General features: G+C 68.2%; 104 protein-coding genes and 1 pseudogene (1 of these 105 cut by a window edge). 55 read left to right on the forward strand and 50 right to left on the reverse strand.

Features of this window, described 5'->3' with window-relative positions:
* Positions 1-90: 90 nt before the first annotated feature.
* From ACEVQ6_RS18235 to ACEVQ6_RS18255, 5 genes and pseudogenes are all read right to left on the reverse strand, one after another.
* Positions 91-471 carry a hypothetical protein gene (locus tag ACEVQ6_RS18235; protein WP_374890473.1) on the reverse strand — a complete coding sequence of 127 codons (381 nt, stop codon included), beginning with the start codon at positions 469-471 and terminating at the stop codon, positions 91-93.
* Entirely contained in the window at positions 377-640 is a 264-nt protein-coding gene (locus ACEVQ6_RS18240) for a recombinase family protein (protein ID WP_374890474.1), read from the reverse strand. The genes ACEVQ6_RS18235 and ACEVQ6_RS18240 overlap by 95 nt, the downstream gene beginning before the upstream one ends.
* 155 nt (positions 641-795) lie before the next feature.
* Positions 796-1,496 (reverse strand): annotated as a pseudogene (locus ACEVQ6_RS18245) (IS5 family transposase); the annotation flags it as partial.
* The gene (locus ACEVQ6_RS18250; RefSeq protein ID WP_374890475.1) at positions 1,493-2,494 is read right to left on the reverse strand and encodes an IS481 family transposase; all 1,002 of its coding nucleotides are present in this window, start codon (positions 2,492-2,494) and stop codon (positions 1,493-1,495) included. The pseudogene ACEVQ6_RS18245 and the gene ACEVQ6_RS18250, both read right to left, overlap by 4 nt.
* Before the next feature lie 149 nt (positions 2,495-2,643).
* Positions 2,644-3,348 carry a GntR family transcriptional regulator gene (locus ACEVQ6_RS18255; RefSeq protein WP_374890476.1) on the reverse strand — a complete coding sequence of 235 codons (705 nt, stop codon included), beginning with the start codon at positions 3,346-3,348 and terminating at the stop codon, positions 2,644-2,646.
* Between the two features lie 159 nt (positions 3,349-3,507).
* Between ACEVQ6_RS18255 and ACEVQ6_RS18260 the strand changes: the two genes are divergently transcribed.
* The 18 genes from ACEVQ6_RS18260 (at position 3,508) to ACEVQ6_RS18345 (ending at position 19,998) form a co-directional block, all read left to right on the forward strand.
* Entirely contained in the window at positions 3,508-5,019 is a 1,512-nt protein-coding gene (locus tag ACEVQ6_RS18260) for an aldehyde dehydrogenase family protein (protein ID WP_374890477.1), read from the forward strand.
* The gene (locus tag ACEVQ6_RS18265) at positions 5,012-5,824 is read left to right on the forward strand and encodes an ABC transporter ATP-binding protein (RefSeq protein WP_374890478.1); all 813 of its coding nucleotides are present in this window, start codon (positions 5,012-5,014) and stop codon (positions 5,822-5,824) included. The genes ACEVQ6_RS18260 and ACEVQ6_RS18265 overlap by 8 nt, the downstream gene beginning before the upstream one ends.
* Positions 5,814-6,614, forward strand: a complete 801-nt coding sequence (locus ACEVQ6_RS18270; protein WP_374890479.1) for an ABC transporter permease — start codon at positions 5,814-5,816, stop codon at positions 6,612-6,614. Before ACEVQ6_RS18265 ends, ACEVQ6_RS18270 begins: the two co-directional genes overlap by 11 nt.
* Positions 6,615-6,636: 22 nt before the next feature.
* The gene (locus tag ACEVQ6_RS18275) at positions 6,637-7,635 is read left to right on the forward strand and encodes an ABC transporter substrate-binding protein (protein WP_374890480.1); all 999 of its coding nucleotides are present in this window, start codon (positions 6,637-6,639) and stop codon (positions 7,633-7,635) included.
* 80 nt (positions 7,636-7,715) lie between these two features.
* Positions 7,716-8,645, forward strand: coding sequence for an ABC transporter substrate-binding protein (locus ACEVQ6_RS18280; protein ID WP_374890481.1), 930 nt, complete (start codon positions 7,716-7,718; stop codon positions 8,643-8,645).
* Complete coding sequence (locus ACEVQ6_RS18285; protein ID WP_374890482.1) at positions 8,642-9,805, forward strand: NAD(P)/FAD-dependent oxidoreductase; 1,164 nt, start codon at positions 8,642-8,644, stop codon at positions 9,803-9,805. The genes ACEVQ6_RS18280 and ACEVQ6_RS18285 overlap by 4 nt, the downstream gene beginning before the upstream one ends.
* A complete protein-coding gene (locus ACEVQ6_RS18290; RefSeq protein WP_374890483.1) occupies positions 9,802-10,047 on the forward strand; it encodes a (2Fe-2S)-binding protein in 246 nt (81 codons plus the stop codon). The genes ACEVQ6_RS18285 and ACEVQ6_RS18290 overlap by 4 nt, the downstream gene beginning before the upstream one ends.
* Positions 10,044-11,483: an FAD-dependent oxidoreductase gene (locus ACEVQ6_RS18295; RefSeq protein ID WP_374890484.1), complete on the forward strand. Its 1,440-nt coding sequence runs from the start codon at positions 10,044-10,046 to the stop codon at positions 11,481-11,483. The genes ACEVQ6_RS18290 and ACEVQ6_RS18295 overlap by 4 nt, the downstream gene beginning before the upstream one ends.
* Entirely contained in the window at positions 11,480-11,902 is a 423-nt protein-coding gene (locus ACEVQ6_RS18300; RefSeq protein WP_374890485.1) for a PPC domain-containing DNA-binding protein, read from the forward strand. Before ACEVQ6_RS18295 ends, ACEVQ6_RS18300 begins: the two co-directional genes overlap by 4 nt.
* Before the next feature lie 22 nt (positions 11,903-11,924).
* Positions 11,925-12,494: an ECF transporter S component gene (locus ACEVQ6_RS18305; protein WP_374890486.1), complete on the forward strand. Its 570-nt coding sequence runs from the start codon at positions 11,925-11,927 to the stop codon at positions 12,492-12,494.
* A 2-nt stretch (positions 12,495-12,496) separates the two neighbouring features.
* On the forward strand, positions 12,497-13,282 hold the full coding sequence (locus ACEVQ6_RS18310) for an energy-coupling factor transporter transmembrane component T family protein (RefSeq protein WP_374890487.1): 786 nt from the start codon (positions 12,497-12,499) through the stop codon (positions 13,280-13,282).
* Positions 13,273-14,124 (forward strand): energy-coupling factor ABC transporter ATP-binding protein, encoded by an 852-nt coding sequence (locus tag ACEVQ6_RS18315; protein WP_374890488.1) that lies wholly within the window; start codon positions 13,273-13,275, stop codon positions 14,122-14,124. The genes ACEVQ6_RS18310 and ACEVQ6_RS18315 overlap by 10 nt, the downstream gene beginning before the upstream one ends.
* On the forward strand, positions 14,111-14,920 hold the full coding sequence (locus ACEVQ6_RS18320) for an energy-coupling factor ABC transporter ATP-binding protein (RefSeq protein WP_374890489.1): 810 nt from the start codon (positions 14,111-14,113) through the stop codon (positions 14,918-14,920). The genes ACEVQ6_RS18315 and ACEVQ6_RS18320 overlap by 14 nt, the downstream gene beginning before the upstream one ends.
* Before the next feature lie 3 nt (positions 14,921-14,923).
* Positions 14,924-15,886 (forward strand): nucleoside hydrolase, encoded by a 963-nt coding sequence (locus tag ACEVQ6_RS18325; RefSeq protein ID WP_374890490.1) that lies wholly within the window; start codon positions 14,924-14,926, stop codon positions 15,884-15,886.
* Between the two features lie 44 nt (positions 15,887-15,930).
* Positions 15,931-16,710: an SDR family oxidoreductase gene (locus ACEVQ6_RS18330; protein WP_374890491.1), complete on the forward strand. Its 780-nt coding sequence runs from the start codon at positions 15,931-15,933 to the stop codon at positions 16,708-16,710.
* 13 nt (positions 16,711-16,723) lie between these two features.
* Positions 16,724-17,854 carry a pyridoxal phosphate-dependent aminotransferase gene (locus ACEVQ6_RS18335; RefSeq protein ID WP_374890492.1) on the forward strand — a complete coding sequence of 377 codons (1,131 nt, stop codon included), beginning with the start codon at positions 16,724-16,726 and terminating at the stop codon, positions 17,852-17,854.
* 10 nt (positions 17,855-17,864) lie between these two features.
* Positions 17,865-18,743, forward strand: coding sequence for an alpha/beta fold hydrolase (locus tag ACEVQ6_RS18340; RefSeq protein WP_374890493.1), 879 nt, complete (start codon positions 17,865-17,867; stop codon positions 18,741-18,743).
* Position 18,744: 1 nt separating this feature from the next.
* Positions 18,745-19,998 carry a Zn-dependent hydrolase gene (locus tag ACEVQ6_RS18345; RefSeq protein ID WP_374890494.1) on the forward strand — a complete coding sequence of 418 codons (1,254 nt, stop codon included), beginning with the start codon at positions 18,745-18,747 and terminating at the stop codon, positions 19,996-19,998.
* A gap of 179 nt (positions 19,999-20,177) precedes the next feature.
* Here the strand turns inward: ACEVQ6_RS18345 and ACEVQ6_RS18350 are convergent, their stop codons facing one another.
* The gene (locus ACEVQ6_RS18350; protein ID WP_374890495.1) at positions 20,178-21,035 is read right to left on the reverse strand and encodes a calcium-binding protein; all 858 of its coding nucleotides are present in this window, start codon (positions 21,033-21,035) and stop codon (positions 20,178-20,180) included.
* A 282-nt stretch (positions 21,036-21,317) separates the two neighbouring features.
* Between ACEVQ6_RS18350 and ACEVQ6_RS18355 the strand changes: the two genes are divergently transcribed.
* Entirely contained in the window at positions 21,318-22,001 is a 684-nt protein-coding gene (locus ACEVQ6_RS18355; protein WP_374890496.1) for a L,D-transpeptidase, read from the forward strand.
* Positions 22,002-22,191: 190 nt separating this feature from the next.
* Here ACEVQ6_RS18355 and ACEVQ6_RS18360 read toward each other — a convergent pair whose 3' ends face one another.
* Complete coding sequence (locus ACEVQ6_RS18360; RefSeq protein ID WP_374890497.1) at positions 22,192-23,580, reverse strand: DUF4360 domain-containing protein; 1,389 nt, start codon at positions 23,578-23,580, stop codon at positions 22,192-22,194.
* Between the two features lie 87 nt (positions 23,581-23,667).
* Positions 23,668-24,258, reverse strand: a complete 591-nt coding sequence (locus tag ACEVQ6_RS18365; protein WP_374890498.1) for a DUF4360 domain-containing protein — start codon at positions 24,256-24,258, stop codon at positions 23,668-23,670.
* 279 nt (positions 24,259-24,537) lie between these two features.
* On the opposite strand from ACEVQ6_RS18365, the gene ACEVQ6_RS18370 reads away from it, so the two are divergent.
* The gene (locus ACEVQ6_RS18370) at positions 24,538-24,792 is read left to right on the forward strand and encodes a hypothetical protein (protein WP_374890499.1); all 255 of its coding nucleotides are present in this window, start codon (positions 24,538-24,540) and stop codon (positions 24,790-24,792) included.
* 577 nt (positions 24,793-25,369) lie between these two features.
* Entirely contained in the window at positions 25,370-25,774 is a 405-nt protein-coding gene (locus ACEVQ6_RS18375) for a response regulator (protein WP_374890500.1), read from the forward strand.
* A gap of 435 nt (positions 25,775-26,209) precedes the next feature.
* Here the strand turns inward: ACEVQ6_RS18375 and ACEVQ6_RS18380 are convergent, their stop codons facing one another.
* The 4 genes from ACEVQ6_RS18380 to ACEVQ6_RS18395 all read right to left on the reverse strand — a co-directional run bounded on the left by ACEVQ6_RS18380 (position 26,210) and on the right by ACEVQ6_RS18395 (position 30,926).
* Positions 26,210-27,052, reverse strand: coding sequence for an alpha/beta hydrolase (locus ACEVQ6_RS18380; RefSeq protein WP_374890501.1), 843 nt, complete (start codon positions 27,050-27,052; stop codon positions 26,210-26,212).
* Between the two features lie 164 nt (positions 27,053-27,216).
* On the reverse strand, positions 27,217-28,680 hold the full coding sequence (locus ACEVQ6_RS18385; RefSeq protein WP_374890502.1) for an NAD-dependent succinate-semialdehyde dehydrogenase: 1,464 nt from the start codon (positions 28,678-28,680) through the stop codon (positions 27,217-27,219).
* A 19-nt stretch (positions 28,681-28,699) separates the two neighbouring features.
* A complete protein-coding gene (locus ACEVQ6_RS18390; protein ID WP_374890503.1) occupies positions 28,700-29,899 on the reverse strand; it encodes an iron-containing alcohol dehydrogenase in 1,200 nt (399 codons plus the stop codon).
* Positions 29,900-29,921: 22 nt separating this feature from the next.
* Positions 29,922-30,926, reverse strand: a complete 1,005-nt coding sequence (locus ACEVQ6_RS18395) for an Ldh family oxidoreductase (RefSeq protein ID WP_374890504.1) — start codon at positions 30,924-30,926, stop codon at positions 29,922-29,924.
* A gap of 73 nt (positions 30,927-30,999) precedes the next feature.
* On the opposite strand from ACEVQ6_RS18395, the gene ACEVQ6_RS18400 reads away from it, so the two are divergent.
* From ACEVQ6_RS18400 to ACEVQ6_RS18420, 5 genes are all read left to right on the forward strand, one after another.
* Positions 31,000-31,713, forward strand: a complete 714-nt coding sequence (locus tag ACEVQ6_RS18400; protein WP_374890505.1) for a GntR family transcriptional regulator — start codon at positions 31,000-31,002, stop codon at positions 31,711-31,713.
* The gene (locus ACEVQ6_RS18405; protein WP_374890506.1) at positions 31,710-33,302 is read left to right on the forward strand and encodes a sugar ABC transporter ATP-binding protein; all 1,593 of its coding nucleotides are present in this window, start codon (positions 31,710-31,712) and stop codon (positions 33,300-33,302) included. The genes ACEVQ6_RS18400 and ACEVQ6_RS18405 overlap by 4 nt, the downstream gene beginning before the upstream one ends.
* A complete protein-coding gene (locus ACEVQ6_RS18410) occupies positions 33,268-34,263 on the forward strand; it encodes an ABC transporter permease (RefSeq protein ID WP_374890507.1) in 996 nt (331 codons plus the stop codon). Before ACEVQ6_RS18405 ends, ACEVQ6_RS18410 begins: the two co-directional genes overlap by 35 nt.
* Before the next feature lie 28 nt (positions 34,264-34,291).
* Positions 34,292-35,260, forward strand: coding sequence for a substrate-binding domain-containing protein (locus ACEVQ6_RS18415; RefSeq protein WP_374890508.1), 969 nt, complete (start codon positions 34,292-34,294; stop codon positions 35,258-35,260).
* A 110-nt stretch (positions 35,261-35,370) separates the two neighbouring features.
* Positions 35,371-35,958 carry a DJ-1/PfpI family protein gene (locus ACEVQ6_RS18420; RefSeq protein ID WP_374890509.1) on the forward strand — a complete coding sequence of 196 codons (588 nt, stop codon included), beginning with the start codon at positions 35,371-35,373 and terminating at the stop codon, positions 35,956-35,958.
* Between the two features lie 124 nt (positions 35,959-36,082).
* Here ACEVQ6_RS18420 and ACEVQ6_RS18425 read toward each other — a convergent pair whose 3' ends face one another.
* Positions 36,083-36,580: a DUF2244 domain-containing protein gene (locus ACEVQ6_RS18425; protein WP_374890510.1), complete on the reverse strand. Its 498-nt coding sequence runs from the start codon at positions 36,578-36,580 to the stop codon at positions 36,083-36,085.
* A 22-nt stretch (positions 36,581-36,602) separates the two neighbouring features.
* On the opposite strand from ACEVQ6_RS18425, the gene nth reads away from it, so the two are divergent.
* The gene (gene nth / locus ACEVQ6_RS18430) at positions 36,603-37,367 is read left to right on the forward strand and encodes an endonuclease III (RefSeq protein ID WP_374890511.1); all 765 of its coding nucleotides are present in this window, start codon (positions 36,603-36,605) and stop codon (positions 37,365-37,367) included.
* Here the strand turns inward: nth and ACEVQ6_RS18435 are convergent.
* Complete coding sequence (locus tag ACEVQ6_RS18435; RefSeq protein ID WP_374890512.1) at positions 37,357-37,929, reverse strand: TetR/AcrR family transcriptional regulator; 573 nt, start codon at positions 37,927-37,929, stop codon at positions 37,357-37,359. The genes nth and ACEVQ6_RS18435 overlap by 11 nt on opposite strands.
* A gap of 97 nt (positions 37,930-38,026) precedes the next feature.
* Between ACEVQ6_RS18435 and ACEVQ6_RS18440 the strand changes: the two genes are divergently transcribed.
* Entirely contained in the window at positions 38,027-38,455 is a 429-nt protein-coding gene (locus ACEVQ6_RS18440; protein ID WP_374890513.1) for a VOC family protein, read from the forward strand.
* A gap of 105 nt (positions 38,456-38,560) precedes the next feature.
* On the forward strand, positions 38,561-39,553 hold the full coding sequence (locus ACEVQ6_RS18445) for an adenosine kinase (protein WP_374890514.1): 993 nt from the start codon (positions 38,561-38,563) through the stop codon (positions 39,551-39,553).
* A 216-nt stretch (positions 39,554-39,769) separates the two neighbouring features.
* Here the strand turns inward: ACEVQ6_RS18445 and ACEVQ6_RS18450 are convergent, their stop codons facing one another.
* Positions 39,770-40,306 (reverse strand): SH3 domain-containing protein, encoded by a 537-nt coding sequence (locus ACEVQ6_RS18450; RefSeq protein WP_374890515.1) that lies wholly within the window; start codon positions 40,304-40,306, stop codon positions 39,770-39,772.
* Positions 40,307-40,575: 269 nt separating this feature from the next.
* On the opposite strand from ACEVQ6_RS18450, the gene ACEVQ6_RS18455 reads away from it, so the two are divergent.
* Entirely contained in the window at positions 40,576-41,580 is a 1,005-nt protein-coding gene (locus ACEVQ6_RS18455; RefSeq protein ID WP_374890516.1) for a 2-hydroxyacid dehydrogenase, read from the forward strand.
* On the opposite strand, the gene ACEVQ6_RS18460 is transcribed toward ACEVQ6_RS18455, so the two are convergent.
* From ACEVQ6_RS18460 to ACEVQ6_RS18500, 9 genes are all read right to left on the reverse strand, one after another.
* Positions 41,541-42,317, reverse strand: coding sequence for a molybdopterin-synthase adenylyltransferase MoeB (locus ACEVQ6_RS18460; RefSeq protein WP_374890517.1), 777 nt, complete (start codon positions 42,315-42,317; stop codon positions 41,541-41,543). The genes ACEVQ6_RS18455 and ACEVQ6_RS18460 overlap by 40 nt on opposite strands.
* The gene (gene recF, locus ACEVQ6_RS18465) at positions 42,317-43,462 is read right to left on the reverse strand and encodes a DNA replication/repair protein RecF (protein ID WP_374890518.1); all 1,146 of its coding nucleotides are present in this window, start codon (positions 43,460-43,462) and stop codon (positions 42,317-42,319) included. Before recF ends, ACEVQ6_RS18460 begins: the two co-directional genes overlap by 1 nt.
* Positions 43,463-43,469: 7 nt before the next feature.
* Positions 43,470-44,600, reverse strand: a complete 1,131-nt coding sequence (gene dnaJ / locus ACEVQ6_RS18470) for a molecular chaperone DnaJ (protein ID WP_374890519.1) — start codon at positions 44,598-44,600, stop codon at positions 43,470-43,472.
* 141 nt (positions 44,601-44,741) lie between these two features.
* On the reverse strand, positions 44,742-45,836 hold the full coding sequence (locus ACEVQ6_RS18475) for an acyltransferase family protein (RefSeq protein ID WP_374890520.1): 1,095 nt from the start codon (positions 45,834-45,836) through the stop codon (positions 44,742-44,744).
* 157 nt (positions 45,837-45,993) lie between these two features.
* Positions 45,994-47,910 carry a molecular chaperone DnaK gene (dnaK, locus tag ACEVQ6_RS18480; RefSeq protein WP_374890521.1) on the reverse strand — a complete coding sequence of 639 codons (1,917 nt, stop codon included), beginning with the start codon at positions 47,908-47,910 and terminating at the stop codon, positions 45,994-45,996.
* A 190-nt stretch (positions 47,911-48,100) separates the two neighbouring features.
* The gene (locus ACEVQ6_RS18485; protein WP_374890522.1) at positions 48,101-50,305 is read right to left on the reverse strand and encodes a transglycosylase domain-containing protein; all 2,205 of its coding nucleotides are present in this window, start codon (positions 50,303-50,305) and stop codon (positions 48,101-48,103) included.
* A gap of 132 nt (positions 50,306-50,437) precedes the next feature.
* Positions 50,438-51,385, reverse strand: a complete 948-nt coding sequence (locus ACEVQ6_RS18490) for a lysylphosphatidylglycerol synthase transmembrane domain-containing protein (RefSeq protein WP_374890587.1) — start codon at positions 51,383-51,385, stop codon at positions 50,438-50,440.
* Positions 51,386-51,536: 151 nt separating this feature from the next.
* Positions 51,537-52,922 carry a M20/M25/M40 family metallo-hydrolase gene (locus ACEVQ6_RS18495; protein WP_374890523.1) on the reverse strand — a complete coding sequence of 462 codons (1,386 nt, stop codon included), beginning with the start codon at positions 52,920-52,922 and terminating at the stop codon, positions 51,537-51,539.
* Positions 52,923-53,000: 78 nt separating this feature from the next.
* Entirely contained in the window at positions 53,001-53,447 is a 447-nt protein-coding gene (locus tag ACEVQ6_RS18500) for a MarR family winged helix-turn-helix transcriptional regulator (protein ID WP_374890524.1), read from the reverse strand.
* 393 nt (positions 53,448-53,840) lie between these two features.
* Here ACEVQ6_RS18500 and polA point away from each other — a divergent pair, with 393 nt between their 5' ends.
* Entirely contained in the window at positions 53,841-56,792 is a 2,952-nt protein-coding gene (gene polA, locus ACEVQ6_RS18505; RefSeq protein ID WP_374890525.1) for a DNA polymerase I, read from the forward strand.
* 113 nt (positions 56,793-56,905) lie between these two features.
* Here polA and ACEVQ6_RS18510 read toward each other — a convergent pair whose 3' ends face one another.
* The 4 genes from ACEVQ6_RS18510 to ACEVQ6_RS18525 all read right to left on the reverse strand — a co-directional run bounded on the left by ACEVQ6_RS18510 (position 56,906) and on the right by ACEVQ6_RS18525 (position 63,302).
* On the reverse strand, positions 56,906-57,520 hold the full coding sequence (locus ACEVQ6_RS18510) for a TetR family transcriptional regulator (protein WP_374890526.1): 615 nt from the start codon (positions 57,518-57,520) through the stop codon (positions 56,906-56,908).
* 56 nt (positions 57,521-57,576) lie between these two features.
* Positions 57,577-60,720, reverse strand: coding sequence for an efflux RND transporter permease subunit (locus ACEVQ6_RS18515; protein WP_374890527.1), 3,144 nt, complete (start codon positions 60,718-60,720; stop codon positions 57,577-57,579).
* Positions 60,721-60,730: 10 nt separating this feature from the next.
* Positions 60,731-61,927: an efflux RND transporter periplasmic adaptor subunit gene (locus tag ACEVQ6_RS18520; protein WP_374890528.1), complete on the reverse strand. Its 1,197-nt coding sequence runs from the start codon at positions 61,925-61,927 to the stop codon at positions 60,731-60,733.
* A 193-nt stretch (positions 61,928-62,120) separates the two neighbouring features.
* Complete coding sequence (locus ACEVQ6_RS18525; protein ID WP_374890529.1) at positions 62,121-63,302, reverse strand: hypothetical protein; 1,182 nt, start codon at positions 63,300-63,302, stop codon at positions 62,121-62,123.
* A gap of 304 nt (positions 63,303-63,606) precedes the next feature.
* Here ACEVQ6_RS18525 and ACEVQ6_RS18530 point away from each other — a divergent pair, with 304 nt between their 5' ends.
* Complete coding sequence (locus tag ACEVQ6_RS18530) at positions 63,607-64,986, forward strand: nicotinate phosphoribosyltransferase (protein ID WP_374890530.1); 1,380 nt, start codon at positions 63,607-63,609, stop codon at positions 64,984-64,986.
* A gap of 105 nt (positions 64,987-65,091) precedes the next feature.
* Positions 65,092-65,427: a DUF6665 family protein gene (locus ACEVQ6_RS18535; protein ID WP_374890531.1), complete on the forward strand. Its 336-nt coding sequence runs from the start codon at positions 65,092-65,094 to the stop codon at positions 65,425-65,427.
* 13 nt (positions 65,428-65,440) lie between these two features.
* Here the strand turns inward: ACEVQ6_RS18535 and ACEVQ6_RS18540 are convergent, their stop codons facing one another.
* A complete protein-coding gene (locus tag ACEVQ6_RS18540) occupies positions 65,441-66,124 on the reverse strand; it encodes a response regulator transcription factor (protein ID WP_374890532.1) in 684 nt (227 codons plus the stop codon).
* A gap of 199 nt (positions 66,125-66,323) precedes the next feature.
* Here ACEVQ6_RS18540 and ACEVQ6_RS18545 point away from each other — a divergent pair, with 199 nt between their 5' ends.
* Complete coding sequence (locus tag ACEVQ6_RS18545; RefSeq protein WP_374890533.1) at positions 66,324-69,797, forward strand: PAS domain S-box protein; 3,474 nt, start codon at positions 66,324-66,326, stop codon at positions 69,795-69,797.
* Positions 69,794-70,492: a response regulator gene (locus ACEVQ6_RS18550; RefSeq protein ID WP_374890534.1), complete on the forward strand. Its 699-nt coding sequence runs from the start codon at positions 69,794-69,796 to the stop codon at positions 70,490-70,492. Before ACEVQ6_RS18545 ends, ACEVQ6_RS18550 begins: the two co-directional genes overlap by 4 nt.
* 40 nt (positions 70,493-70,532) lie before the next feature.
* Here ACEVQ6_RS18550 and ACEVQ6_RS18555 read toward each other — a convergent pair whose 3' ends face one another.
* The 5 genes from ACEVQ6_RS18555 to ACEVQ6_RS18575 all read right to left on the reverse strand — a co-directional run bounded on the left by ACEVQ6_RS18555 (position 70,533) and on the right by ACEVQ6_RS18575 (position 76,094).
* Positions 70,533-71,192, reverse strand: a complete 660-nt coding sequence (locus ACEVQ6_RS18555) for a peroxiredoxin (RefSeq protein WP_374890535.1) — start codon at positions 71,190-71,192, stop codon at positions 70,533-70,535.
* A gap of 211 nt (positions 71,193-71,403) precedes the next feature.
* Positions 71,404-72,816, reverse strand: a complete 1,413-nt coding sequence (locus ACEVQ6_RS18560; protein WP_374890536.1) for a PepSY-associated TM helix domain-containing protein — start codon at positions 72,814-72,816, stop codon at positions 71,404-71,406.
* Positions 72,813-73,523, reverse strand: a complete 711-nt coding sequence (locus ACEVQ6_RS18565; RefSeq protein ID WP_374890537.1) for a Crp/Fnr family transcriptional regulator — start codon at positions 73,521-73,523, stop codon at positions 72,813-72,815. The genes ACEVQ6_RS18560 and ACEVQ6_RS18565 overlap by 4 nt, the downstream gene beginning before the upstream one ends.
* Before the next feature lie 185 nt (positions 73,524-73,708).
* Positions 73,709-74,086 (reverse strand): hypothetical protein, encoded by a 378-nt coding sequence (locus ACEVQ6_RS18570; protein ID WP_374890538.1) that lies wholly within the window; start codon positions 74,084-74,086, stop codon positions 73,709-73,711.
* 106 nt (positions 74,087-74,192) lie between these two features.
* The gene (locus ACEVQ6_RS18575; protein WP_374890539.1) at positions 74,193-76,094 is read right to left on the reverse strand and encodes a potassium transporter Kup; all 1,902 of its coding nucleotides are present in this window, start codon (positions 76,092-76,094) and stop codon (positions 74,193-74,195) included.
* 197 nt (positions 76,095-76,291) lie between these two features.
* Here ACEVQ6_RS18575 and ACEVQ6_RS18580 point away from each other — a divergent pair, with 197 nt between their 5' ends.
* Together ACEVQ6_RS18580 and ACEVQ6_RS18585 are read left to right on the forward strand one after the other, a co-directional pair.
* Positions 76,292-76,876 (forward strand): threonine transporter, encoded by a 585-nt coding sequence (locus ACEVQ6_RS18580; protein WP_374890540.1) that lies wholly within the window; start codon positions 76,292-76,294, stop codon positions 76,874-76,876.
* Between the two features lie 185 nt (positions 76,877-77,061).
* A complete protein-coding gene (locus tag ACEVQ6_RS18585) occupies positions 77,062-77,673 on the forward strand; it encodes an HAD-IA family hydrolase (protein ID WP_374890588.1) in 612 nt (203 codons plus the stop codon).
* Here ACEVQ6_RS18585 and ACEVQ6_RS18590 read toward each other — a convergent pair whose 3' ends face one another.
* The gene (locus ACEVQ6_RS18590; RefSeq protein WP_374890541.1) at positions 77,674-79,257 is read right to left on the reverse strand and encodes a peptide chain release factor 3; all 1,584 of its coding nucleotides are present in this window, start codon (positions 79,255-79,257) and stop codon (positions 77,674-77,676) included. It abuts the gene before it with no gap.
* Between the two features lie 84 nt (positions 79,258-79,341).
* On the opposite strand from ACEVQ6_RS18590, the gene dut reads away from it, so the two are divergent.
* Positions 79,342-79,815, forward strand: a complete 474-nt coding sequence (gene dut / locus ACEVQ6_RS18595; RefSeq protein ID WP_374890542.1) for a dUTP diphosphatase — start codon at positions 79,342-79,344, stop codon at positions 79,813-79,815.
* 100 nt (positions 79,816-79,915) lie between these two features.
* Here dut and gshB read toward each other — a convergent pair whose 3' ends face one another.
* The 3 genes from gshB to rsmI form a co-directional block, all read right to left on the reverse strand.
* Positions 79,916-80,866, reverse strand: coding sequence for a glutathione synthase (gshB, locus tag ACEVQ6_RS18600; protein ID WP_374890543.1), 951 nt, complete (start codon positions 80,864-80,866; stop codon positions 79,916-79,918).
* Between the two features lie 69 nt (positions 80,867-80,935).
* The gene (locus tag ACEVQ6_RS18605) at positions 80,936-81,313 is read right to left on the reverse strand and encodes a YraN family protein (RefSeq protein ID WP_374890544.1); all 378 of its coding nucleotides are present in this window, start codon (positions 81,311-81,313) and stop codon (positions 80,936-80,938) included.
* Complete coding sequence (gene rsmI, locus ACEVQ6_RS18610; protein ID WP_374890589.1) at positions 81,300-82,178, reverse strand: 16S rRNA (cytidine(1402)-2'-O)-methyltransferase; 879 nt, start codon at positions 82,176-82,178, stop codon at positions 81,300-81,302. The genes ACEVQ6_RS18605 and rsmI overlap by 14 nt, the downstream gene beginning before the upstream one ends.
* Positions 82,179-82,437: 259 nt before the next feature.
* On the opposite strand from rsmI, the gene dnaN reads away from it, so the two are divergent.
* The 5 genes from dnaN to ACEVQ6_RS18635 all read left to right on the forward strand — a co-directional run bounded on the left by dnaN (position 82,438) and on the right by ACEVQ6_RS18635 (position 86,573).
* Positions 82,438-83,556 (forward strand): DNA polymerase III subunit beta, encoded by a 1,119-nt coding sequence (gene dnaN / locus ACEVQ6_RS18615; protein WP_374890545.1) that lies wholly within the window; start codon positions 82,438-82,440, stop codon positions 83,554-83,556.
* Positions 83,557-83,790: 234 nt separating this feature from the next.
* A complete protein-coding gene (gene pmtA, locus ACEVQ6_RS18620; RefSeq protein ID WP_374890546.1) occupies positions 83,791-84,387 on the forward strand; it encodes a phospholipid N-methyltransferase PmtA in 597 nt (198 codons plus the stop codon).
* Positions 84,388-84,467: 80 nt separating this feature from the next.
* A complete protein-coding gene (pyrF, locus tag ACEVQ6_RS18625; RefSeq protein WP_374890547.1) occupies positions 84,468-85,166 on the forward strand; it encodes an orotidine-5'-phosphate decarboxylase in 699 nt (232 codons plus the stop codon).
* 24 nt (positions 85,167-85,190) lie between these two features.
* Positions 85,191-85,478: a DUF1330 domain-containing protein gene (locus tag ACEVQ6_RS18630; RefSeq protein ID WP_374890548.1), complete on the forward strand. Its 288-nt coding sequence runs from the start codon at positions 85,191-85,193 to the stop codon at positions 85,476-85,478.
* Between the two features lie 114 nt (positions 85,479-85,592).
* A complete protein-coding gene (locus ACEVQ6_RS18635; protein ID WP_374890549.1) occupies positions 85,593-86,573 on the forward strand; it encodes a complex I NDUFA9 subunit family protein in 981 nt (326 codons plus the stop codon).
* Between the two features lie 624 nt (positions 86,574-87,197).
* On the opposite strand, the gene ACEVQ6_RS18640 is transcribed toward ACEVQ6_RS18635, so the two are convergent.
* Complete coding sequence (locus tag ACEVQ6_RS18640) at positions 87,198-88,004, reverse strand: undecaprenyl-diphosphate phosphatase (protein WP_374890550.1); 807 nt, start codon at positions 88,002-88,004, stop codon at positions 87,198-87,200.
* A 161-nt stretch (positions 88,005-88,165) separates the two neighbouring features.
* On the opposite strand from ACEVQ6_RS18640, the gene ACEVQ6_RS18645 reads away from it, so the two are divergent.
* The 5 genes from ACEVQ6_RS18645 to ACEVQ6_RS18665 all read left to right on the forward strand — a co-directional run bounded on the left by ACEVQ6_RS18645 (position 88,166) and on the right by ACEVQ6_RS18665 (position 93,122).
* Positions 88,166-88,858, forward strand: a complete 693-nt coding sequence (locus ACEVQ6_RS18645; RefSeq protein ID WP_374890551.1) for a glutathione S-transferase family protein — start codon at positions 88,166-88,168, stop codon at positions 88,856-88,858.
* Positions 88,839-89,996 (forward strand): tRNA epoxyqueuosine(34) reductase QueG, encoded by a 1,158-nt coding sequence (gene queG / locus ACEVQ6_RS18650; protein WP_374890552.1) that lies wholly within the window; start codon positions 88,839-88,841, stop codon positions 89,994-89,996. Before ACEVQ6_RS18645 ends, queG begins: the two co-directional genes overlap by 20 nt.
* Positions 89,996-90,868 (forward strand): SDR family oxidoreductase, encoded by an 873-nt coding sequence (locus ACEVQ6_RS18655; RefSeq protein WP_374890553.1) that lies wholly within the window; start codon positions 89,996-89,998, stop codon positions 90,866-90,868. The genes queG and ACEVQ6_RS18655 overlap by 1 nt, the downstream gene beginning before the upstream one ends.
* Before the next feature lie 566 nt (positions 90,869-91,434).
* Entirely contained in the window at positions 91,435-91,746 is a 312-nt protein-coding gene (locus tag ACEVQ6_RS18660; RefSeq protein WP_374890590.1) for a septal ring lytic transglycosylase RlpA family protein, read from the forward strand.
* A gap of 86 nt (positions 91,747-91,832) precedes the next feature.
* Positions 91,833-93,122, forward strand: coding sequence for an RsmB/NOP family class I SAM-dependent RNA methyltransferase (locus ACEVQ6_RS18665; protein WP_374890554.1), 1,290 nt, complete (start codon positions 91,833-91,835; stop codon positions 93,120-93,122).
* An 11-nt stretch (positions 93,123-93,133) separates the two neighbouring features.
* Here ACEVQ6_RS18665 and ACEVQ6_RS18670 read toward each other — a convergent pair whose 3' ends face one another.
* Positions 93,134-93,637: an HPP family protein gene (locus ACEVQ6_RS18670; RefSeq protein WP_374890555.1), complete on the reverse strand. Its 504-nt coding sequence runs from the start codon at positions 93,635-93,637 to the stop codon at positions 93,134-93,136.
* 250 nt (positions 93,638-93,887) lie between these two features.
* Between ACEVQ6_RS18670 and ACEVQ6_RS18675 the strand changes: the two genes are divergently transcribed.
* The 7 genes from ACEVQ6_RS18675 (at position 93,888) to ACEVQ6_RS18705 (ending at position 100,646) form a co-directional block, all read left to right on the forward strand.
* The gene (locus tag ACEVQ6_RS18675) at positions 93,888-95,159 is read left to right on the forward strand and encodes an imelysin family protein (RefSeq protein WP_374890556.1); all 1,272 of its coding nucleotides are present in this window, start codon (positions 93,888-93,890) and stop codon (positions 95,157-95,159) included.
* Positions 95,160-95,224: 65 nt separating this feature from the next.
* Positions 95,225-96,772 carry a di-heme oxidoreductase family protein gene (locus tag ACEVQ6_RS18680; RefSeq protein ID WP_374890557.1) on the forward strand — a complete coding sequence of 516 codons (1,548 nt, stop codon included), beginning with the start codon at positions 95,225-95,227 and terminating at the stop codon, positions 96,770-96,772.
* On the forward strand, positions 96,772-97,887 hold the full coding sequence (locus ACEVQ6_RS18685) for an imelysin family protein (protein ID WP_374890558.1): 1,116 nt from the start codon (positions 96,772-96,774) through the stop codon (positions 97,885-97,887). The genes ACEVQ6_RS18680 and ACEVQ6_RS18685 overlap by 1 nt, the downstream gene beginning before the upstream one ends.
* Position 97,888: 1 nt before the next feature.
* Positions 97,889-98,980, forward strand: coding sequence for a DUF1513 domain-containing protein (locus ACEVQ6_RS18690; RefSeq protein WP_374890559.1), 1,092 nt, complete (start codon positions 97,889-97,891; stop codon positions 98,978-98,980).
* Positions 98,981-99,021: 41 nt separating this feature from the next.
* Complete coding sequence (locus ACEVQ6_RS18695) at positions 99,022-99,477, forward strand: TspO/MBR family protein (RefSeq protein WP_374890560.1); 456 nt, start codon at positions 99,022-99,024, stop codon at positions 99,475-99,477.
* Between the two features lie 78 nt (positions 99,478-99,555).
* The gene (locus ACEVQ6_RS18700; protein WP_374890561.1) at positions 99,556-100,008 is read left to right on the forward strand and encodes a PaaI family thioesterase; all 453 of its coding nucleotides are present in this window, start codon (positions 99,556-99,558) and stop codon (positions 100,006-100,008) included.
* Positions 100,005-100,646: a 5'-methylthioadenosine/S-adenosylhomocysteine nucleosidase gene (locus ACEVQ6_RS18705; RefSeq protein ID WP_374890562.1), complete on the forward strand. Its 642-nt coding sequence runs from the start codon at positions 100,005-100,007 to the stop codon at positions 100,644-100,646. The genes ACEVQ6_RS18700 and ACEVQ6_RS18705 overlap by 4 nt, the downstream gene beginning before the upstream one ends.
* Positions 100,647-100,711: 65 nt before the next feature.
* Here ACEVQ6_RS18705 and ACEVQ6_RS18710 read toward each other — a convergent pair whose 3' ends face one another.
* The 10 genes from ACEVQ6_RS18710 to ACEVQ6_RS18755 all read right to left on the reverse strand — a co-directional run.
* Complete coding sequence (locus ACEVQ6_RS18710; protein ID WP_374890563.1) at positions 100,712-101,467, reverse strand: SDR family NAD(P)-dependent oxidoreductase; 756 nt, start codon at positions 101,465-101,467, stop codon at positions 100,712-100,714.
* Between the two features lie 123 nt (positions 101,468-101,590).
* Complete coding sequence (locus tag ACEVQ6_RS18715; RefSeq protein WP_374890564.1) at positions 101,591-102,358, reverse strand: SDR family NAD(P)-dependent oxidoreductase; 768 nt, start codon at positions 102,356-102,358, stop codon at positions 101,591-101,593.
* A 4-nt stretch (positions 102,359-102,362) separates the two neighbouring features.
* On the reverse strand, positions 102,363-103,868 hold the full coding sequence (locus ACEVQ6_RS18720) for an FGGY-family carbohydrate kinase (RefSeq protein WP_374890565.1): 1,506 nt from the start codon (positions 103,866-103,868) through the stop codon (positions 102,363-102,365).
* A 159-nt stretch (positions 103,869-104,027) separates the two neighbouring features.
* On the reverse strand, positions 104,028-104,366 hold the full coding sequence (locus tag ACEVQ6_RS18725; RefSeq protein ID WP_374890566.1) for a carboxymuconolactone decarboxylase family protein: 339 nt from the start codon (positions 104,364-104,366) through the stop codon (positions 104,028-104,030).
* Between the two features lie 18 nt (positions 104,367-104,384).
* Positions 104,385-105,974 carry an acetoin dehydrogenase dihydrolipoyllysine-residue acetyltransferase subunit gene (locus ACEVQ6_RS18730; RefSeq protein ID WP_374890567.1) on the reverse strand — a complete coding sequence of 530 codons (1,590 nt, stop codon included), beginning with the start codon at positions 105,972-105,974 and terminating at the stop codon, positions 104,385-104,387.
* Entirely contained in the window at positions 105,971-106,945 is a 975-nt protein-coding gene (locus ACEVQ6_RS18735; RefSeq protein WP_374890568.1) for an alpha-ketoacid dehydrogenase subunit beta, read from the reverse strand. Before ACEVQ6_RS18735 ends, ACEVQ6_RS18730 begins: the two co-directional genes overlap by 4 nt.
* On the reverse strand, positions 106,945-107,973 hold the full coding sequence (locus ACEVQ6_RS18740) for a thiamine pyrophosphate-dependent dehydrogenase E1 component subunit alpha (RefSeq protein WP_374890569.1): 1,029 nt from the start codon (positions 107,971-107,973) through the stop codon (positions 106,945-106,947). Before ACEVQ6_RS18740 ends, ACEVQ6_RS18735 begins: the two co-directional genes overlap by 1 nt.
* Before the next feature lie 52 nt (positions 107,974-108,025).
* Positions 108,026-109,018: an ABC transporter permease gene (locus tag ACEVQ6_RS18745; RefSeq protein ID WP_374890570.1), complete on the reverse strand. Its 993-nt coding sequence runs from the start codon at positions 109,016-109,018 to the stop codon at positions 108,026-108,028.
* Positions 109,015-110,526 (reverse strand): sugar ABC transporter ATP-binding protein, encoded by a 1,512-nt coding sequence (locus ACEVQ6_RS18750; RefSeq protein ID WP_374890571.1) that lies wholly within the window; start codon positions 110,524-110,526, stop codon positions 109,015-109,017. Before ACEVQ6_RS18750 ends, ACEVQ6_RS18745 begins: the two co-directional genes overlap by 4 nt.
* 108 nt (positions 110,527-110,634) lie before the next feature.
* A protein-coding gene (locus tag ACEVQ6_RS18755; protein ID WP_374890572.1) for a sugar ABC transporter substrate-binding protein crosses the window boundary here: on the reverse strand, positions 110,635-111,172 show its 3' portion. 410 nt of this gene lie beyond the right edge of the window; only the last 538 of its 948 coding nucleotides appear in the window; its start codon lies off the right edge, out of view — the gene reads right to left on this strand; its stop codon occupies positions 110,635-110,637.

The raw sequence follows: 111,172 nt of genomic DNA on the forward strand, positions 1-111,172 counted from the left end.
CGCGTTGGGGGAAGGTTCACAGGGCTCAATTCTCAATGGAAATTATGCGCCTAACCGGCTCAGTTCCGCGTGCAAACCAACAGACGGCAGCTAAGATTGCTCAAGGTTACGCACCCTGAAGAGCTGTTGCCGAAACCCGGCACTGGATACAACCCATTCTGGACGGTCTTCACCACTTAGGAAAAGCCGCAAGGTATCTCGGTGTCGTGTTATGGCGACATAGGTGAGCGGCGCATCCATAGTACGTGAGAACAGCACATAGGCGCGGTCAATCGTGGCGCCCTGCGATTTGTGGATGGTCACCGCATAGCCGTGATCGAAGTTGCGATAGCGCTGCGGATCAAAAGTAACGCGACGCGGCGTGCCGTCATCGCTGTCAAGAAGAACGCTGACATGGTCCTGATCCACGGTATCGACGGTGCCGAGCATGCCATTCTTCACACCCATCTCTTTGTCGTTGCGGGTGGCCACCGCTCACATCGTCGCGAAACACCTCGACGACCTCATAGCCTTTCATCGCCGCGTAATCGCGGCAACGGCGTTCCTGACTGGCGAGACCGTGACCGTCTATCCTCTGCTTGGCCGAGCTAACCCTACAATATAAAACGGCTTTTTGTCTCTGAAATGGCGTCATTATCATCGCTTTCTTCGCCCACGCGTTTCCGCCATGCGGCGGAACGTGCGGGTGAGTTCATCTGGGTTGTCATCGGAAACGTCTTCTGGCGACGATGCTATCACGGATAAATCGCCCGTTTCATCTTTCGCGGAAGAGTCGCCCACAGCGCCGCGAACACACTGGAACTGGTTGAGCCACGCGAAGATACGCTCGACGACCCAGCGGTGACGACCGAGCGTCTGGCTCGTTTCGACGCCGCACCTCCCAATACGTGGGATCACGGACCTTGCGCGACATTCGGCACGGCAGCGGCGATGATCATAGGCCTTGTCAGCATGCAGATTGAGCGGGCGTCTGCAGGGTCGTCCGCGCCCATGCCTGACAGCGGGAATGGTGTCCAGTGTGTCGGCAAGCATCATGCTGTCGTGGCGGTTGGCCCCGCTGATGGTCAGGCCGAGGGTCGTGCCGTTGCGGCCGACGACGATGTGGCGTTTCGTGCCCGGCCTGCCGCGGTCCGTCGGGTTCGGGCCGGTGCGGCCCCCCTTTTTTTGGCCGCGACGCTGGCACTGTCAAGACAGGCGCGGCTCCAGTCGAGCCGATCGGCATCAGCCAGACGCTCCAAAAGCACAGGGTGCAGTTTCGCCCAGACGCCGGCGGCCTGCCAGTCGCACAGGCGTCGCCAGCAGGTCATGCCGCAACACCCGAATTCCCGGGGCAGCATTTCCCAAGGGATGCCGGAGCGCAGTACGAACACGATCCCGGCCAAGGCCTTGCGATCATCGCAGCGAGGGCGCCCCGCTTTCGACCGGTGCGGTGGCACGAGTAGCAGAAGGGGCGAAATCACGTCCCAGGGTTCGTTCGGTACAAGAGGTTTGCTCATGCAAACCTGAACGCACCAAACCCCATTTTGTTAGACGATCTTAGTCCCGGTATTTGATGGTGCGGATTGAGTTTAAACCGTTTTGGCTCTGTTGCCCAGATTTTGCAGATGTATTCGTAGGGCGTCAGGCCGCGCAGCGTCTTTAGCCGCCGGCCGTAATTGTAGGCGTCAACGAAGTCATGAAGGTGGGCGGTTAGCTGGGCATGGCTGTCGTAGCGGTAACGTTTGACAGTCGCTTCCTTGATCGTTCGGTTCATTCGCTCGACCTGGCCGTTGGTCCAGGGATGCTTGATTTTGGTGAGCCTGTGCTCGATCCCGTTTTCAAGGCAACGCATGTCGAACATGTGCATCATGTAAGTGGCAGTCGGCCCATCGGCGTAACGCGGCGGGAACGTGAACTGGATGCCACTGTCGGTCAGGACGGTGTGGATTTTGTAAGGCACCGCCGAAATCAGCGCGACCAGAAAGGCGGACGCCGATGTCCTGCCTGTTTTGGTGACCAACTGGACGAAGGCGAACTTGCTGGTCCGGTCTATCGCTAAGTAAAGATAGAGGTTGCCTTCGGCCGTGCGTACTTCGGCGATGTCGATGTGGAAGTACCCAATAGGGTATGTCTTGAACTTTTTCTTCGGTTCCTTGTCCCCTGTCACTTCTGGCAATCGGCTGATCTCATGCCGTTGTAAGCATCGATGTAGGGACGAGCGGGTCAAATGCCGGATCGTAGCCTGCAGGGCGTAGAGGCAGTCATCCAACGGCAGCAGCGTGTGTCGGCGGAAGGCAACGACGATCGCCTCTTCTTCAATTGAAAGTGTTGTCGAGTGCGCGTCTTTCGGACCGGTTGGCAGGTCCTTCACAGCTGTGCGCCGCTTCCACTTAGCTACGGTCTTCTGCTTGATCCCATAGCGTTTCGCCAGAACCCTCAGGCTCTCTTGACTATGTTGTATCGCTCGACAGACTGCTTCTGTCGTGCGGGCGCTCCCGTGTAGAATTTGACCCATAGCGCATCCCCCCATTCCTGGCTGAACAATGCACCATCAAATACCGGGACTAAACAACGAGGGTGCACCGCCGCTGACCTTGTTCAAGGCGACGTCGCTGTCGAGCGGGCCAGACTTTTCGGCCGGGATCACCCGTCCGACGTCGGGGGTCAGAATCTCAGGCTGCGGGACAGGGCGAGCGAGTCCTCCGCGAGGACACGGACATGGGTGCGCATCGCTTCCGAAGCGGAAGCGCCGTCCCGGTCGAGGATCGCTTCGTAGACGGCCTCGTGCTCCCGGATCGCCGTTTCCGTCCGGCCCGGGCGAAAGGTGATGAAACGGCGGTAGGGCGAGAGGCGCTTGTTCAGAAGCTCGATCTGGTCCCAGAGAACCTGATTGTGCGCCGCCCGCTTGATGGCGTCGTGGAAGTCGCCGTTGGTGCGATAGTATTTTTCCGGATCGAAGGCCGAGGCCGCCTCCAGGCAGGCGCGGTGGGCCTCGACGATCATGCGCTGGTCGAGCGCCTCCATGCGCTCGCAGGCAAGGCGCGCCGCGATGCCCTCCATTTCCGCGACCACCTCGAAGAGGTCCATCACCTCGCCCACGGTCGGCCGCGCCACGATGGCGCCGACACGCGGCTCGAACTGGACCAGCCCCTTGGCGGCAAGCACCCGCAGCGCCTCGCGCACCGGCGTGCGCGACACAGCATAACGGTTGCCGAGCGCGACCTCGTCGAGCTTCTCCCCCGGCGACAGGTGGCCCTCGACGATCTGCGTCTCGAGATCGGCGCTGATGTCCCGGCCGAGCGCTCCCGCCGTCTTCTTCATCGACCGTTCCGTCTCCGGCGATGGTCCGCGCAGGCTTGCGGGCTTCATGGGGCACTCCCGATTCTGATGTTTTTATGAGCTTGCATTCGACATGCAAAATAGTTAGGCTTTCATGTATACACGATGAATGCATTCAGTATGCCTGAATTTCCGATCGTTTCAATCGCCCTGACATCCGCCGGGGTGCCACCCAAAGAGAAAGTGACCATGCCGTTCAAGCCTTCGCTTTCCCTCAAGGACCCCCAGCATTTCCCGTTGCATGTGGGCGGCGAATGGCGTGACGGCGCGGGCGGACGGCGCGATGTGGCAAGTCCCGCGACCCGGGCTCCGCTCGGCACGGTCAGCGAGGCGACGGCGGCGGACGTTGCCTCCGCCTGCGCCCTTGCCGCGGAAAGCTTCCCCGCCTGGGCAGCGAGCGACAGCGGGGACCGGGCGCGTCTCCTGCGCCGCCTCGGCGAAATTATCGGAAACCGCATCGGCCCGCTTGCCGAGCTCGAATCGGCCGTCACCGGCCGCCCCATTCGCGAAATGAAGGCCCAGATGGGTCGCATCCCGGAATGGCTCGACTATTTCGCCGGCATCGCGCTCGGCCTCGAAGGCGAGTCGAACCGGGTCAAGGGCGGTTTCCTCACCTATACCCACTATCGCCCCTATGGCGTCTGCGCCCTGCTGACGCCGTGGAACCACCCGGTGCTGATCCTGGTGAAGAAGCTCGCGGCGGCACTCGCGGCGGGCAACACGCTGGTGATCAAGCCCTCGGAGCTCGCGCCGGTCTCGCCGCTGATCATCGCCGACTGGGCGACCGAGGCGGGTTTTCCGAAGGGGGTCGTCAATGTGGTCACCGGCGGTGCGGCAGCCGGCGCGGCGCTGGTCGCCGATCCGCATGTGGCGCGCATCGACCTGACCGGCGGTACGGCGACGGGCCGCCGCGTGGCGGCCGCCGCCGCCGAACGGCTCGTGCCCTGCACGCTGGAGCTCGGCGGCAAGACGCCGGTGGTGATCTTCGAGGATTCGGCCTGCGAGGAGGCGGTGGCCGGGGCGCTGTTTTCCGCCTTCGTCGCCTCCGGCCAGACCTGCGTCTCCGGCTCGCGCTTCCTCGTGCAGGAATCGATCTACGCGCCGTTCGTCGAGGCCCTGGCCGGCCGGGTGCGCCAGCTCGCCCTCGGCGATCCCGCCGTCATGGCGACGGATGTCGGGCCGGTCATTTCGGCGGCGTCCCGCGATCGCTGCATGGCCTTCATCGAGGAGGCGAAGGCCGAGGGCGCGCGCCTCGTCTGCGGCGGCGTTCCGCCGTCGCTGCCGGCCGGGCTCGCCGACGGCTTCTTCGTTCCCCCGACCGTCTTTGCCGACGTCACCCCGGCGATGCGGCTCTTCCGCGAGGAGGTCTTCGGGCCGGTCATCAGCGTCACGCCGTTCCGCGACGAGGCCCACGCCCTGGACCTCGCCAATGATTCCGAATTCGCGCTCGGCGCCTCGATCTGGAGCCGCGACGTGCTGCGCGCCCACCGCGTGGCCGCGAAGATCCGCGCCGGCGTCACCTGGATCAACGACCACCACAAGAACGATCCGCGCTCGATCTGGGGCGGGTTCGGCGCGAGCGGCTACGGCAAGGAGAACGGCTGGGACGCGCTGAAGAGCTATCTCGTCAAGAGCAGCGTCGTCGTGCGCACCGACGAGCAGTTCAGCGACTGGTTCGGGGGAGGCCATCGCTATGGCTGAGGTCTCGCCGCCCGGAGGTCCTGCGCGCGAGACGCTCGTGCGCGTCGAGGCGCTGGAGCTCGTCTATGCCGCGCGGGGCGCGACGCCGGTCCACGCGCTTTCGGATATCCATGTCACCGTCGGCAAGGGCGACTTCATCTCGCTGATCGGCCCGTCCGGCTGCGGCAAGAGCACCCTGCTGCGCATCATCGGCGACCTGCTGTCGCCGACGTCGGGTAAGGTGTCGATCGGCGCGCGGGCGCCGCGCGAGGCGCGGCTCAACCGCGATATCGGCTTCGTCTTCCAGGAGGCGGCCCTTCTGGAATGGCGCCGCATCCGCGACAACATCGCGCTGCCGCTCGAACTGAGGGGGGCGGGCAAGACGGAGCGGCTCGCCAAGGCGGACGCGCTGATGCAGCTCGTCGGCCTCGACGGCTTCCAGGATGCCTGGCCGCGACAGCTCTCGGGCGGCATGCGCCAGCGCGCCGCGATCGCGCGGGCGCTGTCGACCGACCCCAGCATCCTGCTGCTCGACGAGCCGTTCGGCGCGCTCGACCAGATCACCCGCGATCGTCTGAACATGGAGCTCGCGCGCATCCACGAGGTGACCGGCATCACCGTGGTGCTCGTCACCCATTCGATCCGCGAGGCCGTGCTGCTGTCGGACCGGATCGTGGTGATGACGCCGCGCCCCGGCCGCGTGTCGCGGCTGATCGACGTGACCCTGCCGCGCCCGCGCGGGCTGGACGTGCGCAACGATCCGCGGTTCGACGCGCTCGTGCGGCTCGGCAACGCCGAACTGGAGAAGGGGTATCATGACACCTAGGTTCCGGCAGCGCTTCTTCGTTCCCGACGGCGCCTTCGACCAGATCTGGCCGCCGGCGGTCACCTTCCTCGTGATGATCGCCGCATGGGAAGGGCTGACGCGCGGCTTCGACATTCCGGTCTACGTGCTGCCCTCGCCGGCAAGCATCTGGCTGGCGCTCGCCAACAATCCCTGGACGCTGTTCGGCCATGCCGGCATCACGCTCTACGAGGCGGTGGTCGGTTCGCTGATCGGATCGCTGATGGGCGCCCTGCTCGGCACGGTCTTCGCCTATTCGAAGATCGTCGCGCGCGGCATCCTGCCCTATGTGATCGCCGCCAACACCATTCCCGTCGTCGCCGTCGCGCCGATCATCATCATCTGGTTCGGCCACGGGCTGGGGGCGAAGATTGCGGTCACCGCCTTCCTCTCCTTCTTCCCGCTGGCGCTCAACATGATGAAGGGCCTGCAGTCCTACGACCGGACGGTGATGGACGTATTCCACATCGCCGCCGCGACCGGGCCGCAGCGCTTCTTCAAGATGCGCCTGCCGAGCGCGCTTCCCTACATCTTCGTCGGCCTGAAGCTCAACGTCACCTTTTCCGTGATCGGCGCGATCGTCGCGGAGTTCGTCCAGGCCGACAAGGGCCTCGGCTTCGTCATCATGACCTCCTACCGCACGCTCGCCATGCCGCGCCTGTGGGCGGCCATGCTGCTGTCGGCGCTGCTCGGCATCGTTTTCTTTGCATTGGTGGCGATCCTGGAGCGCCTCCTCGTGCCCTGGCACGCCTCCGTCCAGGACAGTCGGTGAAAACAACAATGGGGAACCGAAGATGAAAACGCTGATCCGGGCGCTGGTCGCCTCCGTGGCGCTGGCCGCCTCCGCCCTGCCGTCGCTGGCCGAAACCCTGCGCCTCGAATGGGTGATGCAGGGCCAGTTCGCCGGCCCGATCCTCGCCTTCGACAAGGGCTACTACAAGGAGGCCGGCGTCGATCTCGAACTGCTGCCGGCCGGCCCCGACATCAAGCCCTCGGTCACGGTCGCGACCGGCGCCGACACGTTCGGCATCGGCCATCCGAACCAGGTGATCTCCGCCCGCGCCAACGGCGCCAAGCTGGTGATGATCAGCCAGCACGGCCAGAAGAGCGCCACCACCTACATCGCCCGCAAGGACACCGGCATCACCTCGATCAAGGACATGCCGGGCCACAGCGTCGGCCTCTGGTTCGGCGGCGACGAGCAGGAATTCCTCGCCATGCTCGCCAATGCCGGCATCGATCCGTCACAGGTCAAGATCATCAGCCAGGGCTTCGACATCATCTCCTGGCTGAACAAGGACTACGAGGTGATGCAGGTCACCCTCTATAACGAGCTGCAGCAGGTCTATCGCAACGGCTACAAGAAGGACGACCTCGTCTTCCTCGATCCGCCGGAAGAGGCCTCGATCGTCAGCGGCGGCCTGTTCACCACGCAGGAGACGATCGACAGCAATCCGAAGGCGGTGCAGGCGGTCGTCGACGCGACGCTGCGCGGCTGGAAGGAGGCGCTCGCCGATCCGGAAGCGGCCGCGAAGATCGTGATGAAATACAACAGCGAGCTGAAGCTCGAGGAGCAGGTCGACCAGATCAAGGCGATGGGCGACCTGTTCTGCGCCGGTCCGACGCTGGAGAACGCCTTCGGCAAGTCCGAGCTGAAGAACTACGAGGTCGCGCAGAAGATCCTGATCGACGCGAAGCTGATCGACCAGACGATCGACCTCGCGCCCGCCTTCACCAACGCGTTCTGGGAGAAGGCGCCGGCCGAGTACAAGTCGATCGACTGCGCGCAGTGACCGCCCGGACGGCGGGGCGTTCGCGCCCCGCCGTCACCGTCCTTCATCCCGATCAGGCCATTCCCATCAGGCAGGCAGCCATGACGACCACCGTGCGAATCCGCCTTCTCTGGCACAAGCAGGCCCAGTTCGCGGGCTATCTCCTGGCGGAACGGCTGGGGCTCGCCCGCAGGCACGGCGTCGAGATCGTCTGCGAGGGCCTCGATTTCAGCCTGAAGCATGTCGCAGCCGTGCTGGCGGGCGCAACGCAGATGGCGGTGGCGAGCCCGTCGCACATCCTCGAAAGCGCCCGGCCGGACGACCTGCGCTTCGTGCTCGCCATCCAGCAGGAAAGCCCGCTCGTCTATCCCGCCCGCAAGGCCGACGGCATCCGGCAGCTCGCCGACCTTTCCGGGCGGAAGGTCGGCGTCTGGCCGGGCCACGAGGACCTCGAATTCCGCTGGATGCTCGCGCGTGCCGGCGTTTCGCCCGACGCGGTCACCCGCATCGAGATGCCCGACACGGTCGGCCCCTTCCTCGCCGGCGACACCGCCTCGGCGCAGATGACGAACTACCACGAACTCCACGTCGTCGAGGCGGCGCTCGGTCATGACGGGCTGACGCTCTTCTCCGCCGCCGATGTCGGCGCCTCGCTGCTGAAGGACGGGCTGGTCGTCGATCGTAGGCTGACCGAACGCGACCCCCAGGTCGTGCAGGCGGTCGTCGATGCGGTGCTGGAGGGATGGACGATCGCGTTTCGCGAACCGGAACGGGCGGTCGAGGCCTGCGTCGCCGCACGGCCCGACATGACCGCCGGCGACCAGCGCCGCCAGCTCGCCGACATCCGGGCACTCGCCTTGCGGGGGGCGACGCTGACGCACGGGCTCGGCTATCCGGATCCCGCCCATGTGACGCGGGCGGCCGAGGCGCTGCGCGCCGTCGAGGGCAAGGCCGTGGTCCATCACGCGACGGCGGACCCGCGCTTCTGGCAGGCCGCGCCCGAGGCATTCCGTCCCAGGAGCTTTTCGTGAGCGAGGCGCTTCCCGGCACGGCGGATGTGGTGGTGGTCGGCGGCGGCGTGGTCGGCGCCGCGGTCGCGCGGCAGCTCGCGAAGGACGGCCTCGACACGGTGCTGGTCGAGGCGCGCGCCTTCGGCGGCGCCGTCAGCGGCGCGAGCCTCGCCTGCCTCGGCACCCACATGCACAATCTCGAGGAACTGCCGGTCCTCGTCGAGGCCTGTGCCCTGTGGGCGGGGATCGCGGACGAGCTCGGCAATCCGTTCGAATACAGTCGCAGCGGCCAGCTGCGCTTCATCCTGCGCGAGGCGGACCTGGCCGTGGCCCGGCGCTGGATCGACGGCGAACGCGCCTTCGGCCTGCCGCCGCAACTGCTGACGCCGCGCGAGGTGCGCGAGATCGAGCCGCTGCTGACCGGGCCGATCCATGCCGCGAGCTGGTCGCCGGGCGACGCGACGGTCAATCCCTTCCTCGCCGTGCGCGCGCTGCTTTCCGACGGGCGCCGCGTCGGGCTGCGCGCATTTCCCGCCACCGAGGCGCTGGGCCTGCTCACGAGTGGCGATCGCGTCACCGGGATCCGGACCGGACGCGGAACGATCGCGGCCGGCCATGTCGTGCTCGCGGCCGGCCCCTGGGCCGCCAAGGCGGCGCAGACCGCCGGCATCAGCCTGCCGATCGTGCCGCGCCAGGCGCAATGCCTCGCCTCGGTCCGCCAGCCGCCGTCGACGATCCGCACGGTCGTCGGGGCCTGCGAGACGGCGGGCGGCGTCGAGAGCGGCTATACCCAGATCCAGCAGGCCGGAAGCGGCCAGATCCTCTTCAACACGGTGACGGCCGCGACCGAGACGCCGATCGAGGCGCGGGACCGGATCAACGAGGTGCCGCGCCGCTTCGTCCAGGATTCGATCCGCACGCTGAGCATGCTGTTTCCGAGCCTGGCCGGGATCCCGATGCTGCGCTCCTGGGTGCGCTTCGAGGCGGTGACGCCCGACGACCGTTTCCTCGCCGGCCGCCTGCCGCGCCACGGCCTCCTGATCGCCGCCGGCGACAACGGCACCGGCTTCTGCCGCGCCCCCTTTCTCGGCGGGCTGATCAGCCGGCTGGTCCGCGGCGCCGCGCCGGCGGAAGGCGACGCGCTCTACGATCCCGCGCGCTTTCCGGAGCTTGCGGCATGAGCGCGCCCGTGTCCTTTTCCATCAATGGCGCGCCGGCCTCGGCGCCGCCGGGGGTGACGCTCGGCAGCGTGCTGCATGCGCGCGGCGCGGTGCTGCGCTTGAGCCCGGCAAAGGCCGCCCCGCGCGGCCTCTATTGCGGCATGGGCGTCTGCTTCGAATGCGTCGTCACCGTGGACGGCCAGAGGGTGCGGGCCTGCGTGACGACGGTGCGCGACGGCATGGCGGTGGAGGTCGGCCGATGAGCGACGCGTTGCTCGCCTGCGACGTGCTCGTCGTCGGCATGGGTCCCGCGGGCCTTGCGGCCGCGATCGCCGCGCGCGAAAACGGCGCCGAGGTCGTCTGTCTCGACCTCCACCCGCGCGCCGGCGGGCAATATGCGATGCAGCCCGCCTCGGCGGAAAGCCCCTTCCAGGACGCGCCGCAGGTGGTCGCGGGCCGGGCGGCCGAAGCGCGGTGCCGGGCGCTCGGCGTCCGCCTCGTCAACGACGCGGAGGTCTTCTGGGCCGAGCCCGGCTATACGGTCTATGCCCGTCAGGGAGAGGGCGCCCTGACGATCCGCGCGACCGCCGTCGTCGCGGCGAGCGGCGCGATGGAGCGACCGATCCCGTTCAAGGGGTGGACGCTGCCGGGCGTCATGGCGGCCGGCGCGGCGCAGCGGCTGATCAAGGCGAACGGCACCCCTCCGGGCCGCAAGGTCGTGCTGGCCGGCTCCGGGCCCTTCCTCCTCGCCGTCGCCGACACTTTCGCCAAGGCGGGGCTCGGCCTTTCGGCCTATGTCGAGCGCCGCCGGCCCGATCCGGGCTTTCTCGGGCCCTTCCTCCACCATCCCGGCCGGATCGGCGAGGCGCTCGGCTTGCTGCGCGGACTGGGCCGCACGCGGGCCCGGCGGCATTTCGGCCATGTCGTCGTCGAGGCGATGGGAGAGAGCCGTGTCGAGGCGGTGCGGATCGCGCCGGTCGGCGCCGACGGCATGCCGGTTCTCGACCGGGCCTTCCGCCTCAACGACGTCGACACGCTCTGCATCGGCTACGGCTTCCAGCCGGTGATCGACCTGACGGCCCTGTTGAAGGCGCGTCACGATTTCGACGCCACGCTCGGCGGCTGGCACTGCGTGGTCGACCCGCAGACCCAGGCGACCGACATCCCCGGCCTCTTCGCCGCCGGCGAGACGACGGGGCTCGGCGGCGCGCTTCCGGCGCGGCTCAGCGGCCGGCTGGCCGGCCTCGCCGCGGCGGAAGCCGCCGGACGGCCCGTGCCCGCCGCGCAACGGATGGGCGAGGCGCGCGCGCTTACGAGGGCGCGCGCCTTCGCCGCCCGCCTCGCTGCCCTCTTTCCCTTCCCGGCGGACCTCGCCGACAGCCTGCCGCGCGACGAGGTGGTGTGCCGCTGCGAGGATGTCGCCCTGTCGTCGATCGACGCGGCGATCGACGACGGCGCCACCGACCTCTTCTCCGTGAAGATGTGGACGCGCGCCGGCATGGGCCCGTGCCAGGGCCGCATCTGCGGCTCGGCGCTGGCGCGGATCGTCACCTCGCGCTGCGGCGGCACGCCGGAAGCCGCCGGATACAACCGTCCGCACATGCCGCTGCGGCCCGTGCCCCTGTCGATCGTCGACAGGGCGCTCGACCTTGCCGCCGACGCGGACGAAAGCGCCGCGAAACCGGGAGAGACCGCGTGACCAGACCTATTCCAAGCACCGCCCGCCACTATGCGTTCCGCCTCGTTCCCGGCACCGACGTTCTCGATGCCCTGCAGGGCTTCGTGCGCGACAACGACCTCAGGGCGGTGGCGATCGTCACGGTCGTCGGCAGCCTGACGGACGCGGTGATCCGCTATGCCAACCAGCCGGACGGCACGCCGTCCAGGGGCCATTTCGAGATCGTGTCGATGGTCGGCACGGTCGAGCCCACCGGCGCCCATGTCCACCTGTCGCTGTCGGACGGGACAGGCCGCATGTTCGGCGGCCACATGCTTCCCGGCTGCCGCGTCTACACGACCGCCGAGATCGTCGTCGCGCATCTGGAGGACCTCGCCTTCACGCGGGTTGCCTGCGCGCTTTCCGGATATGACGAGCTTGCCGTCCAAGCCATCGAATAATCACGACAAAAGGGGAATGAACATGAGATTCGACACGCGTACCCTCGTCCTGATGGCCATCGCCATCGTCATCAACATCGTGGTCGGGCAGATCGCCGTCTGGGTGAAGCTGCCGCTTTACGTCGATGCCGTCGGCACCGTCCTCGTCGCCATCCTCGCCGGCCCGCTCGCCGGCGCCGTCACCGGCGTGCTCACCAACGTCATCTGGGGCCTCGTCTCCGATCCGACGGCCATGGCCTTCTTCCCGGTCTCGCTGGTCATCGGCCTCGTCGCCGGCTATCTCGCCAAGATCGGCTGGTTCCGCTCGATCGGCATGACGGTCGTCTCCGGCGTGGTGATCGCGGTCTTCTCCACCATCGTCGCCGTTCCGATCATCGTCTACATGTTCGGCGGCGTCACCGGCGCCGGCACCGATTTCGCCACCACCTTCCTGATCTCCGTCGGCCAGGAATTCCTGAACTCGGTCGCCGTCGCCAATCTGACGACGAACCTCGCCGACAAGATCCTCACCTGCGTCATCGCCTGGGTGATCGCGAGCCGCATGCCGAACCGCTTCACCGCGAGCTTCCCCTTCTACCAGAAGGCCGCCTGACCATGATCGGACAGACAGGCCCGGGCGCCGGACACGCCCTTCTCTACGTGCCCGGCGACAGCTTCATTCACCGGATCAATCCGTTGACCAAGCTGGTCGGGCTTGTCTGGCTGGCCGCGACGAGCTTCATGCTGCCGCCCTCCGGCACGGCCGCCATCTTCGTCGCGACCTTCTCCTTCGGCATCCTCGCCGGCGCCGGAAAGGCCTTCGTCAAGCGCCTCGCGCTGACCGTGCTGCCCTTCGCGGCCTTCCTCTTCATCATCCACGGCGTCCTGATCGAGCGCCATGACAGCATCGACCACGGCCTGGTCTCGGTGAGCCCGGAGGGGCTTGCCTACATGCTGCGCATCGTCGCCCGGGTGGCGGCGCTGCTCGCCGCGTCGATGCTGTTCGTCACCACCACCCATCCGGCGGTCCTGCTGAAATCGCTCGACAGCCACGGCGTGCCGCCGGGCATCGCCTATCTCATCGCCAGCCCGCTGCTGCTGCTCGAACCCTTCTCGGCGCGCGCCCGGGCGATCCGCGACGCGCAGCAGGCGCGCGGCCTCGACCTCGACGGCAGCTGGATGATGCGGGCAAAGGCGTTTCCGGCGCTGCTCATCCCGCTCGTCACGCTGGCCCTTGCCGATCTCGACCATCGCGCCTCCGTGCTCGACGGGCGCGCCTTCCGCGCCAGGCCCTTCCGGATCGTCCTCGACGCGCCGGCCGACAGGCCGGCGGAACCCTGGATCCGCCGGCTGCTGCTCGCCGCCATCCCCCTCCAGATCGGGATCGCGGCATGGCTCTGATCGAGATCGACGACCTCGTCTTCGCCTATGGCCGCGGCCCGGCCGTGCTCGCCGGCCTCTCCCTTTCGATCGCCGCCGGCGAGCGCATCGCCATCCTCGGCGGCAACGGCTCGGGAAAGACGACGCTCGCCCAGTGGATCGCCGGCTGGCTGCCGCGCCCCGGCATGGCGGCGACCGGCGGCCGGCTGACGGCGGAGGGCAGGCCCTGGGGCGAATGGAGCGCGCTGGAGCGCGCCGAGGCGGTCCAGTTCGTCGGCCAGATCCCCTCCCAGCAGCTGTCGGGCTTCGCCTTCACCGTCTATGACGAGCTCGTCTTCGGGCCGGGCAATCTGGGGCTTCAGCCCGACGAGATCCGCCGGCGCGCCGCCGACGCGATCGCCGTCTGCAATCTCGCCCACCTCGTCGACCGCGATCCCTTCACCCTCTCGGGCGGCGAGCAGCAGCGGCTGTCGATCGCCGCCGCGCTGGTGATGCATCCGCGCGTGCTCGTCCTCGACGAGCCGACCGGCAATTTCGATCCGGAAGCGCGCGACGCCCTTCTCGACCAGCTGAACAGGCTGCCGGCAGGGATGACCGTGGTGCTCTGCGACATCGCGCTGAAACCGGCGCTTGCGGTCGCCCGGCGCTTCGTCCTGCTCGACGGCGGCCGGATCCTTGTCGACGGCACGGCGCGGGACGTGCTCGCGCATCCGCGCACGGTTGAGATCTTCGGCGCGCCGGCGGTCACAGAGGCGGCGCTCGCGCTTCGGGCGGCGGGACGCTGGCCCGAGACCCACCCCTTGCCGCTGACGCTCGCCGAGGCCGAGGCCGCTTTCCGGAGGATCGCCCATGTTGACGGTTGACGGCGTCGCATTCCGCTACGGCGACGGCGCCGAGGTTCTGAGCGACGTCGGCTTTTCCGCGCAGGGCGGCGAGATCGTCGCCCTCGTCGGCCGCAACGGCGCCGGCAAGAGCACGCTGCTGCGCCTGCTCAACGGCCTACGCAAGCCGACGCGCGGCACGGTCATGGTCGACGGCAAGAACACGAAGGACACGCCGGTCCATCTCATCTCGCGCTCGATCGGCACGATCTTCCAGACGCCGGAACAGCAGATGTTCAACGCCACCGTGCGCGACGAGGTGATGTTCGGGCCGAAGACCCTGCCGATCTCGCCCGCGGAGCGCGATGCCCGCGTCGACCGCGCGCTCGAGCGGACAGGGCTCGTCGCCCATCAGGCGACCCATCCGCTCGATCTCGACCAGGCACGGCGCCGCTTCGTCGCGATCGCCTCGGTGCTGGCGAGCGAGACGCCCGTCCTGCTCTTCGACGAACCGCAGCGCGGGCTCGACGCGAGCGGCAAGCGGCTGCTCGAGACCATCCTGCGCGCGGAACAGAAGGCCGGCCGCTGCATCGTGCTCGTCTGCCACGAGATGGACTTCGTGGCGAAGCTCGCCACCCGCGTCATCGCGCTTTCCGGCGGACGGCTTTCCGCCGACACGACGCCCGTCGATTTCTTCACCGCGCCGGCGCGGGTCGAGGAGGCGAGCGTCGAGGTGCCGGACATCCTCGCCCTGTCGCTCTCGCTCGGCCTGCCGCCCAGCCTGACGCCCGCAGCCTTCGCCGACGCCTGGCTTGCCCGGCCCAGCCCCAGGACATGACCCATGAGACTGATCATCGATACCGACACCGCAGGCGACGACGCCTTTTCCATCCTTCTCGCGCTGAAGTCGCCGGGCGTGACGCTGGAGGCAATCACGATCTGCAACGGCAATGTCGCCTTCGACCAGCAGGTCGAGAACGCGCTCTACACGCTCGAGGTCGCCGGCTTTTCCGGCAAGGTGCCCGTCTATCCCGGCTGCCCGCTGCCGCTCCTGCGCAAGCAGGTCGACGCCACCGAATTCTTCGGCGTCGACGGCATGAGCGACGCGCGCTTCCCGAAGGCGGCGCAGCGGCCGGAGGCCAAGCACGCCGTCGACGCGATCATCGACCTCGTCATGTCGAACCCGGGCGAGATCGACATCGTCGCCCAGGCGCCGCTGACCAACATCGCCACCGCCTATGCCAAGGAACCGCGCATCGTGAAGGCGCTGCGCCATCTCTGGATCATGGGCGGCACCGACAATGCGCTGGGCAACACGACGCCGGCCTCCGAGTTCAATTTCTACGTCGATCCGGAAGCGGCGAAGATGGTCGTCAATGCCGGTTTCCGGCAGACGCTCTCGACCTGGACGCTGACGATGAATTCGGGAATCCTGCCGGGCGAGGCGCTCGACCGGATCGCGGCGATGGACACGCCGCTCTCCCGCTTCTTCATGACGGTGAGCCAGGCGCCGTTCGCCCGCACGAAGGTGCGCTACGGGTCGCCGCTCAGCACCCATCCGGATTCGCTCACCTGCGCCTGCGCCATCGACGAAAGCCTGATCCTCGAGGCGGCGGACTGCCTCGTCGACGTCGAGACCGGCAGCAGGCTCACCCGCGCCTATTCCAGCATCTGCGTTCCGCTCAGCGAGGACGAGGCGAAGATCGACAAGCTCTGGCCGGCCGGCGCGCCCAATTGCCGCGTGATCCGCAAGGCCGACACGGCCCGCTTCGCCGAACGGCTGATCGCCGCCCTCGGCGCCTGACATCCAGACATCATGCCGCAACCGACGGCCCACAGGAGACTGCAATGAATCTCGATCTCGACGGCAAGACAGCCCTGATCACCGGCGCCTCGAAGGGCATAGGCCTGGCGCTTGCCCATGTGATGGCGAAGGAAGGCTGCCACCTGCATCTCGCCGCCCGCAACGGCGAGGCGATGCTGGCGGCCAAGGCCGAGATCGAGGCCGCGCATGGCGTGTCGGTCACCGTCCATGCGCTCGATCTCTCCAGCACGGAGGCGATGGAGACGCTTGCCGCCGACACCGGCGAGATCGACATCCTGGTCAACAATGCCGGCGACATTCCCGCCGGCTCGCTGGAGATCGTCGACGACGCGGCCTGGCGCCGCGGTTTCGACCTGAAGGTCTTCGGCTACATCACCCTCGCCCGCGCCTTCTACCGGCGCATGAAGGGCAAGGACGGCGTCATCCTCAACGTCATCGGCAATTCGGGCGAGAACTGGGATGCGAGCTACATCGCCGGCTCGACCGGCAATGCGGCGCTGATGTCGTTCACCAAGGCGCTCGGCGGGGCGAGCCTCAACGACGGCATCCGCGTCGTCGGCGTCAATCCCGGGCCCGTCGCCACCGACCGGATGCTGAAGATCATGAAGCGCAAGGCGATCGACATGCTGGGCGACGAGGGCCGGTGGGAGGAACTCTTCGACAAGTATCCCGGCAAGCGGCCCGCCACCGCCGACGAAGTCGCCGATCTCTGCGCCTTCCTCGCCTCGCCGCGCGCCGGCTACATCACCGGCACGATCGTCACCATCGACGGCGGCATCGCGTCGCGCGGTTCGGTCATCTGAAGGAGCGGCGGCGATGAGCAGCGCGAACACCCGCAACGCCTATTTCGACGAGCTCTTTTCCACAGAGGGCCTGCTCTGGATGGGACAGAACACCAACCACATTCCGGCCCATCCCGCCGTCAAGGCCGCGATGATCGCCTCGATCGAGGCGTCGGAATTCAATGCCTACGCGCCGCCGCTCGGCTTCGAGGCGCTGCGCGCCGCGATCGTCGCCGATCTCGGCGTGACGGGCGTCGAGGCGGTGGTGACGGAAGGCGGCGTCAACGCGCTCGCCACGGTCTGCCGCGCCCGCTGCCGGCCCGGCACCACGCTGGTCACCACCGACCCGACCTGGAAATGGCCCGGCCTCTTCGCCCGCCAGCAGGGCGCCGAGGTGATCGAGCTGCCGATCTACGATGCCGCCGCCGGCTACAAGCTGACGCCCGAGGCGCTGGACCGGGCCGTCGACGGGCGCACGGCGATCATCTACATCGTCGATCCCAACAATCCGCTCGGCATCTGCTACACGAGGGCCGAGATCGAGGCCTTCTCGGCGATCGCCCGCAAGGCCGGCGCGCTCCTCGTCCATGACTGCACCTACCGCGATTTCGCCGACGGCCATTATCCGGCGCTAAAGGCCTCGACGGAGAACACCGTCGTCACCATGAGCTTCTCGAAATGGCTCGGCCTTGCCGGCCTGCGCATCGGCGCCTTCGTCGCCGCTCCCGCCCTCGCCGCCGAGATCGCCGGCTTCTCGATGGGCGTGCTTGGCGGCAGCGTCATCGCCCAGCGCGCCGCGCTTGCCGGGCTTTCCGTCAAGGCGGAGTGGATGCGCGAGGTGCGGCGCATCAACCGCGCCAACCAGGAGAAGATCAAGGCCGCCGTCGAGGCGCTCGGCTTCGCCGTCGCCGTCTATCCCTCGAACGGCAACTTCCTGGTCATCGAGACGCTCGACGCCGGCGTGCGGCCGGAAGCGCTGGTCGCGGCCTGCAAGGCCGAGGGCATCATGATCCGCCAGGGCACCTACCACACCGAACGTTTCGGCGACCGCTTCATCAAGGTCTCGACCACGGTGCCGGAAGCCTGGGCCGAGACCTTCTGCGCGAAGCTGCCGGCGCTGGTTTCGACCGCGCGCACGCTCAACCATGTCGACTCGCAATTCTGAGGAAGCGGCCATGCGGATCAAGACCAGCGACGGCCTCGGCCTCCATGTCGAGGAGGCCGGCAGCGGGCTGCCGATCCTCTTCATCCACGAGTTCGGCGGCAACCACGAAAGCTGGGAGCCGCAGATGCGGTTCTTCGCCCGCCGCTACCGCTGCATCAGCTATGCGGCGCGCGGCTATCCGCCCTCGGACGTCCCCGCCGGCATCGACGCCTATTCGCAGCGCATCGCCGTCGACGACGCGCTTTCCGTCCTCGACGCGCTCGGCATCGGCAAGGCCCATGTCGTCGGCCTGTCGATGGGCGGCTTCGCGACGGTGCATTTCGGCCTGGCCGCGCCGGAACGGGCGCTTTCGCTGACGGTCGCGGGGGCGGGCTACGGCTGTGAAAAGGAATTCGAGGATTACTTCCGCACCGTCTCGCTGGAAGTGGCCGACAATTTCGAGACGAAGGGCGCGCGGGAATTTTCGAAGATCTATGCGCTCGGCGCCAGCCGCGTGCAGTTCCAGAACAAGGATCCGCGCGGCTGGCGGGAATTCGCCGACCGCCTCGCCACCCATTCCGATCTTGGCGCCGCCATGACCATGCGCGGCGTGCAGGCCCGTCGCCCGTCCTTCTACGATCTGGAGGACGGCCTGAAAGCGATGGACGTGCCGACGCTGGTGATCGTCGGCGACGAGGACGACCATTGCCTGCAGCCGGGCATCTTCCTGAAAAAGACCATTCCGGCCTGCGGTCTCTCGGTGTTTCCGAAGACCGGCCACACGCTGAACCTGGAGGAGCCAGACCGCTTCAACGGGCTCCTGGCGGAATTCTTCGCGGAGGTCGAGGCTGGCAAGTGGCTGAAGCGTGATCCGCGCGCGCTGCCCGGCCAGATCATGCGAACGACGTAAGATGGCTTTGATCACACCGGACATCGACGGCGAGCGGCTCTGGCGCCGCCTGATGGAACTGGCGGGGATCGGCGCCACGCCGGGCGGCGGCGTCGACAGGCAGGCGCTGAGCGACGGGGAGGCCGAGGCCTGGCGGCTCGTGATCGGATGGGGCGAGGCGGCGGGCCTGGAGGCTTCGACCGATGCTGCGGCCAATCTCTTCCTGACGCTTCCGGGGCGTGACAGGGCGCTGCCCTGCCTGCTCGCCGGCAGCCATCTCGACAGCCAGCCGACGGGCGGCAGGTTCGACGGGGCGTTCGGCGTCATGGCGGCGCTGGAGGTGGTCACCGCGCTCGCCGGACGCTCCATCGTGCCGGAGCGCGATGTCACCGTCGTCGCCTGGATGAACGAGGAGGGATCGCGTTTCGCACCCGGCATGATGGGCTCGGAAGCCTTTGCGGGCCTGCGCCCGATCGAAGCGATCCGTGCCGTTCGCGATGCCGACGGCGAGACGGCCGGCGCGGCGATCGACCGGCTCCTGGCGCGGTTTCCCCGCCTCGCCCGGCGTCCGCTCGGCTTCCCGGTCCACGCCTATGTCGAGCCGCATATCGAGCAGCACACCCTTCTGGAGGCGTCCGGAGCGGTCATCGGCGCCGTCACCGGCATCCAGGGAAAGAAGACGTTCGACATCGACGTCCACGGCGCGAAGGGCCATGCCGGCACTAAGGACATGGCCCTTCGCCGGGATGCCGTCGTCGCCTTCGCGCGCATCATGACGGCGCTTCAGGAGCGGATCGGCCACCACGATCCGCTGGTGAAATTCACCGTCGGAAAGGTCGACGTCACGCCGAACGCGCCTTCGGTGATCGCCGAGCGGGTGCGGTTCAGGATCGATCTGCGCCATCCCGACAATGCCGTCCTCGAGGCATGCGGACACCTCGTCGCCGAAATCTGCGAGGCTAAAGCCCCGCCCTGTCGGGCCGAGGTCCGCACGCTCGTCGCCGCCCCTTCGAATGGCTTCGATCCCCATCTCCAACGTCTCGTTCTCGACCATGCGCGCGCGCGCGGTTACCCGGCCATGCCGCTTCTCTCCTATGCCGGCCACGATGCCCGGCACCTCGCCGCGATCGCCCCATCGGCGATGATCTTCATCCCCTGCCGCGACGGCATCAGCCACGACGAATCGGAATGGGCGGAACCCGAACACGTCGCCGCAGGCGCGCAGGTGCTCTTCGACGTGGTGCGGGACGTGGCGGCCGGATTTCGTCCCCGGTGATGACCCTTTGCGCCATTCGCGAGGATTTCCCGTCGAAGCGGGATCCCTTCGGTATCGACAAGGCCGAAAGACGGAAGCCGGAGCCTTGCCGGAGTGGCATGTGGGTCTTTCGGCCGCCCCGCCGACGGCCGGCAAGGTCGCGCGCCCCGCCCCTTTTCGAAGGGCGGGGCCTCCCATCCTCAGAAGAAGCCGTAGACGCTGTCGGTGATCATCGCCTGGGCGGCATAGATCGTGTCCGCCAGCGTGTTGCCTTCGTACACCTCCCAGACGCCGCTCACCGGCGCACCGCTGGCGTTGAGCTTCTGGGTGAACCAGGCATTGTCCGCATAGCCGTGGAACTCGATGACGTCGACGCTGGCGTCGAAATCGACGATCCGGTCGCCGTTCGCCTCGCCCTTGCGGAAGACGAAGACGTCCGCGCCCTCCCCGCCGGTCAGCGTGTCGGCGCCGGCGCCGCCGTCCAGGCGGTCGTTGCCCTTGCCGCCCTTCAGCGTGTCGCTGCCGCCGCCGCCGAAGATGACGTCGTTGCGGGCGGTGCCGGTGATGGTGTCGCCATGGGCGCCGCCGGTGAAGTCGATGCGCTCGATGCCGGTGATCGTCATCTTAAGGCCGGTGCCGCCGTCGACGACCGAGGTGGCCTTGCCGGCGTCATAGACGACGCCCTTCGTCGCGGCCGAGAAATCGAGCACGGCGGTGTCGACGTGCTGGACGTTGCTGAACAGGTCCGAACTGTCGCCGCCGTCGACCAGGACGGTGCCGAGGCCGGCATGCAGCTCGTCGGAGCCGAAACCGCCATAGAGCTTGTCGGCTTCGCCCGCCTTGCCGCGCGCAATGAGCTTGTCGTTGCCCATGCCGCCAAGGATGGTCTCGTTGACGCCAACGGCGCCGTAGAGCGTGTCGGCGCGGTTGGTGCCCTCGATGACGATGGAGGGAATGAGGGTTTCGAAGATGGTCTTCAGGCCGGGAAGCGTGTTGACCGGGATGGCCTCGAGGGTGTCGAAATTGCCGGCGTAAACGATCGGTCCGTTGTCGGGCATGATGGTCGCTCCTGTTGCGGGCGCCCCCTGCGGGCGCCCTTTTCACGGGGGTCCTTCTCCTCGCGCCGTGTATGTGCCGTTTGTCTCGCCCGGGCCCGATTGTTTCGCCGGCGCCACAGCGGGCGGAAATCGGCCGCCGGCGCGCTAACGATTTTTTGCGCGGCGCGTGTGGATGACGTGATCGATGGCCGCTCCATATCCCGCTAAAGACGTGCATTCGCGGCATGGGCCGGCGCGCTGCGCCCTCAGGCGGTCGGCGGCGGACAGGAAGGATGAGAGGCAATGGACGGAGCGATCACCCGGCGCGGGTTTCTTCTGGGAGGTGCGGGGATCGCGACGGCGACGCTCGCGAGCTGCGCGACGGTGCCGGTCCGGACCGTCGCCGTCGAACCCGTCGACACGTCCGGCTTCGCCACGATGTATGCCGCGATGCCGGAGGAGCAGTTCCCTCTTCCCGCCATCCCCTATCGCCGGATTCCGGCGCGCTTCCTGCGCCAGCAGGTCGACAACCCGACGGGCGAGCGGCCCGGCGTCATCGTCGTCGACACCGCGAACCATTTCCTCTACCTGACGCAGGAAGGCGGCAGGGCGATGCGCTACGGGGTCGGCCTCGGGCGCGCTGGCTTCGAATGGTCCGGCCGCGGCGTCATCCAGTACAAGCGCGCCTGGCCGCGCTGGACGCCCCCGGACGAGATGGTCGCGCGCCAGCCGGAACTTCAGCCCTACAGCATCGCCAATGGCGGCATGGATCCGGGCCTCAAGAATCCGCTCGGCGCCCGCGCGCTCTACATCTTCCAGAACGGCGAAGACACGATCTACCGCATCCACGGCTCGCCGGAATGGTGGACGATCGGCAAATCCGTCTCTTCCGGCTGCGTGCGCCTCGTCAACCAGGACGTGATCGACCTCTACAACCGCGTGCCGGCGAAGACGCCGATCGTGGTGCTGGGGGCGCCCTTCGCCTGAAAGCCGCTCCAGGAACCGGGGGGAGCGATCGGGCGTCGGAATGTCCGGTCGTGTCGAACCTGGCCAGCGGGCTCACCCCGAGCGGGCCGGAGCCCGCCTCGGGTCGACGGCATCCGTCCGCCTTCCGACCCGTTCATCTCCGCGGCCATCATGCCGGAGCCCGTCGCGATCTTTCAGCGTCGCCTTGACTTCAGAAGGACGCGCCGAGTTGTCCGCCGATGCTCCAGCGGGCCGCTTCGCCCTGGCGCGCGGTCACCGACAGCGTCGTGTCGAGCCGGAAGCGTTCGTCGAGCTTGATCCCGACGCGGCCGCCGAGCGTGCCGAAGGTCTGGTCGTCCGCCTTGCCGGCGACGTCGCCGACCCAGTCGACCGAGGCGCGCGCGCCCTTGCTCGCTGCGAAGGTGCGGCCGATGGCACCGGACAGCGTATAGTCCAGCCTGCCGCCGCCATCATGGCTCCACGCCACTTCCGCGGCGACCGTGTCGGCGGTTGAGGTGCCACCCCGGACGGTCGCGGCGAAGAGGTTCTTGTCCGCCGTCGTCTCGCGATAGCCGTCGAGATCGATGAAGGAGCGGGTCGCCCTCAGCGACAGGGCGATTTCGTTCGCGTCGTCCGGCGCATAGATCACGCCGGCCCGGGCATAGGCGTTGAACAGCGATCCGTTGGCGACGCCGCCGGCAAGAACGAGGTCGTCGATGTTGAGATAGCGGCGCGACAGGCGGGCGGAGACATCCGGCGAACCCCAGACGCCGGCCTCGCCGAAGGCGCGCCAGGTCGCCTCGGGCGTCGTGTAGCGCAGGGCCGCGGCGCCGAGGACGAGGGCATCGTCGAGCACGTCGCTGCGGCTGGTGTCGACATAGGCCGCGCCGCCATGCAGGCTGATGCCGTTGCCGGCCTCCCAGCGGCCGTTGAAGCCGATCGCCGCGTCGGAATTTCCAAGCAGGCTGAAGAAGCTCCCCTCGTCGAAGCGGCGCTGCTGGCCGAGGAGCCCGTGCGCCGTGTCCATCAGGTCGAGCATGAGGGTCTGCCGCTGGCCGGCGATCTCGTCGAGCGATGCGCGCACGGACGCCGTGGTGGTGAAGCCGAGGCGGGCAAAGTCGATCGTGTCCATGAAGATGCCGGCCTCGAAGGCATCCTCGTCGAGGGGACCCGCGGCGGTGGCGACCACCGTCAGGTCGAGGCTCCCGGCACCGGAGACGCCGACGATGCTGCGGGCTGTGGTATCGTCCTCCAGCGGCCCGGTGATCTGGTGATCGAGAACCGTCTTGCCGTCCTGCGTCGCCGTCAGCGACGCGACCTGCCCGTCGCCGGTGGCGACGAAGCCGCGATAATCGACCCCGTAGACCGTATGGCCGTCCGGCCGGGTGACATCGACACTGAGCCGGCAGGTGCTGGAGGCGCGGGTGACGCCGGAACCGCCGCCGGCGCTCGCGGAAAAATCATCGAAGAGGAAGCTCGTCGCATTGCCGTCCGGAGACGTGACTTTCGAGAAGCCGCCGCTCGGGCAGCCGTTCGCGGCAAGGGCCGGGGCGGCCCCGAAGGAAACGGCGATCGCCGCGAGGGAAAGAGGAAGACGCAACGATGACAACCCTTTCTGGCTTTAGGCTTCAACGGCGCGGACGTCGGGAGATGCGAGCTCTCGCATCTCCCGCGGCTGCGTGCAAGATCAGCGGCAGTCGCGCCACTGCAGCTGGTAGATGATGGCCGCCTTCACGTCCTGGGTATCGACCGTCGCCATCGCCTCCTGGCCGCGCGTGGTGTTGACGCGGATGCTGGAATTGGTGCGCAGGTTGACATCCTCGCCACAGGCCGACCAGATCAGCGACTCGGCGACGAGCTTGTTGGTGATGAGGTAATCCTCCTCCTTCGGACCGCTGAAGGTCTGGCGGAAGACCGGCCCCTTCGTGCCGGCGAAGAAATATTCAACGTTGAACTGCGAGCGGGCGCCGCGCGGCAGCTGGTTGAAGCCGCGATAGTCGATGGCGAGAACCGAGACGCTGCGCCCCTGCGGCACGTGCACCGGGATCGCGACGTTGCAGGTCTTGCGGTCGAAGGACTTGCCCGTGTCGCCGCCGGCCTGGACGATATAGTCGTCGAACAGCAGGCTGAGCGCCTTGCCATCCGGGCTGATCGTCGCCGAGACGCTGTCCGACGGGCATCCGCTTCCGCCGTAACCCGGCAGGCCGAGCGAGATGTCGTCCGCATGGGCGGCGGTGGCGATGAAGAGCGAGGTAAGCAGCACGCCAAGAGTTTTCATGGGACCTTCCCCTGTTGCCAAAATCTGCGCGGAAATGCGCGTTCCGCCGATCCATAATGCCGGCGATCTGAACCCGTCGTGAGCATCCCGTTCATCGCCGGGTCAGAGAGCAGCCATAGACTGTCTAGAGCCAGGATCGTTAACGCGTCATTATCCAAGCATGATCAGAAACGGGTCATTTCAAGGCATAAACGGGGCGGAGCGGGCATGAAGACCGCCGGCCGCAAGTGTGACAACAGGGGCGACCACAGGGTCGACAAGACAGGGAGGGCATCGAGCATGGGCACGGTCACCGGAGTTTCGCCGGCAGGGCTTCTCAAGGTTTTCACAGGTCTCGGCCTGGTCGCCCTTCTCGCGAGCGGCTGCACCACGCCGCGCGCGGCGGAACCGGGCGACCGGCCGGGGATCGGCTCGGCGGAGCAGTACCGGCAGCATCGCCTGCAGCAGCAGCGCCGCTTCGAGGAGGGCGGCTACACCCGCCTCTACCGCCCCCGCACCTGTCGGCCGCCTGGCTGTCCGACACCGCCGCGTTGAGCGTTTCCCGACATCGGCTTTCGGACGTTTGAGAAGATATGGCTCGGTTCGCCCCTCGCTTCCCGGCCGAGGAGGGCGTTTGCCCGTCCTCGCGTGCTTCCCTCCGCTGCCTGATCCGGCCGGCATCCGCGTCAAGCGGACGGGGTAATGCGGCAGAACTTCGCGCGCTCCCGCTCCGGTCGGGCGCAACCCTCGCCCTTGGACATCGGGCCGCGCAGGTCCTTCCGTCGTCCAGGGCAAGTCTTCCTTCGACGACAGGCGATGAGAAGAAGGCGCGGCCTATGTGTCACCGCTTGCGCCACCCGGAACGTCCCCGAGATGACGCAGCCTCCACGAACGCCGTCCGATCCCTTGGAGCGGACAGTCCGGGGCGTGCCGGATCGCGGCCGTGAGCTGGAACCCTTTTCCGCCGTCCCCGTTGGAAGAACGCGGAGGACGGAGGTGGCGAATTCCGGGACGGCGGAAGGTCAGCACAGGGTTACGGACCGTCGCCTCTCCGGAAAGGAGCGGATCTGGCACAGGCCTGTCTGGCAAGTGCTGCGCCCCTTCCTATGTCCGTCGATCCGGGGACCAAAGCATGGATGTTCAGACGATGGCGATCGAGAGTGTTCTAAGGGGAAAGAAGATCCTGCTGCTGGAAGACGACGTGCTGCAGGCCCAGTCGCTGGCTTTCGAACTGGAGGAGTACGGGGTCGAGGTGATCGGTCCGTTCCATGTGTCGGAAGATGGGCTTCGCTCCGCTGGACGCGACGCCGTCGACGCGGCGATCCTCGACGTCCATCTCTTCGACGGAAACTGTTTTTCGGTCGCCGATGCGCTGATGCGGCGCCGGATCCCCTTCATCTTCCTGAGCGGGCACGAGCGCAGGGCGATGCCCGACCGCTACCGCCATGTCCCGCATTACCTGAAGCCCTTTGCCGGGGACGATGTGACCGCCGCCCTGTCGCTGGCCGTCACCGATCGCTACCGGCACCGCCCGTAAAGATGGCCATGGATGGGCGCGCCGTCGCCGCGCCGGGTCGATCGGGAAACGGACGAGCGGTCGCCCGGCATGCGGCGGACGTTTGCGCGGCCGCGCCGGTTGCGGGAGGTCAAGGGGGATGACGGTATCCCGTCCGCCGTGGCGAAGCGGGGCGGCGTGACGGCCGGGAGGACGGCGGCAGCCGGCGGCACCGGCGATCGCGCCTTTAGCATCCGCCGCAACGTTTCGCGAAGCGCTCCACGGTCGCGCGCCCCGCGATTTTCAGGTCCTGTCGTCGCGGATCTCGTGGCGGGACGCGCCCGGCTCGATGCCTGACGCCGTCCCGTTCCACGCGTTCGGCGGGGGTGGCGCGGACACGATTGCCAGAACACTACAGTGATCCGCGCCGTGGCCGCCGGTGTCTCTGCGCCGGGACGGCGCGTCGGCAGGCTTTCCTCAACCCGACGAGGCGACCATGTCGGCGAGCCGCCGCCCCAGGCGCCCGGCGGGATCCGAAAGGTCGAGGACGACGTTCATATGGTTGAGGCCTGCGACCGGCAGAAGCTCGGCGGGCTGGCCTTGCGCGTCGAGCTTTCCGGCAAGGGCGGCGGCCTGTTCGTGGAACGGCGTTGTCTCCTCGGCCCCGAAGGCGACGATCCGGGCCGGGCCGGCGCGCTGATCGGCTGTCAGGGGCGACCAGGCGGCCGCCTCGGCCGGCGTCATCCCGGCCTCGTTCTTCAGGAAACTGTCCGGAATGCCGGAGAGATCGTAGATGCCGCTGACGAGCAGGAGGCTCCGCACGGCGGGCAGCGGCGGGGCCTCTTGCTCCAGCGGACCGGTCGCGGCGAGGAAGGAGGCGAGATGGGCGCCGGCCGAATGGCCGCTGACCGTCAACCGCGAGGGATCGGCGCCGAACTCGGCCGCCCGCGCCTGAAGCCAGAGGACGGCGCGCCGCACCTGGTCGACGAGCACGGAAAGCCGCGCCGCCGGCATCAGGTCGTATTCGACGATGGCGGCAATCCCCCCCGCTTCAAGCACCGGCGCTGCGACGAGGCGGTAGTTCTCCTTCTCGCCGGAGCGCCAGTAGCCGCCATGCACGAAGACATGCAGCGGCGCGCCGGTCCGCGGCTGCGGCGGAAGCAGAATGTCGACGCACTCCCGCAGACCGCTGCCATAGCGCCGGTCGGCGAGCAGCCGGGCCTTGTCCGACACCGCCCGGCTGCGCGCGGCGAACTCGGCGGCGACGGCATCGAAATCGGGCACGAAATCGCGGATGCGGTAAAGATCCGGGGGGGTCATCGTCTCTCTCCTTTAGGGCTGTCGGCGCCCGCGGTCCCGGCGCGGCCCTGAGGAAGGCCCGGCATCGGTTGCGTGGTCCCTGCGCCGCCGGGCGGTTGCGCCCCAGCCCTTTCCTTTCGATGTTTCGTCGAAAGGTCAAGCCGGCCACCGGGGCGGAATTCCGGTCAGTAATCGACGGCGTAGTATTTCGGCTCCATGAATTCGAGGATGCCGGTGACGCCGCCCTCGCGGCCGAGCCCGCTCTGCTTGACGCCGCCGAAGGGTGCCGCCGGATCCGACATCAGGCCGCGATTGATGCCGAGCATGCCCGCCTCCAGCCGCTTGCCCGCCTGCAGCGCCCGTTTCAGGTCGCGGCTGTAGACATAGGCGGCAAGGCCATATTCGGTGTCGTTCGCCAGCCGGATCGCCTCGTCGTCGGTGCGGAAGCGGTAGACCGGCGCGACCGGGCCGAAAATCTCCTCGCGCGCGATCGCGGCATCGACGGGCACGTCGACGAGCACGGTCGGCGGATAGAAGAAGCCGTCGCCTGAGAGCGGCTTGCCGCCGGTCGTCGCCCGCGCCCCGGCGGCGACGGCGTCGGAGACGAGCCGGTCGATCTTTTCGACCGCCTTGCGGGTGATCATCGGCCCGCATTGCGTCTGCGGCGCCGCGCCGGGGCCGATCCGGAGCGCCGCCATGCGCCCCGTCAGCCCGGCGACGAAGGCGTCGTGGATGCCCTCCTGGACGTAGAAGCGGTTGGCGGCGGTGCAGGCCTCGCCGGCATTGCGCATCTTGGCGATCATCGCGCCGTCCAGCGCCGCCTCGAGATCGGCATCGTCGAAGACGATGAAGGGCGCGTTGCCGCCGAGCTCCATCGAGCAGCTGACGACTGTCTTCGACGCCTCGGCGAGAAGGGTGCGGCCGATGCCGGTCGAGCCGGTGAAGGAGAGTTTTCGCACGCGCGGGTCGGAGAGCATGGCGTTGGTCACGGGGCCCGGCTTCGTCGTCGTCAAGACGTTGACGACGCCCGCCGGCACGCCCGCCTCCGCCCCGAGCCGGGCCATCGCATAGGCGGTCAGCGGCGTCTCGGAGGCGGGCTTCAGGACCACCGTGCAGCCGGCCGCGAGCGCCGGGCCGATCTTGCGCGTCGCCATCGCCGCCGGGAAATTCCACGGCGTGATCAGCACGGCGATGCCGATCGGCTCGTGGTCGACTAGGATGGTGTGGGAGCCCGAAGGCGTCCGGCGGAATTCGCCGGGGATGCGCGTCGCCTCCTCGGCGTACCAGCGGAAGAATTCGGCGGCATAGGCCACTTCGCCGCGCGCGTCGGGGAGCGCCTTGCCGTTTTCGAGGGAGATCAGCACGGCGAGCTCCTCGGCATGCGCCGTCATCAGCTCGAACCAGCGGCGCAGGATCTCCGAGCGCGTCCTCGCAGGCGTGGCGCGCCATCCGGCGGCGGCGGCATCGGCGGCATCGACCGCGCGGATCGCATCCGCGACGGATGCGTCGGCCACCTCGGCCAGCCTGCCGCCCGTCGAGGGATCGGCCACGGGAATGCCGCCGCCGGCATGCCAGGCGCCGCCGATATAGAGCCCCTCGGCATGCAGGGCGGGATCGGCATAGCCGGAAATCTTGGCTTGGAACGTCATCGGAAGGTCCTTCTCGGATTCAGGTCAGGCTCGCCCGGTCGCCGTGATACGCCGCGGCGACGAGGGCGCGCATCTCGGCGGCGTCGAGCGGGCGGGGATTGTTCTGGATCAGGCGGGCGATGCCGCAACTCTGCTCCGCCACCCAGCCGATCCGCTCCTCTTCGAGGCCGAGGTCGCGAAGCGTCGCGGGAATGCCGATCCGGGCGAAGAGGGCGGCAAGCGCGGGGATCACCTCGTCAGCGCCCTCCAGCCCGGCGGCATCGGCGATCTCGGCGAGTTCGCCGGCGATGACCGGCGCGTTCCACGCCATCACATAGGGCATGAGGCAGGCGACGCCGAGGCCATGGGCCGTGTGGGTCAGGGCGCCGACGGGATACTGGATGGCGTGGGCTGCGGCGGTGCCCGCCACGCCGAAGGCGAGGCCGGCAAGGGTCGCGCCGAGCATCACCTTCTCGCGCGCGGCGCGGTCGGCGCCGTTCCGGCAGGCCGCCTCAAGCCCCTGCCAGAGAAGCGCGATGGCGCGCAGGGCGAAATGGTCGGAGAGCGCGTTCTTGCCGACGAAGACGCGCTGCTGGGCAAGCCCCGGAACGGGATCGCGGCGGATCGCCGTGAAGGCCTCGATCGCATGGGTCAGCGCGTCGGCGCCGGCGATCGCCGTCAGCGCCGGCGGGCAGGACAGCGTCAGCTCCGGATCGCAGATCGACACGGCGGGCACGAGGTGGGGGCTCGAAATGCCGACCTTGAGGCTGCGCTCGGCATCCGAGAGCACGGCGACCGGCGTCACCTCCGAGCCGGTGCCGGCGGTGGTCGGCAGCACGATGAGCGGCATCACAGGCCCCGGCACGGCATGCTCGCCGTAATAGTCCTGCGGCCGGCCGCCATGGGTGATGAGCAGCGCGACGCATTTGGCCATGTCGAGGCAGGAGCCGCCGCCGACGCCGATGACGAGGTCCGGCGCGAAGGCCCGCGCCGCCGCTGCGCTCGCCTCGGCGGAGGCCACCGGAACGTCGGGCAGGGTCGAACCGTCGATGCGGACCGCGAGCCCGGCCGCCTCGATCTGGCGCACAAGGGCGCGGAAATCGTCGTCGCCGGCGAGACGCTGATCCGTGACGATCAGCGCGCGCCGGCCGAGCCTGGCGGCGATGCCGCCGAGCGCGTGGCGCTGGCCGGCGCCGAACAGAAGCTCGCGCGGCGCCCTCAGCGTGGCGAATAGGGTCATGCGTGGTGTCCTCCGGTGGGGTTCAGGCGGCCTGAAGGGCCATGAGCTGGTCGAAAAGCGGCTGCGGCAGGTCGATCCCCGTTTCGAGCGCCGCCGCCCGGCGGGCGCGCGCGCCGTCGCCGGGCACGGCGACGGGGCTTTCCGGGCGAAGGGGCGTGGAGCGGCGCAAGCGGTGAAGATAGGCGGCGAGCGGCCGGACGCCGGGCGCGGCCGCCGCCGGATCGATCAGAACGAGCAGATCGCCCTTGCCGGCTTCATGGACGTCGTCGAGCGTTCCGTGCACATCGGGGGCGACATCGGAGCCGGAGAGTGCTGCGACGAGAAGCTCGATCGCGAGGCCGAGGCCGTAGCCCTTGGCGCCGCCGAAGGGCGCGATCGCACCGCCGCGCGCGGCCCGCGGGTCCGTCGTCGGCCGGCCGGCGCCGTCGACGGCCCAGCCTTCCGGGATCGGCATGCCGCCAAGCGCATGATGGTTGATCTTGCCCATCGAGACGATGCTGGTCGCAAGGTCGAGCACGAAGGGATCCTCGCCGGTGGGGATGCCGATCGCGACCGGATTGGTGCCGAGCAGGGCCTGCGTGCCGCCGAAGGGATGAACGAGCGCCTCGCTGGTCGACATGACGATGGCGATCAGCCCGTCGCGCGCGGCGGCGTCCGCGTAATAGGCGAGCATGCCGATATGGTTGGCGTTGCGGATCGCGGCGACGGCAAGCCCGGTCTCGGCAAGGACCCCGCGCAGGCTGCCCATCGCCGCCATCATCACGACCGGGCCGAGGCCGCGTCCGCCGTCGATGGCGAGAAAGGCCCGGCGGCGCCAGGTCGCGGTCCCGCGCGCCCGCGGATCGGCAAGCCCCTTGTCGAGCCGCGACAGGAGGAGCGGCAGCCGCTGCAGCCCGTGCGAGGGCAGGCCGCGCAGCTCGGCCTCGACGAGAAGGTCGGCCTGGAGGCGGGCATGGTCCGGCGGCGCGCCGCGGCGTGCGATCAGATCGGCCGCGAGCGCCGTCAGCCGGTCGGGCTGCATCCTCATGCTTAAATCCTATATCAGATCATATACGATATTGTATTTGACATACGATATCTTATTTGCAACAAAAGCCGCCATGTCAAGGAGCAGTCGGAGAGCGGACGTGGCAATTGCGGCGGAGCGGGATGGAAGACAGGGCGGCATCCGCCCGATCAGCGTGGTCGACGGCGTCTATGACAGCATCTACCACCGGCTGATGTCGCTGGAGATCGCGCCCGGCGCCCGCATTCCGATCGATGTCTTCGCCCGCGAGCTCGGCGTGTCGCAGACGCCGATCCGGGAAGCGCTGAGCCGGCTGGAGCGCGAGGGGCTGGTGCGCAAGGAACACCTGATCGGCTACAGCGCCGCGCCGCAATGGACGCGCAAGCAGTTCGAGGACCTCTACGCCTTCCGCCTGCTGGTCGAGCCCGAGGTCGCCCGGCTCGCCACCCTCAACATGACGCCGGAGGCGCTGCGGCGGCTTGAGACCTCCGCCGCCGACATGGGCCATGGCGCGGCGCCGGTCGACCGCAACACCCGCTATTCGCGCTTCGCCCGCGCCGACGCGCAGTTCCACGACGCGATTATGACGATCGCCGGCAACGAGGTGATCCGCAGCACGCTCGCCAACCAGCATGTCCACCTGCACATCTTCCGGCTGATGTTCCACACGCGGGTGACGAAGGAAGCGCTCGAGGAGCATGAAAACCTGCTCTCGGCCTTCCGCGCCGGCGATCCGGCCGCCGCCTTCGAGGCGATGCGCATCCATGTCGAGCGCTCCCGCGACCGGCTGCTGTCGGCCTTCGAATGAACGCGCTTCCCTCACGCCAGTCCGTGGCGCCGCCGGTGGCCGCGGCCCCCGTCGCGCTCGGCGCCGAGGGGCTCGGCAAGGCCTATGGCCCGGTCACGGTCCTGTCCGACATCGCGCTCGACCTGAGGGCCGGCGAGGTGCATGCGATCATCGGCGAGAACGGCGCCGGCAAGTCGACGCTGATGAAGCTCCTGTCGGGCCATGTCGCGCCGTCGGCGGGGCAACTGACGATGGCGGGTCATCCGGTCGCCTTTCGCAACGCGGTCGAGGCGGAGGCCGCCGGCATCGTGCTGGTCCACCAGGAAATCCTGCTCGCCGCCGACCTGACGGTGGCGCAGAACCTCTTCCTCGGGCGCGAGCTCGGGCGCGGCCTGATGGTCGACGACCGGCGGATGAACCGGCGTACGGCCGAGCTGCTCGCCCGCGTCGGCTCGACAGCCCGCCCGCGCGACCGCGTCGGCGACCTTCCGCTCGCCCAGCGCCAGCTGGTGCAGATCGCGCGCGCCCTTCTCGACGAGCGCAAGGTCGTCATCCTCGACGAGCCGACGGCGGTCCTTGCCAATGACGAGGTGGCGGCGCTGCTTTCGATCGTGCGCAGCCTGCGCGACCAGGGGGTCGCGGTCGTCTACATCTCCCACCGCCTCGACGAGGTGCAGGCGCTCGCCGACCGCATCACCGTGCTGCGCGACGGCGCGCGGGTCGGCACCTGGCCTTCGGCCGGCCTCGGCCAGCGCGAGATGGCCGAACTGATGGTCGGGCGCGAACTCTCGATGCTCTATCCGGCCAAGCGGCCGGCGGCGACGGGCGAACCGATCCTGTCGGTCGAGAATCTCGCCGTCGACCACGGCAGCGAGGCCGTGTCCTTCTCCGTCCGCAGGGGCGAGGTGCTCGGCATCGGCGGCATGATCGGCGCCGGCCGCACCGAACTGATCGAGGGGCTGATGGGCCTGCGCCCGTCGGCGGCGGCAAGCGTCGTCCTCGACGGACGCGAGATCGCGCAGCGCTCGGTCACCCGCCTGATGGAGGCGGGCCTCGTCTACCTGACGGAGGACCGCAAGGGAAAGGGCCTGCTTCTGGAGGAGAGGCTCGGGCCCAATCTCACCCTGCAGGCGCTCGACCGCGTCAATCCCGGCGCCGTCCTCGACCGGCGCGGGGAGGCGGCGCGCCTCGGGACGGCCGTCGCCGACTACGACATCCGCGTGCGCACGCTGAAGCTCGAGGCCGGCAAGCTTTCGGGCGGCAACCAGCAGAAGCTTCTGCTCGCCAAGGTGATGATGGCCGACCCCTCGGTCGTCATCATCGACGAGCCGACCCGTGGCATCGACATCGGCAACAAGAGCCAGATCTACGATTTCATCGACGCGATGGTGCGCGCGGGCAAGGCCTGCATCGTCATCTCGTCGGAAATGCCGGAACTGGTCGGACTGGCCGACCGCGTGCTGGTGATGCGCGCCGGCCGGATCGTCGCCGAGCTTCGCGGCGCCGACATCAACGAGGAAAACGTCGTCTATGCCGCCACGACCGGTGGGCGCGCCGACGACCGGGAGGACAGACATGAACACAGCGACGGCGACACACGCGCCGGTTGACGAGGGGCGCCGCATCCGCTGGGCCGATCTCGCGCCCTTCCTGGCCCTTGCGGTGATCGTTCTCTTCGGCGCGCTGGTCAACGGGAACTTCGTCTCGTCGGCCAACGTGATCAACGTGGTCACGCGCAGCGCCTTCATCGCGATCATCGCCGTCGGCGCGACCTTCGTCATTGCGTCGGGCGGGCTCGACCTGTCGGTCGGCTCGATGATGGCCTTCGTCACCGGCATCATGATCATGGTCATGAATTATCTCGCGCCGGCCTACGGATCCTCGGCGATCGTGATCGGCGCCGGCGTGGCGCTGGTGGTGGGCGCGCTCTGCGGCCTCTTCAACGGGCTGATCGTCACGCTCGGGCGCATCGAGCCCTTCATCGTCACGCTCGGCACGATGGGCATCTTCCGCGCCTTCATCACCTTCATGACCAATGGCGGCTCGCTGCCGATCGACCGCAGCCTGCGCGAGGCCTACCGGCCGGTCTATTTCGGCAATCTCTTCGGCATTCCCTATCCGGTGCTGATCACCTTCGTCATCGTGCTTCTCGGCGCCTTCCTGCTCTACAGGACGAAATACGGCCGGCGCCTGACCTCGGCCGGGTCGAATGTCGAGGTCGCCCGCTTTTCCGGCGTCAACGTCGCCGGCGTGCGCACGCTCGCCTATGTCATCCAGGGCGTCTGCGTCGCCGTCGCCGCCATCTGCTACGTGCCGCGCCTCGGCGCCGCGACGCCGACGACGGGCCAGCTCTGGGAACTCCAGGTGATCACCGCCGTGGTGATCGGCGGCACGCTGCTGCGCGGCGGACGCGGACGCATCGGCGGCACGATTGCCGGCGCGCTCATCCTCGAGGTGATCGCCAACGTCATGGTCCTCTCGGACATGGTCTCGGAATATCTCGTCGCCGCCGTGCAGGGCGCGATCATCATCATCGCCATGCTGGCCCACCGCTTCACCGCCAGCCGCTGAACAGGTTTTGACTTCAAAGGAGGAGAACATGAAGTCCATGATCACGAAAACCCGCCTCTTGCTGTCGGCCGCCGCCCTGGCGCTCGTGCTGCCGGTCGCCGGCGCGAACGCCCAGGACGGGAAGGTGACGATCGCCGTCTCCATTCCCGCCGCCACCCACGGCTGGACGGGCGGCGTCGTCTACCACGCCGAACAGGCGGAGAAGGAGCTGGAGGCCGCCTTCCCGAACATCGACGTCGTGCTGTCGACGGCCTCCTCGGCGACCGCCCAAGTCTCCGCGCTCGAGGACCTCTCGGCGAGCCGCAAGCTCGACGCGCTCGTCATCCTGCCGTTCACCTCGGAGGAACTGACCGGGCCGGTCGAGCAGATCAAGCAGAACGGCACCTTCATCTCCGTCGTCGACCGCGGCCTGACCGACCCGAGCGTGCAGGACCTCTACGTCGCCGGCGACAACATCGCCGTCGGCGCCAACACGGCGCACTGGCTGGTCGACAAGCTCGGCGGCGAGGGCCAGATCGTGGTGCTGCGCGGCATCCCGACCGTCATCGACGACGAGCGGATCAAGGGTTTCTCCGACGTCGTCGCCAAGTCCAACATCAAGATCCTCGACATCCAGTATGCCAACTGGAACCAGGACGAGGCCTTCAAGCTGATGCAGGACTACCTCGCCAAGTACCCGAAGATCGACGCGGTCTGGGCCAATGACGACGACATGCTGCTCGGCGTGCTCGAGGCGGTCGACAATGCAGGGCGCACGGACATCAAGTATGCGCTCGGCGGCAACGGCATGAAGCAGGTGATCGAGATGGTGAAGGAGAAGAACGCGCGCACGCCGATCTCAACCCCCTATCCGCCGTCGATGATCAAGTCGGCCATGTACATGACCGCGGCCCAGTTCAGCGGGCAGGCGCCCGTGCGCGGCTCCTTCCTGCTCGGCGCGCCGCTGATCACGCCGGAGAACGCCGACCAGTTCTACTTCCCGGACTCGCCCTTCTGACCGGCTGAGGCCGGCGGCGAACGCATGCATCGGGGCCTTCGCGCAGGCCCCTTCGGTGCCCGGCCGTGACGCCGGGCGCCTTCTCAACCCAGACACACAGGAGACAGGACATGAGCGGCAAGAAGATCCTCATGCTGACCGGCGAATTCACCGAGGAATACGAGATCTTCGTGTTCCAGCAGGGGATGGAGGCGGTCGGCCACACGGTGCACGTCATCTGCCCCGACAAGAAGGCCGGCGACCGCATCAAGACGTCGCTGCACGATTTCGAGGGCGACCAGACCTATACGGAGAAGGTCGGCCATTATGCCGACATCAACAAGACCTTCTCCGAGGTGCGGGTCGAGGAGTACGACGCCGTCTACGCCGCGGGCGGGCGCGGGCCGGAATATATCCGCACCGACAAGCGCATACAGGCGATGGTCCGGCATTTCCACGAGACCGGCAAGCCGATCTTCACGATCTGCCACGGCGTGCAGATCCTGATGGCGGTGCCGGGCGTGCTGCAGGGCCGCAAGGTCGCCGGCCTCGGCGCCTGCGAGCCGGAGGTGACCGCCGTCGGCGGCACCTATATCGACGTCAAGCCGACGGAAGCCTATGTCGACGGCAACCTCGTCTCCGCCAAGGGCTGGACCGGTCTCGCCGCCTTCATGCGCGAATGCCTGAACGTGCTCGGCACGAAGATCACCCACAGCTGATCGTCGACCCCCAGCGCCGCAGTGCAACCGGCGGCGCTGGGGCGCGCGCGCTTTCATGCCGATCCGGGCCGGAACCTTCCCTCGATCCGTTCCGCCGGATCACGCGGCATCCGTCAATGCGGGCCTACCGGCGCTTCACCGTCGCCAGTGCACCCGCCAGCGCGTCGGCGAAGGTCTCGCGGTCGTCGCGGTTGAGGAAGGACCCGATCTCGACGGCGCGGCGGCCGCTTTTGAGCTGCATGGAGACGATGCCGATCTCGACATGGCGGGCGACGTCGAGGAAGGTCCAGAACGGGTTCAGCCGATGTTCGGTCATTCGGCCGGAGGGGGCGAACTTGCGCACCGAGACGGCGGTGCGCGACACGCTGACCTCCTCGCGCGCGAGCGCCGCGCGCGCGTTCAGCCGGAAGGCGCCGTAGAGAAGCAGGAAATCGAGGCCGAAGAAGAACACGACCGGCCAGGCGCCGATCGCCAGGAAAACGCCGACGTGCATCATCGTCATCAGGCCGGCGATCAGGAAGAAGACGCGCTTTCCCCTGTCCCCAAGCGAGCGGTGCGGGGTGAGCTCGGCGGCAAAGACCGGCCGGTCGGTGGGATCGAGAGCGGCGTTGTCGAAGTGCATGGCACCGGACTATAGATGCCGGATGAAAAACGTGAAGCCCCCCTCGCGCCTGCCCGCGCAGACGCCGCCTGCGACGAAGCCGCGCAGGGCGGCACGGCCGGGGACCGCCTATTCGCCGGACGAGATTTCCGAGATCTTCCGCCGCCTTTCCGTCCAGCGGCCCGAGCCGAAGGGCGAGCTCGCCCATGTCAACCCGTTCACGCTGGTCGTCGCCGTGGCGCTCTCGGCGCAGGCGACGGACGCCGGGGTAAACCGGGCGACGCACTCGCTGTTCCGGATCGCCGACACGCCGGAAAAGATGCTGGCGCTTGGCGAGGAAGGCGTGCGCGAGCATATCCGCACCATCGGCCTCTACCGCAACAAGGCGAAGAACGTCATCGCGCTCAGCCGCAGGCTGATCGAGGATTTCGGCGGAGAGGTGCCGCGCACGCGGGCGGACCTGGTGACGCTGCCGGGCGTCGGGCGCAAGACCGCCAATGTCGTGCTGTCCATGGCCTTCGGCGAGGCGACGATGGCCGTCGACACCCATATCTTCCGCATCGCCAACCGGCTGATGCTGGCGCCGGGCAAGACGCCGGACGAGGTGGAGGACCACCTGATGCGCATCATCCCGGCGGAGTACCTCTACCATGCCCATCACTGGCTGATCCTGCACGGGCGCTATTGCTGCAAGGCCCGCAAGCCCGAATGCGCGCGCTGCGTCATCGCCGACCTCTGCAAGGCGCCGGAAAAGACCTGCGACGTGCCCGCCCCGCTCTGTCGCCTGCCCGACCAGGTCATCGGCTGACGAGGGCGGCAAGGATCCGGGCGATCGCGGCTTCATAGGCATCGCGTCTCCCCCCCGCGGCGATCGAGAGCGCCGCGCGGTCGAAGGCGGCGGAGAGGAGGTCGGCGAGCGGATCGATCTCCGCCTCTCCGGCACCGGGCAGGGCGGCGGCGAGACCGTCGCGCAGCGTGCGCTCAGCCGCCCCCCTGTCGATCGCCCGCATGCCGTCAAGACCGAGCACCGCCGGCCCTTCGAGCAGGAGCAGGCGCGCCCGCCCTTCCGCCGCCATCGCATCGAAATAGGCGGCGGTTCCGGCGAGGAGGGCTGCGGTCGGCGCGACCGCATCGATGGCCGCGGCATCGATCTCTGCCGCGACCCCCGTCGCCTCGCGCTCAAGCACCGCGCGGAACAGCGCCTTCTTGTCGGCAAAATGGTGGTAGAGGGCGCCGCGCGTGACGCCGGCGGCGGCGGCGATGTCGGGCGTCGCCGTTTCGGCATAGCCTTTCTCGATAAAGCGCGCGCGTGCCTGCTCCATCAGCGCAGCGCGCGTCGCCTCGGTTGCGGCGGCGGAATTCCGGGCCATGCATCTCCTTTACATACATTCTGTTTGTATGTTATCGCATCATCATTCATGCAGTATGTATGAAAAATGCGCCGATGCAATTCCCTGGAGACCGACCATGAAATCGACCAGCTACTATCCCGTGATCATGACGGCCGACGTCGCCGGCACCGTCGCCTTCTATCGCAGCCATTTCGCGTTCGAGGCCCTCTTCGAAAGCGACTGGTACGTCCATCTGCAATCGGCCGAGGATGAAAAGGTGACGCTCGCCGTGCTCGACTACCGGCACGAGACGGTGCCGGAGGCAGGGCGGAAACCGGTGACCGGCCTGCTCCTCAACTTCGAGGTGGAGGATCCGGACGCCGTCCACGCCCGTCTCGAGGCCGCCGGCGTGCCGATCCTGAAGGATCTCTGCGACGAGGATTTCGGCCAGCGCCATTTCATCGCCGCCGATCCCAACGGCGTGATGATCGACGTCATCAAGCCGATCCCGCCGAGCCCCGCCTTCGCCGCGATGTATGATGCGTCCGCCTTGCCACAGGAGTGACGGATCCGCGCTCGGCAGGGCGCAAGTCCCGTTCCGGTTTCACGCTTTATGGGCTAGAAGCATCCTGCCTCCCCACGGCCTCGCGCCCCATCGAACGGTTTCCGGATGACGACTTTCGACGTGCTCACCATCGGCAATGCCATCGTGGACATCATCGCGCGCTGCGACGATGCCTTTCTCAGCAGCAACGGCATCATCAAGAGCGCGATGAACCTGATCGACGCGGAGCGGGCCGAGCTGCTTTACAGCCGCATGGGCCCGGCGGTCGAGGCGTCCGGCGGCAGCGCCGGCAACACCGCGGCGGGGGTGGCGAGCCTCGGCGGCCGGGCCGCCTATTTCGGCAAGGTCTCGAACGACCAGCTCGGCGCGATCTTCGACCACGACATCAAGGCGCAAGGGGTGCATTTCGCCACGCGGCCGCTTGACGGGGTGCCGCCCACCGCCCGTTCGATGATCTTCGTCACGCCGGACGGCGAGCGCTCGATGAACACCTATCTCGGCGCCTGCGTCGAGCTCGGGCCGGAGGATGTCGAGCCGGATGTCGTCGCGGCGGCGAAGGTCACCTATTTCGAAGGCTATCTCTGGGACCCGCCCCGCGCCAAGGACGCGATCCGCGACGCCGCCCGCATCGCCCATGCGAACGGCCGCGAGGTGGCGATGACGCTCTCCGACAGTTTCTGCGTCCACCGGTATCGGGAGGAGTTCCTCGACCTGATGCGCTCAGGCACCGTCGACATCGTCTTCGCCAACCGCAGCGAGCTTCTGGCGCTCTACGAGACAGAGGATTTCGAGGCGGCGCTCGGCCGCATCGCCGGCGACTGCCGGCTGGCGGCGGTGACAATGAGCGAGGACGGTTCGATCGTCGTTCGCGGCGCGGACCGCGTGCCGGTCGACGCGATCCCGGTCGCCCGCGTCGTCGACACGACCGGCGCCGGCGATCTCTATGCCGCAGGCTTCCTCTTCGGCTATACGAGCGGGCGCAGCCTTGCCGATTGCGGCCGCCTCGGCAGCCTTGCCGCCGGCATCGTCATCGAGCAGATCGGGCCGCGGCCGATGCAGTCGCTGAAGGATGCGGCGCGCGCGGCCGGCCTCCTCTGAGCCCGGATGGCGGGCCGGATCGCCCGGAGCGGCTGATACCCCTCAGTTTTTTGCTTTCACGCATATCTTCCCGCAAGGTCGCCCGGCGTCTTTACGGGGCACGCTGCAAGCCGGCCTTCGAGCACGTCCAGCCGAAGCGGCATCGCTTCGGCATCGGACAATGCGGCAAAAGGAAGAATTTGGATCACGGGTGATCCCGTGATCACCGGGAATACTCTATTTGAAGGCCTCGCCCGGATAGGCGCCCCAGATCTCGCCCTGCGAGATCCAGCCGTCCGTGCCGTCGGCCTCGGCGTGGCACCATTCGCCGTTGCACTGGTCGACCTTGACGACGACGCCCGGCTGGATGCGCGCGACGAGGTTGCTGTTCGGCGAGGGATCGCGGCGCATGTTGACGAAGACACCCTCCCCCTTCGCCCGCATCCACGGGGCGGCGACGGCCGTGCGCGTGCCCGACAGCAGCGCCTGGTTGACCCAGCCCTCGGTGCCGTCGGCATCGCGGATGCGGCGCCAGTTGTCGTATTCCTGGATGATTTCCACCGGAACGCCGGGCTTGAGGTAGCGCCAGGCGACCGCATAGTCGAGGCTCGGGCCGATGCGCAGGTTGACGCTCTTCGACTTCAGGCTGACGAAACGGGGCAGCGGCAGGCCGCTCGCGCCCTTTGCGGCCTGGGCGAGCGCATCGCCCCCCGCACTCCACGCAAGCGCTACGGCGAGAAGGACGAGGGAGGCACGGGAAAGGAGAGGACGCATGACGGTTTCCATTTTCCATGACGGCGGCGCGCCGGCGGCGGCACGCGCCACAGCTTGCGATGAACATCCGGCGGAGCGCTGCGGTCCCTTGTCGCCGCGCCCGCGGCGATAACCCATCGCTCCTCCCGGCGGCATCGGCTGCGTCAGCGGCGAGTTTTGTTTGTCTTCGCCATCGGGTCTGGTAGTAGATGCGTTATCGGATGCCAAGGATCGCCGATCTTGGTTAAGAACCCGTCAACGGCGTGCCGATGGCAGCGATGGTGGCAGCAATGAGCAGCAGGAAGAAACCTCTCGTCTTCATCACCCGCAAGCTGCCGGACGCGGTCGAGACGCGCATGCGCGAGCTCTTCGACGCCGAGCTCAACATCGACGACACGCCGCCCTCGCGCGAGGCGCTCATCGACGCGATGAAGCGGGCCGACGTCCTGGTGCCGACCGTCACCGACCGGATCGACGAGGCGCTGATCGCCGAGGCCGGGCCGCAGCTGAAGCTGATCGCCAGCTTCTCGAACGGCATCGACCATATCGACGTCGAGGCGGCGGCCAGGCGCGGCATCACCGTGACCAACACGCCGAACGTGCTCACCGAGGACACGGCCGACATGGCGATGGCGCTGATCCTCGCCGTGCCGCGCCGGCTTGTCGAGGGCGCGCGGGTGCTGACGGACCGGAAGGGCGAGTGGGCCGGCTGGTCGCCGACCTGGATGCTCGGAAGGCGCCTTTCCGGCAAGCGCATCGGCATCGTCGGCATGGGGCGGATCGGCACGGCGGTCGCCCGCCGGGCCAAGGCCTTCGGGCTTTCGATCCACTACCACAACCGCAAGCGCGTCAGCCGCGAGACGGAGGCAAATCTCGAGGCGACCTACTGGGACAGCCTCGACCAGATGCTCGCCCGCGTCGACATCGTCTCGGTCAACTGCCCGTCGACGCCCGCCACCTATCACCTGCTCTCGGCGCGGCGGCTGGCGCTGCTGCAGCCGACGAGCATCATCGTCAACACCGCCCGCGGCGGCATCATCGACGAGACGGCGCTGATCAAGGCGCTGCGCGAGGGCCGTATCGCGGGTGCCGGTCTCGACGTGTTCGAAAACGAGCCGGCCGTCAACCCGAAGCTCGTCAGGCTCGCCAACGAGGGCAAGGTGGTGCTCCTGCCGCATATGAGCTCGGCGACGCTCGAAAGCCGCATCGACATGGGCGAGAAGGTGGTGATCAACATCCGCACCTTCTTCGACGGTCACCGGCCGCCGGACCGTGTGCTGCCCGGCCGCCTGTAGCGGATCGTGTCGAACCGCGCCTCCAGCGCGTCGTAGATCAGCAGCCGGCCGAGAAGCGGCGTGCCGGCGCCGGTGACGAACTTGATCACCTCCATCGCCATCAGCGTGCCGACGACGCCGGGCAGCGCCCCGACGATGCCGGCCTCGGCGCAGGTCGGCACGGCGCCCTCCGGCGGGCGCTCGGGAAAGAGGTCGCGGTAGCGCGGCAGTGGTGCTCCCTCCGCATCCGTGTCGAAGGGGGCGAGCACCGTGACCGAGCCGTCGAAGCGGCCGACCGCGCCGGTGACGAGCGGCACGCGCGCGGCCTCGGCCGCATCGGCGACGAGGTAGCGGGTGGCGAAATTGTCGGAACCGTCGACGGCGATGTCGTAGCCCGACAGAAGGGCTGCGGCATTCTCCTCCGTCAGCCGCAGCCCGTGCCGGTCGACCGCGACATGCGGATTGATCCGGGCGACGGCGGTCGCGGCGCTGTCCACCTTGGCCATGCCGATCGCATCCGTGTCGTGGATGATCTGGCGCTGCAGGTTCGACAGCGACACGGTGTCGTCGTCGACGATGCCGAGCCTGCCGATACCGGCGGCCGCGAGATAGGCGATCAGCGGCGCGCCGAGCCCGCCGGCACCAACGACGAGCACGCGCGCGGCCTTCAGCTTCTGCTGCCCGCCGCCGCCGATCTCCGGCAGGATGATGTGGCGGGCATAGCGGGCGATCTCGTCTGCGTGAAGCGGGTCGGCCATCAGGACGCCTCCGGGTCGGGTTGCGAAAGGACGTGGCCGTCGGCGACGGTCAGAAACTGCGCGCGCGTGCCGAGGGCGTCGAACATCGACCGGTCGGTGCCGGTCATGAAGGCCTGGCCGCCGAGCCCGTCGACGAGATCGAACAGCGCCCGGCGCCGGCCGGCATCGAGATGGGCGGCGATCTCGTCGAGGAGCAGCACCGGTGCCGCCCCGGTCATGGTGGCGACGAGCCGCGCATGGGCGAGGATCAGGCCGACGAGCAGGGCCTTCTGTTCGCCGGTCGAGCAGCGCCCCGCATCCATATCCTTCTCGCGATGGCGGATGACGAGGTCGGCGCGATGCGGCCCGTCGAGAGTGCGGCCGGCGGCGGCGTCGCGGAAGCGGCCGGCCTTCATCAGGTCGAGGAACTCCTCCTCCAGGTCGAAGGCGGGGCGGTGCCACGCGCTGTCGAGGAAGCCGGACAGCGCGAGGTCGGCAGAGGGAAAGGCGGTGGCGCCGCCGTCCCGATCGGCGAGCGCGGTCAGGAGCCCGATCATCTCGCGGCGCGCCAGCGCCATGGCGATGCCGAGCGAGGCCATCTCGCGCTCCAGCGCCGTCAGCCAGGCGGGATCGGGGCGCGGATCGGACAGAAGCCGGTTGCGGCCACGCATCGCCTGCTCATAGTCGGCCGCGCGCCGTCCGTGGGCGGCGTCGAGCGACAGCACCATGCGGTCGAGGAAGCGACGGCGATCGGCGGCGGGACCGGTGAAAAGCCCGTCCATCGACGGCGTCAGCCACAGGACACGCAGATGGTCGAGCAGTTCGTCGACGGTCTTTGCCGGCGTGCCGTTCAGGCGGAGCTTCCGGCTCGCGCCCTCGTCGACGCCGCCCGTGCCCGTGCCGATCTCGACCGGGCCGTCGAGGCCGTCGAGCGCGGCGAAGACGGTGAAGCCGTCGTCCGCCCGCCCGAGCCGCGTCACCTCGCCATAGGGTGCACGCCGCAGGCCGCGGCCGGGCGACAGGAGCGAGACCGCCTCGAGCAGGTTGGTCTTGCCCGCGCCGTTCTCGCCGGTCAGCACGACATGGCGGCCGTCGAGAGCGAGATCGAGCGCGTCGTAATTGCGGAACGCCCGGAGTTTCAGCCGGGAGAGGCGGACCGGGCCCACCAGGGCCTCAGTCGCTCAGCGTGTCGAACAGGCCCTTCATCCGGGCGAAGAAGCCGGAGGATTCCGGATTGTTCTCCTTCGACGACAGGTCCTCGAATTCCTTCAGCAGTTCGCGCTGGCGCTTGGTCAGCTTCTGCGGCGTCTCGATCTGGATCTGGATGTAGAGATCGCCCATCTGGCTGGAGCGCAGCACCGGCATGCCCTTGCCCTTGAGGCGGAACTGCTTGCCGGCCTGGGTGCCCTCGGGCACGGTGACGCGCGACTTCGACCCGTCGAGCGTCGTCACGTCGAACTTGCCGCCGAGCGCCGCCGTCGTCATCGAGATCGGCACGGCGCAATAGAGGTCGGCGCCGTCGCGCTGGTAAAAGGCGTGCGGCTTGACCGTCAGGAAGATGTAGAGGTCACCCGACGGCCCGCCGCGCAGGCCCGCCTCGCCTTCGTTCGCGAGCCGGATGCGGGTTCCGTCCTCGATGCCCGCCGGAATGTTGACCGAGAGCGTCCGCTCCTCGGTGATCCGGCCCTGGCCGTGGCACTTGCCGCAGGGGTCGGAGATCGTCTGGCCGCGGCCCTGGCAGGTCGGGCAGGTGCGTTCGATCGAGAAGAAGCCCTGGGCGGCGCGCACGCGCCCGGAACCCTGGCAGGTGGCGCAGGTCGTCGGCTTGGTGCCGGGCTTGGCACCACTGCCCGAACAGACGTCGCAGGTGATCGAGGCGGGAACGCGGATCTGCGCGGTCTTGCCCGCATAGGCCTCTTCCAGCGTGATGTCCATGTTGTAGCGCAGGTCGGCGCCGCGCTCGCGGCCGTTCGCAGAGCGGCGCTGGCGGCCGCCGCCCATCATCTCGCCGAAGATATCCTCGAAGATGTCGGAGAAGCCGCCCGCGCCCATGCCGCCGGGACCGGCGCCCATGCCGCCCTGCTCGAAGGCCGCATGGCCGTAGCGGTCGTAGGCCGCCCGCTTCTGCGGGTCCTTCAGCGTCTCGTAGGCCTCGTTGATTTCCTTGAACTTGCGTTCGGCTTCCGCATCCCCCGGGTTCTTGTCCGGATGGAATTGCATCGCCAGCTTGCGGAAGGCGCTCTTCAGCTCTTTCTCATCCGCCGTTTTTGAGACGCCGAGCGTTTCGTACAGATCGCGTTTCATACTGTTGCAGACTGTCCTGTTGACAAGGCGCGCCCATGCCGCCGGCCGGCGCATGCCTCTGATGACCTTGTCATGGATTTAGTGAATCGTCGCGCGCGATGCCATAGCAAAGCCTGCCGCGGCGTCGTTTTTTAGCAGAATTCACGAGACCGGGACGGCTGCGGCGGCGGCGGGACGTCTGCGACCGCCGACGATCTGCGTCAGCCGGTCGCCGACGGGCTTCTCGAAGTAGCGGTCGGAGAGATAGGCGACGAGGACGGAGAGCGCCATCGGCACGAACCAGAACTGGTAGAAGCCGATGACGCCGAGCGGCTCGACGAGGAAGCGCCAGACCACGGCGAGCATGACCGTCTCGACCACCGGATGCCACATGTAGATGCCGAAGGAGACGCGGCCGACCGGCGACAGCGGCGCGAGGAAGCGGGCACCGTCCGGATTGTTCTTCTCGACCACGGCGGCAAGCAGGATCGAGACGGAGAGGATGGCGAGGACGAGATAGGACGGCCAGGCCATCAGCATCGCCGTCGCCGTCAGCGCGAAGCCGGCCCAGGCCCACAGATGCGAGCGCAGCGTGATTCCGGCATCGCGCACGAGGAGCATGATGATGCCGCCGATGGCGAAATCGACGAAGGCGCGATAGGCGCCGAACGTATCGGCCTTGAGCCAGCTTTCGAACGGGATGATGCCGGCCCGGGTGGCGGCCTCGAGCGCGACGATGCTGACGGCGATCAGGCCCGCCAGCGCCTTCATGCCGCCGATGCGGATGGCGAAGGCGTAGAGCGGCAGCAGCAGGTAGCAGAACCATTCCGCCGACAGCGACCAGGTGACATAGTTGAAGCTCAGATGCTCCGTCGTGCCCCAGGCCTGCAGCAGCAGGAGATTCTGCAGCAAAAGGTCGACGTCATAGCGCTCCGGCTGGGTCGTCGGCACGAGGTTGAGGTGCACGGCGATGCCGACGGCGACGAAGAAGCCGAAGGTGACGAGGTAGAGCGGGTAGAAGCGGGCAAGGCGCTTGACGAGGAAGGACCGGTAGCCGCGCCAGTTCAGCACCGTGTCGCCATAGCGATAGAGGATGAGGAAGCCGGAGATGATGAAGAACATGTCCATCAGCGGCAGCAGGCGCTCCAACGTGTGACTTGCCTCGAACTGGTCGCCGGGGCCGTAGCGCAGGAAATGATAGGCCATCACCAGAAGGGCGGCGAGCAGGCGCCAGAACTCGATTATCCGGAAAAACATTCTGACCCCACACCGACCCGAGCTTCAAGCCCGACGAGAGCTTTAGCAAAGGATGATACGGGAGGGGGATAAATCCCCTGTTAAGATTAATGCTGCCATCGGCACGAAAAAGCCCGGACCGCGGGAGCGGTCCGGGCCGGATCACCGGAGACGGCGATCAGGCGGATTTCTTCCGGCCGTCGTCGTCGACCTCTTCATAGTCCGCGTCGACGACATCGTCACCGCGGGCATCGCGGGCGGCGTCGGCCTCCGCCTGCTCGCTCTGCTGCGACTCGTACATCGCCTGGCCGAGCTTCATCGAAGCCTCCATCAGCGTCTGCGTCTTCGCCTTCAGCTCCTCGAGATCGGGCTCGGAAGCCTCCGTCGCCACCTTCAGCGCGGCGATCGCATCGGAGATCGCGGTGCGGTCGGCGGCCGAGACCTTGTCGCCATAGTCCTTCAGCGACTTTTCCGACGAGTGGATCAGGCTTTCGGCCTGGTTCTTCGCGTCGACCGTCTCGCGGCGCTTCTTGTCGGACTCGGCATTGGCCTCGGCGTCCTTGACCATCTTCTCGATCTCGGCATCCGAAAGACCGCCGGACGCCTGGATGCGGATCTGGTGCTCCTTGCCGGTGCCCTTGTCCTTGGCCGAAACCTGCACGATGCCGTTGGCGTCGATGTCGAAGGTGACCTCGATCTGCGGCACGCCGCGCGGCGCCGGCGGAATGCCGACCAGGTCGAACTGGCCGAGCAGCTTGTTGTCGGCGGCCATTTCGCGCTCGCCCTGGCTGACGCGGATGGTCACGGCCGACTGGTTGTCCTCGGCGGTCGAGAAGGTCTGGCTCTTCTTCGTCGGGATCGTCGTGTTGCGCTCGATCAGGCGCGTGAAGACGCCGCCGAGCGTCTCGATGCCGAGCGAGAGCGGAGTGACGTCGAGCAGCAGCACGTCCTTGACGTCGCCCTGCAGGACGCCGGCCTGGATCGCCGCGCCGAGCGCCACGACCTCATCCGGATTGACGCCCTTGTGCGGCTCCTTGCCGAAGAGCTGCTTGACGACTTCCTGGACCTTCGGCATGCGGCTCATGCCGCCGACGAGCACGACCTCGTCGATTTCCGAGGCAGAGACGCCGGCGTCCTTGAGCGCGGCCTTGCACGGCGCGATGGTGCGCTGGACGAGGTCGTCGACGAGGCTTTCGAACTTGGCGCGCGACAGCTTCAGCGTCAGGTGCTTCGGGCCGGAGGCGTCCGCCGTGATGAAGGGCAGGTTGATTTCGGTCTGCTGCGAGGAGGAGAGCTCGATCTTCGCCTTCTCGGCGGCTTCCTTCAGCCGCTGCAGGGCGAGCTTGTCCTTCTTCAGGTCGATGCCCTGGTCCTTCTTGAACTCGGCCGCCAGGTACTCGACGAGGCGCATGTCGAAGTCCTCGCCGCCGAGGAAGGTGTCGCCGTTGGTCGACTTCACCTCGAAGACGCCGTCGCCGATTTCCAGAACCGAGATGTCGAAGGTGCCGCCGCCGAGGTCGTAGACCGCGATCGTCCTGCCGTCCTTCTTGTCGAGGCCGTAGGCGAGCGCCGCCGCGGTCGGCTCGTTGATGATGCGCAGCACTTCGAGGCCGGCGATGCGGCCGGCATCCTTGGTCGCCTGGCGCTGGGCGTCGTTGAAGTAGGCCGGAACGGTGATGACCGCCTGGGTGACCTTTTCACCGAGATAGGATTCGGCGGTTTCCTTCATCTTCTGCAGGATCATCGCCGAGATCTGCGAGGGAGACTGGGCCTTGCCGCCGGCCTCGACCCAGGCATCGCCATTGTCGCCCTTGACGATCTTGTAGGGGACGAGGCCCTTGTCCTTCTCGACGGTCTTGTCGTCGTAGCGGCGGCCGATCAGGCGCTTGACCGCAAAGAGGGTGTTTTCCGGGTTGGTCACCGCCTGGCGCTTGGCCGGCTGGCCGACGAGGCGCTCGCCGTCGTCGGAGAAGGCGACCATGGACGGCGTGGTGCGCGCGCCTTCCGCATTCTCGATGACCTTCGCGTCCTTTCCGTCCATGACGGCGACGCAGGAATTGGTCGTTCCCAGATCGATTCCGATTACTTTAGCCATATCATGTCTCCTTGCAGCGGACTGTCCGAACCCGTTCGGCGTTCCCTGGACAGCCCCTAACGGGGATGGTCTTGAACTTCAAATGTGCGGCACGCTTTCGCGCTGATGGGGGCTATATAAGGACCACCGTTTCGGACTGCAAGGCAGCGGCAGAGGCGAAATCCAGCAAAATCAGACGGCCGCAAACGCCTCAGTTTCCGGTGAGAATATCGTAGAGCGTCGTGCGCCGCGTCGCCCCCGTCGTCTCGCCGACATCGGCCGGCGGCACGAGGTCCGGCATCGCCGTCTGCTGCTCGGCCTCGCCCTCGGCGATCGCCCCCTCCACCGTCATCGGGGGCCCGGGAAAGGCGTCGATCGCGGCGGACGGCAGGCCGTCCGGCGGCGCATGCGCCCCCTCGCCCGGCGCCGGCCCGTCGAAGACCGGTTCGACGGCGGAGAGGCCGAAGAGCGGCACAGGCGAGAGCCCGTCATGGGCGGCGGTCATGAAATCGTGCCAGGCGACGGCAGGCAGGCCGCCGCCCGTCACCTTCTTCATCGAACGGCCATCGTCATTGCCGAACCAGATGCCGGTCGTCAGGTTGCTGGTATAGCCGACGAAGAGCGCGTCGCGGAAGGATTGCGTCGTGCCGGTCTTGCCGGCCGCCTCCCATTGGGCAAGCCGCGCCTTCCTGCCGGTGCCCCCAGTGAGGACGCCGGCCATCATCCGGTTCATCCCGGCGACGACGGCCGGATCGAGCACACGGGGCGGATGGGCGTGATCGGCCGCGTAGACGGGGGTGCCGTCCGCCTTCGTCACCCGCGCGATGATGTAGGGCGAGGCCTTGAAGCCACCGTTCATGAAGGGCGCATAGGCCGACGTCAGCTCGACGAGGCTGACCTCGGAGGTTCCGAGCGCGATCGAGGCGTTGACCTGCAGCTCGGAGGTGATGCCGAGCCGGCGGGCGAGGCGTGCCACCTGCTGCGGACCGGCCTCCATCACCAGTTGGGCCGCGATCGTGTTCAGCGACTGGGCAAGCGCGGTGGCGAGCGTCACGGGCCCACGATATTTCTGGTCGTAGTTCTCCGGCGTCCATTTGCCGATCTTCACCGGCGCGTCGTTGCGCACGGAGGCGCCGGTGCGGCCGATCTCCATGGCGGCGGCATAGACGAAGGGCTTGAAGGCGGAACCCGGCTGGCGCTTCGCCTTGAAGGCGCGGTTGAACTGGCTCGTCGCATAGTCGCCGCCGCCGACGATCGCGCGGATCGCGCCGGTGCCGTCGAGCGAGACGAGGGCGGCCTGCGAGGCGTCGAGCCTCGCCCCCTCCCCGTCGAGAAGCCGCGCCAGCGTCTCCTCCGCCTTCTTCTCCAGGCCGAGGTCGAGCGTCGTCTCGACGACGAGGTCCTCGCCGATCGTGCCGATGAGGCCGGGCAACTGGTCCATCACCATGTCGGCGGCATAGTTCTCCGCGCCGGACCAGAAGCTCTTCGCCCGGGTCGGCGGCTGCGACATCGCCGACTTGGTTTCCGCCTCGGTGATGAAGCCCTCTTCCTGCATGGCGCCGAGCACGACTTGGGCCCGCTCCTCCGCCGCTTCCGGGTCGCGCGCGGGCGACAGGCGCGAGGGCGCCTTCAGCAGGCCGGCGAGCAGCGCCGCCTCGCCGAGATTGACGTCGCGCGCCGGCTTGTTGAAATAGCGACGCGACGCCGCCTCGACCCCATAGGCGTTGGAGCCGAAGAAGACGCGGTTGAGATACATCGTCAGGATCTGGTCCTTGGTGTAGGTCTGCTCCAGCCAGAGCGCCAGCAGCACCTCCTGCACCTTGCGCTCCAGCGTCCGCTCCGGCGAGAGGAACATGTTCTTGGCGAGCTGCTGGGTCAGCGTCGAGCCGCCCTGCACCATGCGCCCGGTCGTCAGGTTGGTGATCATCGCCCGGGCGAGGCCGAGCGGATCGATGCCGAAATGCGAATAGAAGCGCCGGTCCTCGATGGCGATGACCGCCTGCGGAATATAGGGCGACATGGTCTCGAGCGAGACAGCCTCGCCGCCCGTTATGCCGCGATTGGCGATCGTCGAACCGTCGACGGCGAGGATCTTGACGTTCGGCGGACGCTCGGGCACGGCCCAGGTCGTGGCGCTCGGCATGCGCGCGCCGTAATAGAGCACGATGCCGGCAAGGCCGATGCCGCCCCAAAGGCCGAGCACCGCGGTCCAGTAGACGATGGCGCGCAGGAAGCCGAACAGGCCGCCGCCGGACCGCCGGCCGCGGCTGCGCCGGGCCGGCGGCCTGCCTTTCGCAGCCTTCCTCGATCCGCGTCCGCCGGCGACCCGGTCGGCCGCCGCGACCGAAAAGTCCGCCCCGCCGCTCCTGCCGTCGAAGGACGGCTCCACGCGCTGTCGTGATTTCCTGCCTGCCATGTCGGATCGGCCGTTCGCCTTTCGGTTCCGCTGCCCCGACGCCCCGCAGGACGCCGCGCCGTTCATGCGCCGCTGTGGCCTGGACTCTAATTGCGGCGATTTAAGGCGGGGTTAAGGATGGCGGCCCGGTCTTCAGGCCGGCGTCTCGTCGCTTTCCGACAGGAAGCGGTGGCGCTCGAACAGCACGATGATGACGAGGGCCACGAGGAAGGGAACGATCAGGTAGAGCAGGCGGAAGATCGCCAGCGCCGCGAGCACGGCGGCCGGATCCATTTCCGGAAGCGCGGCGATGAAGACGAATTCGAGCACGCCGATGCCGCCCGGCGCGTGCGAGAGCAGCGCCACCGAGAAGGAGGCGAGGAAAATGCCGAGGATGACGACGAACCCGGGATTGCCGGCGGCCGGCAGGGCGAAATAGATGATGGAGGCCGCCGCGATCAGTTCCGCCGGCGCGATGACGAGCTGGCGGAAGACGAGGGAAGGGCGCGGATAGTGGAGCTGGAACCAGCGCGTCTTCACCGGTCTGAACCCGATCAGGCTGCCGGCGACATAGAGCCCGACCAGCATCAGGATCAGCACACCCGCCACGACGGAGGCGCCCTCCGGCAGGAAGGGGATGAAGCGGTCGATCACGCCCGGTTTCAGCAGCAGCACGATCGCCACGAGCATGACTGTGCCGAGCGCGAAGGTGAAGGAGCAGAAGGCGACGAGCACGCCGATCTCGCCGGGCGTCAGCCCCTTGGAGGCATAGGCGCGGTAGCGGATCACCGCACCGGAGAAGACCGAGGCGCCGACCGTGTGCGAGATCGCATAGGTGGTGAAGGAACAGAGCGTGATGAACCAGAGCGAGATGCGATGGCCGAGATGGGCGAGCGCCAGGTGATCATAGGCCGCGAGCGCCGCATAGGCGAAGAGCGTCGCGCCGATGGCGCAGAGCCAGGCCGAGAGCGGCACCGCCTCGAAACGGGCGACGAACTCGGCAAAGGACAGGCCCTGCACTTCGTCGTAGAGGGCGTTGAGCGAGAAGACGATCGCGGCGAGGCCGATCACCGGCCACATGAACTTCCGGATGAGGCGCATCATCGGTACCCGCCGCCGCATCGCGCCCCTGTCCCGGAGAAACCGCCCACTCCGTCACGCCCGCGCGGGGCGTGCGCCTTCGTCATCCGCACCAAAACCGTCATGGGGCGATCTGACCATCCCGGCCGGAGGGGGTCAACCCCTTTTACCGTCAACTCAGCGCGTCGAGGATGCGAATCCAGGAGCTGATGCCTTTGTGGAAGGAGGCGAGGTCATACTTCTCGTTCGGCGAGTGGATGCGGTCGTCCGACTGGGCAAAGCCGACGAGCAGCGATTCCATGCCGAGCATCGACTGGAAGTCGCCGACGATCGGGATCGAGCCGCCCATGCCGATGACGAGCGGCGGGTTCGGCCATTCGTCGGCGAGCGCGGCCTTGGCCATCCCGAGAAGCGCCGAATCGTAGGGCAGGCTGATCGCCGGCGAGCCGCCATGCTCCTTGAAGGCGACGGTGCAGTCCGCAGGCAGCATGGCGCGCACATAGGCGCGAAAACTGTTGCGGATCGCCGCCGGGTCCTGCCTGCCGACGAGGCGGAAGGAGATCTTGGCGCTGGCTTCGGCCGCGATCACGGTCTTGAAGCCGGCGCCGGCATAGCCGCCGGAAATGCCGTTCACCTCCGCCGTCGGCCGTGCCCAGACCAGCTCCAGCACGGAGCGGCCCTTTTCGCCCGCGGGCACCGACAGGCCGATCGGGCCGAGGAAGCGTTCCGGCGTCATGCCGAGCCCGTCCCACATCGCCTTGATCTGCGAGGGGGTCTCCTCGACGCCGTCGTAGAACCCGTCGAGCGTGACGCGGCCGGTCTCGTCGTGCAGGCCGGCGATGATGCGCGACAGGACATGCACGGGATTGGCGGCCGCGCCGCCGAAGGCGCCGGAATGGAGGTCGCGGTCCGCGGCCGTGACGGTGATCTCCTCGCCGACGAGGCCGCGCAGGCCCGCCGAGATCGCCGGCGTGTCGCGGTCCCACATGCCGGTATCGCAGACGAGGGCGCAGTCGGCCTTCAGTTCCGCCGCATTCGCCTCCAGAAAGGGCTTAAGCGACGGCGAGCCGGATTCCTCCTCGCCCTCGAACAGGATGGTGACCGAGCAGGGCAGGTCGCCGGTCGTTTCGAGATGGGCCCGGCAGGCCTCGACGAAGGTCATCAGCTGGCCCTTGTCGTCCGAGGTGCCGCGGCCGGTGATGACGCGGGCGCCGTCGGCCGCCTCGCGGATCGCCGGATCGAAGGGATCGTTGTCCCAGAGCGCCAGCGGATCGACCGGCTGGACGTCGTAATGGCCGTAGAACAGCACGTGGCGCGCGCCGGGGCTTTTCGAGGCGCGGTGGCCGACGACCATCGGATGGCCGGGCGTGTCGCGGACCGACGCGTCGAAGCCGATGTCGCGAAGCTGACGCGCCAGCCACTCGGCCGCCTTGCGGCATTCCGGCGCATAGGCTGGGTCCGTCGAGATCGAGGGGATGCGCAGAAGCTCGAAGAGCCGCTCGAGGCTTGCCGGAACCGTGTCGTCGGCCAGCGCGAGAATGTCCGAAATGTCTGCCATGATGCGACTCTCTTCAAGGAATGCCCGGGCGAGCCTATCCTATCGCGCGCGCGGCTGCCATCGCGGCGACGGAGAAAGTCAGCGTTGCGCCTCCTCGTCGCGCTCGGCATTGGCGAGGACCATGCGCATGTATTCGAGCATCAGCTCGCGCTCGAAATGGCGGAAGCCGGCCATCAGCGACCGGTCGGCGGCCATCGCCGCCTCCTTCGCCGCCGCCTCGATGGCGCGGCCCTTCTCCGTCAGAAAGATCTGCTGAGAGCGGCGGTCGTCGGGGTGGCGCCGCTTCTCGACCAGCCCGTCGCGCTCCATGCGGGCGAGCGTGTTGGCCATGGTCGCCTGCTCGATGTCGAGCCGGTCGAGCAGCTGGCGCTGGGTCAGCCCGTCCTCGGCCCACAATTCGAGAAGGACAGGGAACTGGCCGGGCGCGAAGCCGAGCTGCCGCCCCCTCTCCTGCAGCGCGCGGGAGAAGCTCTTGGCCAGAAGGCCGGCAAGATAGGTGGCGGAATCCCTACGCTCGAATGCCATGGCCAACTCCTAAGCCCGATCTGCGGCGAAGACAAGTATTGCCAAGTAAAAGCAACTGACGGAGGAGTCCTGATCAAGAGACGAGGTCGCCACGGCGTGGCGGCGTGCCGTGGCGACCTGGTCTGAAACAGAACGAAGGCCCGGAGAGGGGGGTGAGGCCTTCGTCCATTGCATCCGGTTTGCGGCGGGGGACAGGCCTTGAACCGGATGTCGGCATGTCTTGTCTGCCGATGACTTGGATTTGTGGTCGGGAATGTGGCTTTTCAAGGATGCCGCCGCCGGGGGTAAATTACAAATCGGTAACGTTGGCGTGAGGCGCCCGCAGACACCCGCCGAGGCCGGTCACGATTGGGATATTTACGCTCGGTGCGCCCCGCGCTATCCCTGTCGGCCATGAAAAACGGTGATCATCTCTTCCTCGTCGACGGGTCCGGATTCATCTTCCGCGCCTTCCATGCGATCCCGCCGCTGAACCGCAAGTCGGACGGCCTGCCGGTCAATGCCGTCTCCGGCTTCTGCAACATGCTGTGGAAACTGCTGACGGATGCGCGCGATACGGAGGTCGGCGTGACGCCGACCCATTTCGCCGTCATCTTCGACTATTCGTCGAAGACCTTCCGCAACGACCTCTATCCGCTCTACAAGGCGAACCGCAGCGCGCCGCCCGAGGATCTGATCCCGCAGTTCGGCCTGATCCGCCACGCGACGCGGGCCTTCAACCTGCCCTGCATCGAGACGGAGGGGTTCGAGGCCGACGACCTGATCGCCACCTACGCCCGGGAGGCCGAGAGGGCCGGCGCCAGCGTCACCATCGTCTCCTCCGACAAGGACCTGATGCAGCTCGTCACCCCGGCTGTCTCCATGTATGACAGCATGAAGGACAAGCAGATCTCGATGCCCGAGGTGATCGAGAAATGGGGTGTCGCGCCGGAAAAGATGATCGACCTGCAGGCGATGACCGGCGATTCGACCGACAACGTGCCGGGCATCCCCGGCATCGGCCCGAAGACCGCCGCGCAGTTGCTGGAGGAATACGGCGACCTGGAGACGCTGCTTGCCCGCGCCGGCGAGATCAAGCAGCAGAAGCGGCGCGAGAACATCCTCGCCAATGCCGAGCTCGCCCGCCTGTCGCGCCAGCTCGTGGCGCTGCGCACCGACGTGCCGCTCGACGTGCCGCTCGGAGACCTCGCGCTGCACCCGCAGGACGGGCCGCGCCTCGTCGCCTTCCTGAAGGCGATGGAATTCACCACGCTGACGCGCCGGGTCGCGGCGGCGACGGGCACGGATGCCGAGGTGGTCGAGCCGGCAAGTGTGCCGGTGGAATGGGGCGCGCAGGCGCGCGGACCCGACCTCGACCCGGCGGCACCGGCGGTCACGGCCGCGACCGCCGCATCGCCGGACGCCCCGCCCGCCCCCGCCGGCACCACGCCGGACATGCTTGCCGAGGCGCGCGCGCGCCACTTCGCCAGCCACCCGATCGACAGGACATCCTACGAGACGATCCGCGATGTCGCGGCGCTCGATGCATGGATCGCCGCCGCGCGCGAGGCCGGCCTTGTCGCCTTCGACACCGAAACCACCTCGCTCGACGCGATGCGGGCCGATCTCGTCGGCTTTTCCCTGGCGCTTGCCGTGCCGGAGGGCGACGGGCTGGCGTTTCGCGCGGCCTATGTGCCGCTGATCCACCGCTCCGGCATGGACGACCTGCTCGGCGGCGGCCTCGTCGAGGGGCAGATCCCGGTGGCCGAGGCGCTCGCCCGGCTGAAGGTGCTTCTGGAGGACGAGACCGTCCTCAAGGTGGCGCAGAACCTGAAATACGACCTCCTTGTCCTACGCCGCCACGGCATCGCGGTCAGGAGCTTCGACGACACGATGCTGATGTCCTACGTCACCGATGCGGGCGCCGGCACGCACGGAATGGATGCGCTGTCGGAGCGCTGGCTCGGCCATGTGCCGATCGCCTACAAGGAGGTGGCAGGCTCGGGCAAGGGCGCTGTCACCTTCGACCATGTCGACATCGCCAAGGCGACGGCCTATGCCGCCGAGGACGCCGACGTCACGCTCCGGCTCTGGCACGTGCTCAAGCCCCGGCTCGCGGCCAAGCGGCTGACGACGGTCTACGAGCGGCTGGAGCGGCCGCTGGTGCCGGTGCTCGCCCGCATGGAGGAGCGCGGCATCACCATCGACCGGCAGATCCTCTCGCGCCTGTCCGGCGAGCTCGCGCAAGGGGCGGCCCGGCTGGAGCACGAGATCTACGAGCTTGCCGGCGAGAGCTTCAACATCGGCTCGCCGAAGCAGCTCGGCGACATCCTGTTCGGCAAGATGGGCCTGCCGGGCGGCTCGAAGACCAAGACCGGGCAATGGTCGACCTCGGCGCAGGTGCTGGAGGATCTCGCCGCCGAGGGCATTCCGCTGCCGCGCCGGATCGTCGACTGGCGCCAGCTCACCAAGCTGAAATCGACCTATACCGACGCGCTGCCGGGCTTCGTCCATCCCGAGACGCACCGCGTCCACACCTCCTACGCGCTCGCCGCGACGACGACCGGGCGGCTCTCCTCCTCCGATCCGAACCTGCAGAACATCCCGATCCGCACCGGCGAGGGGCGCAAGATCCGCACCGCCTTCATCGCCGCGCCCGGCCACAAGCTGATCTCGGCCGATTACAGCCAGATCGAGCTGCGGGTGCTCGCCCATGTCGCCGACATCCCGCAGCTGCGCCAGGCCTTCGCCGACGGCGTCGACATCCATGCGATGACCGCCTCGGAGATGTTCGGCGTGCCGGTCGAGGGCATGCCGGGCGAGATCCGCCGCCGGGCGAAGGCGATCAATTTCGGCATCATCTACGGTATCTCCGCCTTCGGCCTCGCCAACCAGCTCTCGATCGAGCGATCCGAGGCGGGCGATTACATCCGGAAATATTTCGAGCGCTTTCCCGGCATCCGCGACTACATGGAGGCGACGAAGGCCTTTGCCCGCGAGAACGGCTATGTCGAGACGATCTTCGGCCGGCGCGCGCATTATCCCGACATCCGCTCGTCCAATCCGTCGCAACGCGCCTTCAACGAGCGCGCGGCGATCAACGCGCCGATCCAGGGCTCGGCCGCCGACATCATCCGCCGGGCGATGATCCGCATGGAACCGGTGCTGGAGACGTCCGGCCTTTCGGCCCGCATGCTGCTCCAGGTCCACGACGAACTGATCTTCGAGGTGGACGACGACGAGGTCGAGAAGACGATTCCGCTGATCGTCGAGACGATGGAAAACGCCGCCATGCCGGCGCTCGACATGAAGGTGCCGCTGAAGGTCGACGCCCGCGCCGCCAACAACTGGGACGAGGCGCATTGAACGCGGCGGGCGCCTGTCCGGCCGAAGCGGCAGCGCTTCGGCCCCAGACAATGCGGTAAGCATAAAGGGCGACGGCGCGCGTCCGATGCACCGCGCCCCGAACCGGAGACGCTTTACCGGCCCGGCGCGAAGCTCGCAAACAGCGCCGAGAGCGCCTCGCGCCCGCGGGCCGCGAGGTCGAAGCGGCGGCCGAAGAGCAGCCAGTCGGTGCACATGCCCTGCATCGTCCATTTCAACGCGCGCGCGGCGGATTGCGGCGACCAGCCGGGACCGAGTTCGGCGTGCCTTGCCGCAACGCCGAAAGCGTCCTCGAGGAGCGCCATATGGGCGTCGTCGCAGTGCTGCTGGCTTTCAAGCAGCGTCACGAGCTCGCCCGAATAGTCCGAGCGCAGCAGGATGGTCAGGATGCGCTGGCGTTGCTGATCGCGCGCGAACATCTCCAGCCAGTCGCTCGCCGTGCGCTGGATCACCGCGAGCGCCCCGGTCGTCCCGGCCGCGACCTCGCAGGCGAGCATGTCGGCCTGCGGCAGCGGCACGGAATTGTAGAGTTCGAGGACGAGGTCGGTCTTGTTGGCGAAGTGCCAGTAGATCGCGCCGCGCGTGACGCCCGCCTCAGAGGCGACGTCGTCCAGCGTCGCGGTCGACACGCCCTTGCGGTAGAAGACGTGCTCGGCCGCCTCGAGGATGCGCTGGCGGGTCTCCTCCGCCTCGGCCTTGGTTCTGCGCATGGGTTTTCTCCCATCCGGGCGGCCGCGCCCTTGAAGGGCGGGCCGTCCGGCTGATCTCACTCGGCCGGGGCGGGGCGCGCGTCGGCGCTCGCGGTCTCCGGGGCGGGCTTGTCGCGCTTGAAGATCCTCATGATGAAGACGAAGAACACCGGCACGAAGAAGATCGCCAGCACCGTCGCCGTGATCATGCCGCCCATGACGCCGGTGCCGATGGCGCGCTGGCTGCCCGAGCTCGCCCCGGTCGCGATCGCCAGCGGCAGCACGCCGAGGGTGAAGGCGAGCGAGGTCATCAGGATCGGCCGAAAGCGCAGATGCGCCGCCTCGACCGTCGCGTCGATCAGCGACTTGCCGCCCTCCCGCAGTTCCTTGGCGAACTCGATGATGAGGATGGCGTTCTTCGCCGACAGGCCGATGATCGCGATCAGGCCGACCTTGAAGTAGACGTCGTTCGACATGTCGCGCAGCATGACGGCGGCGACCGAGCCGATGACGCCGAGCGGCACGACCAGCATCACCGCGAAGGGGATCGACCAGCTTTCGTAGAGCGCGGCGAGGCAGAGGAAGATCAGGAGGCAGGAGAGCGCCACCAGGATCGGCGCCTGCGAGCCGGACGCGATCTCCTCGCGCGACTGTCCGGTCCATTCGTAGCCGAACCCGTTCGGGAGCTGGGCGGCGAGCCGTTCCATCTCCGCGATCGCATCGCCCGAAGAGAAGCCCGGATTGGCCTGGCCGCTGATGCGCACGGCGGGATAGCCGTTGTAGCCGATCGTCTGGCTGGGGCCGCTCTGCCACTCGACGGTCGAGAAGGCGGAAAGCGGCACCATGCCGCCGTTGCTGTTGCGCACGTAGAGCTTCAGGAGATCCGCGGTCTGCATGCGCTTGTCCTCGTCCGCCTGGACGGTGACCCGCTGCAGGCGGCCGGAATTCGGGAAGTCGTTGATGTAGGACGAGCCGAGATTGGTGGAGATCGTCGCGTTGATGTCGGAGAAGGCCACGCCGAAGGTGTTCGCCTTCTCGCGGTCGATGACGAGATTGACCTGGGCGGCATCCGGCAGGCCGTCGACGCGCACGCCCGAGATCACCTTACTCTGCGCCGCGAGACCCAGAAGCTGGTCGCGGGCGGCGGCGAGCGCGGCAGTCCCCTGTCCGCCGCGATCCTGCAGGCGGAAGGAGAAGCCGTTGGTGGTGCCGAGGCCCTGGATCGGCGGCGGCGACAGGGCGAACGAGATCGCATCCTTGATCTGCATCATCGCGCCGGTCGCGCGTCCGGCGATCGCCGCGGCGGCGTCGGCCGGGCCGCGCTCGCTCCAGTCCTTCAGCGTCGCGAAGGCGAGGCCGGCATTCTGGCCGGTGCCCGAGAAGCTGAAGCCGGTGATGGCGATGATCCGCTCGACGGCGGGTTCCGACAGGAAGATCTCTTCCACCCGCTCGATGACGCTGGTCGTGCGGTTGGCGGTCGCCTCCGAGGGGAGCTGCATGCTGACGATGACGAAACCCTGGTCCTCGTCCGGAAGGAAGGAGGAGGGAAGCTGCATGAACAGGTAGACGAGCCCGCCGACGACCAGCGCATAGACCACCATCACACGGATGGTGCGCTTCACCAGTCCGCCGACGATGCGGCTGTAGCCGCGCGAGCCCCTGTCGAAGCCGCGGTTGAACCAGCCGAAGAAGCCGCGCTTGACCTGGTGGTGCCCCTTCGGCACCTGCTTCAGGAAGCTCGCGCAGAGCGCCGGCGTCAGCGACAAGGCGAGGAAGGCCGAGAACAGGATCGACACGACCATGGTCAGGCTGAACTGCTGGTAGATGACGCCGACCGCGCCGGGGAAAAAGGCCATCGGGATGAAGACGGCGGAGAGCACCAGGGTGATGCCGATGACGGCGCCGGTGATCTGGCCCATCGCCTTCTTGGTCGCCTCCTTCGGCGTCAACCCCTCCTCGGACATGATGCGCTCGACGTTTTCCACGACGATGATCGCGTCGTCGACGAGGATGCCGATCGCCAGAACCATGCCGAACATGGTCAGCACGTTGATGGAGAAGCCCATGGCGAGCATCATCGCGCAGGTGCCGAGCAGCGCCACCGGCACGACCAGCGTCGGGATGATGGTGTAGCGGATGTTCTGCAGGAACAGGAACATCACGAGGAAGACCAGCGCCACGGCCTCGAGCAGCGTGTGCAGCACCTTCTCGATCGAAATGGCGACGAAGGGCGAGGTGTCGTAGGGGATGGCATATTCGAGGCCCGGCGGGAAGAAGCGGGCGAGTTCGTCCATGCGCGCCTTGATCGCGGTCGACGTCGCGAGCGCGTTGCCGGTCGGGGTCAGCTGCACGCCGATGGCGGCGGACGGCTTGCCGTTGAGGCGGGTGGAGAAATCGTAGCTCTGGCCGCCGATCTCGATGCGGGCGACGTCGCGCAGGCGCACGGCCGAACCGTCCGGATTGGCGCGCAGCACGATCGCGCCGAACTCCTCCGCCGAGACGAGCTGGCCCTTGACGAGAACCGAGGCGCTGGTCTGCTGGTTGATCGGGTTCGGCTGGGCGCCGATGCTGCCAGACGCGATCTGGGCGTTCTGGGCGGTGATCGCCGCGTTGATGTCGCCGGTCGTCAGGTTGAGGCCGAGCATCTTGTCGGGATCGAGCCAGATGCGCATCGACCGTTCGGTCGAGAAGAGCTGCGCGCGGCCGACGCCCGGAACGCGCGCGACCTCGTTGACGACGTTGCGGCTGAGATAGTCGCCGAGGCCGACCGCATCCATCGAGCCGTCGGTCGAGGTCAGCGCCACGATCATCAGGAAGCCCGAACCGGCTTCCTCGACGCGGATGCCCTGCTGCCGCACGGAATTGGGCAGGCGCGGCTCGACGCGGCGCACCCGGTTCTGCACGTCGACCGCCGCCTGGCCGGAATCCGTGCCCGGCGCGAAGGTGACGTTGATGCCGACCGAGCCGGAGGAGCTCGAGGTCGATTCGAAATACTGCAGGCCCTCGATGCCGTTCAGCTCGTTCTCGATCAGCCGGCTGACGCTCTGGTAGGCCTCTTCCGACGAGGCGCCCTGATAGGCGGTGTTGATCGAGATCTGCGGCGGGGCGACGTTCGGATATTGCGAGATCGGCAGGAAGGGGATCGAAATGATGCCCGCGATCATGATGAAAAGGGCGACGACCCAGGCGAAGATCGGCCTGTCGATGAAGAAACTGGGCATGGACCGCTCCTCAGTTCGCCGCAGGCGCGGCGTCTGCCTGGCCGGCCTCGGCGGGCGCGCCGCCGGGCTTCCATTCGGACGGGACCACCTTGGCGCCCGGCCGGATCTTCTGGAACCCCTCGACGATCACGCGTTCGCCGCCCTTCAGCCCCTCCGAGATCGCCCAGCGCTCGCCGATGACGCGGCCGGCGGTGACCGGACGCAGTTCGACCGTGTCCTCGGCGTTGACCAGATAAAGCTGGGCATTGCCGGCCGTGTCGCGCTGCACCGCCTGGGTCGGCACGGCGAAGGCGTTCGTCTCGACGCCCTGCTGCAGCCGGACCCGGACATACATGCCCGGAAGCAGGTCGCCGTCCGGATTGGGAAACTCGCCGCGCAGCGTCACCTGGCCGGTCGTCTCGTCGACCGCGGCCTCCGAGAAGAGCAGCCGCCCCTTCTGCGCATAGGTCGAGCCGTCGTCGAGCAGAAGCTCCACCTCCGCCTCGCTCGCCGCCGCCTTTTCGGTTCCGAGCGCCTTGCGCAGCCGGATCAGCTCGGTCGCCGACTGGGTGAAGTCGGCATAGACGGGATCGAGCTGCTGGATCGTTGCGAGGTTTTCCGTGCCGTTGGCGCTGACGAGCGCGCCTTCGGTGACGAGCGCCCGGCCGATGCGGCCGCTGATCGGCGCCGTCACGCTCGCATATTGCAGGTTGAGCCGCGCCGTCGCGAGGCCAGCTTCGGCGATGGCGACGTCGGCGTCGGCCTGGGCGAGGGCGGCGACCGCGTCGTCGAGCTGCTGGCCGGTCGAGACATTGGCCTTGCGCAGCTGCTGCTGCCGGTCCGCCGTCCGGCTCGCCTGCTGCTGCACGGCCTTCGCCCGGCGCAACGTCGCTTCCGCGCTCTGCACCTGCACCTCGAAGGAGGCGGAATCGATGCGGAACAGCACGTCGCCCTCCTTCACCATCGATCCCTGCTCGAAAACGCGCTCCAGGATGATGCCGGTGACGCGCGGGCGCACCTCGGAGATCCGGGTCGGCGCGATGCGGCCGGGGAGCTCGTTGGTGATCGGCAGCGTCTCCGGCGCCACGGCGACGAAGGCGACCGCCGAAGGCGGAAAGGCGGGGGCGGCCTGCTGTTGTCCTTCCTGCTCCTGGCAGCCGGCGATCAGCACGAGCGCGGCGAGCGCCGCCGTCAGGGAAACTCTGTTCATTCGCATCGAGGGGTCCATGGCAAGCAGGCAACGCTGCCGGGCGCCGCGCGCGGGTTCGATGCGGCGCCCGGCAGCGTTCCGGGAAAATGACGGGGCGCCGGCCCCTCCGGGACCCGCGCAGATTTTACAAACAGGACTGTATGTTAACTTTTCCGATGCCGCAAGCGGCTGTTGCGCCGCAAAAACGAGATTCGCGGATGAACGACGCCGCTCAGCCGAGCCCGCCCAGCATGCGGTAGAGCTCGTAGACGTCAGCGGCGGCCGCGTCGCGCGACAGGACGGCGGCGGCGGGCAGCGGCGGCGCTTCCGGCAGGTCGCGGCGCTGTGCCCGCCCGCCTGCGTCGCGCTTCTGGCCGAGATCGTATTGCGGCGTCGCGGGGCCGGCCCGTTCGGCCGAGAAATCGTAGCTCGCCGCCGTCATCGGCCCGATGTCGCGCCCCGGCAGCAGCGAGGCGGGGCGGATGCGCGCGCGCCGCGCGGCCTCGCTGGCGCGGTGGATGGCCGAAAGCCCGATCGCAGGCGCCTCATCGCGCGGGCGGGCAGGCTCAAGGTCCGGCCCGGCGGAGGCGGCGGGGGGTGTTTCGCCGGCTTCGGCACGCACGCCGGCACAGACGCTGAGCGTGGCGAGGGTCGTCGCTGGCACCGTCGCCGACCGCATCCGGTAGGTGCCGTCCGTGTCGAGCAGGTCGTCGCCCCCGCCCGCGCCGACCTCCTCGGCGACCTGAGCGGTCGAGAGGGCCTCCTCGGGCCCGCCATCGCGCGGCGGATCCTGTGCGTCGCCCCGAGGCGCCCCGTCGTCGGACGTGTCGTCCTTTTCGGGATGGTCACCGGCAATTTCGCCTTCCTCGCCGCCGAAAGTGTCGCGCAGCATGGACTGGAGCCGTTCGGGAGGAGCGGCCGGGGCGCGGGCGACCATGCCGGGGAAGGCACTCTGGATCTGCGCCCAGACGCCTAAGGCAACCGGACGGGCGTCGCGCGCCGCCGGGGCGGATGTCGGGCGATGCGGCATGTCGGAGGTTTCCGCCTCGTCGTCGCCCGCGGCGGCGGACCGGTCGGGCGCCGGCGGCGCGAGGCCGAGCTGACGCTCGGCGTGGCGGCGCAATTCCGGCGGCAGCCCGGCGACGAAGGCGGCGATCCGGGAGGCAAGGCCGGCGGCACCTTCGGCCGGCGCCTGCTTCAGCGCGCCGGCAAGCGCTTCGAGGATCCGCATCAGCGTGTCCGCCGCGACCGGTTCACCATTGGCCACCTGGCGGTCGAGCATGGCGAGGATGCGCAGCGCCGTCTGCCCGGACGTGGCGGGCGCGAGGGGTCCCTGCGGACGGAGCACGGCCTCCACGGGACCGACGGCGGCGGTCGCGACCGTGGAGCGAGGGGAAAGGATGGGCATCATCATACTCTCCGTCCGGTTGCGGGGAAGGCCCCGGCGGGCCTCTGGCGTCTCGAGCGGACAGGAACGCGATCCGGGCGCGCGGTCCGTCCGTGGCAATGAATCCATGCCGGCCATACGGCACTGCAAAGGGGAAAAATCGACTGGCGCATCATGCGTATGCGGCCGGCAGCAATCAGCCGGGGACACGACGGCGGCGCACGGGGCGGATACGAGGAAGGCCCGGCGCAAGCAGGTATTTGGTACAGGATAGCGGCAAGATCCTAACAAAAGGTTAACGCCGCCGAGACGGCGCCCCGGGAGATGACCGATGCCGTTTTCCAATCCGATCCTCGATACCGACAGCTACAAGCTCGGCCACTTCCTCCAGTATCCGCCGAAAACGGCGGCGATCTCGGCCTATGTCGAGGCGCGGGGGCCGACAGACCAGGTCGACGTCGTCTTCTTCGGCCTGCAGATGTACCTGAAATCCTCGCTCGCACGCCGCGTCACCGCGGCAGACGTCGAGGAGGCGGCCGCGATCGCAGCCGCCCACGGCCAACCCTTCCACCACGCCGGCTGGATGCACATCGTCGAGCGGCATGGCGGGGTGCTGCCGCTCCTCGTCGAGGCGCTGCCGGAGGGCACGCGGGTGCGCCGCGGCGTGCCGCTGGTCCAGGTGGTCAACACCGATCCCGCATGCTTCTGGCTGACCTCCCATGTCGAGACGGCACTCATCCGGGCGATCTGGTATCCCTCGACCGTCGCCAGCCTGTCGCGGCGCATCCTCGAACAGATCCGCCCGGCCGTCGCGCTCACCTGCGACGACCCCGACGGGGTGGTCCGCGCGGCGATCCACGATTTCGGCGCGCGGGGCGCCACCTGCCGCGAGCAGGCGGGGCTCGGCGGTGCGGCCCATCTCCTCCATTTCGACCGCACCGACACTCTGACCGGCCTCCTCCACGCCCGCCGCTTCTACGGCGCGGACATGGCCGGCCATTCCTTCCCGGCCTCCGAACACGGCACGATGACCGCCTGGGGCGGCACGCGCGAGGCCGAGGCCTATGCCAACATGGTCGACCGGTTCGGAGCCGGCACCTACAGCGTCGTGTCCGACAGCTACGACATCAACACCGCCGTCTCGGAGATCTGGGGGCGCCAGCTCAAGGCACGCGTGCAGGCGGCCGGCGGCCGGCTGATCATCCGCCCCGACAGCGGCGACCCGATCGAGACGCCGGTGCAGGTGGTGCAGCAGCTCGACTACCGCTTCGGCTCCACGCCGAACCGCAAGGGCTACAAGGTGCTGCATCCGAGCGTCCGGGTGCTGCAGGGCGACGGCATCTCGATCAACGACATCGGCAAGGTGCTCGCGCGGCTCGAGGCCTTCGGCTTCTCGGCGGAGAACATCTCCTTCGGCATGGGCTCGGCGATCCTGCAGAAGATGAACCGCGACAGCTTCTCCTTCGCGATGAAGGTGAATGCGCGCCAGGACACGGACGGCACCTGGCACGACGTGTTCAAGCGGCCCGGCACGATGAACCTGAAGGCGTCGAAGGCCGGCCGCCAGGCGGTCGTCGAAACGATCAACGGACCGGAGGCGCTCCGGCTCGACCAGCTCGGCGCGCAGCGCAACCTGCTCGAGCCCGTCTGGCGCGACGGCGTCCTCCTGAAAGACTGGCGCTTCGACGAGATCCGCGCCCGGCTCGCCTGACCGGCAGCGCCTTGCCGGCGCCCCGCCGTCTTGGCATTCTGCTGCCCGAAGGGTCGGGACGCATGCCCGACACCGCCCTGTCCGTCGTCAAGAGGGAGAAAGCCGATGTCCGTCCGTCCGCCGCAATCGCTCCACCGTCCCGCCGCAGCGAGCGGGCCGCTCGCCGTGCTCGAATACGAGCTGATGGCGGAGCGCGCCGATGCGCTCGGGCGCTGCGGGCAGAAGGTCGAGGCGGCGCTAGCCGCACTCGAGCGGGAACGGGGCGCGCCCGTCCCCGACCCCGCACGGACCGAAGCCCTCAGGGATGCCGCCGCCGATGTCGTCTGGGCCTTTTTCATCCAGCGCGAGATCTGCGGGCTCAGGAACAGCCGCGACGCGATCGCCCGATACAATATTCCGAAGGAGGTGATCGCGCGCCTCGGCGTCGTGCGCAGGCCGTGAGGCAAGGGGGCCGTCAGCCGGTCGCGCCCTTGTAGATATAGCCGCCGCCGCGCATGGTCTCGATGAGGTCGGCGTCGAGCCCCAGCCCCTCGAGCTTGCGGCGCAGCCTTGCGATGCGGGTGTCGATGCTGCGGTCGACCGGATCGGCGCCATGGGCCGGCGCCAGCCGCAGCAGGTCGTCGCGGCTCAGCAGCCGGCCGGGATGGGAGGCGAAGGCCGCGACCAGGTCGATCTCGGTCGCGAACAGCCTGACGTCCTCGCCCGCCGCGTTCATGAGCCGCCAACCGGAGAGATCGACGAAGAAGGGGCCGAAGGGCAGCATGGCCTTGCCGGAAAAGCGCCGGCGGCGCACCACGGCATCGACCCGGGCGGCGAGCTCGTTGACGGAGAAGGGCTTCGTCACGTAGTCGTCCGCCCCGACCTCCAGCCCGACGATCCGATCGACGGTCTCGGCGGCGCCGGTCAGCATGATGATGCCGAGATCGTGGCGGGCGCGCAGTTCCCGCGCGATCGACAGGCCGTCCTTGCCCGGCAGGCCGATGTCGAGCACGACGAGATCCGCCGGCCCGGCGGCGAGCTGTCGCTCGAGCGCCTCCGCGTCGCCGGCCTGGCGGATGCTGTGGCCCTGCAGCGACAGCACGTCGCAAAGCATGTCCCTGATCGCGATGTCGTCGTCGACGAGGATGATCTCCGCCATCGTTCGGCCATGTCCGGGTTGATCGGACGGTGACAATCCATAGAACGCGCGCCCGCGTCAACCGCCGCGCATCGAACGGTTGATCTCCGGCCCGTCCGCGCCGATGATCGGCGGCGCGCCGGCACCCGACATTGTGGTGAAACAATCCCCGGCGACGGTGACGGCAGGGCGCCCCGCCTGCCGAAGGAGAGGACAAGGAATGCCGATCGGACTGCCGGGGCTTGGCCGCTCCTCGACGCTCCTGCTGATCGCGGCCCTGCCGCTCGTCGTCTTCGTCGTCGGCCTCGCCGTCTTCCAGTTCGACCGCCAGCGCGCCGCCATGCTCGCCGACCTCACCGCGCAGTCGGCCGAGCAGCACTACGCCGTCTCGACCATGCTGGCCGGGGCCGATCGCGAGCTGACGCGCATGCGCGTGATCATGGAGGAGGCGATCGCCGATCCGCCGGCCGAGTTGCGGGCGACGGTGGCGGCGCGCCTCTTCCCGGTAACGGCGCGGCGCGGCGACGCGACGATCGCGGGGCTGCAGTCGGCGGGCGCCGAGGCGGTCGAAACGGCCGGCAACCTCCTCGCCCTTCCCGACATCGCGCAGGCCGGCCCGTCCACGCTCGCCACCGCCGCCGCGACGCTCAAGCTGCTCGATGCGCTGGCGCTCGAACGCAGGCTCGGCTCGCAGTCCCACTGGAGCTATTTCTTCTCCGCCGACGGCGCCTTCATCGGCATCCTACCCGGCGCGCCGCTCAAGGCCTTCGTCGATGCGCTCGCCCCCGACCGCAAGGTCGCGACCATGGGCGATCTCATCGCCTACTGGCTGTCCTATGCCGTGTTCCGCTCCGGCACGCCGGAGGAGAACCCGTCGCGCGGCGCCTACTGGACCCCGGTCTACGAGGATGCCGGCGGCGGCGGGCCGATGGTCAGCTATGCCGCCCCGGTCGATGCCGGCGGTCGCTTCGCCGGCATCGTCGCCACCGACATCCTGCTCGCCCGTTTCCAGGACGTGCTCGACCATATGAGCCAGCCGCTCGGCATGATGGCGATCCTCGACGGCCAGGGCGAGATCCTCGCGGTCGACGGCGTCGCGTTCGACGGCGACCGGGAGCGGATGCGCGCCCGTCTCGCCGGCGCCGACAAGGCCGGCCTTGCCGCGGCCGGCGGCAGTTTCGCCGCGCTCGGCGACGACTGGGTGCTGGCGCAGCCGCTGCCCCATTCGCCGTTCCGGCTCGTCTATCTCGTGCCGGGACCCGACCTGACCGCCCATCTGCTCCCGGCTTTCGCCGGCTACGGCGCGGTGCTCGTCGGGCTCGTGGCAACGCTCGGCGCGATCCTCGCGCTGCTGCATATCCATTTCATCGGGCCGAGCGGCCGGCTCGCCGCCTATGTCGCCGCCAGGGCGCAGGGCGGCGCGGCGGAGCCCCCGCCGATGCCGCGGGCCTGGCAGGCGCCGGTCGAGGCGATCGGCGGCGCCTTCGAGATGAGCCGCGTCTATCGCGAGAGGCTGGAGGAGAGCGAGGCGCGCTTCCTCGCCGCCATGTCGAGCCTGACGGACGGCTTCGCCATCCTGTCGCCGGAAGGCACGCTGATCTATGCCAATGCCGCCTTCGAAACCCTCGTCGGCGACGGCATGGTCGAGGCCTTTGCCGCGACGCCGGACGGCGGCGGCTTCGAGCATCGCGGCCGCTTCCTCGCCGTGCGCCGCAATGCCATGGCCGGCGGCGGCGCCGTCGTGCTCGTCAGCGACGTCACCGAGGCGCGCCGCGCCGAACTGGACCTGCGCAAGAGCGAGGAACGCTACCGCAACGTCGTCAACACCCAGACCGAACTCGTCGCCCGCTATACGCCAGACGGCGTGCCGAACTTCGTCAACGACGCCTATTGCCGCTACATGAACATGACGAAGGAGCAGCTGCTCGCCGGCCGGATGAGCGATTTCGACTATATCGTCGACGAGGACCGCCCGCGCCACGACGCCCATATCGCCTCGCTTTCGCCGTCGCAGCCGACGAAGACCATCACCTTCCGCAGCCGCCTGCCGGACGGCACGCTGCACTGGGAGGAATGGACCGACACCGGCATCTTCGACGCCTCCGGGCGGCTCGTCGAGATGCAGTCGGTCGGGCGCGAGATCACCGAGACGATGCGCGCCGAGGAGGCCCTGCGCGCGGCGGAGGCGCTGATGGGCGCCTTCATGCAGCATGCGCCGGTCGCGATCCTTTCGAAGGACCGCGAGGGACGCTTCACCATGGTCAATCCGGAGGCGGCGCGCCGGCTCGGGCGGCCGGTGGCCGATATCCTCGGCCGCAACACCTCCGACGTCATCCCCGCCTCCGAGGCGGAGGTGATGGACCGCTCCAACCGGGTGGTCGTGGCCACCGGGGAGGTCCAGGTGGAGGAACAGTACCATCCCTCGCTCGATCCGTTCCTGCACAGCCTGTTCATCCGCTTCCCGCTGCGCGCGCCCGGCGGCGAGATCACCGGCGTCGGCATCTTCGTCGTCGACCAGACCGGCGCCAAGGCGGCAGAGGTCGAGCTCGACCGCCAGCGCGAGGCGCTGCACCAGAACGAGAAGCTCGCCGCGCTCGGCTCGCTGCTTGCCGGCGTCGCCCACGAGCTCAACAACCCGCTGTCGATCGTCGTCGGCTATGCCGGCATGCTGCACGACATGGCGAAGGACGAGCCGACGCGGCGCCGGACCAACGAGATCCGCGTCGCCGCCGAGCGCTGCGCCCGCATCGTGCGCACCTTCCTCGCCATGGCGCGCTCCAAGCCGGTCGAGAAGCAGCGGGTCGATATCGACCGGGTGCTGGACGAGGCGGTCGAGCTCGCGGCCTACGGACTGCGCAGCAACGGCGTCGTCGTCGAGCGGCGCTTGGGCGGCGCGCCGCTGCCGCCGGTCTTCGCCGATGCCGACCAGCTGCACCAGGTGTTCATGAACGTCGTGCTCAACGCCCAGCAGGCGATGATGGACGTCGCCGGCCCGCGCCGTCTGACGCTCTCGACGCGGCGCGAGGGCGCGGACATCGTCGTCGACATCGAGGACACCGGGCCGGGGATCGACGAGACCGTGCGCCAGCGCGCCTTCGAGCCCTTCTTCACCACCAAGCCGCAGGGCGTCGGCACCGGCATCGGCCTCTCGGTCAGCCTCGGCATCGTCAAGGCCCACGAGGGCAGCATGCAGCTCGAGTGCAGGCGGGGCGGCGGCACGCGCTGCCGGGTGACGATCCCGGTCGCGGCCGAGGACAGCCTGGCGGAAACGGTGGGGCCGCCGGACCTGCGCGGCCTTTCCGGCCGCCTGCTGGTCGTCGACGACGAGCAGGCGATCACGCGGCTGCTCGCCGAGACGTTCCGCGCCGACGGGCTCGACGTCGTCGTCGCGAATGGCGGCCGCGAGGCCTGCCGGCTGATCGAGGCGGAACAATTCGACGCCGTCATCACCGACCTGCGCATGCCGGACGTCGCCGGCGCGGCGGTCGCCGCCTTCGCCATCAAGACGCAGCCCGCACTTTGCGGCCGCGTGATCGTGATGACCGGCGACGCGCTTGGCGCCGGCCGGACGCTCGACGGCCACCAGCTCGTCGAGAAGCCGATCGACATCGGCGTGCTGCGGCAGATGCTCCGCCGGATCCTGCCGGCGGCCACCACGGATCTCCGGCGGGGGCCGGTCAAGGAGGCAGGATGATGAAAGCGGTGGAAATCGCCGTCGTCGACGACGAGCCGGCGCTGCGCAACATGATCGCGGACTATCTCGACCTCAACGGCTTCGCCGTGGCGACCGCCGAGAACGGGGCGGCGCTCGACCGGCTGCTCGCCGCGCGCCGGCCGGAAATCATCCTGCTCGATGTCAACATGCCGGGCGAGGACGGGCTTTCGATCGTCAAGCGGCTGCGCGACGGGGCCCTGCGGGCCGGCATCCTGATGCTGACCGCCAATGCCGACGAGGCGAGCAAGGTGCGCGGCCTCGTCAACGGCGCCGACGACTACATCACCAAGCCGTTCGACCTGCGCGAGCTCCTGGCGCGGGTGCGCAGCGTGCTCCGGCGCATGCCGCCGCCGCCGGACGTGCCGGCATCGGCGGCGCGGCCGAATTTCGGTCCCTTCCGGCTGGATGCGGACGGGCGCAGGCTCTTCGATCCCGGCGGCATCGAGATCGAGATCAGCACGATGGAATACGAGGTGCTCGACACGTTCCTGCGTCATCCGCGCATCGTTCTCTCGCGCGAACGGCTCGCGGAACTCGCCCACGGCAAGCCGCTCGGCCCCGGCGACCGCAGCATCGACATCCGCATCGCGCGGCTGCGCAAGAAGCTCGATGTCGGCGACGGTGCCGGCGTGCTGCGCACCGTGCGCGGCGAGGGCTACGTCTTCGAGCCGTGAGCGGGGCGGCGGCATCGACCGCCGCCCGCCCCGGAACGGGTCAGGCGGCCGGCTGCTTGGTCTTGCGCAGGTAGGGCAGCACCGTCTCGTAGGCGCCGAAACGCTTCACCGCGTCCTCGTTGGAGACGGCGGCGGTGATGATGACGTCGTCGCCCTGCTTCCAGTTGGCCGGCGTCGCCACCTGGTGCTTGGCAGTGAGCTGGATCGAGTCGATCGCGCGCAGGATCTCGTCGAAATTGCGGCCCGTCGTCATCGGATAGGTGAGGATCAGCTTGATCTTCTTGTCCGGGCCGATGACGAAGACCGAGCGGACGGTGGCGTTGTCGGCGGGCGTGCGGCCTTCTGAGCTCTCGCCGGCGCCGGCCGGCAGCATGTCGTAGAGCTTCGCCACTTTCAGGTTCTTGTCGCCGATCAGCGGGTAGCCGAGATCGAAGCCGGTCGCGACCTTGATGTCCTGCTTCCACTTGTCGTGGTTCTCGACCGGGTCGACGGAGATGCCGATGATCTTGACGCCGCGCCGGGCGAACTCGTCCTGCAGGCCGGCCATGGTGCCGAGCTCGGTGGTGCAGACCGGCGTGAAGTTCTTCGGATGGGAGAAGAGCACCGCCCAGCCGTCGCCGATCCACTCGTGGAAGCCGATCGGGCCGACCGAGGTGTCGGCGGTGAAATCCGGGGCGATGTCGTTGATGCGCAGGCTCATGGTCCACCGTGTCCTTCTGTTGTGCCGCATGGTCCGGTGCCGGGGCGACGTCGCCCCGGCCGGACATGCTCTGGAATGTCTCACGCCCACGGACGGGGCGTCGGCCGGGGCGCATTCCAATACGCGGCCGCACCCGGCGTCAACGCAGGATTTTTTCCCGAAACGCGTCCGGCGGGAATGAATTTGCCGGACGCGGTGCAGGCGGGCGGCCTCAGCTGATCGCGCGCTTCAGCGGCCGCACGTGGCGGACGAGGACGAGGTCGAGGAGGAGCACGCCGACGAGGACCGCCCCGGTCAGCGGGAAGAGCAGCGACACCGCGACCATGACGATGGCGCCGGTCTTCCAGAGCGCCATCTTTTCCGGCAGGGCCGGGGCGACCAGCCGCGCGGCGCCGGCGGGGCGGCGCTTCCACCACATGACGATGCCGCTCGCCGAGAGGAAGACGACGGAGAGACAGAAGACCGTGTTCAGCGCGACGTTCCAGGCGCCGATGTCGCCTTCGTGCAGGGCGATGCCGACGGCCATCGCCTTGCCGGCGACGCCGTAATCGGCGAAGCCGACATCCGCCAGCACCTTGCCGCTGTAGCGGTCGACATGCAGCGTGCGGTCGGAGAAGGGATTGGCGCTGTCATTGCTCATCGTGTCGCGCGCGATCGTCCAGACACCCTCGTCGCCGGAGGGATAGGAGAGCTGGAAGCGGCCGTCGAAGCCGGAGGCGCGGGCAAGGGCGACGACGCCGTCGACATCGACCGGCTGGCCGTCCGCGATCCCCGGAGTGCCGGCGTCGGAGCCGGAGGCCGGCATCGGCGTCTGCTCCAGCGTCCACGGCACGGTCTTGACGCCGCCATGGTTCATGCTGGCATGGGTCGCGTCGGAGAGCGGCACGTTGTCCCACTTCTCGGCCGGAAAGGTGCTCCAGGCCTGGGTCATCCGCTCACCCCAGATGCCCGCCCAGGTCAGGCCGGACAGCAGGAAGGCGAGCAGCAGCACGGAGACGTAGATGCCGACCGTCTGGTGCAGCGACTTCCAGAGGTTGCGCCCCTTCAGCGACAGTTGCGGTGCGAAGGCCGCCGCCCCGCGGCGCGCCTCGCGCGGCCACCAGAGATAGAGCCCGGTGACGATCAGCACCACGCCGAAGCCGGCTGCGATCTCGATCAGGCGGTCGCCGACGACGCCGATCATCAGCGTGCCGTGGATCGTGTTGGCGAGATCGTAGAGCGCGTCGCGCCGCGGCCAGCTGCCGAGCACCGTTCCCCTGTAGGGATCGACGGCGACCATCAGCGACCGGTCCCCGGCATTCACCCGGAAGAGGGCCGCCTGCTCGGGCGTGCGCGGCACGATATACTGGACGAGGCTGCCGTCCGGCACGGCGGAGAGCGCGGCCTCGGCCTGGCGCGACACGGCCAGCGTTTCGGCGGCGGGCGTGACGGAATGGTATTTCTCGCCGTCGCGGCCGACGAGCACCGAGGACCAGAGCATGACGAGGCCGGTGACGGCGAGCATGATCAGGAAGGGCGCCACGTAGAGCCCGGCATAGAAATGCCAGCGCCAGGCGGTGATGTAGAAGGCGCGCGCCGACGGGGCGCCGGCCCTTGCAGCGGTTTGATCGGTGGTGATGGTCATGGTTGTCCCCCTGTCTGACCGGAAAGCATGGATGGGTTGCCCGCGGCCGAGCCGCCGGCGGCGCGCCGCTCGAGGGCGGCGCGATCGCGGATGGTGACGATCTCCGGCCGGTCGAAGGCGATCAGCCCCTCGCGGCGGAAGGCGTTGAGGCAGCGGCTCACCGTCTCGACGGTGAGGCCGAGCCAGTCGGCAAGGTCGGCACGCTTCGGATAGAGCGTGAAGCGGGTGTGCGCGGCCCCGCGCCCGCGCCGGGCGAACTGGCCTGAAAGGTCGAGGAGTGCCGCGGCGATCCGCTCCTGCGCGGTCCTGCGGCCGAGACGCACGACATGCGCCTGCGCCCGTGCGAGCCGGAGGCGCAGCGCCCCGGCGAGCGCCTCCGGCTCGCGCTCCGGGTCGACGGGTTCGAGCCGCGTGAAGGTCAGCGCCAGGGCGCCGGCCGGCTGCGTGTCGAGCAATGCCGCGCCCAGCATCCGGCCGGGGCCGAGGATGTCGAGGATCTGGCGCCGGCCGTCGCTCAGGGTCTGGTGGAGGCAGACGCAGCCGGAGAGGATCCGCACCGTCGCGGCGGCGTGCAGGCCCTCGAGGAAAAGCGCCGTTCCCGGCAGCAGCAGGCGAAGCGCGGCTCCGCCGGCGGGCGCGCCGGAAAAGGGGGCTTGGTCGATCGGAAGCACCGGCGCGGCGGCGACCGGAGGAGTGGGGTTGAGCATGACGGATTCCGCCCTCGCGCCTGCCGGCCCTTTCGGGCGGGCGCCGGCGCATATTTCGGGAAACCGCTGCCTCCGCCTCGGCGCGCCCGGAAAGCACCGGGCGAACGCTCTCAGCAGATGTCGGAAACGGTCACGCGCGTCGGCTCAGGCAAAGAGACGGGAATGCGCGCGCCGGCAGCGGCGGCTCAGGAAAGAGCCGAGGCCGGCGGGGCGCGCGGGGCGGCGTTGGGCGGGAAAAGCTGGCGGTGGAAGGCCTCGGCGCGGCGCGGCAGGACCGGCTCCGCCTGTCCGCGGATGACGACGACACCGAGATCGGAGGCCTGCGGAACCAGGATCGCGCCGACGAGCCGGCAGGCCTCGCAGGCGCCGCCGGCCGGGCCGTGCTTGGCGCCGTCCTCGTCATGGGCGGGGAGGCAGAGCTCCGGCAGGCTGCCGTCCGGCAGGCTGTAGGCGAGGATATCGGCGGAAGAGAACGCGACAGCAGCGGCGGCGGTCGGGGTCTTATGCGCGAGGCCAACGCACAGAAGGGCGATGGCGCAGAGCATGCGCACGATCGTCCCCATCCGTGATGTCGTCCTCGCCATCCGAAAACCTCTCGTCGCACCGAGTGTTAGCGCCCCGGTGGCCGGGATGCAATGCGACATCTTCGATCGCCGTGTCGGCGCCGCGTCAGATCGCCACCTGCTCCCCGAGTTCCACCACCCGGTTCGGCGGCAGCTTGAAATAGGCGGAAGGATCGATGCCGATGCCGGCGAGCGCGATGTAGATCTTCTCCTGCCAGCGCGGCAGGCCGATCTTCGGCGTGCCGATCAGGTTGCGCCGGCCGAGATAGAAGGAGGTCTGCATGATCTCGAACTTGAAGCCGGCCTTGCGGCAGAGCGTCAGCGCCTTGGTCACGTTCGGCTCGTCCATGTAGCCGAAGGTCATGTCGATGCGGATGAAGCGTTTCGACAGGCGGGTGATCTCCACCCGCTCGCGCACCGGCACATAGGGCTTGTCCTGCGTCCAGATGGTGAGGATGACGTTCTGCTCGTGCAGGACGTGGTTGTGCTTGATGTTGTGCAGGAGCACGGCCGGCGTGCGGTCGGGCACGCTGGTGAGGAACACCGCCGTGCCCGGGACGGAGACCGGCGCGTGCTTCGAATCGCGCTCTATCGCGGCGATGAACGTGTCGAGCGGGATGTCGTTCCTCGCCGTCTTGTCCTTCAGGTAGCGCGAGCCGCGCGTCCAGGTCCACATCATGGTCATGATGGTGATGGCGAGCGCGACCGGCACCCAGCCGCCGTCATGCACCTTGACGAGATTGGCGACGAGGAAGATCGTCTCGATGACGAGGAGCGGCAGCAGCACGGCGGCGGCCGTGATCGCCCGCCATTTCCAGACAGAGCGCAGGAACTGGAACGCCATCACCGTGGTCACCACCATGGCGCCGGTGACGGAGATGCCGTAGGCGGTGGCGAGCGATTCGGAATCGCCGAACGAGAAGATCAGCACGATGACGCCGACGAAGAGCAGCACGTTGACCGCCGGGACGTAGATCTGCCCGGTGTTGGTCTCCGAGGTGAACTTGACGAGGAGGCGCGGCAGGAAGCCGAGATGCACCGCCTGGCGGGCGAGCGAGAAGGCGCCGGTGATCACCGCCTGGCTGGCGATGATGGTGGCGAGCGTCGCCAGGATGACGACGGGCAGCAGCGCCCATTCCGGATACATCAGGTAGAAGGGGTTCTCGATCGCCGCCGGATTGGCGAGCACGAAGGCGCCCTGGCCGAGATAGTTCAGCGCCAGCGCCGGATAGACCAGGACGAACCAGGCCGTCTGGATCGGCTTGCGGCCGAAATGGCCGAGATCGGCATAGAGCGCCTCGGCACCGGTGACCGTCAGGAAGACGGCGCCGAGCACGATCAGGCCGGCAAAGCCGGCATGGGTGATGAACCACAGCGCGTTGTAGGGGTTCAGCGCCTCCAGGATCGACCAGTCGTCGCCGATATGGATCAGCCCGCCCCAGGCCATGGCGAGGAACCAGACGACGGTGATCGGCCCGAAATAGTTGGAGACCGCCGCCGTGCCCTTCGACTGCACCAGGAACAGGGCGACCATGATCACCGCCGCCATCGGCAGGATGTAGGGGTCGAAGGCGGGCGTGACGAGCTTCAGCCCCTCGAGCGCCGACATGACCGAGAGCGCCGGCGTGATCATCGCGTCGCCGATGAAGAGCGCCGCCCCCATGATGCCGGCGAAGAACAGCACCGGCATGAAGCTGCCGGTCTTCTTCATCAGGAGCGCAAGAAGCGACAGCGTGCCGCCCTCGCCGTCATTGTCGGCCCTGAGCAGGAACAGCACGTATTTGAAGGTGACGATGATGGTGAGCGTCCAGATCATCAGCGAGATGAGGCCGACGACCTCGTGATGGTGCACGCCGTCATGGGAAAACGGCCGGAGCGCCTCCCGGAAGGCGTAGAGCGGGCTGGTGCCGATGTCGCCGTAGACGACCCCGACGGAGCCGACCAGAAGAACGAGGAAACGCCGCTTTTCGGACGCGCGGTCCGAGCTGTCGTGCGACGAAGGGGTCATGATCTCTCCGGGGACACCGTCTACGATACTGCGCTGATGTAGGCGAGTCTGGCGCGGTTGGAAAGATGCGCGCGATGCCTCTGCGACAGAGGGGCGGTCTCGCACCGCGGATCGATGCCGGACGTGCGGGCTCGTCGCGGCCGCACGCCGCGAGGCTGCGACCGATCGGCCGATGGACCGCCGCGGGAAAATCGCCGATGATGGCGCGCCTGACCTCCTCCGGTGTGCCGATGTCTCCGTTCGCCTTTCTCGCGACCGCCCTGTTGATCCTCTCGACGCCCGGCCCCACCAATACGCTTCTTGCGGCGAACGGGGCAGGGCGGGGCTGGCGCGCCTCGCTGACGCTGCCGCTCGCGGAGGCCCTCGGCTATATCCTGGCCGTCGGCGGCTATGTCCTCCTTGCGGAAACACTGCGGGGCGTCGCTTTCGCTCTGCCGGCGCTGAAGCTCGCCGCCGCCGTCTGGCTGCTGGTCTCGGCCTTCCGGCTCTGGAGGACGCCGGCCGAGGCGACGCCCGGCCGCGCCGCCTTCCGCCATGTCCTCGTCACCACGCTCCTCAATCCGAAAGCGATGATCGTCGGCACGGCCGTGATCCCGGCCGAAAGCGCCCTCGGGCCGGCGCCGTGGGTGCTTGCCTTTGCCGCGCTCTCGACGATTGCGGGCTTCGCCTGGGTGCTGTTCGGCGCGCATCTGCCCGGCGGCTGGCGCCGCCATGCCTACCGCGCGGCGGCGCTGGTGCTCGGCGCCTTCTCGCTCGTCGCGCTGCGCAGCGCCATCGGATAGGGCCTTTTCCGGCTGCTCGGGAAAATTTCGGTCGCAAACGGGTTTGCTTTTGCCGCCGTCTGGCCTATCCACACGGGCCTGTCCTTCCGGCCGCCGTCGGCCATCCCGCGCTGAACAAGGATTTCCCCCTCGTGTCTCCTACCGCCTCCGCCTTCGGAAAACCCTATTCCGCCTTCCTGTTCGACATGGACGGGACCCTGATCAATTCGATCGCGGCCGCCGAGCGCGTCTGGGGCGACTGGGCCGAACGCCACGGTCTCGACGTCGCCACCTTCCTGCCGACCATGCACGGCAAGCGCGGCATCGACACGATCCGCCAGCTCGGCCTGCCGGGCGTCGATCCGGCGGTCGAGGCGGCGAAAATCACGCAGGCCGAGATCGACGACGTCTCCGGCGTCGTGCCGATCCCCGGCGCGATCGATTTCGTCCGTGCGCTGCCGGAAGACCGCTGGGCGATCGTCACCTCCTCGCCGCTGCCGCTGGCGAAGGCGCGCCTCGCCGCCGCCGGCTTCCCGCTGCCGAGGATCTTCGTCACGGCGGAGGACGTGTCGCGCGGCAAGCCGAGCCCGGAATGCTACCGGCTCGGCGCCGAGCGCGTCGGCTTTCCGCCGTCGCAATGCCTGGTGTTCGAGGATGTGCCGGCCGGGATCATTGCCGGCGAATCCGCCGGCGCCGACATCATGGTGATCACCGCGACCCATCACCATCCGATCGAGACGACGCACACGCGCATCCCCGGCTATGTCGGCATCACCGTCGAGACCGGCGCGGACGGGCGGCTGACGCTCAACCGGTGATCACGCCGCTTTCGCGACGTGATACTCCTTGATGGCGACCATTCTGATCGCCGGATACCGTTCCGCCTCGTAACGCAGCGAGAACGCATCCTGCGCCAGGAAAACCGGGTCGCCATCGAGGTCGCGGGCGATATCGCCGCGCCTGACGGTGACGAATTTCTCCAGATCCTCTGGTTTTTCCGAGGAAATCCAGCGGCAGACGGAAAAGCGCGACATCTCGAAGGAGACCGGCAGGCCGTATTCGGCCGACAGCCGCTCCTTCAGCACGTCGAGCTGCAACGCGCCGACGACGCCGACGATCGCCGGCGAGCCGTCTTCCGGTGAGAACAGCTGCACGACGCCCTCTTCGGCCATCTGCTGCAGCGCCTCCTTCAGCTTCTTCGCCTTCATCGCGTCCTCGAGCCGCACGCGGCGCAGGATTTCCGGCGAGAAGTTCGGCACGCCCTGGAACACCAGCGCCTCGCCCTCGGTCAGCGTGTCGCCGATCCGGAGCGTGCCGTGGTTCGGAATGCCGACGACGTCGCCGGCGTAAGCCGTGTCGGCGAGCTGGCGCTGCGAGGCGAAGAAGAACTGCGGGGCGGTGAGGCCGAGCTGCTTGCCCGTGCGCGACAGGCGCGCCTTCATGCCGCGCTCCAGCTTGCCGGAGCAGATGCGGGCAAAGGCGATGCGGTCGCGGTGGTTCGGGTCCATGTTCGCCTGGATCTTGAAGACGAAGGCCGTCATCCGCTCCTCACCGGCATGGACCTTGCGGGTGTCGGCCACCTGGTCGCGCGGCGGCGGGGCGAAGTCGCCGAGCGCATTGATCAGGTCGCGCACGCCGAAATTCCTGAGCGCCGAGCCGAAGAAGACCGGCGTCATATGGCCTTCGAGGAAGGCGTCGCGGTCGAAGGGCCGGCAGGCTTCCGCCGCGAGCTCCACTTCTGAAACAAAGGCCTCGCGCTCGTTTTCCGGCAGCCGGTCGGCGACCGCCTGCGGGCCGTTGACCCTGGTCGGCACGACCTCGGTGTCGGAGCCGCGCACCGTGTTGTCGGCGAGATGGTAGGAGCCGCAGAAGGTCTTCGACCGGCCGATCGGCCAGGTGACGGGCGCCGTGTCGAGCGCCAGCTTCTCCTCGACCTCGTCGAGGATCTCGAAGGGATCGCGGCTTTCCCGGTCCATCTTGTTGACGAAGGTGATGATCGGGATGTCGCGCATGCGGCAGACTTCGAAAAGCTTCAGCGTGCGCGGCTCGATGCCCTTGGCCGCGTCGATGACCATCACGGCCGCATCGACGGCGGTCAGCGTGCGGTAGGTGTCGTCGGCGAAATCCTCGTGGCCGGGCGTGTCGAGGATGTTGAAGACGTTGCCGTCATATTCGAAGGTCATCACCGAGGTGACGACCGAGATGCCGCGCTCGCGCTCGATCTTCATCCAGTCGGACCGCGTCTGGATGCGGTCCTTCTTCGCCTTGACCTCGCCGGCAAGCTGTATGGCGCCGCCGAAGAGCAGGAGCTTTTCGGTGAGCGTCGTCTTGCCCGCGTCCGGGTGGGCGATGATCGCGAAGGTGCGGCGGCGGGAGACCGCCTCGGCGAGCGTTTCAGCCATATTGTCATGAATCCTGTGCGTTGGCCGCGTCTTTACCGTTTCGGCGGCGAAGATGCAATTGACGCCGGACGGCGGCTCGGGCTTATGCGGCGGATGGCCGCCATCCACCCTCCGCGTCTGACCCTCGTCCGCCTTGCCCACGGCGCTGGCCTGCCGCTGCCGCGCTACGAGACGGAAGGGGCGGCGGGGATGGACCTTGCCGCAGCCCTGCCCGCCGGCGAACCGATGACCCTCGCGCCCGGAAACCGCACGCTGGTGCCGACCGGCTTCGTCTTCGAGGTGCCGGCAGGCTTCGAGATGCAGATCCGGCCGCGCTCCGGACTCGCCTTCAAGTACGGCATCACCTGCCTCAACACGCCCGGCACCATCGACAGCGACTATCGCGGCGAGGTCAAGGTGCTGCTGATCAATCACGGCGCGGTGGATTTCGTCATCGAGCGCGGCATGCGCATCGCGCAAGCGGTGATCGCGCCTGTGGCGCGGGCCGATATCGCCGAGGTGGCCGAGATCGGCGCCACGCCGCGCGGCACGGGCGGCTTCGGCTCGACCGGCGTCTGACCCGCCGTCCGTTTCCTTCGGCCTGCGGCCGCGAAAGCGCAACGGCTGCAAGGAGTGCGGCGCAACCGCCGGCCAGGGCGCTGCGCCGCCCGAACGGGCGTCAGCCGGCCCGCTTCGCCTCGATCGCGTCCCAGAGAAGCGCCGCGATGTCGGCACCGCCGAATTTCTTCACCTCGCGGATGCCGGTCGGCGACGTCACGTTGATCTCCGTCATCACGTCGCCGATCACGTCGATGCCGACGAGCAGGAAGCCGCGCGCCTTGAGAGACGGTCCGATGCGGGCGCAGATCTCGCGCTCGCGCGGTGTCAGCTCCGTCGGCTCGGGCTTGCCGCCGGCATGCATGTTGGAGCGGGCGTCGTGTTCGGCGGGAACGCGGTTGATCGCGCCGGCCGGCTCGCCGTCGACGAGGATGATGCGCTTGTCGCCCTTGCGCACCGCCGGCAGGTATTCCTGCGCGATGAAGGGCTCGCGGAACATCTGGCCGAACATCTCCAGAAGCGAGGACATGTTGCGATCGTCACGCGAGGAATGGAAGACGCCCGCGCCGCCATTGCCGTAGAGCGGTTTCAGAATGATGTCGCCCATTTCGCGGCGGAAGGCGGCGATCTCGGCCGGATCGCGCGAGATCAGCGTCCTCGGCATCAGGTCCGGGAATTCGGTGACGAAGATCTTCTCCGGAGAATTCCGCACCCAGGCAGGGTCGTTGACGACGAGCGTCTTCGGATGGATCCGCTCCAGGAGGTGCGTGGAGGTGATGTAGGCCATGTCGAAGGGCGGATCCTGGCGCAGCAGCACCACGTCCATGGTCGAAAGGTCGACCTTTTCGTCTTCGCCCAGCGTGTAGTGGTCGCCCTTGACGTCGCGCAGCGTCATCGGCTGGACGGTGGCCAAGACCCTGCCGTCGCGCAACGACAGCTGGTTCGGCGTGTAGTGAAAGAGGTGGTAGCCGCGCGCCTGCGCCTCGAGGCTCATAGCGAAGGTGGAATCGCCCGCGATGTTGATCCCCGAAACATGGTCCATCTGGACCGCCACCCGCCTGATCGTCGCCATCCGCCTGCCCTCTCGCGCTGTCGCCGCACCATTTAGGACCGGTGCGGGCGATGCACAAGCCGTTGCCCCTCAGAAGGCATCCGGCAGGTGGCGCGGCCAGCGCCACGGCACCACGGTGACGATGTCGCAGCGCAGCGACAGCCGGGCCGCGTCGCGCTGCCGCGCGAGCCAGAGATCGCCCGCCGCCCGGATGCGGCGCGCGGCGGTGCCGGTGACGGCAAAGAGCGCGTCGTCATGGCGCGCCCGCGCCTTGACCTCGACGAAAGCGACGAGGTCGCCGCGCCGGACGATCAGGTCGATCTCGCCGAGCGGCGTGCGATAACGCATCGCCAGGATGCGATACCCTTTGAGCACCAGCATCAGCGCCGCCCTGTATTCGGCCGAGCGGCCGCGCGTCAGCGCCCTGCGCCTCTGATCGGAAGATGGCGGTGGCTCAGGCGTCCGCATCGCCGGCCTTCAGTTCCAGCAGCCGCTGGTAGAGCATCTTGCGCGGCAGGCCGGTGCGCTCCGCCGCCTGCGTCGCGGCCTTGCCGGCCGGAAGGGTCGCCGCAAGCTCCGTCAGCATCGCGTCCACATCCGACGCCCCGGGCGGGGGCGCGGCTCCCGGCGGACCGACGACGAGGACGATCTCGCCGCGCACCGGCGCGTCGGTGCCGGCATAATGGGCGGCGAGTTCCTCGAGCGTGCCGCGGCGGAATTCCTCGTAGGCCTTGGTCAGCTCGCGGCACACGGCGGCGTCGCGCGCCCCCCCGAGCACGTCGCGCGCGGCGACGAGCGTGGCGGCGATCCGGTGCGGCGATTCGAAGAGGATCAGCGTCGCCGGCGCCGGAGCGAGCTCGGCCAGCCGGTCGCGCCGCGCCTTGTCCTTCGACGGCAGGAAGCCGGCAAAGAGGAAGGCCTCGTTGGCGAGGCCGGAGCCGACCAGGGCCGCAAGCGGCGCCGAGGCGCCCGGCACCGGCACGACGCGGTGCCCCGCATCGATCGCCAGCCGCGCCAGCCGGAAGCCCGGATCGGAGACGACCGGCGTGCCGGCATCGGAGACAAGGGCCACGGAGCGGCCGGCGTCCAGCGCCGCGATCAGGCGCGGGCCCGCCTCGTCGGCATTGTGCTCGTGATAGGCATAGGGGCGCCTGGCGATGCCGTAGCGGTCGAGGAGAACGCGGGTCACCCGCGTGTCCTCGCAGGCGAGCACGTCGGCGCCGGCGAGCGTTTCCAGCGCGCGCAGCGTGATGTCGCCGAGATTGCCGATCGGCGTCGCCACCAGGTAGAGCGCCGGCGCGAGCGGCCGGGCCGCAAGGCGCGCCTCGCCGATGCGGTAGCCCCTGGTTCCCGCCGCCGTCTCGTCTGCGTCATCCGTCGTCACGATGCCGATCTCCCCGTCATGCCGCTTTATCGGCGATCAAGGCCGGGCGGGCAAGGCGGGGTGGCGCCGGAGCCGAAAGCCCTTGCGTTTCGACGGTGGTTTCTGCCATTTTGCGCCTCCGGCGTCGTCCCCGCCGTCCGGGGAAACGTCATGTCAGAGCGCCGGGCATCGGTCTTGCCCGGCGAGGAATGAAAGCGGCACGCCCATCATGCGCATCACTCTCGAACGGTCCAACCTGCTCAAATCGCTGAACCATGTCCATCGCGTGGTCGAGCGGCGCAACACGATCCCGATCCTGTCGAACGTGCTCCTGCGCGGCGAGGGGTCGAACCTCGCGCTGAAGGCGACCGACCTCGATCTCGAGATCACGGAGGCGACCGCCGCCGATGTCGGCCAGGCGGGCGCCACCACCGTTCCGGCCCATCTCCTCTACGACATCGTGCGCAAACTCTCCGACGGCGCGGAAGTGGCGCTCTCCGTCGGCGCCGACGGCACGGCGATGACGGTCGCCTCGGGCCGGTCGAAATTTTCGCTGCAATGCCTGCCGCAGTCCGACTTTCCGGACCTGACCACCGGCACGTTCAGCCACAGCTTCAAGATCAAGGCCTCCGACCTGAAGATGCTGATCGACCGGACCCAGTTCGCGATCTCGACGGAGGAGACGCGCTACTATCTGAACGGCATCTTCTTCCACACGGTCGAGAGCAAGGGCGACCTGAAGCTTAGGGCGGTCGCGACCGACGGCCACCGGCTGGCCCGCGCCGACATCGAGGCGCCGTCCGGCTCCGAGGGCATGCCCGGCATCATCATCCCGCGCAAGACCGTCGGCGAGTTGCAGAAGCTGGTCGACCTGCCCGATGCGACGGTCACCGTCGAGGTCTCGGACGCGAAGATCCGCTTCACCATCGGCTCGATCGTCATCACGTCCAAGCTGATCGACGGCACCTTCCCGGACTACCAGCGCGTCATCCCGGCCAACAACGAGAAGGAGCTCAGGATCGACTGCCAGTCCTTCGCCCAGGCCGTCGACCGCGTCTCGACCATTTCCTCCGAGCGCGGCCGCGCGGTGAAGCTGTCGCTCTCCGAAGGCCAGCTCGTGCTTACCGTCAACAATCCGGACTCGGGCAGCGCCACCGAGGAACTGCCGGTCGGCTACGAGAACGACCCGCTGGAGATCGGCTTCAACGCCAAATACCTGCTCGACATCACCGCGCAGCTTGCCGGCACGGAAGCCGTGTTCATGCTCGCCGATCCCGGTTCGCCGACGCTGGTGCGCGACCTCGCCGGCGACGACGCCCTCTACGTGCTGATGCCGATGCGGGTCTGACCTCTTTCCACGCTTCTTTTTCCGACATTAGCCTTTCCGAAAACGACGCCCTTGTTTTTGCCGCAAGTCGCGCCAAAATGAGGCCGAGGTTCGCGGATGCGAAAGCGCGGGCCGACGACAGGGCAGGCCGCATCGCTGCGACCGCCGCGAACACGCGGGTGCGCAGGGGTTCCAGGACCCGGCATGCCCGCATCCTGGCCATGATGGCGGTGGAACGGTCGGAGCGACACGGGCATGAATTTTCGGTTGAAGGAACGGTTCGGCAAGAAGTTCGACGAGGAGATACGCTTCTTCAAGGGCTGGATGAGCAACACAAAGGCGGTCGGCTCGATCATCCCGACCTCGGCGGTGACCGCACGGCGGATGGCGAGCGTGGTCAACCCGCAGTCCGGCCTGCCGGTGCTCGAGCTCGGCCCCGGCACCGGCGTCATCACCAAGGCGATCCTGGAGAGGGGACTGCCGCCGGAGCGCCTCGTCTCTATCGAGTATTCGCATGACTTCTACGAGCATCTGCTGACGCGTTTCCCCGGCGTCGACCTGATCCAAGGCGATGCCTTTTCGCTCGACGAGACGCTCGGCCACCGGCGCGATTTCACCTTCGACTGCGTCATCTCCGGCATTCCGCTGCTGAACTTCCCGATGAAGCGGCGGGTCGCGCTGATCGAAAACCTCCTCTCGCGCATTCCGCCGGGCCGGCCGGTGATGCAGATCACCTATGGCGCGCTGTCGCCGATCGTCGCCATGCCGGCGCGCTACCAGATCTCCCGCTTCGACTTCGTCGTGCGCAACATCCCGCCCGCCCATCTGTGGGTCTATCGCAAGCAGCATTGACAGCGCGCGCCGCGTCCGCTTTGGAGCGGTCGGCGCCGCAGCCGGCGCCGTTTCGTTTCGCAACGCCGTAAGGACCAGGAATGACTGCGACCGCACGCGACAGGCTGATCGTCGGCCTCGACCTTCCGACCGTCGACGCCGCCGAGACCATCGTCTCCGCCCTCGGAGACACGGTCGGCGTCTACAAGATCGGCTACCAGCTCGCCTTCGCCGGCGGCCTGGAGCTTGCCCGCGACATGGCGGCCGACGGCAAGACGATCTTCCTCGACATGAAGCTGCTCGACATCGACAACACGGTGGCCAAGGGCGTCGAGAGCATCATGCGCATGGGCGTGTCGATGCTGACGCTGCACGCCTATCCGAAGGCGATGGCGGCCGCCGTCGAGGCCGCGCGCGGCTCCGGCCTCTGCCTCCTCGCCGTGACGGTGCTGACCTCGATGGACGAGACGGACCTCGCCGAGGCCGGCTACGAATACGACCCGCACACGCTGGTGCTGCGCCGCGCCGAACAGGCGCGCCATGCCGGCATGGGCGGCATCGTCTGCTCGGCGGAAGAAGCCGGCGCCGTGCGCGCGATCGTCGGGCCCGGCATGGCGGTCGTCACCCCCGGCATCCGTCCCGCCGGCGCCGAGAGGGGCGACCAGAAGCGGGTGATGACGCCCGCCGCGGCGCTTGCCGCCGGCGCGAGCCACCTCGTCGTCGCCCGCCCGATCGTCCAGGCGCCGGACCCCGCCGATGCCGCCCGCGCCATCCTCGCCGAAATGGCGACCGCCCTCTGACGCGCCCCAACCGGAGACCCGACCATGCCGAAAGCCTACTGGATCGCCCGCGTCGACGTCCGCGACGCGGAACGCTACAAGGATTACGTCGCGACCGCCAAGCCCGCCTTCGAGCGCCACGGCGCCGTCTTCCTCGCCCGCGGCGGGCCGTTCCACCGCCTCGAGGGCACGGTGCGCGGCCGCAACGTCGTCATCGAATTCCCCTCGATGCAACATGCGATCGACTGCTACAACAGCCCAGACTACCAGGCGGCCGCCGCGATCCGGCAGGAGGCGGCCGACGCGGAGATGGTCGTCGTCGAGGGCGTCTGAGGGAACGGGCGCCGCCGCACTGCACAAAGTGCGGTTTTGCCGCCTTCACCTCGCCTGCCGATTGGGCTATGAAGCGGGAAACGCCCTGAAAGCATCCCGAGGAGCCCGCGCGCCATGACCCTGTCGAACCTTCCCCCGCTCGTGACGGTCTTCGGCGGGTCGGGCTTTGTCGGCCGCCATGTCGTGCGCGCGCTGGCGCGGCGCGGCTACCGCATCCGCGTCGCGGTCCGCCGGCCCGATCTCGCCGGCCATCTGCAGCCGCTCGGCAATGTCGGCCAGATCTCCTTCGTCCAGGCGAACCTGCGCTACCGTTCGTCGGTCGACCGCGCCGTCGAGGGGTCGGACCACGTGATCAACTGCGTCGGCATCCTTTTCGACAGCGGCCGCAACACCTTCGACGCCGTCCAGGATTTTGGTGCGCGCGCAGTGGCGGAAGCGGCCCGCCGGGTCGGGGCGAAGCTAACCCACCTCTCCGCGATCGGCGCCGATGCCGCCTCCGCGTCCGCCTATGCCCGCAGCAAGGGCAAGGGCGAGGCGGCGATCCGCGCCACGCTGCCCGACGCGGTGATCCTGCGTCCGTCGATCGTCTTCGGCCCCGAGGACGGCTTCTTCAACAAGTTCGCCGCGATGAGCCGCCTCGCGCCGGCGCTTCCGCTCGTCGGCGGCGGCAACACCGCGTTCCAGCCCGTCTATGTCACCGACGTCGCCGAGATGGTGGCGGCCTCCGTCGACGGCCGCCTGACCCCCGGCGCCACCTTTGAACTCGGCGGCCCGCAGGTGCTGACCTTCCGCCAGTGTCTCGAGATCATGCTCGCGGCGATCGACCGGAAGCGCGCCCTGGTGCCGCTGCCCTTCGGCATCGCCTCGCTGATCGGCAGCATCGCCGAACTCGTCCCCTTCGTCACGCCGCCGCTGACCTCCGACCAGGTGATCCTGCTGAAGAGCGACAATGTCGTTTCGGCTGCGGCGGAAGCGGAGGGCCGCACGCTTGCCGCCGCCGGCATCCGACCCTCGGCGGTCGAGGCGATCCTGCCGTCCTACCTCGTGCGCTTCCGCCCGCAGGGCCAGTACACCCGGTCCGGCAAGGCGGCCTGACGCGCCTTTCCCGTTCTTGGGGCGGGAACCTTGCCGCGCGACGACCGTTTGCGCTTGCGAGGCCGTGCCGCCGTCTCCGGATGGGACCGTTGCAGTTCTGCCTCACCGGAAATGAGCAATGATCTTTACCCGCGATTCAGCATGGCTAGGATATTGCTTGCTCCGGCGCCAGCGCATAAACACCGCTCGCGCCACGGTCCGCAGCGGACGGAACGGCATTGGCGCCATCTCGATGTGACGAAAGGCAACGGACACTCATGGGCAAGTCGATCGCGGCATTTTTTGCGTGTGCGGCTCTGATCGTAATCGCGGGCTCGTTTGCAGCGCCGCATATTTCCGCGGGCACGCACGGCAATTGTGCCCCGGCCTATGGCGTCGATCCTTGCGAGACCGGGTCGATCCCGGCAGGCGCCGGCAAGTAAGGCGGCGGCCCGCGCGGCCACCTCGAGCACCCCTTCTTCTCAAGCCGCCGGCGGGTTGATCCCGCCGGCGGCTTTTCGTTTGCGTCGGGGGCCGCAGCCTTAGAGCATTTCCAGACGAAGCGTGATCGCTTCGGCGCCGGAGAATGCGACAAAAAGAACGACTTGGAGCATTGAAGGTGATCCCGTGATCACCGGAAATGCTCTAGCCGAAGATCCAGAGGCCGAGGAGGCCGGCGATGCCGACAGCGATCCGCCAGAGGGCGAAGGGCGCGAAACCCCGGGTCGAGACGAAGTTCAGCAGCGAGCGCACGACGAGCAGCGCCGAGACGAAGGCGGCGACGAAGCCGATGCCGATGATCAGCCCGTCGTCGACGGAAAGCGCGTCGCGGTTCTTGTAGAGGTCGAGCGCGAAGGCGCCGACCATGGTCGGCATGGCGAGGAAGAAGGAGAATTCCGCCGCCGAGCGCTTGTCCGTCCCCATCAGCAGCGAGCCGACGATGGTGGCGCCGGAGCGCGAGGTGCCGGGGATCATCGCCAGGCATTGGAAGAGGCCGATCTTCAGCGCCAGCGACGGCGGATAGTCCATCACGTTGCGGTAGCGCGGCGTCAGCGGCATGCGGTCGACGGCATAAAGGATGATGCCGCCGAGGATGAGCACGACGCAGATCAGCGCCGGCGTCTCGAAGAGGACCGACTTGATGAAGCCGTGGGCGAAGGCGCCGATGATGGCGGCCGGCAGGAAGGCGAGGAGCACGCAGAGCACGAAGCGGCGCGCCTTCGCGCTCGTCGGCAAGGCGCGCGCGATGGCGATCAGCCGCTCCGCATAGACCAGCAGGATCGCCAGGATCGCGCCGAGCTGGATCAGCACCGCGAAGGTGTTGCCCGGCGATTCGAAACCGAGGAAATGCGAGGCGAGCACGACATGCGCCGTCGAGGAGACGGGGATGAACTCCGTCAGCCCCTCGATGATGCCGAGAACGAGCGCGCTGATGATCGACGTCTGGTCCATGATATCCGTTTTGCAATTGGCCGGCCGCGACGGCCGGCGCAGGAGCCGATTCCCTTGTCTTCGCGGCGGCAAGTTCCTATAGGTCTTGACCAGACGCCGGTGAGCGCCATCTGGTCGCCGACGGAACCGTCGCCACCCCGAACGAAACGAACCCGCCCTCCATGCCCACGCTCTATCACCACCCCATGTCGGCCGCGTCGCGATTCGTGCGGCTGATCCTCTCGGAATATGGTTACCAAACCGATCTCGCCGAGGAGATGCCATGGGAAAAGCGGCGGGAGTTTCTGGCGCTCAATCCGGCCGGCACGCTTCCCGTCTATGTCGACGACAGCCGGCGGGCGCTGTGCGGCGCCGCCGTCATTTCCGAATATCTCGATGAGACCAACGGCGTGCTGAAGCGCGACCGGCGGCTGCTTGCGGAAGACCCGTTCCAACGCGCCGAGATCCGCCGGCTGACCGAATGGTTCCTGCACAAGATGGAGGCGGACGTGACCCGTCCGCTGGTGCGCGAGCGGATCTTCAAGCTGCAGATGACGGCCGAGCAGGGCGGCGGCGCGCCGGACTCGAAGATCCTGCGCACCTCGCGCGCCAATATCCGCCAGCACATGAAATATCTCGACTGGCTCGCCGGCTCGCGCAAGTGGCTTGCCGGCGACCGGCTCTCCTATGCCGACCTCGCCGCCGCCGGCGCGCTCTCCGTGCTCGACTATATGGGCGAGATCGACTGGGTCGAGGCGAGCCAGGTCAAGGACTGGTACCAACGGCTGAAATCCCGTCCCTCCTTCCGGCCGCTGCTCGCCGAACGGGTGCGCGGCGTCACGCCCGTGTCGCATTATGCGGACCTCGACTTCTGAGCGCGGCGATCCGGCGGCGCGACGGCGGGCGGCGCTGACCGCCTTCCTCAAGGCCGAGGCGCGCGACAAGGGGTTCGACGCCTGCGCCGTCACCACGCCGGATGCGATCCCGGAAGCCCCAGGCCGGCTCAGGGCCTTTCTCGACGCCGGCCATCATGGCAGCATGGGCTGGATGGCGGACACCGCCGCGCGCCGTGCCGATCCCGCGACGCTCTGGAGCGGCGTGCGCGCGATCGCGGTGTTCACGATGAATTACGGGCCCGAGGAGGATCCGCGCGCCGTTCTTTCCTTGCCCGACCGGGGGGCGATTTCCGTCTATGCCCGCAACCGCGACTATCATGACGTGATCAAGGGACGGCTGAAGGAGGTCGCGACCCGTTTCGCCGCGCGTTCGGGCGAAGAGGTCAAGGTCTTCGTCGACACGGCGCCGGTGATGGAAAAGCCGCTTGCCGCCTCGGCCGGCCTCGGCTGGCAGGGCAAGCACACCAATCTCGTCAGCCGCGACCACGGCTCCTGGCTGTTCCTCGGCTCGATGTTCACCGCCGCCGAACTCGATCCGGACGCTCCGGAGGCGGATCATTGCGGCTCCTGCAGCGCCTGCCTTTCGGCCTGCCCGACCGATGCCTTCCCGGCGCCCTACCGGATCGACGCGCGCCGCTGCATCTCCTATCTCACCATCGAGCACAAGGGCCGCATCGACCCGGAATTTCGCCCGCGGATCGGCAACCGCATCTATGGCTGCGACGACTGCCTCGCCGCCTGCCCGTGGAACAAGTTCGCGCAGTCAGCCTCCGAGATCCGCCTGAAGGCGCGCGACGACCTGAACGCGCCGCCGCTCGCCTTCCTTCTCGGCCTCGACGATGCCGGATTTCGCAGCTATTTCAGCGGCTCGCCGATCAAGCGGATCGGCCGCGACCGTTTCGTGCGCAACGTGCTGATCGCCGCCGGCAATTCCGGTGACCCGTCGCTCGCGCCGCTCTGCGCCGGTCTCTGTCGCGACGGCGCACCGGTGGTGCGCGCCATGGCCGTCTGGGCGGCGCGCCGGCTGATGGACGCCGACGCCTTTGCCGCGCTGAAGACACGGTGCAGGGACGAGAGCGACGACGACGTGCTTCTCGAATGGAAGGATGGCTGCTGATGCATGTTCTCATTCTCGGCGCCGGGTTTTCCGGCCAGGCGATCGCAACGGCGATGATGCGCCGCGCGCACTCCGTTACCGGCACGACGCGCGCCGCGACGAAGAGGGAGGCGCTCGAGGCGCTCGGCATCAGGCCGCTGATCTTCGACGGCGAGACGATCGGCCCGGAGCTTGCCGAGGCGATGGCGCGCACGACCCATCTCGTCCAGTCGATCGCACCGGGTGCAGCCGGGGATCCGCTGTTTCGCGCGGACAGGCCGCCGCTTGCGGCGATGATGCCGAACCTCGCCTGGGCCGGCTATCTGTCGACGGTCGGCGTCTATGGCGACCATGACGGCGCCTGGGTCGACGAGGACACGCCATGCCGGCCCGCCTCGACACGCTCGCTCGAACGCATCGCGGCCGAGGATGCCTGGCTCGGCTTTTCCAGGGAGAGCGGCATCCCCGTCGCCGTGCTGCGCCTCTCGGGCATCTACGGACCCGGCCGCAACGCGCTGTGCAACCTCGCCGAGGGCACCGCGCGCCGGCTGGTGAAACCCGGCCAGGTCTTCAATCGCATCCGTGTTGAGGATATCGGCGCGGTCACCGATTTTCTCGCGGCCCGCGGGCTCGGCGGCGTCTACAACGTCACCGACGACTCCCCCGGCCCGCCTCAGGACGTCGTCGCCTATGCGGCGGATCTGATGGGCGTCGAGAGACCGCCGGCAATCGCCTTCGAGAACGCCGTCCTCTCCGAAATGGCCCGCTCCTTCTACGGCGAGAACAAGCGGGTCTCGAACGCGCGGCTGCGCGGGCTGGGTTTCACCTTCCGCTTCCCCGACTACCGCATGTCGCTCGAAGACCTCTGGCGAACCGGCCGCTGGAGCGGCTGAAACCCGGAGCCACCGTCCCGGGAACGGTTGAGGCCCTCGCGCGGCGGCTGTACCTGCACTCATTCGTTTGGTGAACTTCGTTCAGTTTTACAGCGAAATCATCGTCAGCCGCGGCCTTCGGGCGGGAAAACGGGGTGGCGAAGGTCCCTGCCGGCAGAAGCTTCCCCGTCCTGCCTGCGATTTTCCACACGCATTGCGCGAAACATCGATTTGTTCCGTGCCGATTCCGTTCTCTCTCCGCATATTTCAAAATTTTCAAATACAATTTTTCAGATTGCAATCCTGTTTTTTCAACCGACGCGTCAGCGTGCCATTCCCCTCGATTTTCGTGATGTTTTCAGTCCTCTGCGCACGTACCTCAAATATCATTCAAATTTAAACAGGTTTAGGGCGCAGCATTTCCTTAACCGAAGATGAACGGTTGAGGCTTTTTTTCGCCATGATTGCCCCGGCAAGCCCCGTCCCGCGCCGTTCAGGCGAGACTTACCAACAAGGGATCAGGCTTTTTGAAGAAATCGGGGCTTTCTACTGCGGTTGCTCTTGCCGCTCTCGTCACGGGCTCGTCGCTGTCCGCCATTCCGGAGGCACGGGCCGCACAGCAGGGATGCGGCGGGGCATCCTGGTACGCACTGACCTCCCGGACCGCGTCCGGCGAGCGCATGAACGCATCCAACCTGACGGCCGCCCATCGCAGCCTCAAATTCGGCACCCGGATCGAGGTGGTCAACAGGAACAACGGCCGCAGCGTCGTCGTCCGGGTCAACGACCGGGGGCCGTTCATCCGCGGCCGGGTCGTCGATCTGTCCAAGGCCGCGGCGAACAGCATCGGCATGGTGCGCTCCGGCGTCGCCAATGTGTGCTACAAGGTCATCAGCTGATCGCCCTCGGGTGCCGGCGCCGTGCGATACCGGCTTGCCCTTCCCGCCCGTGACCGCTACCACGCACCAAACGGACCGAGGTGGACATGCGACTGGGCGGACGGCTTTCCGGAGCCATTGACGTGATTGCCGATATCGAGGCGCGCCGGCGGCCTGTCGCCGATGCGCTGAAGGACTGGGGCCTGGCGCATCGTTTCGCCGGCTCCGGAGACCGTGCCGCCGTCGGCAACATCGTCTACGACGCACTGCGCAAAAAACTGTCCCACGCCTTCGTGATGGACAGCGACACGCCGCTCGCCCTTGGCTATGCGGTGATGCTCCGGCAGTGGGGGATGATGGCGGAGGCGTTGTCGGCGGAATTTGCCGGCGACCGCTTCGCGCCCGAACCGCTGCCCGGGGCGATGGCGGCCGCCTCTGCCGAGCGCGATCTTTCCGCCGCCCCCCTGAACGTCCAGGGTGACATCCCGGACTGGATCGTGCCGTCGCTTGCCGGAAGCTTCGGCGACCGTGTGCTGGACGAGGCGCGCGCGCTGGCCGAACGGCCGACGCTCGACCTGCGCGCCAACACGCTGAAGGCGACGCGCGACAAGGTGCTGAAGGCGCTGGAGCGCAGCGGCGGGAAGCCCGCGCCGATCGCGCCGAACGGCATCCGCATCCCCGCCGGCGAGGGTGCCTCGCGCCTGCCGAACGTAACGGCGGAACTCTCCTTCCAGAAGGGCTGGTTCGAGGTGCAGGACGAGGGCTCGCAGATCGTCGCCGATCTCGTCGCGCCGCGCGAGGGCGATCAGGTGCTCGACTATTGCGCCGGCGGTGGCGGCAAGACGCTCGCCATGGCGGCGGCGATGGGCAACAAGGGCCAGGTCCATGCCTTCGACACCGACCGCAAGCGGCTCGCCCCGATCATCGAACGGCTGAAGCGCGCCGGCACGCGCAATGTGCAGGTGCACGATTCCGCAAAGGCGCTTGCGCCGCTTGCCGGCCGCTTCGACACCGTTCTCGTCGATGCGCCCTGCACCGGGACCGGCACCTGGCGCCGCCGGCCGGACACGAAATGGCGGCTGACGGAGAAGAACCTGCAGGAACGCATCGACCAGCAGCGCGAAGCGCTCGACGCGGCGAGCGGCTTCGTCCGGCCGGGCGGCACGCTCGCCTATGTCACCTGCTCCATCCTGCCGGAGGAAAACGAGGAGCAGATCGCCGGTTTCCTCGCGCGCCATCCGGACTTCGCCGTGCTGCCGGCCGCCGACGACTGGCCGCGGCGTTTCGGCGCCGACGCCCCGCGTCCCCATGTCTCCGCCGGCGGCCTTCTGACGCTGACGCCGGCGCTGACCGGAACGGACGGCTTCTTCTTCGCCCGGCTGGCGCGGCGCGCCTGACGCGCAGGCGGTCAGTCGATCCGGATCGGATATTGCTGGCGCGGCGGGATCGCGTGATGCAGCACGGCGATCGCCACCAGCAGCAGGCTGCCGCCGAGCACGACCTCGAACAGCACCGGCGCCTCGAATTGCGAGGCGACGGCGACGAGCGGCACGGCGCCGGCCGGCGGATGGGTGACGCGCAGGAAGAGCATCAGCCCGACCGCCACCCCGACGCCGATCGCGCCGGCGAGCCAGACGCCCGGCAGCGCATGGGCGGCGATGCTGCCGACGACGGCGGCGATCAGGTAGCCGCCGACGACGTTCGCCGGCTGCGACAGCGGGCTCTTCGGCTGGCCGAACAGCAGCACGGCGCTGGCGCCGAACGGCGCGATCAGCATCGGCAGCCCGGTATAGACGGCGAGCAGGCCGACCGCGCTCAGGGCGAGGATCGCCCCGACAGCCGATTTTAGCGGATGATGCGCCAGGCCGCGGGGCTCGTGACGACGGACGTAGTGACGGAAATGGCGATGCATGGACGGCGACCGGATGACGGAAAGGCCGGAGGTATAACCGGATTTTCAGCCGTCGTAACGCATGAATTTTGACCCCGGCGCCGGATGCGGGAGCATAATTTTCCGCGCGGCCACCCCGCAGGCGAGGCCTTGGACGCTTCATCAGCACTTTGTAATCGTTCAAAACTATACTCTTTGACACCAGTTTCAATTTGCGCGATGACAGCCCGACGAACCAGAGCGGCGGCGGCGGCCGCCAGAGGAGAGGGTCATGCGCATGAAATTGCTTCGCGGCGCCGTGGTGGCGCTGGCGGCGACGGTCAGCCTTCCGGCGCTGTCGTTTGCCGCGGTGACGGCGACGGAGGTGGTCGCCCATTACGTCGAGATCGGTCACGCCAAGTACGAGGACGCACTGACGACGGCAAAGGCGCTCGACGCGGCGATCGACGCGCTGATCGCCACTCCGAGCGCGACGACGCTGGAAGCGGCGCGGACGGCATGGCTTGCCGCGCGCAACCCCTATCAGGAAACGGAAGCCTACCGCTTCGGCAATGCGGTGGTCGATGCCTGGGAAGGCAAGGTCAATGCTTGGCCGCTCGACGAGGGCCTGATCGACTATGTCGATCCGAGCTACGGCACGGAAAGCGACGAGAACGCGCTCTACACCGCCAACGTCATCGCCAACCCGAAGATCACGGTGGACGGCGAGGCGATCGACGCTACGACGATCACGCCGGAGCTGATCGCGTCGCTGCGCGAGGCCGGCGGCATCGAGGCGAACGTGACGACCGGCTATCACGCGATCGAATTCCTGCTCTGGGGCCAGGACCTGAACGGCACGGGACCCGGCGCCGGCAACCGGCCCTACACCGACTACGACACCCAGGCCTGCACGAACGGCAATTGCGACCGGCGCGCCGCCTACCTGAAATCGGCCTCGACGCTGCTCGTTGGCGATCTCGAGGAGATGGTGGCCGCCTGGGCGCCGGAGGGCGAGGCGGCGAAGGCGGTTCTCGCCGATCCGAAGGCCGGGCTCTCCGCCATGCTGACCGGCATGGGCTCGCTTTCCTACGGCGAGCTTGCCGGCGAGCGGATGAAGCTCGGCCTGCTGCTGCACGATCCGGAAGAGGAGCATGACTGCTTCTCCGACAACACGCACAATTCGCACCTGCACGACCAGATCGGCATCGAGACCGTCTATACCGGCAGCTACACCCGTACAGACGGCACGACGCTTTCGGGCCCGTCGCTCTCCGCGCTCGTCGCGGAAAAGGACAAGGCGCTCGACGCGGAACTGACGGCCAAGCTCGAAAAGACCACGGCGGCGATGCGGGCGATGGTCGAGCGGGCGAGGACGACGGAAGCCTACGACCAGATGATCGGCGAGGGCAATGCCGAGGGCAACGCCATCGTGCAGGCGGCGATCGACGGGCTGATCGACCAGACCAAGTCGGTCGAGCGCGTCATTTCGTCCCTCGATCTCGGCACGATCGAGCTTGAAGGTTCCGACAGCCTTGATAATCCTGATGCCGTCTTCCAATAAGCGATGAAAGCACGCCGCCCGCGCCCGCCCTTCTTCAAGGGAGAGGCGGGCGGCGCGAAACGACCATGACACGAACTGCCGTCGCCGGCCTGACTGCCCTCCTCCTCGGCATGGCGCTGACCGCGCTGGCCGCGGCGAGCGAACCGGTGCCGCCGGCAGGGGACCTGCCGTCCGAACGCACGGATCTCGACGGCAAGGACCTCGCCCGTGTCCGCAGCGTGACGAAGCCGACGGTGAACTTCACCAAGGCCGAGCGTTTCGAGGCGATGTCCGGCGGGGCCGCGACGACGCGGGCGACCGTCAATGCCGACGTCTTCTCGCAGTTTTCCGCCAATCTGACCTTCGCCGAGGAAGACGACTTCAAGCTCGGCAACGCGCTGTTCCGCAAGGTCTGGGTGTCGGCCCCGTCCTCGACCCAGGCCTCCGACGGTCTCGGGCCGCTGTTCAACTCCCGCGCCTGCCAGAACTGCCACCTGAAGGACGGGCGCGGACGGCCGCCGGAAGGCGCGGTCAACGAGGCGAACACGATGTTCTTCCGCCTCGCCCGGCCGCCCCGGACCGACGCCGAGCGCGAGGCCGTCGCCGCCCACCGCCTGCCCAACCTGCCCGATCCCGTCTATGGAGGACAGTTGCAGGATCTCGCCGTCTCCGGCCTGAAGCCCGAAGGCAAGATGCGGATCACCTATACCGAGGAACAGGTGACGCTGCGCGGCGGCGAGACGGTGTCGCTGCGCCGCCCGGCCTATGGCGTCGACGGCCTCGCCTACGGGCCGCTCGATCCGGAGACGACGCTGTCGCCGCGGGTGACGCCGCAGATGATCGGCCTCGGCCTCGTCCAGGCGATCCACGAGGCCGACATCCTGGCAAATGCCGATCCGGACGACCGCGACGGCGACGGAATCAGCGGCAGGGCGCAGATCGCCCGCGACCCGAAGACCGGAGCGCTCGTGCTCGGCCGCTTCGGCTGGAAGGCGCAGAACCCGTCGATCCGCGTGCAGACGGCGGACGCCTTTGCCGGCGACATCGGCATCTCCACCCCGGACGCGCCGAGACCCCATGGCGACTGCACGGAGGCGCAGGCCGATTGCCTCGCGATGCCGACCGGCGTGCAGCCGCGCCTCGGCGACACGGAAGCACCGGACCCGATCCTCGACCTCGTCACCTTCTATTCGGAAAACCTCGCCGTGCCCGCCCGGCGCGGCGCGGGCACGGCCGCGGTGCTCGCCGGCAAGAAGGTCTTCTACGAGAGCGGCTGCGTCACCTGCCACCGGCCGAAATTCGTCACCCGCCGCGACGCCGCCAATACGGCCCATGCCTTCCAGCTCATCTGGCCCTATTCCGATTTCCTGCTGCACGACATGGGCGAGGGCCTTGCCGACGGGCAGGCGGTCGGTGTCGCGACCGGGCGCGAATGGCGCACGCCGCCGCTCTGGGGCATCGGCCTGACGAAGACCGTCAGCAACCACACCTTCTTCCTTCACGACGGCCGCGCGCGCACGCTCACCGAGGCGATCCTCTGGCACGGCGGCGAGGCGGAAAAGGCGCGCAACACCTTCGCCGATCTGGACAAGCCGGACCGGGATGCCCTGATCACCTTCCTGGAGTCGCTCTGATGCGCCGGTCCCTCCTTGCCCTCGCCATCACCCTTCTGGCCGTCAACGGCGTCGCGGCGCAGGAAGGCGCCGTGCCGAGCGGCACCCTGCAGGAGGCGGCCGTTCCGGGCGTGCTCGCGCGGGTCGTCGACGCGGTGATCCGCCCCGGCTACCGCAGCTTCCACGCGGCCGCGGACGATCTGGAAAGGACGACGGCCGCCCTCTGCGAGGCGCCGTCCGCGGCATCGCTGGACGCGGCGAAATCGGCCTTTGCCGCCGCCGTCTCGCGCTGGTCGGAGATCGAGATCGTCCGCGACGGACCGGCGATCGCGCAAAACCGCTTCGAGCGCCTGCTCTTCTATCCCGATCGCAAGGGAACGGGCCTGAAGCAGGTGCAGGCCGCGATCGCCAACCGGGACGAGACGGCGACCGCGCCGGCATCGCTTCGCGGCAAGAGCGTCGCCATGCAGGGACTGGGCGCGCTGGAATTCGTGCTTTACGGCAGCGGCGCGGAGGCGCTGCTTGGCGAGAAGCGCGGCTATCGCTGCCGCTACGGCGCGGCGATCGCCGGCAACATCGCGGCGATCGCCGGCGAGCTTGCCGCCGAATGGGACGCTCCCGACGGGGTGGGGAAGGCCTGGAAGGCGCCCGGCCCCGGCAATCCGCTGTTCCGCAGCGATGCGGAAGCCGTCACCGCCGTGCTCGGCATCATGGTCCATGGCGCCGAGACGGTGCGCGACCAGCGCATCCTGCCCTTCTATCGCGGCACGAAGGCCGGCACGCCGGACAAGGGCCGGCCGAAATCGGCGCTCTACTGGCGTTCGGGGCTGACGGTCGCCTCGCTCCACGGCAACATCGCCGGGCTCAGGCGCCTGTGGGAAACGGCCGACATGGCGCGCCTCGTCGAGCCCGGCTTCCAGTCGGTGGCGGGATCGGTCGATTTCCTGCTGAAGGCGCTCGACCGGTCGCTGGCTGAGGCGCCGCTGCCGGTGGAAGCGATGCTCGCCGACGCGGCCGAACGCCAGCGGCTCGATTTCGTCCTTCTGACCAGCCGCGACCTGATCGCGCGGCTGAACCGCGACTATGGCGGCGCGATCGGGCTCGGCGCCGGTTTCTCCTTCGCCGATGGCGACTGAGATGACGGCGAAGGGGACGAGCGGGCTCACCGATCGCCGCAGCTTCCTCGCCATGGCGGGGGCGGCCTGGACGACATCCCTTTCCCCCCGCGCGGCCTTTGCCCTGTCGCGGACCGAAGCGGTCTTCGCCGCCGCGTTCATGGCGCCGGACGGCGGCTACGGCATCGCCACCGTCGCGGAAGAGGGTGCAATCATCAGCCGCGAGAGGTTGCCCGCCCGCGCCCATGGCCTGGCGTTCTCGGCCGCCACCGGCGACATCGTCGCCTTCGCCCGCAGGCCCGGCACGTTCGCCATGATCCTCGATCGCACGCGCCGACGCGCGCCGATCGTCATCACCGCCGCCGAGGGCCGGCACTTTTTCGGCCACGGCTGCTTCTCCGCCGACGGGCGCCTGCTCTATGCCACCGAGAACGACTTTTCCGAAGGGCGCGGCATGGTCGGCGTCTATGACGCGACCGACGCCTATGCGCGGATTGGCGAGTTCGCCTCTCACGGCATCGGCCCGCACGACATGACGCTGATGGAGGGCGGCCGCCTGCTGGCGATTGCCAATGGCGGCATCAGCACCCATCCCGATTTTGGCCGCACCAAGCTCAACCTCGACAGCATGGAGCCTTCGCTGAGCCTCGTCGACACGCGGACCGGCGCGCTCGTCGAGACGCACGGACTGCCGCCGGAACTCCGGCAACTGTCGACGCGCCATCTCGATCTCGATGCGGACGGCCGGCTCTGGTTCGCCTGCCAGTACGAAGGCGCGCGCAACGATCTGCCGCCGCTGGTCGGCACGCTCCGGCGGGGAGAGGCGCCGGCCTTCGTCACCCTGCCGGATCCGGTGACGGAGAGCCTCGCCAATTATGTCGGCGCCATCGCCATCAACCGCGCGGAAAACCATGTCGGCCTGACCTCGCCCAAGGGCGGCGCGCTCGTCGTCCTCGACGCGGCGAGCGGGCGGGTGCTTCAGACCCGAGCGCTGAAGGATGCCGCCGGCATCGCCCCGGCACCCCATGGCCTTGCCGCCTCCTCCTATGACGGCCGCTTCGGCGGGACGCTGAGCCCGGTTGCCTGGGACCAGCACATCGTCCGCCTCGGCTGAGGCATCTTTCGAAAACACCGCGCTGCCCTATATGAACGCGCATGTCGAAGCGCCTCTCCGTCACCCTCCTCTTCGTTGCCGCCGTCCTCGGCATCGGCATCCTGATCGGCTTCACCACGGCGCCCGGCGCCTGGTATGCCGGGCTTGAAAAACCCTCGTTCAACCCGCCGAACTGGATCTTCGGCCCGGCCTGGACGATCCTCTACGTCCTGATCGGCATCGCCGGCGCGCGGATCTTTCTCGACCATCGCCGCTCGGCGGCCATGCGCCTCTGGTTCGGGCAGATGGTCCTCAACTTCGCCTGGTCGCCGCTCTTCTTCGGCCTGCGCGACATCGCCGCCGGCCTGATCGTCATCCTGGCGCTTCTCGTCGCGATCATCGGCTTCATCGTCGCAAGCTGGCGCCGCGACAGGATCGCCGCGCTGCTGTTCCTCCCCTATCTCGCCTGGGTCTCCTTCGCCACGCTGCTCAACCTGGCGATATTCCGCCTGAATTGAGCCGCCTGCAGGCTTGTTCCCCGCCGGCCGGCATGCAAGGGTCGGGGCTATGAGAGAACGGCCCGCACGGACCCGAGGATGAACCCGACACGACACAGCGACTTCCGCACACGCGTGCGCCGCAGCTTCGACAACCAGAAGGCCATGGCGCTTCTCGGTGCGGAACTGACCCGCATCAACCACGGCAGCGTCGAGATCGAGCTGCCCTTCGACGAGAAGCTGACGCAGCAGCACGGCTTCCTGCATTCGGGCGTCATCGCCGCGGCGCTCGATGCCGCCGGCACCTATGCCGCCTATTCGATGCTCGATCCGGAAGCCTCGATCCTGACCATCGAGTTCAAGGTCAACCTGATGTCGCCGGGGCGCGGCGAGCGGTTCCTGTTTCGTGGCGAGGTGACGAAGCCCGGCTCGACCATCATCGTGTCCGACGGGCGCGGCTATGCGATCACGCCGGATGGGCCAGCCAAGCTGATCGCCTCGATGACCGGGACGATGATGGTGATCCGCGGGCGCGAGGACATTGCGGGATGACGGTCGAGACGAAAACGGTCGCCGGCAAACGGCTGCTTTACGTGATGGCGGCGGAGGCGGAATACGGCCCGCATCTGAAATCCCGCTTCACGCCGCTGATGACCGGCGTCGGCCCGGTCGAGGCGGCGGTCGTGCTGACGCGCGCGCTCTGCGACCTCGAGCACGGCGGCAAACGGCCCGATCTCGTCGTCTCGCTCGGCTCGGCCGGCTCGGCGACGCTGGAACAGACGGAGGTTTATCAGGCGATCTCGGTCGGCTACCGCGACATGGACGCCTCGCCGCTCGGCTTCAAGAAGGGCGCCACGCCGTTTCTCGACCTGCCGGCGATCCTCGACCTGCCGCTGCGCGTGCCGGGCGTGCCGGAAGCGCGGTTGTCGACCGGGGCGAACATCGTCACCGGCGCGACCTATGCGACGATCGACGCCGACATGGTGGAGATGGAGACCTATGCGCTGCTGCGCGCCTGCCAGGCTTTCGGCGTGCCGCTGGTCGGCCTGCGCGGCATTTCCGACGGCAGGGAAGAACTGAAGCATGTCGGCGACTGGACGGAATATCTCCATGTCATCGACGAGAAGATGGCGGCCGTGGTCGACCGGCTGGAGGCGGCCGTCGCCGGCGGCGAGATCCGTCTCGGATAAAGCCGCGCCGTCTGCCATCGGGCGAAGGCGGGGCGATCCGTGCCTCCCCGCCTGCGCCATGACCGTCAGCTGAGCACGATGCCGCCGTCGACATTAAGCGTCTGGCCGGTGACGAAGGCCGCATCGTCCGAGGCGAGGAAGGCCACCGCGCCGACCACGTCCTCCGGATCGCCGATGCGGCGCAGCGCCGTCTTGTCCTGCCACATCTTGCGGATCGCGGGATCGTCGAGGTTGACGCGGCCCATGTCGGTCATGATGATGCCGGGGCAGACGCAGTTCGCCGTGATGCCGTCGACGCCGACCTCCTGCGCCAGCACGCGGGTGAAGCCCATGACAGCCGCCTTCGAGGCGGAGTAGTGCGCCTGTTCCGGCGCGCCATGCTTGCCGCCGATCGAGGCGATATTGACGATGCGGCCGTATTTCGCCGCCTTCATCATCGGCAGCACGGACTGGACGACAAGGAAGGTGCCCTTGGCGTTCACGTCCATGACGCTGTCCCAGTATTCCTCCTTGAGACCGTCGACCTCGCCGGCGATCAGGATGCCGGCATTGTTGACGACGGCGTCGAGATGGCCGAACGCCGCCTTGATCTCGGCCGCCATCGCCTCAACCTCGGTCTTGCTGCTGACATCGGCAAGCACCGTCAGCGCCTTGCGGCCGAGGCCCTCGATCTCGCTCGCCACCTCGGCCAGCACGTCCTTCTGCCGGGCAATGTCATTGATGGCGACGTCGTAGCCGCGCTTCGCCATGCCGACGGCGATCGCCTTGCCGATGCCGCGGCTGGCGCCGGTGACGAGAACGGTGCGTGTTGCTTCGCTCATGGGGTGTCTCCTCGAGATCAGGCATTTCCAGCCGAAGCGTCTTCGTTTCGGCGTCGGACAATGCGGCAAGAACAAAAACAGGGCGCATGTCGGGCGATCCCATCGCCGGACATGCTTCGGACTCTACATGGCCGTGTAGCCGCCATCGACCGTCAGCACCGTGCCGGTGATGTAGCTCGACGCGTCGGAGGCGAGAAACAGCACGGCATTGGCGATCTCGCGCGGCGCGCCGAGGCGGCCCATCGGCGTCATCCGCATCCAGGTGCCGAACCATTCCTCGTTCGAGCGGCCGCGCAGCGTCAGTTCGGTACCGACATAACCGGGCGCCACCGCATTGACCCGCACGCCGCACTTCGCCCATTCGACGGCGAGCGATTTGGTCAGGAGGTTCACGCCGGCCTTGGCGGCATTGTAGGAGACCTGCGGCTGCGGAAAGACCGTCACCTCGCCGCAGATCGACGAGATGTTGACGATCGCCCCCCTGCTCCGCGCCACCATGCCGCGCCCGAAGGCCTGCGAGCAGTGGAAGACGCCGCCAAGATCGATGTCGAGCACCGACTGCCAGTCCTCCGGGCTCATCTCCAGCGCCGAGGCGTTGCGGACGATGCCGGCATTGTTGATGAGGATATCGACCTCGCCCTCGTCCGCGCCAATCCTCTCGACGGAAGCGGCGACGCCGGCCCGGTCGGTGACGTCGAGGAAGGTGAAGCTGGCGGCGCCACCGGCGTCGCGGATCGCCGCGACGACGACGGCGCCCTCCGCCTCGTCGCGGTCGGCGATGACGAGGCGGGCGCCGGATTCCGCCAGCCGCTCGGCGATCGCCCGGCCGATGCCGCGCGCCGCCCCGGTGACGACGGCAAGCCTGCCGTCGAGCCTGAAATCTCCGCTCATGCCGTCATGCCCCTTTGCCGATGTCGCGCACGGCCTTCAGCGCCGGGTAGAGCGCCAGATACTGCTCGTAGATCTCGTTGTAGAGAGCCATTTCGCGCGGGCGCGGCTCGATGCGCTTGCCCGGCCGCACCATCGCCTCGATGCCCTCATCGATCGTGGCGAAATGGCCGGCGCCATGGGCGGCGAGCACCGCCGAGCCGACCGAGGGCGCATCGCGCGAGGCGGGCACGCAGACCGGCAGGCCGGCGGTATCGGCATGGATCTGCAGCCAGAGATCGGACGCGCTGGCGCCGCCGCCGACCGTGATTTCGGCGCCGCGATAGCCGGCCTTGCCCATCGCGTCGAGGATGGCGCGGGTGCCGAAGCCGATCCCTTCCATGATGGCGCGGAAGACATGGTGCGGCTCGTGCGCCAGCGTCAGGCCGACGATCGCGCCGCGTGACAGCGGATCGGTATAGGGCGTGCGGTTGCCCTGGAAATGGTCCTGCACGATCAGCCCGTCGCAGCCGGGTTCGAGCGCCTGCGCCTTGCGGTTCAGCTCGTCGAGGTCCATCGTGCCGTTCATCATCCGGCCGAGCCAGGCGATGATCGAGCCGGTGGAGGTCTGCCCGCCCTCGACGATGTAGCGGCCGGGATAGACGCAGTCGCGATAGGTGCCCCAGACGCCGGGCGCGTTGAGCGGCGTCTCCGAGACGCCGAACTGCAGGTGCGAGGAGCCGGTGATCAGCGCCAGCTGGCCGGGTTTCGCCACGCCGAGGCCGATCATGCCGATCAGCGCGTCGGCGCCGCCCTGCACCAGCTTCACCTTCGTCGACAGGCCGAGCTCGGCGGCCGCATTCGCGGAAATCGGACCGACGACCTCACCGGGGGCGACGATGCGGGCCGGCCATTTCGTCAGGAGTTCGGGAATGCTGAGCTTCTCGACCATGGTCGCCGCCCAGCCGCCGCGATCGGTCTGGTAGTGCCAGCGCAGCGTGACGTTGTTGAGGCTGGCGGCGCGCTCGCCGGTAAGCCGCAGTGTCATGAAATCCTGGTATTCGCAGATCGTGTGGGCCGCCTTGAAGATCTCCGGCTCGTTGCGGGCGATCCACAGCGCCTTCGGGATCATCCATTCGGCCGAGACCGGGCCGCGACCGCCGCCATTGACGATCAGCGCGTCGTCGCCGGTGGCAAGCACGGCGTCCGCCTCCCGGTTGGCGCGGACATCCATCCAGATGATCGCCGGGCGCAGCGCGCGTCCATCCTTGTCAAGCGCGACCACGGTGCAGCTCGTCGTCGCCATGGCGATCGATTCGATATCGCCGGGATCGATGCCGGCCTCGGCGATCGCGCCTTTCGAGGCGGTGACGAAGGAACGCCACCAGTCCTCCGGATCCTGCTCGGCGCGGGCACCGGCGGAAAATTTCGTCTCGTAGGGCACGGCGACGCTGCCGAGGCAGTTGCCGGCGAGATCATAGACGCGGGCGCGCAGGCTCTCGGTGCCGCCATCCGCCGTCAGGAAATAAGCCATCCCGTTTCCTCCTCCTTCGAAGCGCGTTCAGCCCTCGGACCGGCGCTTCAAGTTCTTCTTTTCAGCATGATCGGATCGATCCTCGCTTCACCCGGTCGGATCATGCTCAGGCTCGCCGCATGGGGACCGGAACCGGCCCCCTGCGACGTGTCGTCCTCGTTACTGCTGCAAGGCCCGGAAAATTTCCAACGCCTTGGCGCCGTACATCACCGAGGGGCCGCCGCCCATCTCGACGGCGACTTCCAGCGCCTCGACCAGATCGGCTTCCTTCGCGCCGTGCTTCAGCGCGCCGTCGAGATGATAGACGATGCAGTCCTCGCAGCCCTTGGTCACGGCGATCGCCGCGGCGATCAGCTCCTTCTGGGCGGCGGTGAAGCTGCCGGCGGCCGTCGCCGCCTTGCTCACCTTCGAGAAGCCGCCGAAAAGCTCGGGGCTCGCTTTTGCAAACGTGCCGATGCGGCGCTGCGCATCTTTCAGTTGGTCCCTGGCGTCTGCCATGTCCTGTTCCTCCGATTGTCAGGAAAGAAGGATGTCGAGCACATCCTTCGTCTGGTCCCATTGCGGCATGTGGCCGGAACGGGCGAGGAGATGGATCGCGACCCGCGGCGGCACGGCGGTTACCTGCTGCCATGGAATGATCCGGTCCTCGAGGCCGAACACTATGCGGACGGGGAGAAGCCCGGCAAGCCTTTCCAACCGCGTGAGACTGTCCACCTTCTGCCCGGCGGGGCCGGCCAATGCTGCGGCAAGCGCCTTGAGACGTCCTTTCGCCAGATCGGCCGCGAGTGCGACAAGCGCCGCTTCCGACAGATCGAGCCGGTTCGGCGACAGGCGGCGCAGCAGATGGGCGACCTCGCCGGCACTGTCGGCTTCGGCCATACCATGGACGAAGCCCGTGTCGATCTCGTGGCCGAGGCCGGCGGGCGCCAAAAGCGTCACGTCGGAGACGCGACCCTTCGCCGAAAGCGCCAGATCCAGCGCGGCGACAGACCCCAGCGAGTGACCGACGAGACGGACCGTCTCGCCCGGCGCCACCTGGTCGAGGAAGGCCGGCAGGCTGGCGGCGAGATCGCTGGCGGATGCCGCCTCGATCGTCGTCAGGCCGTGGCCGGGCAGATCGGGAACGAGCACGCGATAATCGGCGCGCTTCAGGCTGGAGGCAAGTGCCGCCCAGGTCGTGCGGTCGCCGGAAAAGCCGTGCAGCAGCACGACGGTGCCCTTCTCGCCCTTGCCGGTATCGAGATAGGCGAGCCGGCCTGCGGCCAGGCTGGCGAACAGCACGTCGCGCGGTGCGGGCGATGTCGCGCTGCCGAAAGCGGACGCCTCGACGTCGGACTTCTCGACACGGCCGCGCCAGCCGGTGCCGGCGATGGTGCGGATGTCGATGCCGTGGCGGCGGGCGATACGGCGGGCGAGCGGCGTGGCGCGCACCGGGCCGGAGGATGGGGCGCGGAGTGCGACCGCAGGCTTGGCGACCGGTGCTTCCGCCGCCGCGACCGTGGCGACGGCTTCCGCCGCTGCCGTCGTCGCCGGATCGGTTCCCGCCGCGGCGAGGTCGGCGGACGAAATGGCGATGCGGGCGATCGGATCGCCGACCGTGACCATCTCACCGTCGCCACGCGTGATGGAAACGAGCGTGCCGTCCATCAGCGCCGGGAACTCGGCGATGGTCTTGTCGGTCTCGATCTCGAGGATCGCCTCGCCGCGCTTGAAAGCATCGCCGGGGCCTTTCAGCCAGCGGGCGACGCGGCCTTCGTCCATCGTCTCGCCGAGACGCGGCATGGCAAGGTCGGTTTCGACGATGCCCGTCGCAGTGAGAGGCGCGGACACCGGAACGGTGTCTTCCGCCGTCCAGTCCGGGCCGGTGCCGATGTCGATCCGGGCGATCGGCGTGCCGACCGCGATCATGTCGCCGATCTCGACGAGGATATCGCCGAGCACGCCCTCACCGAGCGCCGGGAATTCGGCAATCGTCTTGTCCGTCTCGATCTCGAGGATCGGATCGCCGCGCTTGAAGGCGTCGCCGGGCCTGATGAGCCAGCCGACGATCCTGCCCTCGTCCATCGTCTCGCCGAGGCGAGGCATTTTCAGGGTGCGTTCCGTCATCCGACCAGTCTCGCGGCAACATTGGCGATGACCTGCGGCGTCGGCACGCTGCCGGTTTCAAGCTCCTGCGACACCGAGATCGGGATATCCTCACCGGCAACCCGCACCACGGGCCGTTCGAGGAAATCGAAGCATTCCTCGGAGATGCGCGCGGCAAGCTCGGCGCCGACGCCGGCGGTCATCACGCCTTCGGTGACGACCATCGCCTTGCCGATCGCCTGAACGCGCTCGCGCACCGTGTCGAAATCGAGCGGGTTCAGCGTGCGCAGGTCGATGACGGTCGCCTCGATGCCCTGCTTGGAGAGCGTCTCGGCCGCTTCCAGCGCGTAGAAGAGCTGGCGCGAATAGGTGACGATGACGAGATCCTTGCCCTCGCGGCGCACGGCCGCCTTGCCCCATGCCAGCGGCTCGGCGTCGAGATCGACCTCTTCCTTGCGGGTATAGAGCGCCTTGTGCTCGATGAAGACGACCGGATCGGGCTTGGTCAGGCTCTGGCGTAGCAGGTGATAGGCGTCGGAGACCGTCGCCGGCATGGCAAGCCTGAGACCCGGCGTATGCATGATCCAGCCTTCGAGGCTCTGGGAATGCTGGGCGCCGGCGGAACGGCCGGTGCCGCCTTGCGTGCGCAAGACCATCGGCACGCCGATCTGGCCGCCGAACATGTAGCGGATCTTCGCCGCCTGGTTGGCGAGCTGGTCCATCGTCATGCCGAGGAAGTCGATATACATGAGTTCCGCGACGGGGCGGAGCCCCGTCATCGCGGCTCCGACCGCGGCGCCGACGATGGCGGGCTCGGAGATCGGCGTGTCGATCAGGCGCTCGGGCCCATGGGTCTTGATCAGGTCCTTGGTGACGCCGTAGGCGCCGCCATAGCGGCCGACTTCCTCGCCGATGACCACGACGGTCGGGTCCGCCGTCATCGCATCGTCCAGCGCCTTCCTCAGCGCATCCCTGTAGGTCATCGAAACCATTATGCATCATCCCTTGCAAGTACGCGGTCGAGCCGGACGCTGACGGGCTCGGGCTCCGGCTCGCCGACGGCGTAGACGTCGCGGAACATCGAGGAGAGCGGCGGCGCTTTGGACTCGATCGTGTAGTCGATGGTCGCGTCCATTTCGGCGGCGATGTCCTTGTCAAGCGTGTCGAGCGTCGCCGCGTCGGAGAGCTTCGTCTCGATCAGCTTGCCGCGGGCAAAGAGCACCGGATCCTTCTTGCGGCCTTCCAGTTCCTCCGCCTCCTGGCGGTAGGGGCTCTTGTCCATGCGCGCATGGCCGAAGAAGCGGTAGACGTCGATCGAAAGGAAGCCAGGCTTGCCGGCGCGGGCATCGTCGACCAGCCATTTCGCCGTCGCCTCGACCGCCTCGACATCGAGACCGTCGACCACGGCGCCGTTGAGGCCGAAGGCTTTCGCGCGTTCGTCGAAGGCGGTGTTCGCCGTCGCCTGGTCGACGCGGGTGCCCATGCCGTACTGGTTGTTGATGCAGACGAACATCACGGGGAGCTTCCACAGCGCCGCCATGTTCATGCTTTCGTAGAGGATGCCCTGCTGCATGGCGCCGTCGCCATAGAAGGCGAAGGCGACCGAATCCTGCTTGAGGAGCTTGCTGGAGAGGCCGGCGCCGACGACCGCCGGAATGCCGCCGCCGACGATGGCATTGGCGCCGAGATGGCCGAGCGCCATGTCGGCGATGTGCATCGAGCCGCCCTTGCCGGAGCAATAGCCGGTTTCCTTGCCGCCGATCTCCGCCATCATTCTTTTGGGGTCGGCACCGCGGGCGAGAAAAATGCCGTGGCCGCGATGGTGGGTGGTGAAACGGTCCTGCGGCTGCATGGCTGAGCAGACGCCGGCGGCCGACGATTCCTCGCCGATCGACAGGTGCAGCATCGAGCCCGCCGACTGGCCCTTGATGAAGAGTTCGCCGACGCGCTCCTCGAAGGTGCGGATCCGCCGCATGGTGCGGTAGAGCTCGAACAGGTTGGAATTGACGGGACCGGTCACGCGCCCCTCCTTTGATCCGTGTGTGAATGACGTGCCATGCCGGACCCGCGCCTCAAAGCAGCTTGAGCTTGGTGGTGCGCGAGACGATGGCGACGGCGACGAGGATGATGATGCCCTTGACGATCGACTGGATATAGGTGTCCATGCCGATGAGGTTGAGGCCGTTGTTGATGACGCCGATGAACAGCGCCCCGAAGAAGGTGCCGACGACGGTCGCCGTGCCCGGGCGGAACATGGTCATGCCGATGAAGACCGTAGCGAGACCGTCGAGCAGGTAGCGCTCGCCGGCATTGGGCTGGCCGGAACCGAGGCGGGCGGCGAGCAGCGCGCCGGCGACGGCGGCGAACAGGCTGCAGACGATGAGGGCGGCGGCGCGATAGAAGCGGCCGTTGACGCCCGAAAGCTCGGCGGCGCGCAGGTTTCCGCCGACGGCGTAGATGTAGCGGCCGAAGATGGTGCGCTCCATCACGAACCAGGCGATCAGCACGAAGACGACCATCGCGTAAGCCAGCATCGGGATGCCGAGAAACTGGCCCTGGCCGAGGAAGAGGTAGCTGTCCGGCAGGCCGCCATAGATGGCCCGGCCGCCGGTCGTGAGAAAATTGATGCCGTAGAGGATCGAGCCGGTGGCGAGCGTCGCGATCAGCGAGGGCACGCCGACGAGGGTGACCAGCGCCGAATTGACCGCGCCGACGACGATGCCGGCGGCGACACCGGCCAGCAGCGCCAGCGGCAGCGGCGTGCCGTTGATCAGGAGCAGCGGCACGAGAATGCCGGCCAGCCCGACCATGTAGCCGACCGACAGATCCATCTCGCGGGCGGCGAAACCGAAGGTGAGGCCGGCGCCGACGATGGTCAGCATCGAGATCTGCTGGATGATGTTCAAAAGGTTCGAGGCCGTCAGGAAGCGGTCGACGGTCAGCGCGAAGCCGAGGAAGAGGAGGATGAGGGCGAAAAGCGTGCTGTAGCGCATCAGCCAGGCGCGGTTGAAGCGGCCGGAGGATGGGGATGTCGCGCCCTTGGCGAGGTCGGAACCTGAGGTCATTGTGCTGCTCCTGCCATGGCGGCAATGAATCTGGCTTCGGAAAAGTCGGGCCGCGCGATGTCGGCGCCCGGCCGGCCGTTGACGAAGGGGACGACCCGGTCGGCGACGTCGGCGATCTCGATCAGGTCGGAGGAGGTGACGATGATGGCGGTGCCTTCGGCGGCAAGCCGGCGCAGATGGTCGTGGATCTCGCGCTTGGCGCCGATGTCGACGCCCTCGGTCGGCTCGACGAAGATCATCAGCCTGTAATGCGCGCCGGCGCCGTAGAGCCACTTGCCGATCGACACCTTCTGCTTGTTGCCACCCGAGAGGTCCTTGATGAACTGGGCGTGGGAGAAGGCCTTGACGTTGAGCAGCGCCATGATGCGGTCCGCCTCCCGGCCTTCCTTCGCCGGCGACAGGACGCCGGTGCCGCCATGGGCGGCGAAGGACGGGTGGACCATGGCGAGGTTCTCGCGCACGTCCCAGTCGCCGATCAGCGAATTTTCCATGCGCTGGTCGGGGATGAAGGCGACGCCCTTCTTCTGCATGGCGCGGGCGTCGACGGTGGCGATGTCCTCGCCGCCGAGCGCCAGCCGGCCCGCCGTGACGCCGCTGCCGGTATAGATCGAGCGGGCGAAGCCGAAATGGCCGGCACCGGTCAGGCCGATCAGGCCGACGATCTCGCCGGCGCGGATGGAAAAGCGGTCGACGGAGAGGGAGCCGGCGCGCCAGCCCTCGACCGTGAGCACGGTCGCGCCGAGCGCCGCGGAGGCATGCGCGGCCTCCGCCCTGGCCGAGGCGCCGGAGCGCTGCAGCATGAAATCGACGAGCTGCGCCTCGCTCGCCTCGGCTGCGGGAATCGTCGTGATGTGACGTCCGTCGCGTAAGACCGTGATCCGGTCGCTGAGCGCCTTCACCTCGGAGAGGAAATGGCTGATCAGCACGATGCCGACGCCCTGCTTCGGCAGCGACTTGATGATCGCCCAGAGGCTTTCCTTCTCGCGGGCCGGCAGCGTCGCGGTCGGCTCGTCGAGGATGACGAGGCGGATGTCGCCGCGCAGCGCCCGGACGATCTCGATCACCTTCTGGTCGGCCATCGGCAGGGTCTCGACCGGCGCGTCGAGGTCGATCGACACGTCGGGAAACCAGCGCGCCATCAGCGCGCGGGCGCGCCGCGTCAGCTCGCCCTTGTTGATGATGCCGAGGCCGCGCCTCGGCTCGTCGCCGAGCAGGATGTTCTGCGCGCCGGAAAGCGAGGGGACGAGGCTGCCCTCCTGCGAGACGTGGGCGATGCCCTTGCGCAGCGCGTCGCCGGGGCTTGCCAGCGTCACGGGCGTGCCGTCGACGGTGATCGTGCCCGAGGTCGGCTGCCGGCTGCCGCCGAGAATGCTGACCAGCGTCGTCTTGCCGGCGCCGTTCTCGCCGATCAGGCCGTGGACCTCGTTGAAACGGAACTCGGCGCTGACGGTGTCGAGCGCGCGCGTGCCGGGATATTGCATGACGATGCCGGTAAGGCTCACGGCCATGGCGCCCTCCTCCAGACGGTGACGGCGGAACCGGCGGCATCAGGCGCCGCCGGCCGCATCAGGATTGTTCGCGGCCGGGCCCGGGATCGCCGGGCCCGGCGTCCCCGGTCACTTCGGGAGGAAGTCCTTGCAGTTCTGCTTGGTGACGAGCGGCGCGTCCATGTAGACCGTCTTCGACGGGATGACGGTCGCGGCGTCCTCCTTCTTCTCGACGATCGCCTCGATCCAGTCGCCGAGCTGGCCGCCCATCTTCTCGAAAGGCTGGCTGACGGTGGCGATCATCAGGCTGTTGTCCTTGCAGACCTCGGCGACCGCGTTCGGATGACCGTCGATGCCGATGACCTTGACGTTCTTCAGGCCAGCCGCCGAGAGCGCGTTGATCGCGGCCTGGGCCGGCTCGTCCCAGGGCGCCCAGACGGCGTTGATCTGGTCCCCGAAGCGGGCGGCATAGTCCTGCATCGTCGAGGTCGTGTCCTCGAAGAAGGCGGTGTAGTCGATGTTGTGCTCGGCAAGCACCTTGACGTCCGGATATTCCTTCAGGATCGTCTCCATCACGTCGCCGCGCTTGCGGGTGCCGTGATGCTCGGCCATGCGCAGGAAGATGATGTTGCCCTTGCCGCCGAGTTCGTTGAGCAGGTAGGGCGAG

It is taken from the genome of Ensifer soli, assembly GCF_041928815.1.
In the GTDB taxonomy this organism is placed as follows: domain Bacteria; phylum Pseudomonadota; class Alphaproteobacteria; order Rhizobiales; family Rhizobiaceae; genus JBHFEI01.

Excerpts from the sequence above, each read along its gene's own strand:
- ACEVQ6_RS18295 (WP_374890484.1), top strand. The coding sequence starts at position 10,044 with ATGAGCGACGCGTTGCTCGCCTGCGACGTGCTCGTCGTCGGCATGGGT.
- dut (WP_374890542.1), top strand. The coding sequence starts at position 79,342 with ATGCGGCGGATGGCCGCCATCCACCCTCCGCGTCTGACCCTCGTCCGC.
- ACEVQ6_RS18680 (WP_374890557.1), top strand. The coding sequence starts at position 95,225 with ATGACACGAACTGCCGTCGCCGGCCTGACTGCCCTCCTCCTCGGCATG.
- ACEVQ6_RS18735 (WP_374890568.1), bottom strand. The coding sequence starts at position 106,945 with ATGGTTTCGATGACCTACAGGGATGCGCTGAGGAAGGCGCTGGACGAT.
- nth (WP_374890511.1), top strand. The coding sequence starts at position 36,603 with ATGAAAAACGTGAAGCCCCCCTCGCGCCTGCCCGCGCAGACGCCGCCT.
- ACEVQ6_RS18705 (WP_374890562.1), top strand. The coding sequence starts at position 100,005 with ATGACGGTCGAGACGAAAACGGTCGCCGGCAAACGGCTGCTTTACGTG.
- ACEVQ6_RS18395 (WP_374890504.1), bottom strand. The coding sequence starts at position 30,926 with ATGAGGATGCAGCCCGACCGGCTGACGGCGCTCGCGGCCGATCTGATC.
- ACEVQ6_RS18435 (WP_374890512.1), bottom strand. The coding sequence starts at position 37,929 with ATGGCCCGGAATTCCGCCGCCGCAACCGAGGCGACGCGCGCTGCGCTG.
- queG (WP_374890552.1), top strand. The coding sequence starts at position 88,839 with ATGCGGACCTCGACTTCTGAGCGCGGCGATCCGGCGGCGCGACGGCGG.
- ACEVQ6_RS18265 (WP_374890478.1), top strand. The coding sequence starts at position 5,012 with ATGGCTGAGGTCTCGCCGCCCGGAGGTCCTGCGCGCGAGACGCTCGTG.
- ACEVQ6_RS18545 (WP_374890533.1), top strand. The coding sequence starts at position 66,324 with ATGCCGATCGGACTGCCGGGGCTTGGCCGCTCCTCGACGCTCCTGCTG.
- ACEVQ6_RS18310 (WP_374890487.1), top strand. The coding sequence starts at position 12,497 with ATGATCGGACAGACAGGCCCGGGCGCCGGACACGCCCTTCTCTACGTG.
- ACEVQ6_RS18260 (WP_374890477.1), top strand. The coding sequence starts at position 3,508 with ATGCCGTTCAAGCCTTCGCTTTCCCTCAAGGACCCCCAGCATTTCCCG.
- ACEVQ6_RS18365 (WP_374890498.1), bottom strand. The coding sequence starts at position 24,258 with ATGAAAACTCTTGGCGTGCTGCTTACCTCGCTCTTCATCGCCACCGCC.
- ACEVQ6_RS18370 (WP_374890499.1), top strand. The coding sequence starts at position 24,538 with ATGGGCACGGTCACCGGAGTTTCGCCGGCAGGGCTTCTCAAGGTTTTC.
- ACEVQ6_RS18410 (WP_374890507.1), top strand. The coding sequence starts at position 33,268 with ATGAACACAGCGACGGCGACACACGCGCCGGTTGACGAGGGGCGCCGC.
- ACEVQ6_RS18745 (WP_374890570.1), bottom strand. The coding sequence starts at position 109,018 with ATGACCTCAGGTTCCGACCTCGCCAAGGGCGCGACATCCCCATCCTCC.
- ACEVQ6_RS18290 (WP_374890483.1), top strand. The coding sequence starts at position 9,802 with ATGAGCGCGCCCGTGTCCTTTTCCATCAATGGCGCGCCGGCCTCGGCG.
- ACEVQ6_RS18565 (WP_374890537.1), bottom strand. The coding sequence starts at position 73,523 with ATGCTCAACCCCACTCCTCCGGTCGCCGCCGCGCCGGTGCTTCCGATC.
- ACEVQ6_RS18275 (WP_374890480.1), top strand. The coding sequence starts at position 6,637 with ATGAAAACGCTGATCCGGGCGCTGGTCGCCTCCGTGGCGCTGGCCGCC.
- ACEVQ6_RS18345 (WP_374890494.1), top strand. The coding sequence starts at position 18,745 with ATGGCTTTGATCACACCGGACATCGACGGCGAGCGGCTCTGGCGCCGC.
- ACEVQ6_RS18325 (WP_374890490.1), top strand. The coding sequence starts at position 14,924 with ATGAGACTGATCATCGATACCGACACCGCAGGCGACGACGCCTTTTCC.
- ACEVQ6_RS18750 (WP_374890571.1), bottom strand. The coding sequence starts at position 110,526 with ATGGCCGTGAGCCTTACCGGCATCGTCATGCAATATCCCGGCACGCGC.
- dnaK (WP_374890521.1), bottom strand. The coding sequence starts at position 47,910 with ATGGCTAAAGTAATCGGAATCGATCTGGGAACGACCAATTCCTGCGTC.
- ACEVQ6_RS18420 (WP_374890509.1), top strand. The coding sequence starts at position 35,371 with ATGAGCGGCAAGAAGATCCTCATGCTGACCGGCGAATTCACCGAGGAA.
- ACEVQ6_RS18515 (WP_374890527.1), bottom strand. The coding sequence starts at position 60,720 with ATGCCCAGTTTCTTCATCGACAGGCCGATCTTCGCCTGGGTCGTCGCC.
- ACEVQ6_RS18330 (WP_374890491.1), top strand. The coding sequence starts at position 15,931 with ATGAATCTCGATCTCGACGGCAAGACAGCCCTGATCACCGGCGCCTCG.
- ACEVQ6_RS18500 (WP_374890524.1), bottom strand. The coding sequence starts at position 53,447 with ATGGCATTCGAGCGTAGGGATTCCGCCACCTATCTTGCCGGCCTTCTG.
- ACEVQ6_RS18715 (WP_374890564.1), bottom strand. The coding sequence starts at position 102,358 with ATGAGCGGAGATTTCAGGCTCGACGGCAGGCTTGCCGTCGTCACCGGG.
- ACEVQ6_RS18520 (WP_374890528.1), bottom strand. The coding sequence starts at position 61,927 with ATGGACCCCTCGATGCGAATGAACAGAGTTTCCCTGACGGCGGCGCTC.
- ACEVQ6_RS18725 (WP_374890566.1), bottom strand. The coding sequence starts at position 104,366 with ATGGCAGACGCCAGGGACCAACTGAAAGATGCGCAGCGCCGCATCGGC.
- ACEVQ6_RS18380 (WP_374890501.1), bottom strand. The coding sequence starts at position 27,052 with ATGACCCCCCCGGATCTTTACCGCATCCGCGATTTCGTGCCCGATTTC.
- ACEVQ6_RS18255 (WP_374890476.1), bottom strand. The coding sequence starts at position 3,348 with ATGAAGCCCGCAAGCCTGCGCGGACCATCGCCGGAGACGGAACGGTCG.
- gshB (WP_374890543.1), bottom strand. The coding sequence starts at position 80,866 with ATGGCGACGATCAGGCGGGTGGCGGTCCAGATGGACCATGTTTCGGGG.
- ACEVQ6_RS18240 (WP_374890474.1), bottom strand. The coding sequence starts at position 640 with ATGATAATGACGCCATTTCAGAGACAAAAAGCCGTTTTATATTGTAGG.
- ACEVQ6_RS18400 (WP_374890505.1), top strand. The coding sequence starts at position 31,000 with ATGTCAAGGAGCAGTCGGAGAGCGGACGTGGCAATTGCGGCGGAGCGG.
- ACEVQ6_RS18450 (WP_374890515.1), bottom strand. The coding sequence starts at position 40,306 with ATGCGTCCTCTCCTTTCCCGTGCCTCCCTCGTCCTTCTCGCCGTAGCG.
- ACEVQ6_RS18455 (WP_374890516.1), top strand. The coding sequence starts at position 40,576 with ATGAGCAGCAGGAAGAAACCTCTCGTCTTCATCACCCGCAAGCTGCCG.
- ACEVQ6_RS18350 (WP_374890495.1), bottom strand. The coding sequence starts at position 21,035 with ATGCCCGACAACGGACCGATCGTTTACGCCGGCAATTTCGACACCCTC.
- ACEVQ6_RS18570 (WP_374890538.1), bottom strand. The coding sequence starts at position 74,086 with ATGGGGACGATCGTGCGCATGCTCTGCGCCATCGCCCTTCTGTGCGTT.
- ACEVQ6_RS18695 (WP_374890560.1), top strand. The coding sequence starts at position 99,022 with ATGTCGAAGCGCCTCTCCGTCACCCTCCTCTTCGTTGCCGCCGTCCTC.
- ACEVQ6_RS18540 (WP_374890532.1), bottom strand. The coding sequence starts at position 66,124 with ATGGCGGAGATCATCCTCGTCGACGACGACATCGCGATCAGGGACATG.
- ACEVQ6_RS18635 (WP_374890549.1), top strand. The coding sequence starts at position 85,593 with ATGACCCTGTCGAACCTTCCCCCGCTCGTGACGGTCTTCGGCGGGTCG.
- ACEVQ6_RS18670 (WP_374890555.1), bottom strand. The coding sequence starts at position 93,637 with ATGCATCGCCATTTCCGTCACTACGTCCGTCGTCACGAGCCCCGCGGC.
- ACEVQ6_RS18550 (WP_374890534.1), top strand. The coding sequence starts at position 69,794 with ATGATGAAAGCGGTGGAAATCGCCGTCGTCGACGACGAGCCGGCGCTG.
- pmtA (WP_374890546.1), top strand. The coding sequence starts at position 83,791 with ATGAATTTTCGGTTGAAGGAACGGTTCGGCAAGAAGTTCGACGAGGAG.
- ACEVQ6_RS18555 (WP_374890535.1), bottom strand. The coding sequence starts at position 71,192 with ATGAGCCTGCGCATCAACGACATCGCCCCGGATTTCACCGCCGACACC.
- ACEVQ6_RS18390 (WP_374890503.1), bottom strand. The coding sequence starts at position 29,899 with ATGACCCTATTCGCCACGCTGAGGGCGCCGCGCGAGCTTCTGTTCGGC.
- ACEVQ6_RS18675 (WP_374890556.1), top strand. The coding sequence starts at position 93,888 with ATGCGCATGAAATTGCTTCGCGGCGCCGTGGTGGCGCTGGCGGCGACG.
- polA (WP_374890525.1), top strand. The coding sequence starts at position 53,841 with ATGAAAAACGGTGATCATCTCTTCCTCGTCGACGGGTCCGGATTCATC.
- ACEVQ6_RS18655 (WP_374890553.1), top strand. The coding sequence starts at position 89,996 with ATGCATGTTCTCATTCTCGGCGCCGGGTTTTCCGGCCAGGCGATCGCA.
- ACEVQ6_RS18700 (WP_374890561.1), top strand. The coding sequence starts at position 99,556 with ATGAACCCGACACGACACAGCGACTTCCGCACACGCGTGCGCCGCAGC.
- ACEVQ6_RS18440 (WP_374890513.1), top strand. The coding sequence starts at position 38,027 with ATGAAATCGACCAGCTACTATCCCGTGATCATGACGGCCGACGTCGCC.
- ACEVQ6_RS18405 (WP_374890506.1), top strand. The coding sequence starts at position 31,710 with ATGAACGCGCTTCCCTCACGCCAGTCCGTGGCGCCGCCGGTGGCCGCG.
- ACEVQ6_RS18525 (WP_374890529.1), bottom strand. The coding sequence starts at position 63,302 with ATGATGATGCCCATCCTTTCCCCTCGCTCCACGGTCGCGACCGCCGCC.
- ACEVQ6_RS18560 (WP_374890536.1), bottom strand. The coding sequence starts at position 72,816 with ATGACCATCACCACCGATCAAACCGCTGCAAGGGCCGGCGCCCCGTCG.
- ACEVQ6_RS18250 (WP_374890475.1), bottom strand. The coding sequence starts at position 2,494 with ATGGGTCAAATTCTACACGGGAGCGCCCGCACGACAGAAGCAGTCTGT.
- ACEVQ6_RS18375 (WP_374890500.1), top strand. The coding sequence starts at position 25,370 with ATGGATGTTCAGACGATGGCGATCGAGAGTGTTCTAAGGGGAAAGAAG.
- ACEVQ6_RS18510 (WP_374890526.1), bottom strand. The coding sequence starts at position 57,520 with ATGCGCAGAACCAAGGCCGAGGCGGAGGAGACCCGCCAGCGCATCCTC.
- ACEVQ6_RS18685 (WP_374890558.1), top strand. The coding sequence starts at position 96,772 with ATGCGCCGGTCCCTCCTTGCCCTCGCCATCACCCTTCTGGCCGTCAAC.
- ACEVQ6_RS18445 (WP_374890514.1), top strand. The coding sequence starts at position 38,561 with ATGACGACTTTCGACGTGCTCACCATCGGCAATGCCATCGTGGACATC.
- ACEVQ6_RS18475 (WP_374890520.1), bottom strand. The coding sequence starts at position 45,836 with ATGTTTTTCCGGATAATCGAGTTCTGGCGCCTGCTCGCCGCCCTTCTG.
- ACEVQ6_RS18690 (WP_374890559.1), top strand. The coding sequence starts at position 97,889 with ATGACGGCGAAGGGGACGAGCGGGCTCACCGATCGCCGCAGCTTCCTC.
- ACEVQ6_RS18485 (WP_374890522.1), bottom strand. The coding sequence starts at position 50,305 with ATGGCAGGCAGGAAATCACGACAGCGCGTGGAGCCGTCCTTCGACGGC.
- ACEVQ6_RS18270 (WP_374890479.1), top strand. The coding sequence starts at position 5,814 with ATGACACCTAGGTTCCGGCAGCGCTTCTTCGTTCCCGACGGCGCCTTC.
- dnaJ (WP_374890519.1), bottom strand. The coding sequence starts at position 44,600 with ATGAAACGCGATCTGTACGAAACGCTCGGCGTCTCAAAAACGGCGGAT.
- ACEVQ6_RS18720 (WP_374890565.1), bottom strand. The coding sequence starts at position 103,868 with ATGGCTTATTTCCTGACGGCGGATGGCGGCACCGAGAGCCTGCGCGCC.
- pyrF (WP_374890547.1), top strand. The coding sequence starts at position 84,468 with ATGACTGCGACCGCACGCGACAGGCTGATCGTCGGCCTCGACCTTCCG.
- ACEVQ6_RS18605 (WP_374890544.1), bottom strand. The coding sequence starts at position 81,313 with ATGCGGACGCCTGAGCCACCGCCATCTTCCGATCAGAGGCGCAGGGCG.
- ACEVQ6_RS18645 (WP_374890551.1), top strand. The coding sequence starts at position 88,166 with ATGCCCACGCTCTATCACCACCCCATGTCGGCCGCGTCGCGATTCGTG.
- ACEVQ6_RS18320 (WP_374890489.1), top strand. The coding sequence starts at position 14,111 with ATGTTGACGGTTGACGGCGTCGCATTCCGCTACGGCGACGGCGCCGAG.
- ACEVQ6_RS18530 (WP_374890530.1), top strand. The coding sequence starts at position 63,607 with ATGCCGTTTTCCAATCCGATCCTCGATACCGACAGCTACAAGCTCGGC.
- ACEVQ6_RS18385 (WP_374890502.1), bottom strand. The coding sequence starts at position 28,680 with ATGACGTTCCAAGCCAAGATTTCCGGCTATGCCGATCCCGCCCTGCAT.
- ACEVQ6_RS18335 (WP_374890492.1), top strand. The coding sequence starts at position 16,724 with ATGAGCAGCGCGAACACCCGCAACGCCTATTTCGACGAGCTCTTTTCC.
- ACEVQ6_RS18580 (WP_374890540.1), top strand. The coding sequence starts at position 76,292 with ATGATGGCGCGCCTGACCTCCTCCGGTGTGCCGATGTCTCCGTTCGCC.
- ACEVQ6_RS18730 (WP_374890567.1), bottom strand. The coding sequence starts at position 105,974 with ATGACGGAACGCACCCTGAAAATGCCTCGCCTCGGCGAGACGATGGAC.
- ACEVQ6_RS18535 (WP_374890531.1), top strand. The coding sequence starts at position 65,092 with ATGTCCGTCCGTCCGCCGCAATCGCTCCACCGTCCCGCCGCAGCGAGC.
- ACEVQ6_RS18575 (WP_374890539.1), bottom strand. The coding sequence starts at position 76,094 with ATGACCCCTTCGTCGCACGACAGCTCGGACCGCGCGTCCGAAAAGCGG.
- ACEVQ6_RS18710 (WP_374890563.1), bottom strand. The coding sequence starts at position 101,467 with ATGAGCGAAGCAACACGCACCGTTCTCGTCACCGGCGCCAGCCGCGGC.
- ACEVQ6_RS18315 (WP_374890488.1), top strand. The coding sequence starts at position 13,273 with ATGGCTCTGATCGAGATCGACGACCTCGTCTTCGCCTATGGCCGCGGC.
- ACEVQ6_RS18590 (WP_374890541.1), bottom strand. The coding sequence starts at position 79,257 with ATGGCTGAAACGCTCGCCGAGGCGGTCTCCCGCCGCCGCACCTTCGCG.
- ACEVQ6_RS18340 (WP_374890493.1), top strand. The coding sequence starts at position 17,865 with ATGCGGATCAAGACCAGCGACGGCCTCGGCCTCCATGTCGAGGAGGCC.
- ACEVQ6_RS18495 (WP_374890523.1), bottom strand. The coding sequence starts at position 52,922 with ATGGCAGACATTTCGGACATTCTCGCGCTGGCCGACGACACGGTTCCG.
- ACEVQ6_RS18280 (WP_374890481.1), top strand. The coding sequence starts at position 7,716 with ATGACGACCACCGTGCGAATCCGCCTTCTCTGGCACAAGCAGGCCCAG.
- ACEVQ6_RS18305 (WP_374890486.1), top strand. The coding sequence starts at position 11,925 with ATGAGATTCGACACGCGTACCCTCGTCCTGATGGCCATCGCCATCGTC.
- ACEVQ6_RS18355 (WP_374890496.1), top strand. The coding sequence starts at position 21,318 with ATGGACGGAGCGATCACCCGGCGCGGGTTTCTTCTGGGAGGTGCGGGG.
- ACEVQ6_RS18425 (WP_374890510.1), bottom strand. The coding sequence starts at position 36,580 with ATGCACTTCGACAACGCCGCTCTCGATCCCACCGACCGGCCGGTCTTT.
- ACEVQ6_RS18640 (WP_374890550.1), bottom strand. The coding sequence starts at position 88,004 with ATGGACCAGACGTCGATCATCAGCGCGCTCGTTCTCGGCATCATCGAG.
- dnaN (WP_374890545.1), top strand. The coding sequence starts at position 82,438 with ATGCGCATCACTCTCGAACGGTCCAACCTGCTCAAATCGCTGAACCAT.
- ACEVQ6_RS18665 (WP_374890554.1), top strand. The coding sequence starts at position 91,833 with ATGCGACTGGGCGGACGGCTTTCCGGAGCCATTGACGTGATTGCCGAT.
- ACEVQ6_RS18490 (WP_374890587.1), bottom strand. The coding sequence starts at position 51,385 with ATGCGCCTCATCCGGAAGTTCATGTGGCCGGTGATCGGCCTCGCCGCG.
- ACEVQ6_RS18415 (WP_374890508.1), top strand. The coding sequence starts at position 34,292 with ATGAAGTCCATGATCACGAAAACCCGCCTCTTGCTGTCGGCCGCCGCC.
- ACEVQ6_RS18585 (WP_374890588.1), top strand. The coding sequence starts at position 77,062 with ATGGACGGGACCCTGATCAATTCGATCGCGGCCGCCGAGCGCGTCTGG.
- ACEVQ6_RS18630 (WP_374890548.1), top strand. The coding sequence starts at position 85,191 with ATGCCGAAAGCCTACTGGATCGCCCGCGTCGACGTCCGCGACGCGGAA.
- ACEVQ6_RS18460 (WP_374890517.1), bottom strand. The coding sequence starts at position 42,317 with ATGGCCGACCCGCTTCACGCAGACGAGATCGCCCGCTATGCCCGCCAC.